Here is a 113,110-nt window from a genome sequence, read left to right on the forward strand (position 1 = left end):
CGGCGTGTGACGTGGCCGACCGCCGGGCGCTGGCCGCCCTGCTGGACGAGATTCCGTCGCTGGGCGGGGTCGTCCACACGGCTGGTGTGCTGGACGACTCGGTGGTGGAGGGTCTGACGCCGGAGCGCATGGACACGGTCCTGGCTCCGAAGGCGGACGCGGCCTGGCATCTGCACGAGCTGAGCGGAGATGTCTCCCTGTTCGTGCTGTTCTCCTCCCTCGCGGGAGTGCTGGGGAACGCTGGTCAGGGCAACTACGCCTCCGCCAACGCCTTCCTGGACGCCCTGGCCGAACACCGTAAGGGACTCGGGCTGCCGGCGGTGTCGATCGCCTGGGGACTCTGGGACACCGACTCCGGGATGACCGGCGGCCTCACCGCGGCCGACCACGCCCGCCTGGCCAGGGCCGGGATCGCCCCGCTGACCGCCGAGCAGGGCCTGGACCTGTTCGACGGCGCTCTGACGGGCGCCGAGCCCCGGGTGGTGGCCGCCCGCTGGGACGCCGCCGGGCTCCGGGCGCGCGCCGAGGCCGGAGACCTGCCGTCCGTGCTGCGCGGCCTCGTCCGGGCGCCCCGCCGTACCGCCGGGAACGCCGCCGCGACCGGAGGACCCGCCGCGCTCGCCCAGCGCCTCGCGGCCCTGCCCCGCACCGACGCGCAGCGGCTGCTCACCGACACCGTGCGCGCCCATGTCGCGGCCGTCCTCGCCCACGGCAGCGCCGACCAGATCGAGGTGGACCGGGCCTTCAACCAGCTCGGCTTCGACTCGCTGACGGCCGTAGAGCTGCGCAACCGGCTCAACGCCGACACCGGCCTGCGGCTGCCGCCGACCCTCGTCTTCGACCACCCGACCGTCACCACGCTGAGCGACTACCTCTTCCGCACCCTCGCACCCCCGTCGCCGTCGCCCGAGGACACGCTGCGCACGGCCCTGGACCGGGTCGAGGACATGATCGCCGCCGCCAACGGCGAGGGCGAGGCCCTGCGCGACCGGTTCGTGTCGCTCCTGCAGACCACGCTCGACCGGCTCGGCGCCGGGCCCAACGGCGCCGGCGACGTCGCCGACAAGATCGACTCGGCTTCGGACGAGGAGATCTTCGCCCTCATCGACAACGAACTGTGACCCCGTGACGCCCACGACCGGAAAGGCACGCCCGATGGGGACCGAGGACAAGCTCCGCGCCTACCTCAAGCGCGCCACCGTCGAACTCGCCCAGGCCCGAGCCCGCCTCACCGAGGCCGAGGAACGCCGCCACGAACCCATCGCGGTCATCGGCATGGCCTGCCGCTACCCCGGTGGCGACACGGTCGAGGACTTCTGGCGCCTGCTGCGCGACAGCGCGAACGTCGTCCGCGAGGTGCCCGCCTCCCGCTGGGACGTCGACGCCTACTACGACCCCGACCCGCGGGCGACCGGCGCCATGTACACCAGGTACGGGACGTTCCTGGACGACGTCACCGGCTGGGACGCCGAGTTCTTCGGCCTGTCGCCGCGCGAGGCGCTGCGCATGGACCCCCACCAGCGGCTGCTGCTGGAGCTGGCCTGGGAGGGCCTGGAGAACTCCGGCATCGCGCCCGCCCGGCTGGCCGGCAGCCGCACCGGCGTGATGGTCGGCTACATGGACACCCTCCAGTACGGCCGGCTGCAGATGGAGCGGCAGGGCGCGGACGCCGTCTCGGACCCGTACCTGGGCCAGGGCGCGGTGTCGAGCGTGGCGGCCGGGCGGATCGCCTACCAGCTCGACCTCATCGGCCCCACGATGACGATCGACACCGCCTGCTCCTCGTCGCTCATCGCCGTCCACCTGGCCATGGAGAGCCTGCGCCGGGGCGAGTGCGACCTCGCGATCGCGGCGGGCGCGTCGCTGACCCTGCACCCCACCACGTACGTCCAGGCGTGCGCCGGGCTGATGATGAGCGCCGACGGCCGGTGCAAGACGTTCGACGAGCGGGCCGACGGCTACGTCATGGGCGAGGGCGGCGGCCTGGTCGTGCTGGAGCCGCTGTCGAAGGCCGTCGCGAACGGCCGCCGCATCCGCGCCGTCCTGCGCGGCTCGGCGGTCAACCAGGACGGCCGCAGCAACGGGCTCACCGCGCCCAGCCGCAAGGCGCAGGCCGACGTCATCACCCGGGCGCTCGCCGCGGCCCGGATCGCCCCCGACGACATCGACTACGTCGAGGCGCACGGCTCGGGCACCCACCTGGGCGACGCCATCGAGCTGTCCGCGCTGCACGACGTCTTCGGCGGCCGCGGGCCCGGCCGGCCGCTGCGGGTCGGCGCCGTCAAGACCAACATCGGCCACACCCAGGCCGCGGCCGGCATCGCCGGGCTGATCAAGACGACGCTCATCCTGGAGAACGGGCTCATCCCGCCCAACCTGCACATGAGCACCCCGGCGGCGGCCATCCCCGAGGACGGCAGCGTCCAGCCGGTCACCGGGCCCGTGCCGCTGCCGCGCGCGGACCGGCCCCGGCTCATGGGGGTCAGCTCCTTCGGCCTGTCGGGCACGAACGCCCACGTCGTCGTCGAGGCCGCCCCGGACACCCAGGCGTCCGCCGCCGCCGGCCGGCCGGCCGCGTACGTGCTGCCCGTGTCGGCGGCCACCCGGGAGGCGCTGGGCGAGCAGGCCGGCCGGCTCGCGGAGTGGCTGGGCGAGCGGCCCGAGACGCCGCTCGCCGACCTCGCCCGCACCCTCCAGGCCGGACGCGCCGAGCTGGACCACCGCCGCGCCCTCGTCTGCACCGGCACCGGCGACGCGCTGGAGCGGCTGCGCGCCACGGCCCGGCAGGGCGACGGGCACCGCGTCAAGGGCCGCCCCCGCGTCGCGTTCCTGCTCCAGGGGGTCGGCGACCAGTACGCCGGCCTGGGCAGGGAGCTGTACGCCAGGGAGCCCGTGTACGCGCAGGCCGTGGACACCTGCGTCGAGCTGGTGGCCCGCCGCTCCGGCGTGGACCTGCGCCCCCTGTTCTTCCCGGCCGGCGACACCGCCTCCGAGCCCGCCCAGGCCGACCTGGCCGCGCTGCTCGGCCGCCGCCCCACCGGCGCGGACGACGCGTCGCCCCCGGAGCACGACCCGCTGGACCAGGCCGCCATCGCGCACCCGTTCCTGTTCACCGTCGAGTACGCGCTGGCCAGGCTGCTCCAGCACTGGGGCGTCACCCCGGACCTGCTCATCGGCTACAGCCTCGGCGAGTACGTGGCCGCCTGCCTGGCCGGCGTGTTCACCCTGGAGGACGCGCTGCACGTGGTCGTCGAGCGCGCCCACCTGATCAGTGCCGTCCCCGCGGGCCGCATGGTCGCGGTCGCCGCCCCGGAGGACCGGATCACGGCCACGCTGTCCGGCGCCGGGATCGAGGTGGACGTGGCGGCCCGCAACGGCCCGGCGATGACCGTGCTGAGCGGCCTGCCCGGCGACATCGAGGCGGCCACCGCCGCGCTGACCGCGGCGGGCCTCGCCTGCCGTCCGCTGCGCTCGGCGCACGCCTTCCACTCCACGCTGCTCCAGCCGGCCCGCGAGAAGCTCGCCGCGGTGCTGGAGGCGGTGCCGCGCCGCGCTCCGGCCATCACGATCGTCTCCAACCTCACCGGGCAGCCGCTCACCGCCGAGCAGGCGACCAGCACCTCGTACTGGGCCGACCAGCTCGTCAGCACCGTCCGCTTCGCCGACGGCGTGCGCCACTGCGTGGGGCAGGACGTGGCGGCGTTCGTGGAGCTCGGGCCGGGACAGACCCTCGGCGGCCTGGTCCGGCAGAACCTCGCGGGCGGGACCGCCACGGCGGTCCTCGGCACGCTGCCGCCCCGCTGGAGCGCGGGCGAGCGCCGCGACCCGCACCACGAGCTGCTGGCCGCCTGCGCCGCCCTGTGGGAGCTCGGGGCACCGGTGAAGTGGGACCTCACCCGCCCCGGCGACGGCCAGGTGCTCAGCCTGCCCACATACCCGTTCCAGCGCACCCGATTCTGGCCCGACCTCGGCCCCGACCACGGGACCCAGGCCCCCGCCGGACCGCGCGCCCACACCGCGAGCGGCGCCGAGACGGACGGGGACCACGTGTTCGTCCCGGCCTGGCGTCAGGACCCGGCGCGCGCCGCCGTCCCGGAGTCCGTGCGGCTGCCCGGCCCGCTCGTCGTCTTCGCCGACCCCGGCGGCGTCGGCACGGCCCTGGCCGGCCTCGCCGCGGCGGCGGGAACGCGGGTCGTCGAGGTGCACCCCCGGCCTTCCACCGCCGATCCCGCGGCCGGGCCGGTTCGCGACGGCAGGCGTCTCACCATCGACCCGGCCGCGCCCGGGCACTACGCCGAGGTGTTCGCCGGGCTCGGCGACGGGCCCGTCCACGTGGCGTACCTGTGGGGCCTGACCCCCGGCGCGCCGGACGCGTTCCCGGGGGCCTTCGCGGGGGACGCGGAGCTGCGCGCCGCCGTGGAGCACGGCTTCACCGGGCTCCTCCTGGCCGTCCAGGCGCTCGGCGACCTGCCCGGCCGCCAGGGCGTACGGCTGCTGACCGTCACCGCGGGCGCCACCGAGATCCTGGGCGGCGACACGCCCGCGCCCCACCAGGCGCTCGCCCACGGCCTCGGCCGCGCGGTGCGGCACGAGTACCCCGGCCTGACCTGGAGCGGCGTCGACCTCGACCCCGAGCCCGACGGGCGGGCGGCGGCGCGGCTGGCCCACGAGCTGACGACCGAGCCGTCCGACGGCGAGGAGCCCGATGCCCGCGACCCGCTGACGGGCTGGCGGCGCGGCCGCCGCTGGATCCGCGCATGGGCCCAGGCCCCCGACCCGGCTCCCGAGGACGCCGTGTGGCGGGCCGACGGGGCGTACCTCATCACCGGTGGCACCCGCGGCCTGGGCATGGCGCTCGCCAAGCACCTCGTGCGCTCCGGCGTCCGCCGCCTCGCCCTCGTCGGCCGCACCCCCATCCCCCGGGAGACCGGCCGCACCCCCGTCCCCCGGGAGACCGGCCGCACCCCCGTCCCCCGGGAGACCGGCCGCATCGCCCTCCCCGGTGAGGTCGGCCAGACCCCCACGGCGGGGGAGCCCGGCGACCGGGTGGCGGCGACCCTGCGGGACGTGGCCGAGCTGGAGGCCGCCGGCGCCGAGGTGCTGCTGCTCACCGCCGACACCGGCGTCCCCGCCGAGCTGCGCGCGGCACTGGCCCGCGCCCGCGAGCGCTTCGGCCGGCTCCACGGCGTCGTCCACGCCGCCGGCCTGCCCGCCGGCGGCCTGACGCAGCGCCGCACGGTCGCCGACGCCACCGCGGTGCTCGCCCCCAAGGTCCTCGCCATGGGCCCCCTGGCCGAGCTGGTCGGCCCGGACACGCCCGCCGACGAGCGGCCCGAGCTGCTCGTCCTCTACTCCTCCGCCGTCACCGCGTTCGGCGGCATCGGCGAGGCCGACTACTGCGCCGCCAACACCGTCCTCGACGCGTACGGGCAGGCGCTGGACGCGTCCTCCTCGACCCGGGTCGTCTCGGTGGCCTGGGGCCCGTGGCGGCACGACGTGTGGCAGGCCGAGAACCTCAAGACCACCGGCGGCCTCGCCGAGCGGGTGGCCGCCTACCGCGCCGCCCACGGCTTCACGGACGAGGCGGGCTGCGCGCTGCTCGACCGCGTCGTGGCCGGTGGTCACGGCGGGGTCATGGCCGTGCGGCAGCCGCTGCGCGCGGTGCTGGACGCCTGGTCGAGCATGCTCGACCTGGACGACCTCGTCGGCGCCGCCGTGGCGGCCGGCCCGAAGGGCGAGCGGTTCCCGCGCCCGCGGCTGCGCGCCGACTACGTGCCGCCCCGCTCGGACGCCGAGGCGCGCATGGCCGACCTGTGGGGCGCCTTCCTCGGCATCGACGCGGTCGGCGTCCACGACCCGTTCTTCGACCTCGGCGGCAACTCGCTGGTCGGCATGGCCATGGTGCTCGCCATCGAGAAGGAGCTCGGCCGGCCGGTGCCGCCCGCGCTGCTGTTCGAGCACGCGACCGTCGCGGAGTTCACGGCGGCGCTCGGCGCGGCCGGGGCCGGCGGCGACGGCAGTGGCGGGAGCGGCCAGGAGGCGCTGGCCGGCAGTTCGGCACGGGGGGAACGGCGGCGCAGGGCCCGTTCCGGCAACCGGAGATGAGGACGATTGACGTGATCGACGACATCGACGAGATCGACGGCGAGAGCTCCGGCACCGACATCGCGATCGTCGGCATGTCGGGGCGCTTCCCGGGGGCGGCCGACGTGGCCGGGCTGTGGTCCGTGATCCGGTCCGGCGCGTCCGGCGTCACCCGGTTCACCGACGACGAGCTGCGCGCCGCCGGCGTCCCCGAGGAGCTCATCGCCGACCCGTCGTACGTGAAGGCGAGCCCGGTGATCGACGGCGTCGAGCTGTTCGACGCGGGCTTCTTCGGGATCGGCCCGAAGGAGGCGCAGATCCTCGACCCGCAGCACCGGCTGTTCCTTGAGCACGGCTGGACGGCGCTGGAGGACGCCGGGTGCGACCCGACGCGCTTCGACGGGGCCGTCGGCGTGTTCGCCGGCTGCGCGCACAGCTCGTACATGCAGAACAACCTGCTGCCCAGCGGCATCGGCGCCGTCATGGGCGAGCTCGCGGTCGGGCTGGCCAACGACAAGGACTCCCTCACCACCCGCGTCGCGCACACCCTCGGCCTGTCCGGCCCCAGCTACGGCGTGCAGAGCTACTGCTCGACGTCGCTGGTCGCCGTGTGCGCCGCCGCGACCAGCCTGGCGAGCTTCGAGTGCGACCTGGCGCTGGCCGGCGGCGTCGCCGTGAACGTGCCGCACCGCGTCGGCTACCTCTACCAGCAGGGCGGCATCGCGCCGCCCGACGGTGAGTGCCGCGCGTTCGACGCGGGCGGCCTGGGCGCGCCGCTCGGCAGCGGCGTCGGCGTGGTCGCGCTGCGGCGGCTGGAGGACGCGCTGGCCGACGGCGACCAGATCTACGCCGTGCTGCGCGGCTGGGCGGTCAACAACGACGCCGGACGCAAGGTCGGCTTCACCGCCCCCGGCGTGCAGGGGCAGGCGGCGGTCATGGCGGAGGCGCTGGCGAGCGCCGGGCTGACCCCCGCCGACATCGACTACGTCGAGGCGCACGGCACCGGCACCGCGCTCGGCGACGCGGCCGAGCTGGCCGCGTTGCAGCAGGTGTTCCGGGACGAGTCCGTCCTCATCGGGTCCGTCAAGACGAACCTCGGCCACCTCGACCGCGCCGCCGGCGTCACCAACCTCATCAAGGTCGCGCTCTCCCTGCGCCACGACGAGATCCCGCCGACCGTCAACCTGACCGACCCCAACCCGCAGCTCGCCTCCGGCCAGGCCCGGCTGGAGATCGTCACCGGGCTGCGCCGCTGGCCGCGCGAGGCGGGCCGGACCCGCCGCGCCGGGGTGAGCGCGTTCGGCATCGGCGGCACGAACGCGCACGTGGTGGTCGAGGAGGCGCCGCTGGTGCCGCGCACCGAGGAGCAGCCGCGCCCCGAGCTGCTCGTCTGGTCCGCCCGTACGGCCTCCGCCGCCGACGCGATGACGGAACGCCTGGCCGCGCACCTGGCCGCCGACGGCTCCGCGCACCGGCTGGCCGACGTCGCCCACACGCTGCAGACCGGGCGGCAGGTGTTCGCCCACCGGCGGATGGCGGTGGCCTCCTCCACGGACGAGGCGGCCGGGCGGATCCGGTCCGGGGCGGTGCTCGGCGGCGCCGGGAGCCGCGCCGACCGGCCCGTCGCCTTCCTCATCGCCGGCACCGGCGAGCAGTACCCGGGGATGGCCGCCGAGCTGTACGAGAGCGAGCCGGTGTTCCGGGCGGCGCTCGACAAGTGCCGCGCCGAGCTGCGGCGCCGGACGGGCGGCGAGGACCCGCTCGCCGAGATGATCGGGCCGCGGCGGGGCGGCGAGGGGGACGCGCTCGGCCGGTTGCTCGGCCGCGCCTCCGCGCCCGCCGCGGCGCCCCCCACCCGGGTGCTCCAGCCCGCGCTGTTCGCCGTCGAGTACGCGCTGGCGCGGCTCGTCCAGTCGTGGGGCGTCGAGCCGGCCGCGCTGGCCGGCTACAGCCTCGGCGAGTACGTCGCGGCATGCCTGGCCGGGGTGATGTCCCTGGAGTCGGCCGTCGCGCTGGTCGCCCACCGGGCCGCCCTCATCGACGAGCTGCCGCCCGGCCGGATGTGCGCGGTGCCGCTCGCCGCCGCCGACCTGCGGGAGCGCCTGGCCGGCGTGACCGGTGTGGACGTCGCCGCGGTCAGCGGGCCCGAGCTGACCGTGCTGGCCGGCGACCCGGCGGCGATGGCCGAGGCCAGGGCGCTGCTGGAGGCGGACGGGGTGCCCTGCCGCCCGCTGGCGACCAGCCACGCCTTCCACTCGCGGATGATGGAGCCGCTGCGGGAGCGGCTGACCGCCTGGATCGCCGAGAACGTCCCGCTCCACGCGCCCCGCGTCCCCGTCGTCTCCAACGTCACCGGCGAGCTCGCCACCGCCGCGCAGCTCACCGACCCGGCGTACTGGGCCGAGCACATGTGCGCGACCGTGCGCTTCGACGGCGTCCTGAGCACGCTGCTGCGGCTGGACGGCGACGCGGCGCTGCTGGAGATCGGGCCCGGCCAGTCGCTGGGCGCGATGGCGCGCGGCCACCGCGACTGCCCGCCGGACCGCTGGCCGCTCGTCGTCGCCACGCTGCCGGGTGCGGACGACCCGCGCCCGGCGGGGGAGGCGCTGGCGGAGGCGGCCGGGCGGCTGTGGCTGGCCGGGGTGCCGATCGACTGGTCGGGCTACCGGCAGGACCGGCCGGTGGCCAAGGTGGGGCTGCCGACGTATCCGTTCGAGCGGGAGCGCTACTGGATCGACCCGCCGTCCCAGGCGTCCGCCCCGGTCGCCGCCCCGGTCGCCGTCCCGGCCGCGGCCGGTCAGCGGGCTTCCGATGGCGGCGCCACTTCGCAGGCCCTGAACGGCGTCACCCCGCAGGCCGTGAACGGCGCCGCCCCGTCCTTCGGTGTCGCTTCGTCCTTCGGTGTCGGTTCGTCCTTCGGTGTCGCGGGCGAGGTCTCGGCCGGGCGCCCGCACGTCGAGCTGCTGGTCCCGGAGTGGATCCCGGCGGGGGTTCCCGAGCGCGGGACGCCGGCCCGGGTGGGGCGCTGCGTGCTCGTCTCGGGTGGCGTGCTCGTCTCGGGTGGCGTGCCTGTCTCGGGTGGCGCGGGCGGCGAGGCGGTCGTAAGTGGCGCGGACGGCCGTGGCACCGAGGTGGCCGCGGCCGGTGCGGACGCTCAGGCGGCCGAAGCGCTGGCGCGGTCGTTGCGGGCGCACGGCGTGGACGTCGTGACGGTCACCGGGCCGGACGACCCCGCGGCGCTCACCCGCGCACTGGACGCCTCCACCACCCCCGGCCTGGACCTCTCCGCCACCCGCGGTCTGGACGTCTCCGCCCCGGTCACGGTCGTGGACCTCCGCCTTCTCGCGCCGACCCTGGACTCCTCGGGTCCTGACGGCTCCGCGGCCGGGGGCGGGCTGGTGCCCGTGGCGCGGCTGCTGGCGGCGTTCGGCGAGCAGGGCGGGGACGGGACCCGGGTCCTGCTGGTCACGCGCGGCGGTCAGGCGGCGGCGGACGGGGAGGTCCCGGACGCCGCGCACGCGGCCGCGGCGACCCTGCCGATGGTCGCCAACCAGGAGTACCTCAGCCTCGACTGCGCCGCCGTGGACCTCGACCCGGACGCCGACGCCCAGGCCGTGGCCGACGCGCTGACCGGCGAGATCCTGAACCCGTCCGGCGAGGTCTTCGTCGCCTACCGTGACGGCACCCGCCTCCTCCGCGCCTTCACCCCGGGCGAGCCGCCCGCCTCAGAAAGGGCCGCCTCCGAGCTGCCTGCCTCCGAGCTGCCTGCCTCCGAGCCGTCCGCCTCCGAGCCGTCCGCCTCCGAGCCGTCCGCCTCCGAGCCGTCCGCCTCCGAGGCCGGGGGGACGTACCTGGTCACCGGCGGTCTGGGCGACGTCGGGCTGCTCGTCGCCGAGCACCTGGCCCGCGCCGGCGCCGCCCGGCTGGTCCTCACCAGCCGCGCCGGCCTCCCCGCCGACCCGGGCGACCCGCGCCGTGAGGCGGTCGAGCGCATACGCGCCCTGGTCGCCGAGGTGCTCACCCCCGCCGTGGACGTCACCGACGCCGCCGCCATGCGCGCCACGCTCGCCGGCCTCGCCGATCGCGGCGCGTACCGGCTGGACGGGGTCGTGCACGCCGCGGCCGACACGCGGCCCGGCGGCTTCCGCCCGCTGCGCGACCTCGACGACGAGGCCGTCGCCCGCCACTTCGCCGCCAAGGTGACCGGCGCCCAGGTGCTGGAGCAGGTGCTGGGCGAGCTCCCGGCCGACCGGGCGCCGCGCTTCTGCCTCGTGTTCTCGTCCACCTCGGCCGTTCTCGGCGGCATCACGTTCGGCAGCTACGCCGCCGCCAACGCCGCCCTGACCGCGCTCGCCCACCGCGGCCACTCCGCCTGGGAGCGGGGCCGTACCCCCACCCGGTGGGTGGCGGCGAGCTGGGACACCTGGGCCGTCACCCTTGACCGGCTGGAGGGCGGCATGGGCGCGGCGATGGCCGCGCACTCGATGAGCGCGGCGGAGTCGCTGGCGGCCTTCGACCGGCTGACGGCCGCGACGCGGCCCGGGCTGGTGGTCGCGGCGGGCGGGCTGGACGACCGGCTGCCCCGCTCCGTGCCCGCCGCCACGGCCCTCCTCGCCGGGTCCGTCCCCGAGGCCGGTGCGGAGGGGCTGCCCGCCGGCGCCGGCGACCGGTTTCCGCGCCCCGAGCTTCCGCAGCCCTACACCCCGCCGCAGTCGCCGGTGGAGCACGCGCTCGCGGCGCTCTGGTCCGAGGTGCTGGGCGTCGAGCCGGTCGGCACCCGGGACAACTTCTTCGACCTCGGCGGCAACTCGCTGGTGGCGCTGCAGATGCTCGCCCTGGTGAAGCAGCGGTTCGGGGTGGCGGTGCCCACCGTGGCGCTGTTCGAGGCGCCGACGGTCGGCACCCTGGCCGTCATCCTGGACGAACGCGGCGCAACAGCGACAGCCCCGTCCACAGCCACGGCAGTCACGGAGCCCGCGTCCCTGCCCGCCGTCCGCGTCGTCGGCGAGCGCACCAGGACCGCCACCGAGGACGACCGCCGCATCGCGATCATCGGCATGGCCGGCCGCTTCCCCGGCGCCCCGGACGTGGCCACGTTCTGGCGCAACCTCAACGACGGCGTCGAGTCCATCAGCTTCTTCTCCGAGGAGGAGCTGCTGGCCGCCGGGGCCGACCCCGAGCAGATCAAGGACCCCGCGTACGTGCCGGCCCGGCCCGTCCTGGACGACGTCAGCGGCTTCGACGCGGCCTTCTTCGGCATGAGCCCCCGCATGGCCGCCATCACCGACCCGCAGCAGCGCGCCTTCCTGGAGGTGTGCTGGGAGGCGCTCGAACAGGGCGGCTACGCGGCGCCGGAGCACCGGGGCCGGGTGGGCGTGTTCGGCGGCGCCAACATCAGCACGTACCTGCTCCGGATGACCGACCACCTGCTCGGCGGCGGCCAGAACGAGTTCAGCGGGTTCGAGGTCATCATGGGCAACGACAAGGACGCCCTCACCACGACCGTGTCGTACCTGTTCGACCTGTACGGGCCGAGTGTCGCGGTGCAGACGTTCTGCTCCACCTCGCTGGTGGCCGCGCACCTGGCCGTGCAGAGCCTGCGGGCCGGGGACTGCGAGCTGGCGCTCGCGGGCGGCGTGTCGATCCGCGTGCCGGACCGGGTCGGCCACCTGTACGGGCCGGGCGGCCAGGAGTCGCCCGACGGCCACGTGCGCGCCTTCGACGCCGCCGCCAAGGGCAGCATGTTCGGCGACGGCGCCGCCGCCGTGCTGCTGAAGCGGCTGCCCGACGCGATCCGCGACGGCGACCACGTCTGGGCCGTCATCCGCGGCTCGGCCATGAACAACGACGGCGCGCTCAAGGTCGGCTACACCGCGCCCAGCGTCGTCGGCCAGTCCCGGGTCATCGCCGACGCGATGGCCGACGCCGGCGTCACCGGCGAGGACATCAGTTACGTCGAGGCGCACGGCACCGCGACCGAGCTGGGCGACCCCATCGAGGTGGCCGCCCTGACCCGGGCCTTCGGCACGACGCGGGAGCGGCGGTACTGCCCGATCGGTTCGGTCAAGACCAACGTCGGCCACCTCGACCGGGCGGCCGGGGCGAGCGGCCTCATCAAGACCTCGCTCGCCGCGCACCACGGGATCATCCCGGCCAGCCTGCACTACACCAGCCCCAACCCCGAGATCGACTTCGACGGCAGCCCCTTCTACGTCAACGCCGAGCTGTCCCCGTGGCGCACCCGCGACGGCAGGCCGCGCATCGCGGGGCTCAACTCGCTCGGGATGGGCGGGACGAACGTGCACATGGTGATCGAGGAGGCCCCCGCCCGTGACCAGGGCGTTCCGGGGACCGGGCGCCGGTACCAGGTGGTGCCGGTCTCGGCTCGTACGGCCGCGGCGGCGGACGAGGCGTGCCGGCGGCTCGGCCGGCACCTCGGCGCCGAGCCCGGCCCGCGGCTCGCCGACGTCGCCTACACGCTCCAGGTGGGGCGCAAGACGTTCGAGCACCGCAGGGCCGTCGTGGCCGGCGACGTCGCGACGGCCGCCGCGGCGCTCGACGGGCGGCGGGCGGACGATCTGCTGGGCCGGGTCGAGACGGTGCAGGGCCGGCAGGTGGCGTTCCTGTTGGCGGGCGTCGGCGAGCAGTACCCGGGCCTGGCGGGCGACCTCTACCGGCACGAGCCGGCCTTCCGCGCCGCGCTGGACGAGTGCCTGGCCCACCTGGCCGGGGCGCTGGACGGAGTCGTGGACGCGGCCGAGCTGGCCGACCTGCTGACCGGCGAGCGCGGCGAGAGCGGCGGGCTGGCCGCGCTCCTCGGCCGAGCCGCCCCCGCCGGGAACGGCCGGGAGGCCGCGCTGCGGCGGACCGAGGTGGTGCAGCCCGCGCTGTTCGCCGTCGAGTACGCGCTCGCCCGCACGCTCATGGCCTGGGGCCTCCAGCCGCGGCTCATGCTCGGCTACAGCCTCGGCGAGTACGTCGCCGCCTGCCTGTCCGGTGTGCTGTCCCTGCCCGACGCCGTCGCCCTGGTCGCGCACCGGGCCCGGCTCATCGCCCGGATGCCCGCCGGCTCCATGCTGGCCGTCTCGCTGCCGCCCGACCGGCTGCGCGCCCGCTTCCGGCTGGACGGGCGCGGCCTCGACGTCGCCGCCGTCAACGGCCCGCAGGTCACCGTGGTCGCCGGCCCGGCCGAGGACGTCGAACGGCTGGCCGAGGACCTGCGCGCCGCCGAGGTGCCGTGCCGGCCGCTGGAGACCACCCACGCCTTCCACTCCCGCATGCTGGAGCCGCTGGCCGAGGAGCTGACCCGGTGGGTCGCCGCCAACGTCCGGCTCAACCCGCCGGCCCTGCCGTACGTGTCGAACCTGACCGGCGCCGTCGCGGACGCCGCGCTCGTGCAGGACCCCGGCTACTGGGCGCGGCACATGTGCGGCACGGTCCGCTTCGCCGACGGCATCGGCACGCTGCTGGCCGACCCCGGCCTCGCCGTGGTGGAGATCGGGCCGGGGCAGTCGCTCGGCGCGATGGTGCGCGGCGCGGGCTGCCCGCCGGAGCGGTGGCCGCTGGTCACGCACACGCTGCCCGCCGCGAGCGACACGCGGCCCGGCGACGAGGCCCTGGCCGGCGCCCTGGCCCGGCTGTGGCTGTGCGGCGTCACCCTCGACTGGAACGTCTACCACGGCCGCACCCCGGAAGGCCCTCAGGAGGGACTGCCCGGCCGGGTGCCGCTGCCGACGTACCCGTTCCAGCGGCAGCGCTACTGGATCGACCCGCCCGCGGGGGCGCGCAGGGAGGCCGGCGAGCCCGCGGCGGAGGCGCCCGCCGACCTGTTCGAGGCGATCACCAGCCTGCCCAAGCTGCCCGAGGAGCAGTGGCTGTACCTGCCGGTGTGGCGGCAGACCGCGCCCCCCGCCGCCGCGGAGCGGCAGCCCGGGTCGTGGCTGGTGTTCACCCGCGACGGGCTCGCCGACGAGGCCGCCGACCGGCTGCGCGCCGCCGTCGCCCCCACGGGCGCGGCCGTGACCGCGGTACGGCCGGGCGACGCCTACGCCGCCACCGCCGACGGCTACACGATCCGGCCGGGTGACGTGGCCGACACCCTGGCCCTGCTGCGCGACCTGCGCCTCGCCGGCCGCCCCCTGGACCGCGTCGTCCACCTGTGGACCCTGGACGCCCCGGACCCGGTGGCTTCGGGCGCGGACACCCCGGGCCCGACCGGGCCGGGCCTGGTGGTCCCGGGCGCGGGCACCCCGGACCCGACCGAGCCGGGAGTGGAGACCGCTGCGGAGGACCCGGCCGCCGCCGGACACGCCGTGGACCTCGGTCTGCGCACGCTCGTGGCGCTCGCCCGCGCCGCCGGCGAGTCCGGCATCGGAGCCTGGTCGCTGGACGTGGCCGTCGCCGGGACGCAGCCGGTGCTCGGCGACGAGGTGGCCGACCCGTACGGCGCGACGCTGCTCGGCCCGTGCGCGGTGATCCCGCTGGAGTACCCCGGCGTGACCACCCGCCTCGTCGACCTGCCCGCCGGACCCGGGACGCGCGACCTGGACGGCCTGGCCGCCGAGCTGGCCCGCCCGCAGAGCGAGCGCACCGTGGCGCTGCGCCGGGGCCGCCGTTGGGTCCCCGGCTACGACCCCCTCCCGGCCCCGCCCCCTGGGACGGAGCCGCTGCGGGAGGGCGGCGTGTACCTGGTCACCGGCGGCCTCGGCGGCATCGCCCTGGGCCTGGCCGAGCACCTGGTCCGCGCGTGCCGGGCGCGGCTGGTGCTGCTGGCCCGCCACGGCCTGCCGCCCCGCGCCGACTGGGCCGGGATCCTGTCCGGCGACACCCACGCCGGGGAGACCACCCGGCGGCGCGTCCGGGCCGTCGCGGAGCTGGAGGCGCTGGGCGCCGAGGTCGAGATCGTCACCGGCGACGTCTCCCGGCCCGAGGACGTGCGCCGCGCCGTGGACACGGCCGTCGCCCGCTTCGGGGCCCTGCACGGCGTCCTGCACGCGGCCGGCGTCCCCGCCATGGGCCTCATGCAGTTCAAACGTCCCGAGGAGCTGGACGAGGTGCTGGCGCCCAAGCTCGCCGGCACCCTCGCCCTGGCCGAGGCGCTGCGCCTGGGCCGGCCGGACGAGGTCGAGCTGGACTTCCTCGTGCTGTTCTCCTCGATCACCTCGGCCACCGGCGGCGGCCCCGGCCAGGTCGACTACTGCGCCGCCAACGCCTTCCTCGACGCCTACGCCCACCGGCTGGCCGCGACGGGACGGCGCGTGGTGTCGGTCGGCTGGGGCGAGTGGACGTGGAACGCCTGGGAGGCCGGGCTCGCCGGGTACGAGGAGGCGCTGGCCGACTTCTTCCGGCAGAACCGGGCCCGCGTCGGCATCGCGTTCGACGACGGCTGGCGCTCGATGCTGCGCGCCCTGGCCACCGGCGAGCCAAGGGTCGTCGTCTCCACCCAGGACTTCCCGACGCTGGTGCGCGGCAGCAGCGAGTTCACCGTGGACGTGGTGACCTCGCCGGCGATGGGCGGCGCGAGCGGCGAGCGGCACCCGAGGCCCGAGCTGCTCACCGCCTACCAGGAGCCGGACGGCCACGCCGAGGAGACCATCGCCGCCATCTGGGGCGAGTCGCTGCGCCTCGACCGGGTCGGGGTGCTGGACAACTTCTTCGAGCTCGGCGGCAACTCGCTGCTCGGCGTCGCCATCGTGGCCGCCGTGCGGCGCGCGTTCGAGCTGGACGAGCTGCCGCCGCACGTCCTGTACGAGGCGCCGACCGTGGCCGCGCTCGGCCGGACCGTCGAGGCGCTGGCCTCGGGCGCGGCCCCGGCCCTGGCCGGCTCGGGCGGCGGCAGCCAGGTGCGCGCGCAGCTACGCCGCTCCGGCCTGGAGGCGTCGGCGGCGCGCAGGCGAGGACGGTGACGGCCGCCCATGACCCACGACCCCTACGCGGTGCCGGACGACTTCAGGACGGCACCCCTACCGGCGGCCGGACGACCTCCGGTCGGCGGATCCTACGAGAAGACCCACAGAGCATGCGAGAGACCAACGATGAGCGGAACGGAGCGGACATGACCCTTATCGGCGTGATCGGCGCTGGCGTCATGGGAGTCGGGGTCGCCCAGAACCTCGCCCAGACGGGACACGACGTGGTGCTGGTCGACAGGGACGAGCGGATCCTGGCGGACGCGCTGGCCACCATCGCCCGCAACACCCGCATGAGCCGGCTCATGGGCGGCCCCGCCCTCGACCCGGACGAGGTGCTGGCCAGGATCTCCACGGCCGTCGGCGCCGCGGGCGCGGCCAAGGCCGACCTGGTCATCGAGAACGTCACCGAGAACTGGGACGTCAAGCGCGAGGTGTACGAGACCCTGGACCGCGAGTGCGGCCCGAACACCGTCTTCGTCGTCAACACCTCCGCCATCCCCATCACCAAGGTCGGCGCCGTCACCGGGCGCCCCGACAAGGTGATCGGCGTCCACTTCATGAACCCCGTCCCGGCCAAGCCCGCCGTGGAGCTCATCCCCGGCTTCCACACCTCGCCGGAGACGATCCAGCGCACCCGCGACCTGCTCACCGCCATGGGCAAGAAGGCCGTGGACGTCAAGGACTCCTGCGGCTTCATCTCCAACCGGGTGCTCATGCTCACCGTCAACGAGGCCGCCTACCTCGTCCACGAGGGCGTGGCCGACGCCGAGTCGGTGGACGAGGTGTTCCGGAGCTGCTTCGGCCACCCGATGGGCCCGCTGGAGACGGCCGACCTGATCGGCGTCGACACGATCCTCTACAGCGTCGAGGTGCTCTACGAGCACTACGCCGACAGCAAGTACCGCCCCTGCCCGCTGCTGAAGCAGATGACCGACGCCGGGCTGCACGGCCGCAAGTCCGGCCGCGGCTTCTACACCTACGCCCAGTAACGACACGAAGGAGCTGTTTCGATGACCGACACCAAGGGCCAGATCCTCGGCTTCGTCCGCGACCGGTACCCGCAGGCCGAGATCACCGAGTCGCAGGACATCTTCGCGCTCGGCTTCGTCAACTCGCTGTTCGCGATGGAGCTGGTGATGTTCGTGGAGAAGACCTTCGGCGTCACCATCCCCAACGACGAGCTGCGGATCGACAACTTCCGCACCGCGACCTCCATGTCCGACCTGGTGACCCGGCTCCTGGCCGAGCCGGCCGTCGCGTGACCGTCACCGGCGTGGCGCCGCCCGCCGCCGCTCCGCCGGTCCCGGCCGCCGTCACGGCGCGGGTGACCGACCGGCGCTCCGCGCGGGCGTTCGTCGACACGCACGTGGCGCCGTACGCCGACGCCTACGACCGGGCGGGACGCGTGCCGGAGGAGCTGCTGCGGCGGGTGGCGGAGGCGGGCCTGTGGGCGCCGTTCCTGCCGCCCGAGGCGGGCGGGGCCGGCATGGACTGGGTGACGCTCGGCGAGGTCCACGAGGAGGTGGGTCGCGGCTGCTCCTCGCTGCGCAGCCTGCTCACGGTCCACACCATGGCGGCGTGGACCGTGCAGCGCTGGGGCAGCTCGGAGCAGCGCGAGCGGTGGGCGCCCGCCTTCGCCGCCGGCGAGCGGCTGGGCGCGTTCTGCCTGTCCGAGCCGGGCGCCGGCAGCGACACCTCGGGCATCACCACGACCGCCGCCGAGTCCGGCGGCGGCTGGGTGCTGAACGGCGTCAAGAAGTGGACGACCGGCGGCCAGCGGGCGGACGTGTTCCTCGTCTTCGCCCGCACCGCGGCCAGCATCGGCGCGTTCCTCGTGCCGAGGGACACGCCGGGCGTGGAGGTGCGGCCGATCGACGACATGCTCGGCACCCGCGCGTCCATGCTCGCGGAGATCAGCTTCACCGACGTGGTCCTCGACAAGGACGCGCTGCTCGGCCCGAGCGGCTTCACCGCCGGCATGGTGCTCACCGGCACCCTCGACCTCGGCCGCTACAGCGTGGCGGCCGGGTCGGTCGGCATCGTCCAGGCGTGCCTGGAGGCGTCGGCCGCCTACGCGGCGAGCCGCGAGGTGGGCGGCACGCCGCTGGCGAAGCTGCCGCTCATCCAGGCCAAGCTCTCCGACATGGTGACCGACGCGCGGGCGGCCCGGCTGCTGCTGGCCGAGGCCGGCCGCCTCAAGGACGCCGGCGAGGCGTCCACGATCATGGCGACGTGGGTGGCGAAGTACTTCGCCTCCACCGCCGCCGCCCGGCACGCCTCCGAGGCCGTGCAGATCCACGGCGCCAACGGGTGCGGCACCGACTACCCCGTGGCGCGCTACTACAGGGACGCCAAGGTGATGGAGATCATCGAAGGCAGCAACGAGATCCAGCGGATGACCATCGCTGGCCAGGCCGATCGGGAGAAGACCGGATGAGCGTTACCGCCGAGAGCCCGGACGCCGGCGTCGCCCTGCTTCCTCGGAAGCCGGCGCGGGGCCGCATCAAGTGCATCGTGTGGGACCTCGACAACACCCTCTGGAACGGCGTGCTGCTGGAGGACGGCGAGGTCCACGTCCGGCCGGCCGTCGTCGAGCGCATCCACGAGCTGGACCGCAAGGGCATCCTGCACTCCGTGGCCAGCAAGAACGACCGCGACACCGCGCTCGCCCAGCTGCGCGCCCTCGGCCTGGAGGAGATGTTCCTCCACCCGCAGATCGGCTGGAACCCCAAGTCGGAGTCGATCCGCAGCATCGCCAAGGCGCTCAACCTGGGCCTGGACGCGTTCGCGTTCGTCGACGACCAGGAGTTCGAGCGGGCCGAGGTGGCGCACGGCGTGCCGGAGGTCACCTGCGTCGACATCCTCGACCTGGAGGAGGCGCTGGCCCGGCCGGAGTTCCAGCCCCGGTTCGTCACCGACGAGTCGGCGCAGCGGCGCCACATGTACCAGGGGCAGATCGCCCGCGACGAGCTGGAGCAGGACTTCGTCGGCACCAACGAGGAGTTCCTGGCGAGCCTGGAGATGGACTTCACCATCGCCCCGGCCGCCCGTGAGGACCTCCAGCGGGCCGAGGAGCTCACGGTCCGCACCAACCAGCTCAACTCGACCGGCCGCACGTACTCCTACGACGAGCTGGACGAGCTGCGCGAGTCGGACGACCACCTGCTGCTGGTGGCCTCGCTCACCGACAGGTTCGGCAGCTACGGCAAGATCGGGCTCGCGCTGGTGGAGAAGGGGGCCGACGCCTGGCGGCTCAACATGATGCTCATGTCGTGCCGGGTGATGTCGCGCGGCGTCGGCATGGTGCTGCTCAACCACATCATGCGGCTGGCCGCCCAGGAGGGCGCGGCGCTGCGCGCCGACTTCGTCGAGACCGGACGCAACCGCATGATGCAGGTGACGTACGCGTTCGCCGGCTTCAGGGAGGTGGAACGGGACGGGGCGCACGTGGTGCTGGAGGCCGACCTGAGCGCGGTGCAGCCGCCCCCGCCGTACGTGCGGCTCGAAGTGAGGACGACATGACCGTCGGCGAGCTGGTGAGCGACGAGGCGTTGGCGCGCTGGCTGCCGTTCCGGGGACTGACCGGCACCGAGCCGGGCGCGCTGCCGATGTACTGCCTGCCGCACGCGGGCGGCGCCGCCTCGGCGTTCCGGGTGTGGCAGCGCAAGCTGCCCGGCGTCGCCGTGCAGCCGGTGCAGCCGCCGGGCCGGGAGAGCCGGCACAAGGAGCCGCCATACCTGCGGATGGCCCCGCTCGTGTCGGACCTCGCCGACGTCGTGCTCGCCGACGTGGAGCTGTCGGCGGCCGGCCGCAGGTACACCCTGTACGGCCACAGCCTGGGCGCCATCGTGGCGTTCGAGCTGGTCCGGGAGATCCGGCGGCGCGGCGGCCCGGAGCCGGTGCACCTGTTCGTGTCCGGCTCCGACGCCCCGCACGTCACGGAGGAGTCGGGGCCGCCGGTCGGCGGGATGAGCAGGCCGGAGCTGGTGGCGCTGCTGCGCGGGCTCGGCGGCACCCCCGAGTGGCTGCTGTCCGACCCCGAGGCGCTGGACATGGTGCTGCCGTCGGTGCAGGCCGACTTCACCGTCAAGGAGACGTACGTCTACCAGGAGGAGGCGCCGCTGGACGTGCCGATCTCGGCGTTGTGCGGGGAGACCGACCCGCGGGTCTCGCCGGTGAAGCTGGCCAGGTGGCTGGACCAGACGGCCCGCGAGTTCCTGCTGCACGGGTTCGACGGCGGGCACTTCGCGGTGTTCGAGCAGGCGCAGCGGACCCATCGCATCCTGGCGGAGGCGCTGCGGCCGTGGGTGTGACGGCTCGTCCGGTGACGGTGCGGGAGTGGCTGCCACTCCCGCACCGTCCGCGTGTGGAGCCCCTGGGGGCGGCGGTCGAGGTGTGGAAGGTGCGGCTCGACCGTCCCGCCCGCCCCGAGTGGCGGGGCTGGCTGTCCGCCGCCGAGCGCGACCGGGCGGCCGGCTTCGCCGACGCGGGGGAGCGGCACCGGTACGTGGTGGCGCACGCGGCGCTGCGGTCCGTGCTCGGGCGGCTGTGCGGCGTGGCCCCGGAGGACGTCGGGTTCACGACGGAGGAGTCCGGCCGGCCGTGCCTGCGGGCCGGACCCGACTTCAACCTGTCGCACTCCGGCGACCGGGCCCTGATCGCCGTCGCCGCCTCCGGCACGCGCGTGGGCGTGGACGTCGAGCGGATCCGCGCCGACCTCGACCACCTGGAGCTGGCCCGGCGCATGTACCAGCCGGAGGAGGCCGCGCGGGTGCGTGAGCGCGGCCTGGCGGAGTACTTCCGGCTGTGGACCGCCAAGGAGGCGTACGTCAAGGCCACCGGCGCCGGGCTGGCCGGCCTGCGCGGCTGCCTGGTCACGGACTCGGTGACGGGCTGCTGGGTCACCGAGACGGCAGAGGGGAGCGCGACGGTGTCGTCGCGCTCCCCGAGCCAAGGGCCGTGGCCGGTGCGCTGGCTGGACGTGGCCCCCGGCTACGCCGCCGCCCTGGTCACGACCGCTTGGACACCGGCACCACGTACCGGGTGAACACCAGGTCCCGCAGCACGTCGTCGCCGCCCTCGACGATCGAGACGTACCTCATGTCGCGGGCCAGCTTGCCGATGACCGACTCGTGCGTGTACCCCAGCCCGCCGAACATCTCCGACGCCGTCGAGGCGATCTGCCAGCCGGTCTGCCCGCAGAACATCTTCGTCGTCAGCGCCTGCTTCAGCGTGCCCGTGCGCAGGAACTCCTCGCCCGCGTCCGGCCGGGCCGCGATCGCGTCGTACGCCCGCGCCGCGGTCAGGCACTGGTTGGTCATGACCTCGATCTGCATCTCGAACTGCCCCAGCCGGGAGGCGAACACCGCGTTGGCCGTCAGCGGCGCCCCCTTCACCGACTTCGCCTTGCCGTAGTCCATGCACACGTCGCGGATGCGGCGGGCGACGCCGAGCGCCGTGGTGGCGATCAGGATGCGGCTCGCGTTCAGCCCCACCTCCAGCAGGCGCAGCCCGTTGCCGCGCAGCACGTTGGCCGCCGGCACGCGCACCCCCGACAGCGACACCTGGTAGGTGGCCGACGAGCGCAGCCCGATGACGTCCCACCGCTTGTCCACGGTGACGCCCGGGGTGTCGCGCGGGACGAGCACCGCCAGGTAGCCCGACGGGTCCTTCTGGCTGCGCGCGATCACCACGAGGAACTGCGCGAAGCCGGTGTTCGTGGAGAACGCCTTCTGCCCGTCGAGGACGACCGTGTCGCCCTCGACCCGGGCCGTCGTCGTCATGCGGGCCAGCTCGCTGCCCGCCGCGTGCTCGCTGCCCAGCGTGGCGGCGAAGCCGTTCTCCGCCACCAGCCGGCCGAGATGCCGCTCCTTCAGCTCCTCCGAGCCGTACCAGGTCACCATGCTCGTCGTCAGGATCGGGATGAACAGGGTGAACGCCACCCCGGCGTCGTGGTAGGCCAGCTCGCTGGTGATGCGGACGCTCTCCTCCAGGCCGAGGCCCAGCCCGCCATGCTCCTTGGGCAGCCACCAGTTGGCCAGGCCCGTCCCGGCGAAGCGCTCGTACAGGGGCAGCGGCGCCTCGGCCAGCGAGTCGAGGTAGGCGTCGTTGCCGGTCAGCTCGCGCCGGGCGAAGCCCTGGACCGCGCGCAGGTACTCGGGCTGCTTCATCGGCTCACTCCTGCTCGTCGCGCGCGTCGAGCAGCTCGGCGAGCCGGCGCACCGTCGGGCACTCCAGCAGGCCGGTGACCGGCACGGACGCGTTCAGCTGCCTGCGGACCCGGGTGGTGAGCTCGATCGCGAGCAGCGAGTGGCCGCCGAGCTCGAAGAAGTTGTCCAGCGCGCCGATCGGCTCGATGCCGAGCACCCGCGACCAGATCGCGGCCAGCGTCGCCTCGGTGCCCTCGCGCGGCTCGACGTAGGCGTTGTTCAGCTCCGGCCGCGGGTGCCGCTCCTGGTCGTCGTCATCGTCGCCGGCCTCGTGGATGTCGCCGGTGACCCACTGCGCCAGCCGCGCCTCCAGCGGGCCGGTCGAGATGACGAAGTGCCCGGCCCGGTCGGCCGCCGACAGCGCCCGCTCGAACACGCCCACGCCCTCGGCCGGGGTCATCGCGTAGTCGACGACCGCGCCGCTGTGCCCGGCCACCCGGTCGGGGTCGATGTTCCAGGTGTCCCAGTCGACGGTCACCCACCGGCCCTCGCCCGCCGTGCGGGCCGCGCGGACGTAGGCGTCCAGCGCCGCGTTCGCCGCCGCGTACGGGGCGAGCGTCATGCCGCCCAGCACCGACGCGATCGACGACAGCGTGATGCGCCGGTCGGGGCACTGCTCGCCGAGCACCTTCTGCAGCACGTGGAAGCCGGTCACCTTGGCCGCCAGGTGCGCGTCGCACTGCTGACGGTCCATCAGGTGCGCGAAGTTGAAGTACGCGCCGTCCTGCACGCCCGCGCCGTGCACCACCACGTCGATCGCGCCGAAGCGGGCCACCGCCTCCGACACGACCGCGCGCATCGCCTCCTCGTCGGCCACGTCGGCCGACAGGGCGAGCACCGTCGCGCCGCGGGCCTCCAGGTCGCGGATGTTGACGATGTGCCGGGCCGTGCGCTCCGTCCCGGGCGGCACGTCGGCGAGGAAGGCGTCCCACTCCTCGCGCGGCGGCAGCGCCGAGCGGGCCGTGAGCACCAGCCGGCAGCCGTACGTGCTCGCCAGGTGCCGGGCGAGCACCAGGCCGACGTCGCCGAGACCGCCGGTGATGAGCACGGTGTCGCCGTCGCGGAACCCGCGCTCCTCGGGGGCGGGCTCCTCCACCGGGTACTGCCGGTAGTCCCGCAGCCACGTCTCGCCCGCGCGCAGCGCCACCGGCCCCTCGTGCGGGCAGACCGCCGCGGCCAGCACCTGCTCGGCCAGCGCCGTCAGGTCCCGGCCCGGCTCGGCGCCGTCCACGTCCACGCTGCGGCAGCGCAGCCGCGGGTTCTCCTGCTGCAGGCTCGGCGCGAGGGCGGCGAGCGTGGAATGCTCCGGGTGACGCAGGTCGGCGCCGGAGACGCCCACCGCGTACGAGGTGAGCAGCACCAGCTCGGCCCGCGGCGCCGACCCCGTGTTGTCCACCAGCTCCCGCGCCAGGGACAGCGCCGAGTAGAAGCCGCGGGCCTGCTCGGCCGTGAAGTGCTCCACCGGGTCCGCGCCCGGGGCGGCCTCGGGGCTCGCCAGGCTGAAGCCGTGGACGATCGCGCGCGGCGCGGCCACCAGCGAGTAGAACAGCTCGGCCACGTCGTCGGCCTTGCCGGGCCGGATCGTGAAGTCGCCGCCGTCGTCCTGGCCGAACCGGTCGCCGGAGCGCACCGTCGTCACCTCGGCGCCGGCCCGCGTGAGCCGCTCCACCAGCGCCTCGCCCCGCTCGTCGCCGGAGAACACCAGCCACGGGCCCGCCAGGCGCAGCCGCTCGTCCAGACCGGCGAGGGGCAGCGGGTGCGGCCGCCAGGTCGGCAGGTACGTCCAGTGCCGCAGGTCGAAGTCCTTGCCGGGGCCCTGCTGCCGGGCCTGGGCCTGCGCCGCCGGGTTGGGCTTGATCCAGTACCGGCGGCGCTGGAACGGGTAGGTCGGCAGCTCCACCCGGCGGCCCTCGCCGCCGTGCAGCGCCGGCCAGTCGATCGCCGCGCCGGCCAGCCACAGCCGCGCCACCGTGGCCAGCAGCCACTCGGCGGCCGGGACGTCGCCGTCCGGCGCGACCGCGATCTCCTCGACGGCCTGGCCCGCGCCGTCGCCCTTCAGCACGTGGACGCCCACGGCGCCGAGCCCGTCGGCCAGCGCGCCCAGGGCCCGCTCCCGGTCCCCGCCCGACGTCTCACCGGCCGACGGCGAGGCGATGCTCGCTGCGCCCGACGGGGAGACCCCGGCACGGCGCAGGACCGTGTCCACGGCCGCCCGCAGCTCGCCCCACCAGGCGTCCGGCACACCGGAGTCCGGCGCGCTCAGCCGTACCTTCGGGTTGCGCCGCTGCGTCTTGCCGCCGATCCACCGCGACGGGTCGCCCAGCGCGGCCACCGCGTCGTCCCGGTCGCGGCACACCACCGCGCGCCGCAGCGCGAAACCGCCCCGCGACACCTGCAGCGTGAACGCCACGTCCGCGAGATCGTCGTCGCCCGCCTCCTCCGCGAGGTGCGCCCGCAGCCGCTCGGTCACGTCCGTCAGCGCCTGCTCGTCGGCCGCCGAGAACACCAGCAGGTGCGGTCCCGGCCGCGCCGGGCGGGCCGGCCGCGGCGGCGCCTGCTCCAGCACGACGTGCGCGTTCGTGCCGCCCAGCCCGAACGAGCTGACCCCGGCCCGGCGCGGATGCGGCCCCGCCGTCCACGGCCGGTGCTCCTTCAGCACCGTGAACCGGTCCTGGGCGCCGGCCAGGGCCGGGTTCGGCGTCTCGTAGTCGGGGGTGCCCGGCAGGAGCTCGTGCTTGAGCGTCATGGCGGCCCGCATCAGCCCGGTCACGCCGGAGGCGCGGTCGAGGTGACCCAGGCTCGGCTTCAGCGAGCCCAGCACGCACGGCGTCTCCCGCGTCTGCGCGAACACCCGGTTCATCGCCGCCAGCTCGATCGAGTCGCCCAGCATCGTGCCCGTGGCGTGGCACTCCACGTAGCCGACCGTGTCCGGCTTGACCCCGGCCACGCCCAGCGCCGACTCGATCACCTCGGCCTGGCCGTCCACGCCCGGCGCGGTGTAGCCGGCCCGCAGCCGGCCGTCGTTGTTGGCCGCCGACCCCAGGATGACCGCGTGGATCACGTCGCCGTCGGCCAGCGCGTCGGACATGCGCTTGAGCGCCACCACGCCGGCGCCGCTGCCCATCACGGTGCCGCTCGCCTCGGCGTCGAAGCTGCGCACCCGGCCGTCGGGCGACATGATGCCGCCCTGCTCGTACAGGTAGCCGGACGGCTGCGGCAGCGGCGTGAACGCGCCGCCCGCCACGGCGATGTCGCACTCGTACGTCAGCAGGCTCTGGCACGCCAGGTGCACCGACACGAGCGAGGTCGAGCAGAACGTCTGCACCGACACCGCCGGCCCGCGCAGCCCCAGCTTGTACGACACCAGCGAGGCCAGCGAGTCGCGCTCGTTGCCCACGGCCATGAGCAGCGCCCCGCCCGGCTGGCCGGTGAGGTGCTGGATGTTCTGCACGATGTAGTCGGGGAACCCGCAGCCGCCGAAGACGGCCACCTGGCCGGGCACGTCGGTCGGGCAGTAGCCGGCCGCCTCCAGCGCCTCCCACGAGCACTCCAGGAACAACCGGTGCTGCGGGTCCATCGTCTCGGCCTCGCGCGGGTTGATGCCGAAGACGGTCGCGTCGAAGCGGTCGAGGCCGTCGAGCGGGCCGCCGACGCGCACGTACCGCGGGTCGGCGAGCCGGCCGGGCTCGACCCCGGCCTCCCGCAGCTCCTCGTCGGTGATCGCGCGCAGGCCCTTCACGCCGGCGAGCAGGTTCCTCCACAGCTCGCCGACGCTCGTGGCGCCCGGGAAGCGCCCGGACATGCCGATCAGCGCGACCGCGGAGTCGTAGTCGGTCTGGGTCTCGGTCATGAGGTCCTTCCGCTTCTGAGCATGGTCCGGCGCTGGGCGATGCGGGAGCGCTGCTGGTCACGGGCGTCGGCCGGCTGCTCCTCGGGCTCCTGGCCGGCGCGGGCCGCCTCCGCCAGGGAGGCGATGGTGGGCGCCTGGTAGAGGATGTGTGGCGGCAGGTAGGACAGCTCCAGCGCCCGCCTGACCTCGGCGATGATCTCCATGCCGAGCAGCGAGTTGCCGCCGAGCTCGAAGAAGTTGTCGTGCACGCCGACCTGCTCCAGGCCGAGCGCCTCGGCCCACACGCCGGCGATGGTCTCCTCGGCGGGCGTCTGCGGCTCGACGTACGCGGTGGACAGGTCGGGCCGTGGGTGCCGGCCGAAGGCGTCGCGGATCTTCTTGACCGTCGCTTGGTGGCTCTCGATGGACGACTTCCGGCTCATCGCGACGAGCGGCGCGAAGTCCTGCGTGGAGGCCACCACGTGCCGCTCGCCGCTGGCCAGCACGCGCAGCAGCGTCTGCCAGCCCTGGTCGAAGGTGAGGCCGAAGTTCTCCCGGTACCAGGTGAAGTACTGCTTGGAGCCCTCGTCGTAGTTCTCCAGGCCGTCGGTCCAGCCGTTCCACGTCCACTCGCACCAGTCGACCGAGGTGACGTGGACGCCGGGCAGCTCGTCGCTCAGCGCGAACGCGTCGAGGAAGGCGTTGGCCGCGCAGTAGTCGACCTGGCCGGCGCCGCCGCCCGTGGCCGAGGTGGTGGAGGAGTAGAGGGCCAGGAAGTCGACCGGCACGTCCCGCAGCACCTCGGCCAGCGCCAGGGTGCCGCCGACCTTCGGGGCGAGGACGCGCTCGACGTCGGCGGCGGTCTTGAACTGCATGAGGCCGACCGCGGGCACGCCCGCGCAGTGGACGACGCCGTTCAGCTCGCCGTACCGGTCGAGCGCGGCGTCCACCGCCCGGCGCACGTCCTCGACGCGCGACACGTCGCCCGCGACGGTGACGACCTCGGCGCCGGCCGCCTCCAGCCGGAGCAGCCCTTCCAGGCGGCGGCGCACCTCGGCGGCCGTGCCGTCGGAGGCGAGGACCGCGTTCCACTGGTCGCGGGGCGGCACGGGAGTGCGGCCGAGCAGCACGAGCCGGGCCTGGAACTGCTCGGCCAGCCGCTCGGCCATGGCCAGGCCGATGCCGCCGAGCCCGCCGGTGACGATGTACGCGCCGCCGGGCCTGACCTGGGCGACGGGCGGATTCTGCTCGATGACGGAGGCGTCGAGGGCCTCGTAGTCGGGGATCCAGCGCCCGCCGCCGCGCAGGGCGACGACCTGGTCGGCCGGCTCGGCCCGCAGCTCGGCGAGCAGCGCCCCGCCGGACAGGCCCTCCGGCTCCACGTCGATGAGGCGGGTGGTGACGCGCGGGTACTCGACGGGGATCAGCCGGGTCGGGCCGAGCAGCGTGCCCCGCGCGGACGCCACCCGGTCGCCGGGATGGACCTTCTGGCCGCCGGTGGTGACGATGTCCAGCGACCAGCCGGGCAGGCCGAGGTCGCCCGCGGCCTTGGCCAGGCCGATCAGCGTGTGCAGGCCGCGCTGGAGGCAGTCCGGGGTGGACTGGGCGGGGTCGGCGCACCACAGGTGGACGACCCGGTCGGGGACCCGGTCGGTGGCGGCCAGCTCGCGCAGCGCGGCCAGCGCGTCCTCGGGGGAGCCGGGCCGTACGGTCAGCCCGTCCGGACCGGAGGAGAACGCCTCGCCGGGACGGACCGTCACCACCTCGCGGCCGGTGTCGCGCAGGTGCGCGAGCAGCGGCGCGGCCACGGCGTCGGCGGCGCCGGCGTCCGTGTAGAGGAGCCAGCGGGCCGCCTCGTCCTCGCGGGGCGGCCTGAGCGTGGTCTGCCGCCACACCGTCGTGTGGATCCAGCGGGTGTCGGGCAGCCGCGGGTACGCCCTGGCGATGCTCGTCGGGTCGCTCTCGTCGAACACCGGCGTGCCGCCGGAGGAGCCGAAGGCGGACTCGTCGATCTCCAGCCAGTACTCCTGGTGCTCGAACGGGTAGGACGGCAGCGGCACGCGGCCGGGGGCCCAGCCGGTGTCCTCGTGCAGGGCGGCCCAGTCGACGCTGACGCCGGTCAGCCAGAGCCGGCCGACGGCGGTGGCGAGCGCCGCGCCCGCGTCCTGCGGGTCGTTGGCGCCGGGCAGCGTGGTGACGATGAGCGGCCACTGCGCGCGGTCGCACGCCGGGTGGCCGCGGGTCAGCGCGCCCAGCGACTGGCCGGGGCCGATCTCGGCGAGCGCGAGGTCGGCGATGCCGAGCACCTTCTCCAGCGCCGCCCCGAACTCGACGGTCTCGCACATGTGCCGCGCCCAGTAGCCCGGGTCGGTGACGACCTCGGCGGTGGCGATCTCGCCGGTGACGTTGCTCAGGTACGGCAGGGCGGGCGGGTTGAGGGTGATGTTGTCGCTGATCCACGCGGTCAGCTCGGCGGCCACCGGCTGGAGCATCCGGGAGTGGAAGGCGTGCGTGGTCTCCAGCCGCCGGTGGCCGATCTTCAGCTCGCGCAGCGTGGCCATGGCCGCCTCGACGTCCTCGGCCGGGCCGGCGAGGACCGTCTGGGAGCCGGTGCGCACGGCCACGTCGAGCCGCCCGCCGTACAGGTCGCCGAGGACCGTGCGCAGCCGCCGCTCGTCGGCCGAGACCGCGAGCATGGCGCCCTCGGGCTGCGAGGTGATGAGCTTGGCCCGGTAGGCGACGAGCCGCAGCGCGTCGGGCAGCGACAGCACGCCCGCCAGGCAGGCCGCCACGTACTCGCCCAGGCTGTAGCCCACCATGATCTCCGGGGTGACGCCCCAGCGGATGAGCTGCCGGGCCAGCGCGTACTCGGCGACGAACACGGCCGGCTGCACCAGGTGGGCCTCGGTGGTGGAGAGCGGCGCGGCGGGCTCGGCCCGGCCGAGCAGCCGGGCCAGGTCGCCGGCGCCGGCGCCCCGCTCGGCGGGGGTGAACACGTCCGAGAGCTGCGCCGCCTCGGTCAGCCCGAGCACGGCCAGGCACTCGTTGACGTCGGCCCGGAAACCGGGCTCCTCCGCGTACAGCTCCGCCACCATGCCCGGGTGCTGCTCGCCGACCCCGGCGATGAGGAACCCGGTCCGGCGGCCCACGGTCGCGTCGTTGCGGCCGAGCGCCGCGGCCGGGTCGGCGAGGCGGGCCGCGGCCTCCTCCGTGGTGCCCGCGACGACGAATCTGCGGTGGTTGAACACCTTCCGCCCCACCTGCAGCGTGTACGCGACGTCGCCCAGGTCGTCGGCCGTGCCGGTGAGCCGCTCGGCGAGCCGGGCGGCCGAGCGGTCGGCGGCCTCGGCGGAGCGGGCCGAGAACGGCAGGATCTGCCACCGGCGCGAGCGGGGCCGGCGCGGCTCCGGCTCGGGCGCCTCGGTGACGATGACGTGCGCGTTCGTGCCGCCCATGCCGAGGGAGCTGACGCCCGCGATGCGGCGCCGTTCGGCGGTGCGCGGCCACGGGGTGACCTCGGCGGTGACGCGGAACGGGCTGTTGTCGAAGTCGATCTCCGGGTTGGGCGAGCGGTAGTGCAGGGTGCCGGGGATCAGCTCCTTGCGCAGCGACTGCACCACCTTGATCAGGCCGGTGACGCCGGAGGCGCGGTCGAGGTGGCCGACGTTCGGCTTGATCGAGCCGAGCACGCAGTACTGCTTGTCCGGGGTGGGGCCGAACGCGCGGGTCAGCGCGGCCACCTCCATCGGGTCGCCGACCTCGGTGGCGGTGCCGTGTGCCTCGACGTACGAGATCTCGGTCGGGTCGACGCCGGCCCGCCTGATCGCGGCGGAGACGCAGCGGCGCTGCCCGTCCACGCTCGGCGCGAGGTAGCTGAACTTCATCGCGCCGTCGTTGTTGATGGCCGAGCCGCGGATGACGGCGAGCACGGTGTCGCGGGCGGCCAGCGCGTCGGGCAGCCGCCGGAGCATGACCACGGCGGCGCCGTCGCCGAACATGCTGCCGCGGCCCTCGGCGTCGAACGTGCGCACGTGCCCGTCGGGCGACTCCTGGCCGCCCTCCTCCCACAGGTAGCCGATCCGGTCGGGGATGCGCACCGACACGCCGCCCGCGATCGCCATGTCGCACTCGCCGCGCCGCAGGCTCTCGCTGGCCAGGTGGACGGCCACCAGCGAGGTGGAGCAGAACGTCTGGACGGCCACGCTCGGGCCGTCCAGGTCGAAGCGGAAGGAGACGTTCGTGGCCAGCGCGTCCTTGTCGTTGCCGATCATCAGGGCGGAGGTGTCGATGCCCATCTCGAACGCCCTGAGCCGGGTCAGCAGGTAGCCGCTGATGTTCATGCCGGCGAACACGCCCACGCTGCCCCGGCCCTCGGGAGTCGCGTACCCGGCGGACTCCAGGGCCTCCCAGACGCACTCCAGGAAGATGCGCTGCTGCGGGTCGGCGAGCGTGGCCTCGCGCGGGTTGTAGCCGAAGAAGCCGGCGTCGAAGCCCCGGATGTCGTCCAGGATGGGCCGCGAGCGGACGTAGTTCGGCTGCTGGAAGGTGGCGGGGCTCACGCCGGCGCTGATCAGCTCGTCGTCGGTGAACCTCGTGAACGACTCGACGCCGGTGCTGATGTTGCGCCAGAACGTCTCGACGTCGGCCGCGCCGGGGAACCGGCCGGACATGCCGATGACGGCTACGTCGGCCTCGCCCGCTGGATGGTGCTGGTCCATCAACATGCCCCTCTTGTCTGGAGTTGCCTTGCCGTTCGCTTCATGGGGGCCGCCCCGCGTCACATGGGCCCGCCGCGGCCCCAGCCGCGGGCGAGCCGGCGGGCGGCGAACGCGCCGGCCACCAGGCCGATCGCCAGCAGGACCACGGCGGGCGGCACCGCGCCCGCCGCGTCGCCGCGTACCGCGGCCTGCATCATGCTCAGGGCCCAGTAGCCGGGCGAGACGTGGGCGGCGAGCTGCGCCCACTCCGGCATGATGCTGAGCGGCACCAGCGCGCCGCCCAGGGAGCTGAGCGTGAGCGCGCCCACGTCCGAGATGACGCTGAGCTCGCCGTGGCTGCGCACCACCGTGGCCAGCAGCGCGCCGATCGCCAGCAGCGCGAACGCCCAGATCATGATGGCGAGCAGGACGTACACCGGGTTCGGCGGCACGGGCAGGCCGATGGCCAGGCAGCCGTAGACCAGCAGGACCGTCTGCTGGACGACCATCACCACGAACAGCGGCAGCGTCTTGCCGATGAGCAGCTCCGGGGCCGGGGCCCTGCTCACGCGCAGCCGGTCCCAGGTGCGCCAGGTGCGCTCCGACAGGATCGAGTTGCCGACCAGGGAGATGGCGAACACCGAGAACATCACCATCAGGCCCGTCGCGACCTGGGCGGCGCCGCCGTCCACCGCCCGTACGTACAGGGGCTTGAGCACCAGCATCAGCACCATCGGCATGACGATGTAGCTGATCATCTGCCCGGGGTCGCGCAGGCGCAGGGTGGCGTTGTGCCGGGCCAGCGCGCCGATCCGGTACGCGGCGTCGAGCAGGCGGGACGCGCGGGCCGGGGCGCCGGCCGGGCGGGTGGAGTCGCGGGGCGCGGAGCCGTCGCGGGGCGCGGAACCGTCAGGGGGCGCGGAGTCAAGGAGCATCGTGGACCGCCAGGGAGCGATAGAGGTCGTCCAGGGACGGGTTGCGCACGTCCACCGCGCTGATCGGGCGGTCGATGCGGCGCAGCAGGTCGATCAGGGTGACGGTGGGCTCGGAGGTGGAGACGCTGACCTCCTCCCGGTCGGCGAGGGTCACGCGGACCTCGCCCGGCAGGTCCTTCAGCAGCTCCTCGCAGGTGCCGCGGGCGATGACCCGGCCGCCCTGCGCCACGGCGATCGTGGCCTGCAGCTCGGTCAGCTCGGGCAGGTAGTGGGTGGTGTAGACGACGGCCGCGCCCTCGCCGGCGCGCTGCTTGACCACGTCGAGCATGGCCTGCCGGGTCTCCAGGTCGGCGCCCGCGGTCGGCTCGTCGAGCAGCAGCAGGGCCGGGCGGTGGACGAGCGCGCTCGCCGCCTGGGTGCGGCGCTGCTGGCCGCCGGAGAGCTTGCCGGCCCGCCGGTCCATGATGCCGCCGAGGCGCAGCACGGTGCTCAGGTCCTCGACGGCCTCGCTCAGCGCGGCGCGCCGCAGGCCGGCGAGCCTTCCGTACAGCTCCAGGTGCTCGCGGACGGTGGCCGACGGGTACAGGGCGATGTGCTGGGGCGCGACCCCCACCTCGCCGCGGGTGGCCGAGGGCGGCCGGCCGTCGATGGTCACGTGACCGCCGTCCGGGCGGATCAGGTACGACACGATCTCGACGAAGGTCGACTTGCCCGCGCCGTTGTGCCCGACGAGCCCGACGATCTCGCCGGCGGCCACGTTCAGACTGAACCCGTCCAGGGCCTGGATGGTGCCGTACCGTTTGACGAGATCGGTTGCGACCAGCAACGTGTCACCTCCTCAGCCACCCCACAATTGATGGAGTTAGGCGGATAAGTGCGGCAAACCTATGTTCCCTTGCACGATAGCGACGGATATCCCGGCGCCTGATGGCCAGTAATGACCGGCAAAACCGGCCAATTACCAGACGCTTCGCGTATTCCATTTGACGGTCTAATCTGACTGATATGCACGCAGGCTCGTTGATCGCGGCCGGACTCGACTGCGACATCTTCCAGGCGGGGCCCGGTAAGATCATCCGGCGCGCCCGCGAGGGCCGCAGCCTCGAACGCGAGGCGTCGGTCATGCGGCACGCCTGGCGCAACGGCTTCCCCGTTCCCCAGGTCTTCGACGCCGACGGCCCCGACATCCTCATGGAGCACGTCGAGGGGACGAGCATGCGGCAGGAGGCGGCCGAGCGGCCGGAGCGGATGCCCGAGCACGGGCGGCTCCTCGGCGAGCTGCTGCGGCGGCTCGCGGCCGTCCGCGCGCCCGGCTGGCTCCAGGCCGCCGACGGCTGCCCCGGCAACCGGCTGCTCCACCTCGACCTGCACCCGGCCAACGTCCTGCTCACCGCCGACGGGCCCCGGGTCATCGACTGGGCCAACGCCGCGCGTGGCGCGTCCGGCGCGGACACCGCCTGCACCTGGCTCATCCTGGCCGCCGCGCCCGTGGACGACCCGACCGTGGCGGCGGGGCGCGAGGGGCTGCTGGAGGGGTTCCGCGACGCCGCCGACATCGAGGCCGCGCGGCCGTACCTGAGGGTGGCGGGCGAGCGACGGCGCGCGGACGGCAACGTCACGGCCGACGAACGGGCGGCGATCGACCGCTTCCTGACCCGCGAGGCCCCCGCGCCCGCGGGGGAGTAGACGGGCAGCACGACAGGCGACACCCGGGAAGGCGGGGACGATGGACGAGCGGCGCGAGGCACTGGCCTCCGGCTGGGATCGCGAGGTGAGAGCCTCCGACGGCGACCGTGAGCGCGCGGTGCGGGCCTCCGACGGCGACCGGGAGGCGGCCGCCGAGCGGCTGCGCGTGGCGGTGGAGGAGGGCTGCCTCGACCTGGGGGAGTTCGACGAGCGGATCGGGCTCGCGTACCAGTCGGTGACCCGCGGTGACCTGGCCGAACTGCTCGCCGACCTCCCGCCGGACGCGTCCGTCTCCGCGTCCGCTTCTGCTTCCGTCCCCGCGCCCGTGCCCGGCTCGGCGGGGCCGCCCGGACGGGCTCCCTTACCGGGCGTGCTCAAGGTCCTGTGGGGGATCTGGGGGGTGGCGCTGGTGGTGAGCGTCGCGAGCTGGGTCGTGGAGGCCGTGTCGGACCCGTGCCCGGTGGACTTCTCGCCCGGCGGGCTGGTGGGGCCGGGGATCGTCCTGCTCATCGTGACGCTGGTCGTCCGCCGCCGCGCCACACCTCCTACGGCGGGCTGACCCTTGACCGAACGTCCCCCCTCTGCGGCTTCCGGCCCGCGTCCGGCTCACTCTGCTGCTTCGGGTCCGCGTCCGGCTCACTCCTCGGCTTCCGGTCCGCGAACGGCTTCCTCGGCGGCTTCCGGCTCGGGAACGGCTCCTTCTGCGGCTTCCGCCCCACGCCCGGCTGGCGCGGCGCGACCGGCTCCCGCGCCGCGTCCCGACCCGGCGCCCCGGCCCGCGCCGGCCCCGCGCCCCGCCCCGGCGCCGCGCCTCGCACCGCTGTCGGGCCCCACGCCCGCCTCCCCGCCCGCACCCGCCTCGACTTCGGGGACCCCGTCCGTGCCCGCCCCGGCCTCAGGGGCCCCTTCCGTGCCCGCCCCCGTGTCGGGGAGCCCTGCCGCGTCCGGCCCGCGCGGCGGTCTCGGGGCGCGGGCCGTTCCCCTTCCCCGCACCGCTCCGGAAGCCCCGCACGTCCTCGGCGCGATACGTGGCCCCGAGGAGGAGCCGCCATCCGCCGAGCGACGCACACCTGACGGGCGAAACACGCCCGGTCAGGGAGCTACGCCTGACGCGACGCTCGCCCCAGACGTGCGGCTCGCTCCTGACGTGCCGCTCACTCCTGATGTGCCGCCCGCGCCTGACGTGCCGCCCGCGCCTGACGTGCGGCCCGCGGTGAGTTCCGCGTCTGACGTGAGGTCCGCGCCTGACGAAGAGCCCGCCCCTGAGATCGCATCGGATCGCGCGGCCAGCGATCACGTCCAGGCTCTCGATCACGGGCAGGTCCTCACTCATGGGCAGGCCCTCGGCGGCGGGGCGGCGGCAGGAGAGTGGCCTTCCTCGGACCCCGCGCGTGACGGGCGCGCCGGTGAAACCGGAGGCGAGGGAACACGAGGCGTGGGGGGCGACGGGACCGGGCGGCGGGCGGAGTTGGACTTCGTGCGGGTGCTCGTGGTGGTCGGCCTCGTGCTGTTCCATTCGTCGCTCGTCTTCGACGCCAGCGACGACTTTTACGTGAAAAACGCGGAAACCACCGGCATAACCACAATTTTCGCAGGATTCGGCGTTTTATGGGCGATGCCGCTGCTGTTCCTCATCGCCGGTTTCGGCGCCTGGCACTCGCTCCGCCGCCGGGGCCCCGGAGGGTTCGTCCTGGAGCGGCTGCGCCGCATCGGCGTCCCCCTCGTCTTCGGCACGACCGTGCTCGTGCCCGTTCCGCAGTGGCTGCGGCTGCGCGCCGACCCGGCGTACCACGAGTCGTACCTGGAGTTCCTGCCGCGCTTCTTCCACATCCGCGTGGAGCCGTGGGAGTTCCCGTTCGTCCTCCAGGGCGACAGCTTCGAGACGGGTCACCTGTGGTTCCTCCTCCTGCTGCTCACGTTCGCGCTCATGCTCGCGCCCGTGGTGCGCTGGTTCCCGGCCTCCCGAGCGCGCGCGCTCGGCGAGAGGCTGGCGGCGGTCGGGCGGCGGCGCGGCGCGGCGCTGCTGCCCGCCCTCCCGCTGGCGCTGGTCAGCGCTGTCCTGGGGCTGGAGGAGGAGTACGCCGGCTGGAGCCGCTGGGCGTACCTCGTGTTCTTCTGCTACGGCGTGGTGCTCGCCTCCGACGGGCGGCTGCGGGACGCGCTGCGCCGCGACACGCGCGCGGCCGTGGTGTGCGGCCTGCTGCTGCCGGCGGTGGGCCTGCCGTTGTTCCTGGTCGCGGAGGGTGACGCGTTCACGGACTTGACCCCGATGGCGATGACGGCGCGCGCCCTGTACGGGGCGGCGGGCTGGTGCTGGCTCGTGGTGATCATGTCGCTCCTCCAGCGCCGCCGCCCGGCGTCCGGCAACGGGACGTCCGGTGACGGGACGTCCGGCGGCGGCTCCGGGCGGCGGCTGTACGCCTACCTGTCGGAGGGGGTGCTGCCCCTGTACGTGCTGCACCAGCCGATCGTGGTCGTGGTGGCGTTCTGGGTGGTGCGCTGGCCGGTGCCGGGGCCGGTCAAGTTCGTGGCGATCGTGCTGGTGTCGCTGGTGCTGATCCTGGCGGCGTACGACCTGCTGGTGCGGCGGGCGGAGGTGACGCGCTTCCTGTTCGGCATGCGCCCGGCCCGCCGCGCGAGGCGGTCGTCATAGCCCCGGCGACCGCACCCGCGCGTCGTCTGCCCCCAGCGGTTGCGCCAGCGCCGGGTGCACGCGTCCCGGATCGACCGTGGTGATCGTGTACGCGGCGACCCCGGCCCGCACGAACGGGTCGCCGGCCGCGATGCGCTCCACGTCCGCTCGCTCGCCCCGCGCCAGGATGACCCCGCCGTCGTCCGACGGCACGGTCTGTCCCGACAGCAGGAAGACGCCCTCGCGGTGATGCTGTTCGAGGTAGGCGACGTGCCCGGCGACGTGCGGACCGGCGTCCTCCTCGGCGCCGAGGTAGCGCAGGACGAGCAGGTGCAGCATGGAGCTCCTCTGCGACTCAGGTGGCTCGTGGGCGGCTCAGCGTGGACATGCCCCACAGCTCGGCGATGCGCCCGTCCCGTACGTGGAAGATCTCCAGCATCGCGGCCGGCGGCTGCCCGTCGCCGTCCGGCAGGCCGCGCAGCGTCGTACGCACGGCCGCCCGGTTCCCGTCCACGAGCATGTCCTCGACCTCGACCATGATGCCGGGGAACATGGCGTGCATCCCCGACCAGGCCCGCTTGACGCTCTCGGGGCCGACCGTGCCCAGGGGGTGGCTGACGAAGTCGGCCGCGAAGATCTCGTCGGCGGCGCGCACGTCCCGCGTGTTGAACGCCTCGTACATCCGCCGCGCGACGGCGCGCACGTGATCGGCCATCTCAGTCCCTCTCGTCGTGGTGCGTCCGCACGTTGGCACGGAGGCGGGCCAGCACCCGCAGGACGGTCTCCCGATCCCGTGGCGGGACGCCGTTGAGGACCCGCGCCTGGTAGCGCCGGTGCGAGTCGGCGAGCCCGGCGGCCTTGCCCTCACCCGCCGGGGTGAGACGGGCGAGCGTGTAGCGGTTGTCTCCAGGGTCGAGGCGGCGGGCCACCAGCCCGTCGGCCTCGAACTCCTTGACCAGCCGCGTGACGCTCGCCCCGTCGAGCCCCAGGGCGTGCCGCAGGTCGCTGTGGGTGGTCTCGCCGTTGCGCCACAGCCGCATCAGGATCTGGAGCCGGGGTCGGCTCATACCCACGTGGTCGGCGAACGCCTGGCGCACCTCCGCGTAGGCGCCGGTCAGCTCGCGGAAGAACACGTCCTCCGGTGTGTCGTCGCCGCTCTCCGCCATCGGCCGCCTCCCCTTGATCGCGCCAACCATTGTCGACGTCAAGAGTTGCGATGTCAAAGATAATTACCGGCGAGTGAGCCGGGCGCGCAGGCCCAGCAGGACGTCCAGCAGCAGGAACACGGCCAGCGAGATCCCCAGCAGCGGCACGAACAGGCCGACGGCCACGGTCAGCGCCGCCAGCGGGACCAGCATCCCGAGGTGGACCCCCTTCCAGGCCCCGCGCCGGTACGGCCGGCCGAAGCCGCGCGTGGGACGGCGCTGCCACCACATGAGGTAGCCGTACCCGATCAGGAGGATCAGCCCGGCGGCCAGGGCGGCCAGCACGATCTGGTTGGCCAGGCCGAACAGCCGGCCCATGTGCGCGTCGATGCCCCAGCGGGTCAGCTTGGCCGCCAGCGGGTGGTCGGCGAAGTGGAGCCGGCCGGTGACCCGCTCGGCGGCGGGGGCGACGGTCACCTGGTCGAGCCGCTGCGGCCAGGTGTTGTCGACCTCCTTGACCAGGTACGCGTCACCGGGCTTGGCCGGCCAGACCACCTCGAGGGGACCGGACAGGTGCGCGCCCCGCGCGACTCGGGCGACACCGTCCACCGCCGGGTCGGCCGCCGTCGCCGCGCCGTGCCCGGCATGACCGCTGTGACCGCTCTGGGACGCGTGGGCGGCGTGGTCGCCCGCGGAGGCCGACAGGCTCGGTGTGGACCAGCCGAGGGCCGCGCGCAGCTCGTCCACGTTCTCGCCCGCGTACTTGGACCAGGTCAGGCCGGTGGCCGACAGGAACAGCAGCCCCGCGAGCGCCCACACGCCGACCAGGCCGTGCCGCCCCAGGCTCCGCCTGCGTCCCGTGACGGCGCCGGTCTCCTGCCGCATCGCGGCGGCGCGGGCCCCGCGGCGGCGGCGCGAGAGCCAGAGCACCAGCCCGCCGAGCGCCACCACCCACAGCCAGCTCGCCGCCAGCTCGCTGTAGATCCGGCCCGGCTCGCCGAGGTGGAGGTGGCGGTGGAGCTGCGAGATCCAGGCGCGCAGGGGCAGGGCGCCCGAGCTGCCGTAGCTCTCCAGCGCGCCGCGCACCTGCGTGGTGTACGGGTCGACGAACACCGCGAGCTTGGTGCTCTCCGCCAGCCCCGGGACGTCCATCAGCACCCGGGTCGTACGGCCCGGCTCCTCCGGCGTCCGCACCGAGCTCACCTTGCCGTCGGGACGCGCCGCGCGGGCCGCCGCGACCTGCTCCGACAGGGGCGCCTCGGCGCGCCCCACGGGCACGCTCAGCTCGTGGGCGTAGACCACCTCCTCCACCTGCCAGGACGCGGCGTACAGGAGTCCGGTGGCGGCGGCGACCAGCAGGAACGGCGCGACGAGGACGCCGGCGTAGAAGTGCAGGCGCAGGACGAGGGGGCGCAGCGCGGCCCAGCCCATGCCGCGGTCGGCGGGCGGGCGTGCGGGTCCGGTGGAGGGTACGGCTTCGACGGTCGTGGACATGCGTTCTCCGTTTCCGGTGAGGGAGCGCGCCGGGGCACAGGTCCGGCGCGTCACCGCGGGGAGGGGAGCGAGGGGCCGGCCGGCGATGGCGCGGGCACGGCGGGCCGGACCGCGGGCTCAGGGAGCGGGGGAGCCGCGGTCGCGGATGTCGACCTTTCGACGGGTCGTGTCAGAGGGGCCCGCCTCTTCCGCGGGCCCTTTCGGGGTGGCCCGCCTACCTCTTCCGCGGGCTGTTTTCGGGGTGGCCCGCCTGCCTCTTCCACGGGCCGCTCTCAGGGTGGCCCGCCCGGGAGCGCCGGGCCGCCTCCGGAGCACCGCCGGGGACCCCGGAGCGCCTGGCCTCCTCCCACGCCCCGCGGCTCGCGTCATACCTCGCGTGTCGCGGCGCGGTCGACTGCCGCACGGGCTGCGCTCGTGGCACGGCCGGTACGGCTGCGTGGAAGGGATGATGGCGCCCCATGGGCCGACGGCGTCCGGGAGACCGAGCGCTGCGTTCGAAAGGCCGAGCGCTGCGTTCGGGAGGCCGAGCGCTGCGTTCGGGAGACCGGGTGCACAGCATCCAGAAGGCCGGGTGCGGCATCAGGTAGACCCGGCGCCGCGTCCAGGAGACCGAATGCTGCGCTCGGAAGACCGGGTGCGGCATCCGAAGCCCGGGTGCTGTGTCCGGGAGGCCGGGTGCTACGTCCTGAGAACCGAGCGCGGCGTCCGAAAACCGGGGCCGGAGCTGGGGAAGGTCAGCGGGCGGGCAGGGAGACGGGCGGCCCGCGCCGGGTGATCGTCGCGGCGAGAAGCGGCGACGACGGGAGCGCCGGGGCGGTGCGCGCCGCGGTGAGGCCCGGCCGGGCGACGGCGACGGGCGCGGCCGGCGGCGCGAGCAGCCACGCCACGAGGCCGTGCGCCGAGGCCACGGCCAGCCGCGTCAGCTCGGCGAGCGCGGCGTCGCCCCGTTCCAGCCACCAGCCGGAGATCAGCGCGACGGCCACGTGCACGAGCGCCATGCCGAGCCCGGAGCCGTGCTCCTGGTGCCCGGCCGCCATGGCGACCGGCGTGAGGTGGGCGTGCTGGCCGAGGAGGACCGGCGTGAGGTGGGCGTGCTGGCCGAGGAGGTGGTGCGCCTGGAGCCCGGCGCCGGGATCGGGGGCGGCCAGGTGGGACACCGCGAAGGAGGCGGTGAACAGGTGGTGCATGCCGTACTGGGCGGCGAAGCAGGCGATCAGCAGCGTGCCGCGTCCGCGGCGCCGGCCGGTGAGCGCCAGCGCGCCGGACCAGGTCGCCGCCATCGCGGCAGACAGCGTCAGGAGGTCGACGGCGTCTCCGGCGGTCAGCGTGTGCAGTCCCGCGGACAGCAGCACGCACACCGTGGCGAAGACCCCGGCCCGCAGGACGCGCAGCGCCGGCCGCGACGTCTGGCAGCCAGGACGGGCGCCGTCACCGCGCGGCGGGCTCTGGTGGCCGGGACGGACGCCGTCATCGCGCGGCGGCCTTTGGCGGCCAGGACGGGTGCCGTCATCACGCGGCGGGCGCGAGCGGCCGGGACGGGCGCCGCTTCCGCACCGTGGAAGCCGCACCCATCCCGCCACCGGTCCGCTCCTTTCTCGGTCGTACGCCCGAACCGAACGCCCGAAGACTCGACCCCGGGGGACCGCCGCCTCGCCCGAGAGGTTGTCGGCCCCCGTGGAGGGGATCGTCGTCTTCGCGTGGAGATACGGACAGGTCCGCGTTCCGGCTCAATCCCGGCGAAATTTCCCGAGAAACCTCACTGTGGCGGCGGGGTGAGGCGCTCCAGGCGGTTGCGCACGCCCTCGAAGTGGGCCTGGACCGCGGCCGTGGCCGCCGCCCGGTCGCCGGCCGTGACCGCCGTCAGGATGTCGCGGTGGCGCCTGGCCACGTCCTCGGGCGTCTCGTCCGGTGTGCCGAGCTGGTCGCGGAGCTGGTGGTAGACGTCCCAGAACGCGCCGAGGAGCTGGCTGACCAGCGGGTTGCCGAGCGGCCGGTAGAGCAGGTCGTGGAAGAGCCGGTCGGTCTCCGGCGGCACCTCGCCGACCTCGGCCTCGGCCTCCATGCGCGCCATCACCTCGGTCACCGGCCCGAGGTCGGCCGCCGTGCCGAGGTCGATGAGGCGCAGCACCAGGCCGCTCTCCAGCACCTCCCGGATGTCGGTCAGGTGGCCGAGATGGTTGCGTCCGTCCTGGAGCGTGATGCGGCTGTGGAACGCCAGCTCGTCCACCAGTCCGGCCAGTGACATGCGCCCGACGAACATGCCGAAGCCGTGGCGGATCTCCACGATGCCCACCGCCTGGAGCGCCTTCAGCGCCTCCCGCACGGAGTTGCGGCTGATGGCCAGCTCCTCCATCAGCTCCGACTCGGTCGGCAGCGGGTCGCCCGCGACCAGCCCGCGCCTGAGAATCAGGTCCTTGACGCCCTCCTGGGCCTCCACGGCCCGGCTGAGCCGGGAGCGCGGGACAGTCGTCATGAAAAATCCCTCTCTGGTAGGCGCTTAGGTAACATTCCGGAAATCCCCTGTTGACCTCAAGCGGCTCCCGCCTCTAGCGTCCACGTTACCCACAACATAGGACATGGGATGTCCCACGTTCTACCCATCGAGCCGCATCCAGCAAAGTGTGCGCACTCACCTGTACCTCCAGGAGGCATCCGTGAGCCCTGACCTCAGCCGCCGCGACTTCCTGCGTTACAGCGGGGCAACGGGGGCCGCGGCCTTCATCGCGGCCACCCTCTCCGCCTGTTCGGGGGGCCCGGCCTCCACCGGCTCGGTCGGGGCGGGCTCGAACAAGGATCTCATCACCGCCGTCATCGGGTACGGCAACGACCAGAGCTGGGACCCCACCCAGACCGCCTCGGCCTTCGCCATGGCCGGCATCACCCACGTCTACGAGGGCCTGCTCGACACCGACCCGATCACCCGCGAGCCGTACCCGGCGCTGGCGACCGCGCTGCCGTCCGACCTGAACGCGACGAGCTGGAAGTTCACCCTGCGCGAGGGTGCCAAGTGGCACGACGGGCAGCCCGTCACCGCCGACGACGTCGTCTTCACCTACCAGCGCGTCCTCGACCCCACGGCCAACGTCCTCGTCGGCAACTTCTTCCGCTCCTGGCTCCAGGAGGTCAAGAAGATCGACGACAGGACCGTCGAGCTGGTCTTCAAGTTCGCCTTCCCCGACGCCGCCCCCCGGCTCACCATCGCCAAGATCATGCCCAAGCACGTCTTCGGCCAGCCGGGCGCCTGGGACGCCGCCAAGGCCGGCAAGGCCGTCGGCTCCGGCCCGTACAAGCAGACCGCGCACAACCCCAAGTCCAACACCACCTTCGAGGCGTTCGACGGCTACAACGGCCCCCGCCCGGCCGCCGCCAAGAAGATGAACTGGCTGAGCATCGTCGACGCCTCCGCCCGCGTCGCCAAGATCTCCGGCGCCTCCGCCGAGGCGCAGATCGCCGACAACATCCCGTACGCCAACGTGGACCAGCTCAAGCAGCAGGGCCTCACGGTCGAGGGCGGCGCCGGCATGAACCACCTGTTCCTCATGTTCAACACCGGGGCCAAGCCGTTCGACGACGTCCGCGTCCGCCAGGCGCTGCATTACGCCATCGACAAGAAGAAGCTCATCGACGTGGCGCTCAAGGGCCACGGCACCGCCTCCAGCTCGTTCCTCAACGAGGGCCACCCCGACCACAAGCGGGCCGCGGTCGTCTACGACTACGACCCCGACAAGGCCAAGGCGCTGCTCAAGGAGGCCGGCGTCAGCAACCTGACGATCAACCTCATGTCGGTCAACGTGAGCTGGCTGGTGGACTGCCTGCCCACCATCGCCGCCTCCTGGGAGGCCGTCGGCGTCAAGACCACGCTGGAGCCGCAGGACACGGCCGCCCTGTTCGCCAAGATGGACCAGTTCCAGGACTACCAGGTGGTCGCCGCCGCCTCGAACCCCAACCAGTTCGGCATGGACGCCGACCTGATCATGCGTTACAACTACGTCTCCGGCGGCCTGTGGATGAAGTACAGCCACTTCGAGGGCAGCAAGGAGGCCAAGGCGCTGTTCACCCAGATGGACGAGGCCACCAAGGAGCCGGACAAGGCGAAGAAGACCGAGCTGCTGCACAAGTACCTCGACCTGATCGCCGAGCAGGCCGTCGTCTACCCGGTCGTCCACACCGAGCTGATGACCGCCTGGGACCCCAAGAAGCTCACCGGCGTGCGCGCCCAGCCGTACCCGGGGATCAACCTGCTCCAGACCAAGCGCGTCTGAGCCGCCATGGTCCTCATCGCCCGCCTGCTCGCCCGGCGCGTCCTCATCCTGGTGCCCCTGGTGCTGGGGGTCGTCGCGTTCGTGTTCATCGTGATGCGCTTCTCCAACAGCAAGCCGGAGTACGCGTACTTCCAGGGCGCGAACCCGACCCCCGAGCAGATCCACCAGTTCCAGCTCGAGAACGGCCTGCTCGACCCGCTGCCGCTGCGCTACCTGCGCTTCGTCGCCGACCTGGCGCGCGGCGACATGGGCACCAGCGTGCTCACCCGCAAGCCGGTCATCGAGTCGGTGACGACGGCGCTGCCGCTGACGCTCCAGCTCACGTTCCTCGGCCTGGCCGTGGCCGTCGTGCTGGCGCTGATCTTCGGCGTGACCGCCGCGCTGTTCCGCGACCGCTGGCCGGACCAGGTCATCCGCGTCGTGTCGCTGGTCGGCGTCGCGGCGCCGGCGTTCTGGCTGGCGCTGCTGATGATCCAGTGGCTGGCGGTCGGCGAGGGCCTGTTCCCGACCGGCGGCTACATCAACCCCGCCGACTCCTTCGCCGGCTGGCTGCGCTCGATGGCGCTGCCCGCCCTGTCGCTGTCGCTGCCGGTCGCCGCCCAGCTCACCCGCGTCATCCGCACCTCCATGGTCGAGGAGCTGGACCGCGACTACGTGCGCACGGCCATCGGCAGCGGCCTGCCGCCCGTCGTCGTGGTCGGCCGCAACGTGCTGCGCAACGCGCTCATCAACCCGCTGACCGTGCTCGGCCTGCGCATCGGCTACCTCATCGGCGGGACCGTCGTCATCGAGCAGATCTACGGCCTGCCCGGCATGGGCCAGCTCATGATCAACGCGGTGCGCGACGGCGACCCGGCCGTGGTGCAGGGCGTCGTGCTGACGATCGCCGTGGGCTTCATGGTCGTCAACCTCGCCGTCGACATCCTCTACCTGCTCGTCAACCCCCGCCTGAGGAGCGCCGCATGAGACGTGCCCTGGGGGAGCGCCTGTCCAGGCCCGGCATCGGCTTCCGCCGGCTGCGCCCGCTGTCGTGGGCCGCCGTGGCCGTCATCGCGCTCGTCGTGCTCGCCGCCCTGCTCGCGCCCTGGATCGCGCCCCACTCCCCGTACGTCCAGGAGGCCGCCGGCGGCGGCCCGTCCGCCGCGCACTGGATGGGACTCGACAGCGCCAACCGCGACATCCTGTCCCGGCTGCTGTACGGGGCGCGCTGGTCGCTGATCATCGGCCTCGGCGCGACCGCCCTCGCCCTGGTCGCCGGGGCGCTCGTCGGCGCCGTCGCGGCCACCTCCCGGCGGGGCGTGGACGAGACGCTCATGCGGGTGCTCGACGTCATCATGGCCTTCCCGGGCATCGCGCTGGCCGCCGTGCTGGTCGCCGTGTTCGGCGGCAGCATCCCCGTGCTGGTCATGGCCATCGCGTTCCTCTACATGCCGTCCGTGGCCCGCGTCGTGCGGGCCAACGTCCTCGCCCAGTACGGCGAGGACTACGTCGCGGCCGAACGCGTCATCGGCGCCCGCACCCCGCACATCCTGCTGCGGCACGTGGCGGTCAACTGCGCGGCGCCCGTGCTCGTGTTCTGCACCGTCATGGTGGCCGACGCGATCGTGCTGGAGGCGTCGCTGTCGTTCATCGGCGCCGGCGTCCGCCCGCCGAACCCGTCGTGGGGCAGCGTCATCGCCGACGGCAAGAACCTCGTCCTGCTCGGCGGCTGGTGGGCCACCGTCTTCCCCGGCCTGTTCATCCTCGTCACCGTGCTCTCCCTGAACATCCTGTCCGAAGGCGTCTCCGACGCCTGGGCGGCGCCCGCCGCCACCCGGGCCGCGCCGGTCGCGGACGACCCCGTCGAGCGCGCCGAGCCCGGCTCCGGCGAGCTCGTCGAACTGCCCGGCCTGGCCGAGGCCGCCCGCCGCCTGGCCGAGCGCGCCCGCCCCCTGCCCTCCGGGCCGCCGATCCTGTCGGTGGAACGGCTGCGCATCGGCTTCACCGAGGGCGTGGACATCGTGGACGGCATCTCCTTCGACGTACGGCCCGGCGAGGTGCTCGGCCTGGTCGGCGAGTCGGGATGCGGCAAGTCGCTGACCGCCCTGACGATCATGGGCCTGCAGCCCCGCGAGGCCCGTGTCAGCGGCCACGTCCGCTTCGACCAGAAGGAACTGCTCGCCCTGCCGCGCAAGGCCCGCCGCCGGCTGCTCGGCCACGACATGGCGATGATCTACCAGGACGCCCTGTCGTCCCTGAACCCCGCCATGACCATCAAGGCCCAGCTCAAGCAGGTCACCCGCCGCGGCGGCCGGCGCACCCCCGCCGAGCTGCTGGAGCTGGTCGGTCTCGACGCCGGACGTACCCTGTCGTCCTACCCCCACGAGCTGTCCGGCGGGCAGCGGCAGCGGGTCCTCATCGCGATGGCGCTCTCGCGCGAGCCGAAGCTCATCGTCGCCGACGAGCCCACCACCGCGCTCGACGTGACCGTGCAGGCCCAGGTCATCGAGCTGCTGCTGCGCCTGCGCGAGGAGCTGGGGTTCGCGCTGATCCTCGTCTCCCACGACCTCGCGCTCGTCGCCGACGTCACCGACCGGGTCGTCGTCATGTACGGCGGGCAGATCGTCGAGACCGGCGCGACGCCCGCCCTCGTCGGGGCGCCGGCCCACCACTACGCCCGCGGGCTGCTCGGCTCCGTGCTGTCGCTGGAGTCGGGCGCCGAGCGGCTCACCCAGATCCGCGGCGTCGTCCCGCCGCCCTCGGGCTTCCCCGCCGGATGCCGGTTCGCCGACCGGTGCCCGATGGCCAGCGCCAGGTGCTGGGACGACGCGCCGCCGCTGGAGGGCGACGCGCACCGGCACGCGTTCGCCTGCCACCACCCGGCGACCGGACTGCCGGCCGACCTGGAGACCGCGGGGAGTGACCAGCGTGCTTGAGCTCAGGGACGTCCACGTCGTCCACAAGGCGCGCACCGGCGGGCTGTTCTCCCACGACCGCGTCCACGCCCTGACCGGCGCGAGCCTGACCGTCGCCCCCGGCGAGACCGTGGGCGTGGTGGGGGAGTCCGGCTGCGGCAAGTCCACCCTGGCCCGGGTCCTCGTCGGGCTGCAACGGCCCACGTCCGGCACCGTGTCCCTGAACGGCCGCGACCTGTGGGCCATGAGCGACGCCGAGCGCCGCGCCGCCGTCGGGACCGGCGTCGGCATGGTGTTCCAGGACCCGTCCACGGCGCTCAACCGGCGGCTGCCCGTCCGGCAGGTCCTGCGCGACCCGCTCGACGTCCACCGGCGCGGCACCCCCGCCGAGCGCGACGCCCGCGTCCGCGAACTGCTCGGCCTCGTCGGGCTGCCCGCCTCCGTCGCCGAGGCCCTGCCCGGCCGGCTGTCCGGCGGCCAGCGCCAGCGCGTCGCCGTCGCCCGGGCCCTCGCGCTGGAGCCCGCCCTGCTCGTCGCCGACGAGCCGACCAGCGCCCTCGACGTCTCCGTCCGGGCCCAGATCCTCAACCTGCTGCTCGACCTCAAGGACCGGCTCGGCCTGGCCATGGTGTTCGTCTCCCACGACATCCAGACCGTGCGGCGCATGAGTGACCGGGTGGTCAGCATGTACCTGGGGCGGATCGTGGAGCAGGCGCCGGCCCGGACCGTGCCCCTCGGGGCCCGGCACCCGTACACCCGGGCCCTGTTCTCCGCGACGCCCGGCCTGATCTCGCCCATCACCCCGATCCCGCTGACCGGAGCGGTGCCCTCGGCCACCCGGCCGCCGAGCGGGTGCCCGTTCCGTACCCGCTGCTGGCGCGCGGACGACACGTGCGCGGCGGCCTGGCCCGACGCCACGCCCGACGGCGACGACCACCTCTTCCACTGCCACCACCCGGTGGCGGCGGGAGCCACCGACCTCGACCTGATCCAGGAGCGCTCGTGACGATGCCCGACCCCGCCGGACCCGCCTCGACCCCCGCCACCGGCGGGCCGAGCGCCCTGACGGGGGTGATCCCGCCGGTGTGCACCCCGATGACCCCCGACCACGAGGTGGACACCCGTTCGCTCACCCGGCTCGTCGACCACCTGCTGGCCGGGGGCGTGGACGCGCTGTTCGTGCTCGGCTCGTCGTCCGAGGTGGCCTACCTGCCCGACGCCCACCGGCGCGCGGTGCTGGACACCGTCGTGGGACACGTGGCCAGGCAGGTGCCGGTGCTCGCCGGGGTCATCGACATGACCACGCCCCGGGTCCTCGACCACGCCCGGGTCGCCCTGGACGCGGGCGTGTCGGGGCTGGTCGCCACGGCGCCCTTCTACACGCGTACGCACCCGGAGGAGATCCGCACCCACTTCCGGCTCATCGCCGCGCGCACCGGGCTGCCGCTGTACGCCTACGACCTGCCGGTGTCGGTCCACACCAAGCTCCCGGCCGCGCTGCTGCTGGAGCTGGCGGCCGAGGGCGTGCTGGCCGGGGTCAAGGACTCCAGCGGCGACGACGGCGGCCTGCGCGAGGTCATCCTGGGCCGGGTGCCCGGCTTCAGCGTGCTGACCGGGTCGGAGGTCACGGTCGACTCGGCCCTGTGGATGGGCGCGGACGGGGTCGTGCCGGGCCTCGGCAACGTGGACCCCCACGGCTACGTCCGGCTGGCCGCCTGCGCGGGCCGCGGCGAGTGGGAGGCGGCGCGGCAGGAGCAGGAGAGACTGGTGCGGCTCTTCGAGATCGTCCGGGTGGGGGGCGCGCGGATGGGCGGCAGCTCGTCGGGGCTGGGCGCCTTCAAGGCGGCGCTGTACCTTCGCGGGATCATCGACTGCCCGGTGACGGCGCCTCCGCAGGTGCCGTTGAACGACGACGAGATCGCCCGTGTCGGCAAGTACCTGGCGGCCGCGGGGCTGCTCTGAAGGGAAGGCCGCCGGGTGGCGGGACGCGGTCAGCCGCGTCACCGCCCGCGATAAACCAGGCGACGTCGGCGATCGTCCCCGGGATACTGGTCGCCCATGGATGAGGTCGAAGTCGTCGTCGCCCACTCCGAGCGCGCGACTCTGCGCGTCGGTGACGTGTTCTTGAAGGTGGACGCCGATCAGGCGCGCATCGACGCCGAGGTCGAGGTGATGGCCCTCGCGCCGGTCCCGACCCCGGAGGTCCTGTGGCGCAAGCCGCCCGTGCTCGCGATCGCCGCAGTCCCGGGGACGACGCTCGGGCGCCTCGGCGGGCCGTCGACCGGGTCACCGGCGGCGTGGGCCGCGGCGGGCGCCGCCATCCGGAAGCTGCACGAAGCGCCCCTGCCGCCCCTGCCGGGCCGGGCCGGCCGGAGCGTCGTCGCGCTGGCGGCGGAACTCGACGACGAGTGCGAGCTGCTCGTGACGAAGGGTGTCCTGCCCGCTGACCTGGTCACCCGCAACCGCCAGGTCGCCGAGGCCGCGCTCCGGCCGTGGACTCCGGCGTTCACCCACGGCGACCTGCAGATCGCGCACGTCTTCGTCGACGGCGACGAGGTCACCGGCATCATCGACTGGTCCGAGGCGGGCCAGGGCGATGCCCTGTACGACCTCGCCACCTTCACGCTCGGACACGAGGAGCACCTCGACGACGTCATCGCCGGCTATGGCGCCGACATCGACCTCGACGTGATCCACGCGTGGTGGTCGTTGCGAAGCCTGCTGGCCGTTCGCTGGCTGATCGAGCACGGCTTCGACCCCTACGCGCCGGGCTGCGAGGTCGACGTGCTGAGATCCCGGATGTGAGGCAGCCGCCCGTCAGCCGGCTTCCAGGACGAAGAACAGGAAGCACAGGAACCGCGTGCCGGTGATCTCGCGGAACTCCTCGGGGAACACTTCGCGGGCCTCCGGCACGAACGGCGGTTCGCTGATGACGCTGATGCGGAAGCCGGCCGCGGTGAAGGCCTCGGTCATCGCGTGCAGCGGCCGGTTCCAGAAACTCAGCTGGGCGGTCTGCCCGCCCATGGTCCATTCTTCGATCCGGTTACGGGTCTCGAAGTACTGGGGCTTTTTCCCGGCCATGTGCTGAAAGAGAACGACACTGAAAGGATGGTCGATCGAGATGAGGAGTCTGCCGCCGGGCCTCAGCACGCGTCGCAGCTCGGCCAGCGTCGGTCCCCAGTCCTCCAGGTAGTGCAGCACCAGCGACGCGATGACGTCGTCGAAGGTGTCGTCGGGAAAGGGCAGGGGGCCGGCCAGGTCGGCGACCCGCAGGTCCGCGTCCGCGCCCAGCCGCTGCCGGGCCTTCTCCAGAATCCCGGCGCTCGCGTCGATGCCGGTGACGACGGCGCCGCGATCGCGCAGCTCGGCGAACAGGGGGCCCGAGCCGCAGCCGGCGTCGAGGATGCGCCGGCCGGTCACGTCCCCGGCGAGTTCCAGCATCGCGGGACGCTCGTAATACGCGTTCAGGAGGCTGGTCTCGTTCTCGGCCGTGTATCCCTCGGCGATCACGTCGTAGGCGTTGTGTTCGGTCGAATGTCCGGTCTCAATGTGGTTCTCGGGCATAGTCGTCATGCGGGCCATCTTGGCGGCCCCGTCACGGGTTGCGCAGGCATTCGGGCGTAGGACGCGAGGCGGCCGGCGAGCGCGCTGACGAGGTCGCGTAGTTCGTCGGGGCGGTCGATGACGAACGGCCGGTCGAGTGCGGCGAGTGCCGGAGCCACCCAGTCGAGCCGTTCGGCCCGCAACTCGACGCGCAGCCAACGCTCGGCCGTCCGATCCTCGCCCGCCGCGGGCTCGCACTCCTCCAGGCTCGCCACGCCGGCGGGAAGGTGGGCGCGGATCTGCTCGGCTGTCCCATGGATCCGCAAGGTCACCTCATGCCGGTACTCGGCCGCGGCGAACCCCGACAACACGCGCTGTGCCGGATCCGGACCCTCGGGCGCCTCGAACGAGCCGGGCAGGGTCCGCGCGTCCGCGATGCGATCGAGCCGGAAGGTCCGGTCCTCGTCGATCCCGGCGTCCCTGCCCGTGACGTACCACCGGCCCCTATGGGCGACGATCCCGTACGCGTGCAGCGTGCGTTCGCTGCGCCGCCCGTCGCGGTCGGTGTAGCGGATCGAGACCGGTCGCCGGTGGCGTACCGCGTCGGCGAGGGTGAGCAGGACCCCGGCGTCCGGGGCGTCGAACGCGCCGGGCCGATCGGTGAAGGCGAGAGCCTCCAGGAGCGTGTCCAGCCGCCGGGCGACGTGCCGGGGCAGCACCCGCCGGATCTTCGCCGACGCCGTCTCGGTCGCCGCGTGCTGCGTCGTCATCAACCCCGCCCGGCGGCCGGCGACCAGGCCGAGCAGCACGGCCAGCGCCTCGTCGTCGCTGAGCATGAGCGGAGGCAGGCGGTACCCGGGGGCGAGCCGGTACCCGCCGTATCGGCCGCGCACCGATTCCACGGGCACGTCCAGGTCGATCAGCTGATCCACATAGCGCCGCACGGTGCGCCCTTCGACGCCGAGCCGGTCGGCGAGTTCGGCCACGGTCCGGGTGCCGCCCGACTGCAGCAGCTCAAGGAGGGTCAGCACGCGCCCGGTGGGTCGAGACATGTGCACAGCCTACGTAGATAGTGGACCGATTCTGTCCACTATTTCCCCTAGTCTGCGAAGTGTCCGATTCCGGCACAGTGCAAGGAGATTGCCATGAACTTCGTCTCGATCCGGATCATCACCGGCGACGTCGCGCGCCTCGTCGAGTTCTACGAGCGAGCCACAGGGGTGCCGGCGAGGTGGGCCACCGAGGACTTCGCCGAACTCACCACCCCCACGGCCACCCTCGCGATCGCCAGCACCCGCACCGTCCCGCTGTTCGCCCCGGGCTCCGCCCGCCCGGCCGACAACCACAGCGTGATCACCGAGTTCCTCGTCGACGACGTGGACGCCGTTCATCAGAACCTGACCGGCTTCGTGACCGACTTCGTCAACGAGCCCACCACGATGCCCTGGGGCAATCGGTCGCTGCTGTTCCGCGACCCCGACGGCAACCTCGTCAACTTCTTCACCCCCGTCACCCCGGCGGCCATCGAGAAGTTCGCGCGCTGACGCCGGCAGGAGGGATCACGCGGTGCCGCGGGTCGCCGCGATCACCCGTGTCAGCGCCTGGTGCAGGTCCTGCAGCTCCTCCAGGCTCATGCCGAGACGGGCCACGATCGCCGGGGGGATCTTCTCCGCCTCCGCCCTCAGCTCCCGGCCGGCCGGGGTGAGGGTCACGCACAGTGCCCGCTCGTCCTTGCTGTCCCGTTCGCGGTTGATGTAGCCGAGCGCCTGCAGTCGTTTGAGCAGGGGCGACAGCGTGCCCGGGTCGAGCTGGAGCAGCTCGCCGAGCTCCTTGACCGACAGGGGTTCGTGCTGCCAGAGCGCGAGCATCGCCAAGTACTGCGGATGGGTCAGCCCGAAGGGTTGCAGCAGCGGCCGGTACAGGCCGATCACGCTCCGCGAGGCGATGCTGAGGGCAAAGCACACTTGCCGGTCCAGTGCCAGCAGGTCTGTGGGCTCTGTCACGGGCTCCATCCGTGGGCACCTCCGGGCACGCATGCTAAATTAATTGGCGTACAAACTATTATCGCCCCAAGAGAAGTCGCGCAAACGGGTGAAGGGACGCCGTCGTGTTCTATCGCAAGCCGCTGGAGGAGCGCATCGCCGAGCGTCAGGCCCAGATGCGGCCCCTGAAGGAGGGCAAGCACTTCGAGCACGGTCCGGCCAAGTTCATCTTCATCACGCTGATCGTCGTGGTGGTGCTGATGCACACCGTCGGGCTGGCCATCGCCATGCATTTCGCCTGAGGGGCGCACACTTCCGCGCCGAACACACCAGGCCCCGCATTTTCACTCTATAGCGCAACAGGGGGCTTGCGGCAAGACCCTGGTCGTGCCGCAGAATCGCCTGCCGGAGCCAGAGGCTACGGAACGGGGGATTCATGATCGACGTGATCATCGCCGGTGGCGGACCGACCGGACTGATGCTGGCCGCCGAGTTGCGGCTGCACGGCGTGCACGTGCTCGTGCTGGAGAAGGAGACGGCGCCCACCCCGTACGTCCGCGCGCTCGGCCTGCACGTGCGCAGCATCGAGGTGATGGACCAGCGCGGTCTGCTGGAGCGGTTCCTCGCGCACGGCAAGCAGCACCCGGTCGGCGCCTTCTTCGCCGGCATCCCCAAACCGGCGCCCGACCGGCTGGACACCGCGCACTCCTACGTCCTCGCCATCCCGCAGACCATCACCGATCGCCTGCTGGCCGAGCGCGCCGCCGAGCTCGGCGCCGAGATCCGGCGCGGCTGCGAACTGGTCGGTCTGAGTCAGGACGATCACGGGGTGACCGCCGAGCTGGCCGACGGCACGCGGCTGCGCTCGCGCTACCTCGTCGGCTGCGACGGCGGCCGGAGCACGGTGCGCAGACTGCTCGGCGTCGGCTTCCCCGGTGAGCCGACCCGGGTCGAGACGCTGCTGGGCGAGATGGAGGTGGCCGCGCCTCCGGAGACGGTGGCCGCCGTGGTGGCCGAGGTGCGCACGACCGAGAAGCGGTTCGGCCTCGCGCCCCTCGGGGAGGGGGTGTACCGCGTCCTCGTGCCCGCCGCGCAGGTGGCCGAGGACCGCTCGGCGCCGCCGGCCTTCGAGGAGTTCAAGCAGCAGTTGCGGGTGTACGCCGGCACCGACTTCGGCGTGCACTCGCCGCGCTGGCTCTCCCGCTTCGGCGACGCCACCCGGCTGGCCGAGCGCTACCGTACCGGCCGGGTGCTGCTGGCCGGCGACGCGGCGCACATCCATCCACCGGTCGGCGGCCAGGGCCTCAACCTCGGCATCCAGGACGCCTTCAACCTCGGCTGGAAGCTGGCGGCCGAGGTCGCCGGCTGGGCGCCGGAGGGACTGCTGGACAGCTACCACACCGAACGCCACCCGGTGGCCGCCGACGTGCTGGACAACACCCGCGCGCAGATGGAGCTGCTGTCGTCCGAGCCGGGCCCCCAGGCGGTGCGCCGGCTGCTGTCGGAGCTGATGAGGTTCGAGGCCGTGAGCCGGTACCTGACCGAGAAGATCATCGCGATCGGGATCCGCTACGACTTCGGCGCCGGCCACGAACTGCTCGGCCGGCGGATGCGCGACATCGGCCTGAAGGGCGGCCGTCTCTACGAGCTGACGCACGGTGGCCGCGGGCTGCTGCTCGACCGGACCGGCCGGCTCTCGGTCGCCGGGTGGGCGGACCGGGTCGACCACGTCGTCGACGGCGGCGAGGAACTGGACGTGCCCGCCGTACTGCTGCGACCCGACGGCCACGTGGCCTGGGCCGGCGAGGACCAGCAGGACCTGCTCGACCACCTGCCCCGGTGGTTCGGCGCACCCGTCGCCTCCTGACCCCACGAGGCTCGTGGAGGTCCCGGTCCCCGCCGTGACTCCCCTGGTCGACGGCGCCGGAGCGGGCGTGGTCAGGGCAGCTTGATCCCGCCGACGATCCTGCCGAGGTCGCCGACGAGCGGCTGCCCGGCCATCACGGTGACGACGACCCCCTCGCGCTCCACCCAGCCGGCGAACCGCCCGGCGCCGAGCGCGCCGTCGCCCAGCTTGGTCAGCACCTGGTGGCCGCCGATCTTCTTCGTCTTCGCACCACCCGTGAAAGTCCCCAGGGTGACGGGGAGCTTCTTCAGGTCCGCGAGGTCCCGGGCGCCCGGCCAGCACACCACGCGCACCCACAGGAACCGGCGCTTGAGGTCGGTGTCGCCTCGGTCGTCCGTCCACTGGTAGCCGTACTCGGTGACGCCGTCGTGCTTCTGCGCGACGAGCTGGCCGTGGGTGAAGCCCTTGGGGATGTACCCGACGTGGACTCCCCTGAGGGCGTCGGCGCCCTTCGCGGGCTTGTCGGACTTGGAGTCGTAGGAGCGCTTGATCTCGGCCTTGCTCGGGGTGGGGCACCCGGTTCCGGTCGCGGCGGGCGCCGCGTGGGCCGAGGGGGCGTAGAGCGTCGCGGCCGACAGGAGGGACACGGCGGCCAGCGTCAGAGTCTTGTTGATCGCTTTCATGTAGGGGTTGGATGCGCCTCGGCGAGCCGAAGTTCGCGGTGAGAGCGAAGCGCGGGTCACCGGGCGAGGTCGCGGCCGAGGAAGGCCAGGAGCCGCCGGTGGGCGGGGGCGTCGTCGCACACCGGGACGGCGGGGCCGAACATGCCGGGCCGGCGGAAGGCGGCGAAGTCCATGCCGCGCATGACCGCGAGCAGCTCGCCGCACAGCTCGTCGTCGACGAGATGTGCCTGGCCGGTGGCGAGCGCCAGGTCCGCGCCGTGCACGAGGACCTCGGTGAGATGGATGAGCGCGGCCATCGGCCCCGGCACCTCGCCGAACCCCAGCCGCACGGTGGTGGCCAGGGCGTCCGGGCGGTGCCAGGCGTCGCGGTCGAGATCGGCTGCGACGGCGTAGGCGGCCTGCGGGTCGGCGCCGAGCCAGTCGTCCTCGTGCGCGCCGCCGGCGTCGGTTCCGGTGAGCTCGGCGGCGAAGACGCGCATGCCGCCGACCAGGTGGTTGAGCTCGGTGCGCAGGTCCCACCCGGGGCACGGGGAGGGGGCGGTGAGCCGGTCGTGGGCGATGCCCTTGACGACGGCGGCGGTCATGTCGAGGGCACGGTCGATCTGGTCGATCACGGCGGTCATGGCGTGGTCCTCCGATGGGGCGGTGGTCGGGCGGTCCGGGGCTGGGCGTCGGGCGGTCCGGGGCGGGGCGTGGTGGTCAGCGGGCCGGGGTGTGGTGGGCCAGGGCGTCGTCGAGCCAGTCGTAGACGCGGGCGAAGGCCAGGCGCTGGGCGCCGGACTGGCAGTGGGCGTCGGCGCCCTGGCCGGCGGTGAACTCCAGCAGCGTCCTGGGGCAGGTCAGGTGCTCGTACAGCTGCTCGGGCTGGCCCCGGAAGAAGCCGTCGTCGGCGCCCGCGCACACCAGGGTCGGACAGGTGATCTTCTCGGCGATGCCGTCGCGCAGGTGGTAGTCGAGGTAGGCGGCGCCGAACGCGCGCGGGGTGTCGACGCCCATGGCGAACATGCCGTGCTCCATGGCCCAGCGCAGCATCGGGCTGGAGGCCATGGCGTCCTCCAGCATCGCGTCCAGCTCCGGGTCCTGGTCGGCGCGCAGCCGGCGCTCGGCCTCCGCGCGCGGCAGCGGGATGCCGGAGGTGGCGATGTCGCCCAGGTCGTAGACGCCGTCCAGGCAGACGAGCGCGGCGACGCGGTGGTCGAAGGCGGCGGCGCGCGGCGCGAGCAGCCCGCCCATGCTCGCGCCGAGCAGGGCGACGCGGGCCGGGTCCACCTCGGGACGGGTGAGGGCGTAGTCGATGGCGGGGCCGACGACGTTCTCCCAGTCGGGACGGAACAGCAGGCCCTGGTGGTGACGGGTGCCGGGCTGGCCGGGGCCGTCGAAGGTCAGCACGGTGTAGCCGCGCTCGGCCGCCGCGGCGGCGCCGAAGAAGTGCATTTCCTCCACGGTGCCGTCGAAGCCGTTGAACATGAGCACGGTCGGCCGCGGGGTTCCGGAGTCGTCGGCCCGGTACAGGTAGCCGGGCAGGACGGTGTCCTCGTACGGGATCTCCACGGGCTCGACGGCCGGGGTGAACAGCGCGGCGGCCTGGCGGAAGCAGGCGACCGAGGCGTCGTAGGCGTGCAGGATGCGCGGGTCGGCGGGGTCGCCGTGCAGGAAGAACTCGGCGGCGCGGTAGTAGTTCGACGCCCGCAGGAAGGCGTCGCGGGCGCTGACGCGGTGGCCGGCCGCCAGGGCCGCCCGGGCCTCGCCGGCCACGCGGTCGGCGGTGCCCAGCCACGCGTCGTGCCAGCTGTCGTAGTCGCCCGCGGTGATCCGCTCGCACGTGGTCACGACCTCGCCGAAGTCGCCGCCGCCGTACGCGATGTGCCCGAAGGTGCGCAGGGTCTCGTACCAGAAGCTCGGGTTGCCAGGGAAGAAAAGAGGCTTCACGTCCACTCCTAAAGCAGTTGGATGCTGCGTTTAGGACTGTAGGGCAGCTCTTCGCGTAAACGCAAGTGGGAGCTGCGTTAAGATGGGCGCATGGTGGAACAGCAGCGAGCCCGGCGACCCGGCGGGCGCAGCGCCCGCGTCCGCGCGGCGGTGCACCAGGCGGTCACCGACCTGGTCGCCGAGCGCGGCTACGGCAGCTTCACCGTCGGCGACGTCGCCGCCCGCGCGGGCGTGGCCGACACCAGCGTCTACCGTCGCTGGGGCACCCTGGAGGCCCTGCTCATGGACGTGGCGATCACGCGGCTCACCACGGCCTCCCCCGTCCCCGACACGGGCAGCCTGGAGCAGGACCTGCGCGTCTACGCCGCCGGCGTGGTCCGCGACGTCACCGGCCCCGACGGGCTGGCCGCGCTGCGGCTGGTCATCTCGCTGTCCGCGGCGGGGGAGGACGGCGTGCGGGCGCGGAACGCGTTCCTGGCCGAGCGTGGACGCCAGCTCCAGGGCATGCTGGACCGCGCCCGGGAGCGAGGTGAGCACCCGCCCGAGGGCCTGGACATCCTCGACCACCTCCTGGCCCCGATGTACATCCGCAGCCTGTTCGGGATGGAACCGCTCACCCCCGCCTACGCCGACACGCTGGTCGACCGGCTGCTGGCCCTCCGTCGACAGTCCTAGACGTGCCAGAGGGCGGCCATCTGCCGGATGGCCGACCGCGACGGAACGGCGCGCAGCGGCGCAAGATTTCCGTTGGTGAACACCTTGCGCCGGTATTGGGCGTGAAGACCACATGTGCGTGCAGGCTGGAGACCACACCGCGGACTCGCCGGATATCGGGTTCGGTTTCCACCACGGTGGCATAGGCCAAACGCTAATGTGTTCGATTGTGAGGCTGGTGGTGCAGGTGAAGCTTCTGTCGACGCCCGAGCAGGCGGCGGCCTTGGAGGCCACGCTGCGCGCCGCGAACAAAGCCGCCGATCTTGTTTCGCGCATCGCCTTTCAGCGGCGGTGTTTCCGTAACTTCGATCTGCGTAAGCACACCTACGAGCAGGTCAAGGCCGTCTTCGGGCTGGGCGCGCAGGCCGCCCAGCACGTGATCAAGAAGGTCTGCGACGCCTACCGCACTCTGCATGCCAACCTGGCCGCCGGAAACCTCGGCGCGCCAGTATCTGTGCGGCGCGTCAAAGCCGAGAACAAACCGATCTCTTTTCGTCCCGGTGCGGCCCAGCCGTATGACGACCGGTGTCTGTCCTGGCAGCACACCGACCGGACGGTGTCGATCTGGACGACCGCCGGACGGCTGCGCGGCATCGCCTTCACCGGCTCGGCCCGGCAACTGGCTCTGCTGGTCAAGCACCGCAAGGGTGAGTCCGACCTGGTGTGGCGGGAGGGCATGTGGTTTCTGCACGCCACCGTCGGGGTGCCGGACGTGCCGGTCACTGTGCCGGACGGGTTTGTCGGGGTGGATCTGGGCATCGCCAACCTCGCCACCACCAGTGAGGGCGTCCGGCACAGCGGCAAGGGCCTGAACGCGGTCCGGCACCGGCACCGTGAGCTGCGCCGCCGCCTGCAGGCCAAGCGCACCAAGTCGGCCAAGCGGCTGCTGAAACGGCGCCGCCGTAAGGAGGCCCGCTTCGCCGCGAACATCAATCACAGCATCGCCAAGCAGATCGTGACCGAGGCAGAACGCGCCGGGCGCGGCATCGCTCTGGAAGACCTCCGGGGCATCCGCGATCGGGTACGGCTTCGCAAGCCCCAGCGGGTCACGCTGCACGCGTGGAGCTTCCACCAGTTGGGAGCCTTCGTCGCCTACAAGGCGGCCCGTGCCGGGGTCGCCGTCATCCATGTGGATGCGGCCTACACCTCCCAGCAATGCTCGCGCTGTGGTCACGTGGACAGGAGCAACCGGCCCGATCAGGAAACCTTCACCTGCACGTCGTGCGGCTTCGCTGAGCACGCCGACGTCAACGCGGCCCGCAACATCGCCTCACGCGGTGCGGCGGGCTGGGCAGTGAGTCACGCTGCCTGACGCGGACCAGACCGTCGAGGCCATCGACGGCGAGGAGCTGCGAGCTCGGTCGTTCACGGCGGAGAAGCTGACGTCATCGTGCACGGCTGCTCGGGACACGCCGAGCAGCGGCCGTGACCCGCCGGACCGGTCGCGCCGCGGCGGGAGAGCTCCAGGAGCTCCCGGTGTGACCTCTGCATGCCCTCGGGCAGCTCGTCCGGCGAGAACCATCCCGCCTCCAGCACCTCGAAGGGGTCGACCTTGAGGTCCCCGCCGACGAGGACGGCCTCGTAGGCCACCTCCGCCCGCAGCCGGTATCCGCTGACCAGGCGCACGAGCCGGCCGACCCGGACGGTCAGGCCGGTCTCCTCACGGACCTCCCGCACGACGGTGTCCTCGAACGTCTCCGACCTGTTCGCGTAACCGGTGGGGAACCCCCATGAGCGGCCCTCCGGCCACAGCCGGTGATTGAGGAGGAGCAGGCGCCCTTCGTCGTCCCGGACGATGCCCGTGACGCCGACCATGAACGTGGCGTGCTTCAGCCACAGGAGACGCCACTGCAGGCGTCCTCCCAGGGACCTCCACAGACGCGCGACCAACTTCATGGCTCTCCCCCTCGGACGGCCCGCGTTCCGCGAGCCCCCACCATCATGGCGATCAGGCGCGGGTCCGCGCGACGGACGGCGCGGACCCGCCACCGGGCGCGCTCATCCCGGTCGGGCATAGTGGTGACCGGCCGGCCTCCCGGCGCCGTCCCCCCTTCCACGGAAGGCTTCCAGAGAACGGAGACACCCGGTGCCCCGTGACGTCAAGATCCCCGGTCCCGACCACCCGATCACGGTCGAGGCGACCTCCTCCCATGTCGTCGTCCGCGTCGGAGACCGGGTCGTCGCCGACACCACCCGCCCCCTGGTCCTGACCGAGGCCGCCTACCCTCCGGTGCACTACATCCCGATCAAGGACGTCGATCCCGGGATGATCCGCCGGAGCGACACCCGTACGTACTGCCCGTACAAGGGCGAGGCGTCGTACTACAGCGTCGTCACCCCGGAGGGCGAGGTGGGCGACGCCATCTGGGCGTACGAGGAGCCCTACGACGCGGTCGGCGAGATCAAGGGCCACGTCGCCTTCTACCCCGACCGCGTCCGCCTCACGGTCGAGCCGTCCTGAGGCGGTCATTGAGGAACCGCCCCTTCCTCAATGCCTCGTAGCGTTCCCGTCACAGGGCAAGGCCGCAGGCACGACGAAGGGACCATCCATGCCGCGAGGATCCGCCACCCCGCCCCGGCTCGGCGCGGACGTCATGACGTTCGAGGACACCGCCCAGTGGGAGTCGTGGCTGGCCGAGCACCACGAGACGCCCGGCGGCGTCTGGCTGCGGATCGCCAAGAAGGGGTCGGGCGAGGTGACGGTGACGCGGGGCGAGGCCCTCGACGTCGCGCTCTGCTACGGCTGGATCGACAGCCACACCCGGTCGTGCGACGAGGCGTCCTTCCTGCAGAGGTTCTCGCCGCGCCGCTCCCGGAGCGTGTGGTCGAAGGTGAACGTGGCCAAGGTCGAGGAGCTCATGGCCGCGGGGCGCATGCGCCCGCCGGGCCTGGCCGTGGTGCTGGCGGCCCAGGCCGACGGGCGCTGGGACGCCGCGTACGAGTCGCCGAAGAACGTCACCGTCCCCGAGGACCTGGTCGAGGCGCTGGAGCGGGACGAGCGGGCGAAGGCGTTCTTCGACACCCTCGGCAAGAGTGACCGGTACCTGGTCATCCTGCGGCTCATGACGGCGCGGACGCCGCGGACGCGGGCGGCCCGCCTGGACAGGATGGTCGCCAGACTGGCGGCGGGGGAGAAGGTGCGCTGAGACGGGGAAAGTTTTCTCGGGGTCGTGTCCATCCGGCGGGGGGCCGTTCGTGGTGATGGTGTACGGCGGCCCCGCCGTACGACGAATCCACCCGAGAGGGATCACCGTGAAGTACATGCTGCTGATCAACGCCGGCACCTCCGCCCAGGACGACGACGCGTGCACCGTCGAGGACTGGATGGCCTACGACCAGGCCGTGCGGGAGGCGGGCGTCTGGGTGTCCGGCGAGTCGCTGGCCGACCTCGTGACCGCCACGACCGTGCGCGTGAGCAAGGACGGCAAGCGGAGCGTGACCGACGGGCCGTACGCCGAGACGCGCGAGGTCCTCGGCGGCTTCTACGTCATCGACGTGCCGGACCTCGACGTCGCGCTCGACTGGGCCGCCCGCTGCCCGGGCGCGCGCGGCGGCGGGTCGATCGTGGTGCGCCCGGTCGCCGACTTCGGCATGTGAGATCGCGGATGCGTGAGAGGCGGTCGGTCGCGGATGCGTGAGGGGCGCGGGGTCATGGATGCGTGAAGGGCACGGGGTCACGGATGCGTGAGATCGAGGCGGTCTTCCGGGAGGAGCGCGGCCGGCTGCTGGCCGCGCTCGTGCGCCGCTTCGGCGATCTCGACCTCGCCGAGGAGGTCACCTCGGACGCCGTCGAGGCGGCGCTGAAGCACTGGCCGGTCGAGGGCGTGCCGCCCAAGCCGGGCGCGTGGCTGATGACGACGGCGCGGCGCAAGGCGGTCGACCGGCTCAGGCGTGACCGGGCCCTGGCCGCCCGGCTGGCCATCCTGCAGGTGGAGGCGGAGCGGAACGCCTACGCTCCGCCCGCCGACGCGCACGACGACCTGCACGACGTGCCGGACGAGCGGCTGCGGCTGTTCTTCACCTGCGCCCACCCCGCGCTGCCCGCCGAGGACCGCGGGGCGCTGATGCTGCGCTGCCTGGCGGGCCTGAGCACGCCGGAGGTGGCGCGGGCCTACCTGGTGCCGGTCCAGACGATGGCCAAGCGGATCGTCCGGGCGAAGAGGAAGATCAGCGAGGCGCGCATCCCGTTCCGCGTGCCCGGCGACGACGAGCTGCCGGAGCGGCTGCCCGGCGTGCTCCAGGCGATCTACTCGATCTTCACCGAGGGGTACGCGGCCAGTTCCGGTCCCGACCTGCAACGGCTGGACCTGGCCGAGGAGGCGATCCGGCTGGCGCGCATCCTGCGCCGGCTGCTGCCCGCCGAGCGGGAGGTCGCCGGGTTGCTGGCACTGCTGCTGCTGGTCCACGCGCGCCGCGACGCCCGTACCGGTCCTGGCGGCGAACCGGTGCTGCTCGACGAGCAGGACCGGAGCCGCTGGGACCGGGCCATGATCGAGGAAGGGGCGGCGCTGGTGGTCACCGCGCTGAGCGGCGGCCCGCCCGGCGTGTACGGCGTGCAGGCCGCGATCGCGGCGCTGCACGACGAGGCGGCGGACCTGGCCACGACCGACTGGCCGCAGGTCGTGGCCCTGTACGACGTGCTGCTGGCGCTGGACCCGTCCCCGGTGGTCGCGCTGAACCGCGCGGTGGCCGTGGCCATGCGCGACGGGCCGGAGGCGGGCCTGGCGCTGCTGGAGGAGCTGGCCGGCGAGGCGCGGCTGCGCGGGTACCACCCGTACCTGGCGGCGCGCGCCGAGCTGCTGCACCGGCTCGGCCGCCGTCCCGAGGCCGCCGTCGCCTACCGTGCGGCTCTGGAGGCGGCCGGGAGCGAGCCCGAACGCGCCCACCTGCGGCGCCGCCTGGCGGCCGTCGAGGACGAGTGACCGGAATCCCGCCCCGGCGGGCGGGAACGGAGCGGGAGGTTCGGTGGTTGGTTCTGGACGACACATCACGTTCGTCCATGAACAGGAGCCTCGTATGACCACCCCCGACGGCACTCAGCCGCCCGTCCGCCAGCTCCGTCTCGTCGTCGAGGCCGAGGACTACGAGGCCGCGCTCGCGTTCTACCGGGACGTGCTGGGGCTGCCCGAGCAGGCGGCGTTCTCCAGCGACGGGGGCGCCCGGGTCGCGATCCTGGACGCCGGCCGGGCCACCCTGGAGATCGCGAACCCGGCCCAGAAGCGGTACATCGACGAGGTCGAGGTGGGGCGGCAGGTGGCGCCGACGATCCGGGTCGCGTTCGAGGTGGACGACGCCCAGGCCACCACGGACCGGCTGGTGGCCGCCGGCGCCGAGCAGGTCGCGCCGCCCACCCTCACCCCGTGGCAGTCCCTCAACGCGCGGCTCGACGCGCCGGCGGACCTGCACATCACGGTGTTCCAGGAGACGCTGAGCCTGGAGGAGCGCGAATCGCTCGACGGCTTCGGCACCGAGGGCGCCGGGGACGCCGAGTAGGGCGGGATCGCGAACTCCCCGAACGGCCTTGTGTTCCGCGCCCGCTCGGGGATCATCGCCTGTATGCGGGCATTGGTGGTTCTCGTCTGGGAGGGCACGCTCGGATTACTCGTCGCCGTCATGGTGGCGGTGGCGGTGGTGACGGCGCCGAGCGGTCATCTGCTGAACGTGCTGGGCCAGGCCGGGCCGTCCGGGCTGGTGGCGGCGGGGCTGGCGCTGTCGCTGCGCGCCGGCACGCCGAACCTGGCGGTCGGGGCGCTCGCCGGTTTCACAGCGGCCGTCACCGCGTCGCCGCTGATCGGGCAGGGGTGGGCGGCGGCGATCCTGGCGCTGCTGCTCGTGGCGATCGGCGGGCTCGTCCTGGGGCTCCTCGTCGCCGCGCTCGCCGCTCCGGCGTGGGCGGTCACCCTGGGCGCGGCGGTCGCCTGCGAGGCGCTGGTCGTCGCCATGACCGACAGCCGGGGCGTGCCCAGCCAGTTCGGGAGCGGGATCCCGGCCTCCGTGTGGTTCGTGCTGTTCGTCGTCGTGTCGCTCGGGGGCGCGCTGGTCTGGCGGGTGGCGCGGCTCCGGTCGCCGTGGGTGGCGGCCCTGGTGGGGGTGGGCGGGTCGAGCCTGCTCGCCGCCGTGGGCGGGCTGGCCGCGCTCGCCCGGGTGCAGGCGGTCTTCCCGGGCACCGGATGGAGCACCACGACGCTCGCCCTGGCCGCGGTGCTGCTGGGCGGGGTCAGCGTGCACGGCGGGCGGGGCGGGGTGGCGGGCACGGTGCTCGCGATGCTCTTCCTGGCGCTGGTCCAGGGCCAGCTCGCGGTCTGGGGCGCGCCGTTCTGGGCCTTCATGGCGGTCACGGGAGTCGTGGTGGTGGTCGCGCTGCTGGCCGGGCGGTTGGTGGACCTCGCCGTCCCCGAGCCGATCCCGGCGCCGGGCGATGCCCCGGTCGAGGCGCGTACGAACGGGCCGCGACAGTCGCCTTGGTAAGGCGGCTTGCTTATTTTGGTAAGGCGACTTACGATTTCCGGATGTCTCCCCATGACCTCGCTCCCTCCGTGAGCGCCGACCTCGTCGCCCGTTTCGGCGCGCCCCTGGGCGTCGAGGAAGCCCGCGCCCACTGGGGCCGGTTGACGCGTGCCGCCCAGGACGGCGCCACCACGCTGATCACCCGGGAGCGCTGGGAGTGGGCCGCGCTGATCCCGGTCACCGAGGTGCCCGGGCCGCTGACCGGCCTGGCGGTCCTGCCGCTGTCCACGGCCCGCCGCAAGCTCGGCGACCTCGTACGGCAGGCCACCCTCCCGTACGAGGACGGCCCGCTGCTGCTCACCCGCCACCGCACCCCGGTGGCGGCCCTGATCGCCGCCCGGTCCCTGGCCGGCCAGGAGGCCCGCGAGCACCGCCTGGTCGTGGAGGATCTGCTGCGCGACGGCCACACCGTCGTCCTGAGCCGCCTCCCGGTGGCGGCCGGGTCCGCGTACTCCGCGGTCGTCCGTGACGCCGGCGGCGCCGACGTGGCCGCCGGCACCGGCGACAGCGTGGACGAGGCGCTGCGGCGCCTGCAACAGGCGGAAGGGTGACGCCCCGCGCGGAGGGGTGTGACGCCTAGCCCGGGGTGCCGGCGGCGTACAGCACGTCACGCAAGCCCGGGAGCGTCGCCTCGCGGTCGGCGTGCCAGACGAGGCGGAGGCTGAGGCCGGGCGCCGGGAAGGCGAGCCGCGCGAGCGTGCCCGCCCCGAGCGCGGCGGCCACCGCGAACCCCGGCAGCAGCGCGATCCCGAGCCCCTGCTCGGCCCAGGCGCGCATCACCTGCACCCCGCCAACCTGGACCCGTTCCGGGCCGGGGCCGATGAGCCGGTCGGCGGCCATGAGGAACGAGCAGTTCGCCGCGTTCACCAGCAGCCGCTCGCCCGCCAGGTCGTCCGGGGACACCTGGGGCCGGCCGAGCAGCGGATGGCCGGGCGCGGCGACCAGCACGAGAGGCACGGAGTCCACGTCGAGGAACGTCAGCGGCGCGGGCGGCGGCGCGAAGCCGAGGTCGCCGAGGGCCTCGCCGGTGTCGAGGAGCAGCGCCGCCTCCAGCCGTCCGGCGATCACGTCGGCGAGCAGGTCGTCGCGGCTCACGCTGGGCAGCACCTCCACGCGCAGGCCGGGGCGCCGCTCCGCCAGCCTGGCCAGCACGCGCGGCACGCAGGCGGCCACGATCGTCTCCAGCGCCCCCAGCCGGACGTCCTCCGGCTGCCCGGCCACCTCGCGGCGCGCCTGCTCCGCCTGGTCGAGCAGGCGCCGCGCCCAGCCCTGCAGCCGCCGCCCGGCCCCGGTCAGGACCATCCCCCTCGGCGTCCGGTCGAACAGCGTCACGCCGAGCGACTTCTCCAGGACGCGGATCTGCTCGGACACGCTGGACGGGGCGAGGTCCAGGGCGTTGGCGGCCTCCGTCACCGTCCGGTGCCGCACGACGGCCTCGAAGGTCCGCAACTGACGCAACTCCACGCCCATGCCAAACAGCACGGCCACGAACGGCATTCCGCGGCGCGTGCATGCAACGTGCATGCTAACGTGCGAGTATGGCGATCATCCAGATCAGAGACGTCCCGGAGGCCACCGAACGGACGCTGAAAGCGCGGGCCGAGCGCGCGGGCAAGTCTCTGGCGGCGTATCTCCGCGACCTCCTGAACGAAGAGGCCGCCCACCCCACGCCCGACGAGGTGATGGCCAGGATCGCCGCCGACGAGCCGGTGCCCTACGACCCCGACTTCGTGGCCGAGACCTTGCGCGAGGGGCGCCGGTGAGCCTGGTCGTCGACGCATCGATCGTGTTCCGCCTGCTGGCGAACGTGAAAGGCGACGATCTGCTTCGCAGGCGGCTGGCCGGCACGCTGCACGCTCCCGCGCTGATCGACGTCGAGATCGCTTCGGTGGTGCGCGGACATGTGATCACCGGCAAGCCCGAGGTGCGCGTCTCCGCCGAGCGGGGCCGCCTCATGCTGGACCGGTTCGCGGAACTCAGGATCGTGCGGCATCCGATGCTGCCGCTGCAGCCGCGGGTGCTGGAGCTGCGTCACAGCCTCACCGCCTACGACGGGATGTACGTGGCGCTCGCGGAGCTGCTGGGAGTGCCGCTGCTCACGGCCGATGCGAAGTTCGCCGGTGCGACGGGACACCGGGCCGAGATCCGCCACCACCCGCCGCCGGACCCCGCGTAGCCACCGGCGTTCGGAATCTCCGAACGTGGGCTGCGGTCCGGCCGGTGGAGTCGCGGCGGGCCGGAGCCGACAGTGGGCGGCATGACTCTTTCCATCGTCGGCGCGCCCCCGCGCGCTCGCGGGCGGGCCGCGGCGCTGCTCGGCGTGTCGCTCGGGTACTTCATGGTGCTCCTCGACATGACGGTGCTCTCCGTCGCCGAGCCCGACCTGGCCGCGTCGCTGCGCACCTCGATCGCCGGCCTCCAGTGGGCCACCACCGGCTACACCGTCGTCTTCGGCGCGTTGCTGCTGTCCGGTGGCGCGGTCGCCGACCGTTACGGGGCCGACCGGGTGTTCCGTGCCGGGGTGGCGGTGTTCGCGCTGGGCTCGCTGCTGTCGGCCCTCGCTCCCGGGCTGGGCGTGCTGGTCGGGTTGCGGGCGGTCCTGGGCGCCGCGGGGGCGGCCTGCGTGCCCGCCTCGATGGCCGTCATCGCGCGGCTCTACCCCGACCCCGGCGAGCGGACCCGGGCGGTGGCGGCCTGGGCGGCCATCAGCGGCGCGGCCGTGGCCGCGGGCCCCGTCGCGGGCGGCGCGCTCGTCGACCTGGCCGGATGGCGGGCCATCTTCCTGGTGAACGTGCCGATCGGCCTGCTGGTGCTCGCGCTGACCGCCGGACGGGGGCTGCGGGCGCCTCATGGCGCGCGCGGCGCGGCGGCCTCCCGCGCGGCGGCTTCCGGCGCGGCGGCCGGGTCCCCGGGCGGGGAGCGGCGGATCGACTGGGCGGCCCAGCTCGCCGCCTGCGCGGTGCTCGCGCTGCTGACCGACGCGCTCATCGCGGCGGGCTCCCGCTCCTGGGCGCACGCCGCCGGGGCCGCGGTGGCGACGGCGCTGGCGGTCCGCGGGTTCGCCGCCCTCGAACGGCGCAGCGACGCCCCCGTGCTGAACCGCACGCTGCTCGGCAGCGGCGGCGTGCGGGCCGGCCTGGCCGCCGGCGCGGCGGTGAGCTTCACCCTGAACGGCGGCCTGTTCGTGCTGCCGCTGCTGCTCCAGCAGGGCCGGCACCTGAGCGCGGCGGTCAGCGGCCTGGCGTTCCTGCCGCTGACCCTGCCGTTCGTGGTCAACCCGCCGCTGACCGGCCGGATCGTCGCCCGGGTCGGCCCGCGCCCGCCGATCCTGGCCGGGCTGGCGCTGCTCGCCGCGGGCGGCGGCGGGCTGGCGTGGGCCGTCGGCGCCGGCGCAGGGTACGGCTGGCTGGCCGTGGGGCTGCTGCTCACCGGGACCGGGGTCGCGCTCGTGCTGCCCGCCCTGGCGGCCGCCGTCATCGCCGCCGCGCCCGCCGGCACGGCCGGCGCCGCCGGAGGGCTGCTCAACGCCGTGCGTCAGACCGGGGCCACACTCGGGGTCGCCGTCATGGGCGCCTGCGCCGGCCTCGGGACGGTCACCGGCACCGCGCTGTCCCTGGTCGTGGCGGCCGCCCTGTGCGGGCTCGCCGCGGCCTGGTTCGCCCTGCGAAGCTGAAGCCGGCGGCTACGGGGCGGCGACCAGGCTCATCAGCCGTTCCCAGGCGGGGGAGGAAGCGGTGAGGTGGGAGTCGAGCAGGGCACGCGTGCCCGGCCCGACGTCCTCGTGCTCCTGCCGCCGGGCCGCCCACGCCTTCATGTCGGCGGCCAGCCGGGCGAGCCGCGGGTCGCGGGGGTCCCAGTCGAACGCCTCGTCGCAGGCCACGTAGAGGCGCATCAGCTCGGCGTCGTCGAAGGAGGCGTTCTTCACGGCGACCAGCTCGGGAAGCAGCTCCGGCGACTGCGCCGCCATCATGATCCACATGTCGCGCTCGACGCGGACCGTCCGCTCGCTGACGCCGAGCGAGCGCAGCCGTTCGAGGACGGCGACGACCTCGGCGGGCAGGAACAGCCGCTCGCCCCCGACCAGCTCGGCCATGCGCCGCCGCTGCCGGATCAGGTCGCGGATGCGCGCGCGCAGGTCGTCGTCGATGGCGGCGACGGCCTCGGCGAACTCCTCCTGCCCGGCGTGGAGGAGCTCGTCGATGCGGGCCAGCGGCACGCCGGCGTCGGCCATCGTCCTGATCCGGATCAGGTCGACCACCGCGGCGGCGTCGTAGCGGCGGTAGCCGGAGGAGTCACGCTCGGGCTCGGCCAGCAGGCCGCAGTGGTGGTAGTGACGGACGGCGCGGACCGTCACCCCGGCATGGGCGGCGAGCTGGCCAATGGTGAGCAATGAGAGCTCCTTCAGCACACGCGTTGCCAAAGATCGCGGACGCCCTGGGAGACGGCGTCCGGTTCGTCCGTGCAGATCGTACTGTGGCGGGCGTTCTCCAGCACGCGGTGCTCGCCGCCGGGCGCCGCCGCGGCCAGGGCCTCGCCGAGGCGGATCTTGCCGTCGCTCATCGCGGTCAGGGTCTTCTTCGGCATCATGAGCTTCATCGCGGGATCGACGCCGAGCGCGGTGAACGCGAGCAGCGGCCTGCCCGGCACGGGCCCCGCGGCCCTGATCTCGGCGGCCAGCCCGGGCATGTCGCCGCGCTCCTGGGCGCCGGCCCGCTGCGACGCGACGGTGAGATGGCGGGCGAGCAGCGCGTCGCGGACCTCGCGCGGCCAGGTGGCCAGCATCTTCCTGTACTGGCCGCCCGCGAGGAGGGTGACCAGGCGCAGCATCACGTCGCCCGGCACGGGCTGCGGCTTCAGGCGCAGGCGCTCGTCGGCCATGTGGACGTCCCAGTCCTCGTTGAACGCGTCGAGGTAGACGACCCCGGCCACCTCGTCCGGGAAGAGCTGGAGGAAGCGCCGCGCGTAGGCGCCGCCGAGGGAGTGCGCCACCAGCACGTACGGGCCCGGCACGTCCGCGGCCCGCAGCAGGTCCCGCAGCTCGGTCGCGACCTCGGCCGCGGTGCGCGGCAGCTCGGCCGGGTCGCTCCAGCCCGTGCCGGCGCGGTCGTGGAGGACGGAGGTGGTGAACGCGGAGACGCGCTCGTGAACGTTGAGGTAGTCCAGCCCGAACGCGCTGGCGCCCGGCAGGAACACCACGGCCGGCCCGCCCGCGCCCGAGCGGTGGAGGAACAGGCGGCGGCCGTCGACCTGGTGGAGGCGGCCCAGCGGGGGCTGCTGAGAAGTGCTCATGAGGCGATGGTGCAACCCTGACGCAGCGTCAAGGTCAAGCCCGGGATCCGGCCAGGCCGCGGGCTCACTAGGATCGCGCGCATGGAAGATCGACTCATGGCCGGGCGGGGACCGCTGTGCCTCCTCGCGGGGGCGCCGGGCGCGGGCAAGACGTACCTGCTGCCGTACCTGCTGGGCGGGGCCGGCGGGCTGGTCGTCATGGACATGGACGAGATCCTGGAGGAGGGCGCGCTGCTCGGCGTGCCCGTCGCCGAACCCGGGGCCGCCCCGGTGTGGCCCGCCTACGACCGCCTGTGGGGGCGGATCGTCGCCATGGTGCGCCGGGTGGGGCACCCCGTGCTGCTGCTCTGTCCCGTTCCCGACGCGGAGGAGCTCGAGCCGGGCGGGCGGTGGGACGGGCCGCTCCGGTGGGCGCTGCTGGACTGCCCCGACGACGTCCGGCGACGGCGGCTGGAGGCGCGCGGCTGCCCGAAGGAGGAGATCGAGGACGCGATGGCCGACGCCCGGCAGGGGCGCGCGCTCATCCCGACGGCGTTCGCGTCCGGAGGCTCGTACGACGGGGGAGCGGACGGGGACCCCGCCGTGCTGGCGGCCCGTGTGCTGGCCTGGGCGCGAGGTGACGGCGCATGAAGCGAGGGTGACGCCGCGTCAAGGGCGTCATGTCCGTTTGCTGGGGTTCCGTGGCGTTGGGCGGGCTCTTGGAGGGCATAAGTGAGGTTGATGAGGAAGCTGGGGATTGTCGGGATCGTGGGCTTGGGCCTGCTGGTGGCAGGCACCGCCTTCGCCCAGACGCGTCCTGTCTCCCCGGTCGTGTCGCGGAAGCCTGTCCCGGCGCGTCAGGTCGCTTCGGACACCTGCCCCTCCGGCGACCTGGAGATGCGGTTCGGCCGGATCGACCCCGGCGCGGGCAACCGGTACGTCCCCCTGACCTTCACCAACGTCTCCGGCGTCTCCTGCGTGCTGTCCGGCCATCCCGGAGTCGCGCTGCTCGACGCGGACGGCGCGACGTTGCCGGTGACCGTGCGGCACGTGGACGGGCCCGGCGCGGTGGAGACGCTGAAGCCGGGTGCGAGCGTGCGGTCCGTCCTGCACTGGACGGTCGTGGAGCCCGGCTGCGTCAGCCCGGCCGGACTGCGCGCCACGCCCCCGGACGGGGGGACGGGCCTGACCGTCCCGCTCCCCGAGGGCAGGGTGTGCGGCGGCGTGGACGTCACCCCGGTCGGCTGAGGCGGCCGGGCCCTCCCATGGAGGTCCTCCGGGACCTAGGCTCGACATGGAAGGGATGCCGTCATGGACATCAACATCATTCTCACCGTTATCGCCTTCTTCGTCATCCTGGTGGTCCTCAGCAGCCTGCGGGTGGTCAACCAGGTCGAACGGGGCATCATCTTCCGCTTCGGCCGGGCCCAGAAGGAGATCCGGCAACCCGGGCTGACGGTGCTCATCCCGTTCGCGGACCGGATGAAGAAGGTCAACATCCAGATCATCACGATGCCCGTGCCCACGCAGGAGGGCATCACCCGTGACAACGTCTCCGTCCGCGTGGACGCGGTCGCCTACTTCCGGGTCAAGGACCCGATGCGGGCGGCCATCGAGGTGCAGGACTACATGCACGCGGTGGAGCAGGTGGCGCAGACGTCGCTGCGGTCGATCATCGGCAAGAGCGAGCTGGACGACCTGCTCACCAACCGCGAGGAGCTGAACCGCGGCCTCGCCCTGATGATCGACAGCCCGGCGCTCGGCTGGGGCATCCACATCGACCGGGTCGAGATCAAGGACGTCCAGCTCCCGGAGACCATGAAGCGCTCCATGTCGCGCCAGGCCGAGGCCGAGCGCGAGCGGCGGGCGCGGGTGATCGTCGCGGACGGCGAGCTGCGGGCCGCCCAGAAGCTCGCCGACGCCTCCGGCATCATGTCGCAGACGCCGGGCGCGCTGCAGCTACGCCTGCTGCAGACCGTGGTGGAGGTCGCCGCCGAGAAGAACTCCACCCTGATCATGCCGCTGCCGGTCGAGCTGCTGCGCTTCTTCGACCGGGCCGCACAGGCCGCTCCCCAGGCCGCCGGGCAGACGGCCGGGCAGAGCGGGGAAGCGCCGGCGGCGGAAGGACCGGCCGGACCCGGCGCGATCGAAGGAGGCGATCAGCCGAGCCTGGAGCAGGCGCCCGCCGACGAGACGCCCGCGCTGACGGAGGCCGCCGCACAGGACGCCGCCGCACAGGAGGCCGTCACACGGGAGGCCGCGCCGGAGCCCGCGCTGCGGGAGGCCGTCGTGCCGGAGCCCGCGACCCCGGAGTCGCGCAACGCGCACCCGAGCGGCCACTCGCTCACGTGAGGCCCTCCTGCGGGGCGAACGCCGCCGGGTTGTTGCGGGCCGCCGCGGCGCGGCTGCGGCGCCCGTAGGCGATGGTCCAGGTGACGAGCGCGGCGGTGACGGCGATCGGCAGCACCGTGGAGACCGTGACCATGGCCGAGGTGGGCAGCACGTACGACAGGGCGAAGCGGGCGACCGCCTCGGCCAGGTAGACGACGCCCCAGACGAGGGTGAGGATCCGCTGCACCCGGCGGAACCCCGCGTACTGCCACAGGGAGTTCCACCGGGCCAGCCCCTCGTCGGTGCCGTCGGTGCCGAACTTGCGCCCGAAGTAGAACATCAGGGGCCGGGGCGTCAGCAGGGAGCCGAGCAGCACCAGCCCGAACAGCCCGGTCACCGCGGACTCCTTGACCAGCGCCAGCCGCTCGTCCTGGAACACCAGCGAGCCGATCACGCCGAGCCCGACCACGATCAGCGCGAGCACGCCGAAGTCGTCGAGGCGGCGCCGGATCAGCAGGACGCCGAGCACCTCGACGGCCGGCCAGACCGCCGAGACGGCGAGCGCCGCGACGTCGGACATGCCGCGGTCGGTCAGCAGCGTGTACGTCAGCCAGGGCAGGACCACGTTGAACGCGATCGTCGGACCCCAGTTCAGGGCTACGGCCCGTAATTTCGCCAACGGACCCTCCTCATTCCGTCGAAACAAGATCACGTTCATGATGTGTCAGATAAACTCACGAACGTGAAAGAAAACGTATCATCGCCACGGCTGACCGCAAGACCCTCACGGGGTCGGTCGGTCGCGCTGGTGCCGTTCCTGTTCGGGGCCGCGGGCCGGGAGGAGCTGTCCGGCACGGCGCTGACCAGGCTGTTGGGCGACCTGGGCCTGACCGAGGCAGCCGCCCGCGCGCTGATCGCCCGCATGCGCAAGGAGGGACATCTGACCGGCGAGCGGCGCGGTGGCGGCACGCGCTACCGGATGGCCGGTGACCTGGCCGCCGGCTTCGCCCGGATCCGGCAGGGTTCCGCGGCCGCCGTCCCGGAGTGGGACGGGCGGTTCCACGCGCTGCTCTACCAGGTGCCGGAGGGGCAGCGCGCCTACCGCGACGCGCTGCGCCGGGCCGCGCTGCTCACCGGGTACGGCCTGCTCCAGCAGGGGGTGCTGATCGCGGTCACCGACCGCTCCGCCGGGCTCGGCCCGCTGCTCACCCCGCCGGAGGGCGTACGGCTGTGCCACGCCACGCTCGCCATGGAGGAGGCCGAGGCCGCCCGCGCCGCCTACGACGCCTGGGGCCTCGGGGCGCTGAGCGACCTGTACGACCGGCAGGCCGAGTCCATGGAGGCGGCGGTGCGCTCGGCGCCCGAGCGGCCGCCCGTGGACGCGGAGGCGCTGCGGACGCTGAGCCGCCTGCTGGGCAGGGCCATGGTCGACACCCTGCGCGCCCCCCAGTTGCCCGAGCCGCTGCGACCGGCCGGGTGGTCACTGCCCCGGCTGCAGGCCGCGATCGGCCAGGTGATCCAGGTCTACAGCCCCCCGGCGGTCGCGCACGTGCAGCGGGTCATCGGCGACGAGTGACGCGCCGGGAAGGCCGGCCGGCACGCCCGGAAGACCCGGCCGGTGTGCGGGTGAAGACCCGACCGGCGCGGCTACCTGCTGACGCCGTCCGCCGCGCGCCGCTGGACCAGATGCAGGTCGGCGGAGCGGGGCAGGCTCTCCCAGTCGCCCTGCGAGGTGACCGCGAACGCGCCCGCCGCGCAGGCCGTGCGCAGCCGTTGGTCCGGATCGTGGCCCGACAGCCACCCGGCCAGCCAGCCCGCCGCGAACGCGTCGCCCGCGCCGACGGGGTCCACCTCCGTCACCCGGTACGGCTCCGCGTGCCGCACGACGTCCCCCGACAGCTCCAGGGCGCCCTCCGAGCCCGCCTTCACCAGGACGTGCCGCGGGCCCAGGGCGGCGAGGGCGCGGGCCAGTTCGGCGGGCTCCTCGACGTCGGCGATCAGCCGGCCCTCGGGGCCGGTCACGAACAGCACGTCCACGTCCGCGACCGCCTCCCGCAGCCACGCCCCCGCCTCGGCGGGCGACCAGAGCGCGGCCCGGTAGTTGACGTCGAGTGACACCAGCACGCCCGCCGAGCGGGCCAGGGTCATCGCGTGCCGGACGGCCTCGCGGGCGGAGGCCGACAGGGCGGGCGTGATGGCGGAGACGTGCAGGACGCGGGCCCCGGTGACGAGCTCCGGGTCCAGGTCGCCGGGCGTCAGACGCGAGCCGGCGCTGGCGGCGCGGTAGTAGCGCACGTCGACCAGCTCGGCCGTGCGCCTGCCCTTGATCATCAGCCCGGTCGGGGCGGCGGGATCGGTGATGGCGCGGGCGTCCACGCCCTCGCCCAGCAGCGTGGAGCGGATCAGGTCGCCGAACTCGTCCGCGCCCACCCTGCCGACCCAGGTCGCGCGGTGCCCGAGCCGGGAGACGCCGATCGCGACGTTGGACTCCGCCCCGCCCATCCCGAGGTCGAAGTCCCGGGCGAAGCGGAGCGGGCCGGTGCGGCGGGCGGTGAACAGCGCCATGCTCTCGCCGAACGTCACCAGATCGGGGGCCGCCGCCGAAGGAGTGGTCGATGTGGTCATCAGGTCGTCGCACCCAGCTTTCCGGAGATCCGCGCCGCCGCGGCGGCCACCCGCGGGCCCAGCTCGCGTACCCGCGCGGCGGTGATGCGCGAGGTGAGCCCGGAGACCGAGACGGCGGCCACCACGGCCCCGGTGTGGTTGAAGACGGGCGCGCCCACGCAGCGCACCTCGGGCTCGTTCTCGCGGTCGTCCACCGCGTAGCCGCGCCGCCGGACGCCGGCCAGCTCGCGCCGCAGCCGGTCGGGGTCGGTGATGGTGTGCCGGGTACGGGACTCCAGCTCCAGCCCCTCGACCGGGTCGCCGGGCAGGAACGCCAGGATCGCCTTGCCCACGGCGGTGCAGTGCGCGGGCCCGCGGCTGCCGATGCGCGAGGCCATGCGGACGTTCGTCTCGTTCTCCACCTTGTCGATGTAGACGACGTGCGGCGGGTCGTGGACGACCAGGTGGACGGTCTCCCGCACCTCGGTCATCAGCCGGTGCGACTCCTCGGCGGCCACGGCGCGCAGGTCGAGCGTGGCGAGGTACGCCTGGCCCAGGCGGAGCGTGCCGTGGCCGAGCCGGTAGACGCCGCTCCTGTGGTCGCGTTCGAGCAGCCGGGCCTCGATGAGCGGCGCGGTCAGCCGCAGCACGGTGCTCTTGGACAGGCCAACGCCCTCGGCGAGCCGGGTCAGCGTGAGGCCGCTGTTGTCGCGTACGTGGTCGAGCACGGCCAGCGCCCGGCGCAGCGAGGTCGACTGGTTCCGCTCCGGCACGCCCGCCACCCTACGGCCCGCGCCGTCCGGAGTTCACCGTATGCAGCACATCGTTGTGCTATGCAGCACTGATGGAGGGGCCGTCGAGGACCGCCACCCGGTGCGCGTCACCCGGCGCCAGGAACTCCAGCAGCCGCCGCGCCTCCGCCTCCACCTCGTCCATCCGGGCGATCGGCTCCCACCGGTGCAGGGTGAGCGTGGAGACGCCCCTGGCCCGGGCGACGGTCCAGTCGCCGGCCGCGAAGCCGTCCACCAGGATGAGGCGCGGCACCACGTTCGTCCCCATGAACGCGCCGAGCGCGGCCCGGGCCCGCTCGGTGATCACGCGCGTGCGGTCGGCGTGCGACAGGAACAGGTTGTCGAAGTCGTACATGAGGCGGATCGGAGCCGGCACGTCCTCGCCGGGCCGGGGCGCGTCGGGCAGGTCGTGGTAGGTGCGGCCGTCCTCGTCGCGGAAGCGCACCAGGTCCAGCCCCTCCACGACCTCGGCCAGCCGGGTCAGTCCGCACCAGGTCTGCGCGTCCTTCACCGTCGCCGGGCCGAACGCCGCGAGGTAGCGCGTCACCAGCTCGGCCGCCGTCATCGCGGGCACCTCCGGGCCGCCCAGCCACGAGTCGGCGGGGGCGTGCGCGATCGGCCCGCTCCTGCCCCACAGCCCGCGCGGCGGCACCTGCGCCAGCGGCACGAGCCAGCGCACCCCCTGCCCGAGGGCGTGCGGGTCGTTGCCCGGCCACCGCTCGGCGAGCGCGCGGCCCAGCTCGGCGAACGTCATCGGCCGCCCGCTCAGCAGCGCCCGGCCGGTCGCGGCCAGCTCGTCCAGGTCCACGCCCGCGAGGCGCCGGCCGAACGTCGTGCGGGTCATCCGTTCCGTGACCACCTGGAGGAGGGGCCGCATCGCCAGGCAGTCACGCGCGCTCACCAGGTGGATCGTCGAGCGCTGCAACGCGAGGCGCACCAGGGCCCGCGACTCCAGCAGCGCGGAGGCCGAGGCCGGGTCGAAGCCCTCGATCCGGTTCCACAGGCCGGTGTACCAGGTGTGCGGGGTCTGCGCCTGGAGGCCGCCGAGGCGTTCGACGACGTCCACCACCGGCAGGGCGGCGCGGCGCAGCAGGAGCTGCCGGTCGAGGGTGGCCCGGTTGAGGGCGCGGCGGCTGATCAGGGGGTCCATGCCGGAAAAGCTAGAGGCCATCGCGGAAGATCACCTTCCGCGATGGCCTCTGACTCAGACCCGGCTAAGGTCAGCGGACGGCGGCTCGCGACGCCGTCGTCCCGCCGCCCGGCGCGAGCCACCCGGCCACGACCGCCGGGTCGGCCCCGAGCGCCCGCGTCACCGGCACGCTCACCGTCGTGACGCCCTTGCCGCCGACCTTGACGACGCGGCTGCCCGCCGTGCCCTGGCCGTCGCGGACGAACAGGTGCGCCTCACCGGGACCGGCCGCCCGGAGCGTCACCTTGACCGCTCCCTGGCCGCCCGTGGCGGAGGTGACCTGGCCGCTCTCCGACGTCCTGGCCGCCGGGCCGCCGGCGAGCGGGAGCCCGAGCCGGACCGCCTGCTCCAGCGACTGCGGCGAGTCCAGGCTCGACAGGCCGGTGGCCGGGATCACCGGGTCCGGCGGCGTGGTGGGCCGGCCCGCCGGCGGCTGGTAGCCGGGCAGCGTCGCGACGCCCCACCGGTACGGGTCGCCCTGCACGCCGCCCCACGTCGACCAGCCGATCCGGGTCTGGCCGGTCTTGTCCTGGGTGTCGGAGTCGTACACGAGGATGTTCAGCCCGAGGTGGGCGGGGTCGACCGCGCCCGGGAGCTGCTCCATCGGGATGGCGAGCTCCACCGCGTACGCCCCGGACGACACCTTGGAGGCGATCCGCACGCCCGTGGCGGCCCCCTGGTGGTTGTCCGCGTCGCGCAGCGCGCACGGCGGCCCCTCGGCGGTGACCGGCAGCACGGCCGTCTTGAACGTCGTGGAGGTGTTCTCCGACGTGCCGCGCGGGTCGATCGTCACCTCCACCGCGTCGGTGCGCCAGTGCCGCTTGCAGTCGGAGGCGGCCAGCCGGGTGCCGAGCACGTCGTCCTTGACCTGGACGAGCAGGTAGAGGGTGTCGTCGTGCCAGGTGACCTTGGCCGTGCCGGAGCAGTCGGCCGCCGACGCGCAGGCGGTGCCCTCCCACAGGCGCGAGATGTCCAGGGCCGGTCCGGCGTACTCGCCGTCGCCCTCCGCGCCGTCCACGGCGGGTGCCGCGGCGGCCTTCGGGATGACCGCGGTGGGCACGAGCTCCAGGGCCGGCTTGCTCACGCTGGAGCCGTCGGCGCTGGTCGTGGTGATGGTGTAGGCGTAGTCGCCGCCCTCGTTGGACGTCTTGAGCGAGGTGTCGGTGTTGGTGACGGTGAACGTGACCGTCGCCGACGCCCCGGCGGCGAGCCCGCTGTAGGGAGCCTCCGCCCGGTCGGCGGTGAAGCCCTTGGGCAGGTCCAGGCGCACGGTGCCCGACTGCGTCGTGCCGCTCACGTTGGTGACGACCACGCCGACCTGGCGCGACCCGCCGGTCGGGAGCGTGAGCACGGGCGTGACCAGGCCGCGAAGCTGCGGCACGCCGACCTCGGCGGACCACTTCTCGTACTGGCCGACCTGCGGCAGGAGCTGCTGCACCCCGCGTACGGCCGGGCTCACCTCGACCTGCCGGTCGGTGTAGCCGGAGCCGCGCTCGGTCGTGAGCGTCGCGGCGAGCCGCGCCCGCTGACCGGGAGCCGCGCCCTGCGGCGGGGTCACGGTGAACGTGGCCGTCCCGGTGCGTCCGGGCGCGAGCCGGCCCAGGTCGCCGGAGCCGGTGACCTTCCAGCCGTCGGGCACGCGCAGCGCCGCCGACGAGCGGCCCAGCGGCTCGCGGGACGGTGCGGTCGCGGTCACCTTGACGCTGAACGCGGTGCCCGGGCGCACGTCGAACGTGCCGGGCCGCAGCGTGAGCTGCGTGCCCAGCGGCGCCGCGCCGTCCGCCCGCACCAGGGCGCCGTCGAGGACGGCCGTGGGCGCCGCGGCCGCCGCGCTGCCCGGCTCGGGGAAGGGCACCCGCGCGTCCACCTGGGTGAAGAAGTCGCAGCCGAGCTGGGCCGGGTCGGTCGGCACGTCGCCGAAGACGGCCCAGCCCTGCGAGGCGTACGCGCGCTGGGCGTCGCGCTCGACCGCCGCCCAGGTCCGGCCGCCCTGCCGGGCCGAGGGGCGCCCGCTCCAGACGCCGTAGATGTTCTGCGCCGGGTTGGCGGGCCGGAAGGTGGCGGCGCAGTCGGGGCCGGTGCGCGACGTGCCGCGCGCGCCGCCCTGCAGCAGCCGGGACGGCGCGAACGGCCGCAGCCCCTCACGGGTGATCTGCTCGGGGTAGGCCGCCGGGTCGGCGGCGGCGTAGAACGCCTGCACCGCCAGGCGGGCGGCCTGCTGGTGGTTGCCGTGGTTGCCGGGGGAGGGCGCCGGGTCCATGGTCAGCAGCACCTCGGGACGGGTCTGCCGGACGATCCTGACGACCTTCTCCAGCGTGTCGTCGCCCCAGATCTGGTTGGTCAGCGGCGCGCTGACCGTGTAGTAGAAGTCGACGTCGTCGAGGTTGAAGACGTCGCGGACCCCGGCCTTGCCGACGGCCGTGCGCTCCTCGGCCTCGCGGATCAGGCCGAGCGCGGGGCCCTCCTCGGGGCCGACGGCGTTGCCGCCGCCCTCGCCGCGGGTGACGGTGACGACGCCGGTGCGGACGTGGTGGTCCTCGTTCCACTGGCCGAGCGTCGAGAGCGTGAACGCCTCGTCGTCGGGGTGGGCGCCGACGAACAGCACGTCGAGGTCGGCGGACCGGCCGCCGGACCCGGACGCGTCCGCGGGTCCCGACGTGGCCGGGTCCGGCGCGGGCGACGAGACGGCCGGCTCGGGTTCGGCCCGTACCGAGGCCCGGGTCGTGGCCGAGGCCGGGACGGAGACCGCGGGCAGGGCCGCGAGGGCGAGCGAGGCCGCCGCGGCGGCCACCGCCCATCGACGCGGCGTGGGGGGTGAGGGTCTGCGCATGAAACCTCCGGTGATTACTCGCGGACCGACCCCTGGAGCAGCCCGCGGACGAAGTGACGCTGGAGGAACAGGTAGAAGAGCACGACCGGGGTGGCCACGATGACCGACCCGGCCGCGAGCAGCGTGAAACCCGAGGTGTACTGGCCCTGGAAGAACGCCAGGCCGAGCGGCGCGGTCCGCAGCGACTCACTGGTCACCATGATCAGCGGGATGAGGAACTCGTTCCACGTCCACATGAAGACCAGCACGGTGAGCGTGACGATGGCCGGCCGGGCCGGCGGCACCAGCACCTGCCACAGCGTGCGCCACGTCGAGGCGCCGTCGATGCGGGCGGCCTCGGCGATGGCCCGGCTGCTGGCCCGGAAGTAGGCCCGCATCCAGAACGTGCCGAACGCCACCGACAGCGCCACCTGCGGCAGCGCGACCGACCAGAACGTGTCGATGAGGCCGAGCGTGCGCAGGTCGAAGTAGAGCGGCACCGCGATGGCCTCGCTCGGCATCATGATCCCGAGCATGAACAGGTAGAACAGCACGGTGTGGCCGCGGAAGCGCATGGTGCCGAACGCGTACCCGCTCATGATCGACAGCACCACGCTGACCACGACGACGAACGATGACACGGCCAGGCTGCTGCGCAGGTACGTGCCGAAGTGCCCCGCCTCCCAGGCCGCCGCGAAGTTGCCGAGGTGCGGCCCCCACGCCTGCCCGGCCGGGCCGGCGTCGTCGGGGCCGAGCGCGGCCCCGAGGATGGTGACGACGGGGAAGAGCGCGAACGCGGCGAACGCCGACAGGATGACGTAGTTCGCCACCCGCTCCGCACGGGAGATCACGACACCCTCCTACAGGACCGGCCGGGGACACCCGCGCTCACGTCGTCCCCTTGTCGGCCAGCCGGTTGATCGCGAACGAGATCGCGAAGATGACCACGGTCAGCGTCACTCCGATCGCCGCCGCCGAGCCGACCTGGCCCAGCCCGAAGGCCCGGTGGTAGACCTCGAACGACGGCACCGACGTCGACTCGCCGGGCCCGCCGCGCGTGGTGACGTACACCAGGTCGAACGTCCGCAACGCGGCGATCACCGTCAGCGTCAGCGCCACCGCGATCTCCCCGCGCACCGACGGCAGCGTGACCGCGAAGAACTCCCTGACCGCGCCGGCCCCGTCGAGCCGGGCCGCCTCGTACAGCTCCGCCGGCACGCGGCTCATCCCGGCCAGCAGCAGCACGGTCACCAGGCCGCTCTCGAACCACGTGCCCACGACGCCGACGGCCGGCAGCGCGAACGTGTGGTCGCCCAGCCAGCCCCGGGTGAGCCCGTCCAGGCCGAGCGCGCCGAGCAGCGCGTTCAGGGTGCCGTCGGGCGCGTACACCCGCCGCCAGGCGACGGCCACGACGACCATGGCCACCACCTGCGGCAGGAACACCACGGTCCGGAAGAACCCGAGCCCGCGCACCTGGGCGTGGTTGAGGATCGCCGCCAGCGTCAGCCCGATGGCCAGCGGGATCACCGCGTAGAAGACGATGAGCACCAGCGCGTGGCCGAACCCCGCCCGCAGCCGCTCGTCCGACAGGATCGCGGCGTAGTTGTCCAGGCCCACCCACCGGCCGAGGGTGAGACCGTCCCAGTCGTACAGGGAGATCTGCACCGCGCGGCCGATGGGGTAGAGCAGGAACACCGCGTAGACGACGAACGCCGGCAGCAGGTACAGGTAGGCGACGCGGCCGGGCTCCCCCGGAGGTCGGCCCATGCTCACCCGTTGCTCTCGGCGAAGGTCTTGTAGTCCTTCTCCAGCGTGTCGAGGAACTCCTTCGGCGTGGCCTTCTTGGCCAGCAGGTCCTGCAGCGCCGCGCCGAGCGTATCGGCGAAGGTGGGGGTGGCGTAGTCGAGGTAGGGCACCAGCCCGTTCTCCTTGGTGGCGGCGCCGAACGCGGTGAAGACGTCCTGCTGGGGCCCGGCCTGGACGGTCTGCTGCGCGGTGTCGGCGACCGGCAGGTTGCCGGTGGAGGTGAGCACCTTCATGGCGTCCGCGTTGGTGATGAAGTCGATGTAGGCCGCCGCCGCGTCCGGGTGCGGGCTCTTGGCCGTGATCGCGAACGGCAGGCCGGTGCCGCCGGTCGTGACGGGAGGGGCGCCGGCCGCGGCGCCGGGCGGCAGCATGAACCCGAGGTCCTTGCCGAGCGCCTTGTCCAGGTCGGCCAGCAGCCAGGTGCCCGCGATGAGGAAGACGCCCTTCCCCTTGCCGAACGCCTGCCAGGCCGGGTCGTAGCCCTGCCCGTTGAAGCCCTGCTCGAAGTAGCCCTTGTCCACCCAGCCGACCAGCTCCTCGACGGCCTTGACGTTCTCGGGCGTGGTCCAGGAGGCGCCCTTGCGGCCGAAGGCGAGCGTGGAGATCTGGTCGGCGGGCACGTGGCGGCCCTGCACCGTGCCGAACACGTGGATGGCGGGCCACTTGTCGAGGTTGCCGAGCTGCATCGGCACCTCGCCCCCGGCCTTGGCCTTCTCCAGCGCCGCCTGGAAGTCGGCCCACGTCTTCGGCGGCTCCAGGCCGAGCTTGGTGAGCTTGGCCCGGTTGTAGAAGACGCCGACGACCTCGCCGACCTGGGGCAGGCCGTACAGGTTGCCGTCGCCGAACACCTTGCCGTCGGCGCTGTAGCGCGAGTAGCGCAGCACCGAGTCGGGGTAGCGGGTCTTCCAGCCGTACCTGTCGGCGTAGGCGTCCAGCGGCAGGAGCTGGCCGGCCTTGACGAACTGGCCCATCGACGAGCGCCCGTTGTTGGCCTCCACCACGTCCGGCGGCTCGTTGCCGCTCAGCGCCAGGCGCAGCGTGGTGTTGAGGTCGTCGAACGAGCGCGAGACCCGCTTGAGCCTGATGTTGGGGTACTTGGCCTCGAACGCGGCGTTGAGCTGCTTCATCTGGGCGGCCTGACCGCCGCGTACCTCCTGGTCCCACACGGTGAGCGTCACGTCGCCCAGGGCGCCGGCGTCGGTGCGCACCGCAGAGGCGGCGGTCTTCGCCGGGGAGGGCGCGGGCGGGGCCGAGGAGCCGGGCGCGCACGCGGTGGCGGCGAGGGTCAGGACGCCGGCGGCCAGCACGGCGGACGTCCGCGGACCGCGGGGGCTACGGCCCATGATCATGGTGTTACTCCTTCTGGGCGGGCACGCGCTGCGCGGCCGGTACCTCGGGCTCGGTGGGGACCGCCGGGGCGGGCGGCTCAAGGTCGGCGTGCCGGGCGATCGTGGCGGCGGCCCGGCGCACCGCGCCCACCGGCACGGTCGGCACGAGCCGGTCGAGGAAGGCGTAGCGGCGGGCCAGCGAGTCGCCGTAGGCGCCGCCCCGCCCGGCCGCGCCGCGCACCTCGTGCCACCAGTCCGCGATGTCGCCCCAGCCCGGCGCGGCCAGCGACCCGCCGAACTGCTGGACGGCCAGCCCGGCGCACACCCCGGCGAAGGCCAGCCGGTCGGCCAGCGGCCATCCGGACAGCGTGCCGAGCACGATGCCCGCGCCGAAGACGTCGCCCGCGCCGGTCGGGTCAAGCGCGCGCACCCGGGGGGCGGGCACGTACGCCTCCTCGCCGGTCGTCGAGTCGATGGCCATGGCGCCGTTCGCGCCGTCGGTGACGACGGCCAGCGGCACCTTGTCGGCGAGGACGTACAGGGCGTCGCGCGGATTGTCGGTGCCGGTGTAGGCCATCGCCTCGACCGCGTTCGGCATGAACGCGTGGCAGACGGCGAGCTGGTCGAGCAGCGACGGCGACCACGCGCCCGACGGGTCCCAGCCCACGTCGGCGAAGATCATGGCGCCGTCGCGCTGGGCCAGCTCGGCCCAGTTGCACGCGGCGCCGGGCGGCGCGCCGAGCGGCTCCTCCGCGGAGAGCGTCACGATCACGGCCCGGGACCGGGGCGGTTTGCCGATCATCTCCGAGGCCGACATGGGCGCGGGATGGCCGTGGGTCACCATGCTCCGGTCGCGGTCGACGGCCATGGAGACCGTCACCGGCGTGTGCCACTGGTCGAAGCGCCGCGACTTGGACAGGTCCACCGACTCCTGCTCGGCCAGCGTGCGCCAGCAGAAGTCGCCGTAGTCGTCGTCGCCGAACGCGGCGGCCAGCGACGTGCGCAGGCCCAGCCGGCTGGTCGCGATGGCCAGGTTGGCGATGCCTCCGGGGCAGGAGCCCATGCCCTCGGCCCATGTCTCGGTGCCGGCGGCGGGCATGGCGGGCAGACCGGTGAACACGATGTCGAGGAACACGGTGCCCGCGAGGAAGACGTCGAACTGCGGAGCCTCGGGGCTCCGTAGATCGGCGAGAGGGTCGTAGGCCTGGGCAGACACGGGTAAGAGACCTCCTCGACAGTACGAGATGTGCGCAATCTTGCACGTTTACTCGCGCACATCAAGTGTTTCGTGTGAGTAATTGGTAGAAGATGCTCGTTCATGCGCGCGTTTGACTGTTAGAATCCGATCGTGCTCCAGCACCTCAGGCATGCGGAGATCATGCGCCGAGTCCGGCTCTCGGGGGCGACCAGCGTCCGTGACCTGGCGGCCCAGTTGGGCGTGAGCCCGTCCACCATCCGCCGCGACCTGGAGGTGCTCGACCGCGACGGCACGCTCAGGCGTGTGCGCGGGGGCGCCCTGGCCGGCGCCGACGCCGACACCGACCGGCCCTTCGCCGAGGTGGCGGGCGTGGACGAGCAGGACAAGGAGGCCGTGGCGGCGCGCGCCGCGCGGCTCGTCGGCGACGGCGACGTCGTCCTGCTCGACATCGGCACGACCACGATGCGGCTGGCCTGCTGCCTGCGCGGGCGCCGCGTCACCGTGGTCACCTCCAGCCTCGCCGTCCTCGACGTGCTGCGCGACGACCCGGTGGTCGAGCTGCTGCTGCTCGGCGGCATGCTGCGCCGGCCGTACCACTCGCTGGTGGGCGTGCTCACCGAGGAGGCGCTCGGACAGGTCTGCGCCGACCGGGTGTTCCTCGGGGCGAGCGGGGTCCGCGCCGACGGCCAGCTCGTGGACACCACACTCGCCGAGGTGCCGCTGAAGCGCGCCATGATCGCCGCGGCGGGTCAGGTGGTGCTGCTCGTGGACCGGCACAAGTTCCCCGGGACGGGCGCCCTGCGGGTGTGCGGGCCCGAGGACATCGATGTGCTCGTCACCAATGAGGGCGCCGATGCGTCCACGCTGCGCGCCTGCGCGGACGCCGGTGTCGAGGTCCTGCTCGCGTGAGCGCCGGAGCGAGGTCCGGCGGTGAGGAGATCGGATGAGACTGGCCGTTCTGGGAGGCGGGGGCTTCCGGGTCCCGCTCGTGTACGGCGCGCTGCTGCGCGACGTCGCCAAGCCCCGGGTGGAGGAGGTGGTGCTGTACGACGTGTCGACCGAGCGGCTGGAAGCCATCGGCCACGTCCTGGAGCAGCTCGCCGCGGGGCACGACGACCCGCCCGTGGTGCGCGTCACCACCGACCTCGACACCGCGCTGCGCGGGGCAGACTTCGTCTTCTCCGCGATCCGGGTCGGCGGCCTGGCGGGCCGCACGGCCGACGAGCGGGTCGCGCTGGACCTCGGCGTGCTCGGCCAGGAGACCACCGGGCCCGGCGGGGTCGCCTACGGCCTGCGCACGATCCCGGTCGCGGTGCGCGTGGCCGAGCGGATCGCCGCCCTCGCCCCGGACGCGTGGGTCATCAACTTCACCAACCCGGCCGGCATGGTCACCGAGGCCATGCGCCGCGTCCTGGGCGAGCGGGTGATCGGCATCTGCGACTCGCCGATCGGCCTGGTGCGGCGGACGGCCTCCGCCCTCGGGCTCGACCCGGCCCGCGTGTCGCCCGACTACGTGGGGCTCAACCACCTCGGCTGGCTGCGCGGGCTGTCGCACCAGGGCCGCGACGTGCTGCCCGGGCTGCTCGCCGACGACGGCGCGCTGCGGCAGGTGGAGGAGGCGCGGATCTTCGGCGCCGACTGGGTGCGCACCCTCGGCGCGCTGCCCAACGAGTACCTGTACTACTACTACTTCACCCGCGAGGCCATCGCCGCGACCTCGGGCCGCACCCGTGGCGAGTCGCTGCTCGGCCAGCAGGACCGCTTCTACGCGGCGGTCCGCGAGCGGCCCGGCCAGGCGCTGGCCGAGTGGACCAGGGCGCGCAGGGAGCGCGACGAGTCGTACATGGCCGAGGCCCGCGACGTCACCGAGGCCGGCGAGCGCGACGCCGCCGACCTGGAGGCCGGCGGGTACGAGGGCATCGCGCTCGCGCTCATGGCGGCCATCGCCCGCGGCGAGCCCACCACCATGATCCTCAACGTGCGCAACGGCGCCGCCGTGCAGGGGCTGCCCGAGGACGCGGTGGTCGAGATCCCGTGCGCGGTGGACGGCTCGGGGGTCAGGCCGCTGGCCACCCGGCCGCTGCCCGGGCGCTTCCTCGGGCTGGTCCAGCAGGTGAAGGCGGTGGAGCAGACGGCCATCGAGGCGGCCCTGTCGGGCTCGTCGCGGCTCGCGGTCGAGGCGTTCGCGCTGCACCCGCTGGTCGACTCGGTGAGCACGGCCCATCGGCTCCTCGACGGCTACCGGGCCCGCGTCCCGCAGCTCGCCGAGGTACTGGACGACGGCCTGCTCTAGCGGACGAGCCGGTTCCGGGACGCGCCTGCTCTAGCGGACGAGCCCGCTGGGGTGGGCGAGCGCCGGGGGCAGCGACGACTCCGGCGCCTCCGGCCACTGCGACGGGCGGCCCAGGCACTCCAGTTGCTCCATCTGCAACCGGAACCAGGGCGAGCTCTCGCTGTGCCCGGTCAGCTCCCGGCACTCCTCCCAGGAGAGCCAGGCGGCCATGGAGACCTCGTCGAGGTTGAGCGAGAGCCGCTCGTCCGAGGCGGTCGCCCGGACCACCGGGCACAGCTCGTGCTCGACCGTCCCGTCGCCGGCGACCGCCCGGTAGGAGAACCGGGGCAGGATCACGCTCACCTCGCGCAGCGTGATGCCCAGCTCGGTCCTGACCCGCCGGGCCACCGCGTCCTTCAGCCCTTCGCCGGGCGCGGGGTGGCCGCAGCAACTGTTGGTGAGCACGCCGGGAAAGGTCTTCTTGCTCGCGGCCCTGCGGGTGATGAGGACCTGCCCGGCGGCGTTCACGATGTAGGAGGAGAACGCCAGGTGGTAGGGCGTGTCCGCGTGGTGGGCGGACAGCTTGGCGGCGGAGCCGATCGCGTGGCCCTCGGGATCCAGCAGGACGACTCTTTCCTCGGGCACTGTTCCCTCATGCACGGTTCGATCCTCGTTCTGGCTCGTAGCGGATCGGGAGCCGGGCGGGGCCCTGCAGCGATCGCAGCGGCCTCCAGGTCGGCGGGCCCGCGGGTTCGAGGCGGGCGACCCGGCCCAGGAGCGTGCCCAGCGCCTCCTGCATCTCGACGCGGCCGAGCTGGCCGCCCAGGCAGTAGTGGGCGCCGCCGCCGAAGCTGAGGGTCGCGGCGGCCGCCGGGCGCCCCAGGTCGTAGGCGTGGGGGTCGGCGTAGACGTCGGGGTCCCGGTTCATGGCCGGGATGGCGAGGATGATCCTGGTGCCGGCGGGGATGTCCAGGCCGTTGACGGTGGCGTCGGCGGTCGCGACCCGGCGCAGGAAGCTCGCGACGGGGGTGAGCCTGGCCATCTCCTCCACCGCCGCCGGGATCAGACCTGGGTCCTTCTTGAGCTCGGCCCAGAGGTCGGGGCGGCCGGCCAGGAACTCCAGGCAGCTCGCGAGCTGCAGCCGCGTCGTGTCCGTCCCGGCCATGATGAGCGCGGAGACGAGCGCGGTCAGGTCCTCGGTGGTGAGGTCCTCCTGCTGCTGGATCAGATCGGTGATGAGGTCGTCCGCCGGTTCGGCCCGGCGCGCCTCGACGAGACGGCGCACGTGGGCGTCGAGCTCGTCATGGGCGGCCAGGCCCTCCGGCACCGCGCTCGCGTCGAACAACGCGAGCGTCCAGGCGTCGGCGGTGCGGGAGTAGAGGGGGAGGTCCGCCGCCGGGATGCCCAGGGCCGAGCAGATGACGGGGATCGGGTACGGGTGGGTCCACGCGGCGACGGCGTCGACGACCGGGCCCGGGATCGTCCTGTCGACCAGCTCGCCGAAGGTCCGGCGCATCAGCGGGCGCATCCGGTCGATCGCGCCCGGCTTGAAGGCGGGCGAGGCCAGGCGCCGCATCCGGGCGTGCTCGGCCCCGCTCAGGTGCAGCAGCGACCGGCGGCGCCGCGCGACGTAGCGGGGGTCCAGGCCGGACCCGAGGTCCTCCAGGATCCCCTGCCCGAACGCCCGGTTGCCGAGGGCGGCGCGCCCGTCGGCGTGCCGCAGCAGCACCAGCGCCTCACCCAGGCGCGCCGTCCGCAGGCCGTCGGGCAGCCTCCTCAGCCGGGTCCAGAGGGGGCCCGACGACGCGGTGAGCAGGGGTTCGAGGTCCACCAGCTCGCTGGTGCGCATCAGTCGCCGGAACCGAACAGATCGGGGTCGCTCTGGGCGATCTGCAGGTACATCGGCTGGAAGCTGTTCCAGGCGATGAGGTGGTTGCCGATCTGCTGCCGGGTCAGCCGGGCGATCTCCGGCGGGACGAGGGTGAGCGGCCCGGCGGCCTGGGCGAGCAACTGGGCGTGGCAGCACCGGTCCATCGCGACGAACCACCAGGCGGCCGCGTCCACCGTCTCGCCGACGGTGAGGAGCCCGTGGTTGCGCAGGATCACCGCCTTGTGCGGGCCGAGGGTCTTGGCGATCCTCCTGCCGTCCTCGCCGTCGAGGACGATGCCCGTGTAGTCCTCGAACAGGGCGTGGTCCTCGAAGAACGGGCAGGCGTCCTGCGTGATGGGGTCCAGCAGGCGGCCGAGGGCGGAGAAGGCCCGCCCGTGGATCGAGTGGGTGTGGACGACCGCCGTGGCGTCGGGCCTGGCCTGGTGGATCTGCTGGTGGATGTTGAACGCGCCCAGGTTGATCTGGTGCCGCCCCTGGACGATCGCGCCGTCCCCGTCCACGAGGACGAGGTTGTCCACGGTCATGTGGGCGAAGGGGACGCCCATGGGGTTGACCCAGTAGTGATCCGGCGTCTCCGGGTCGCGCACCGTGACGTGCCCGGCGAGCCCCTCCTCGTAGCCGAACCGCCCGAAGATCCGCATGGTGGCGGCGAGCCGTTCCTTGCGGTGGCGGCGCTCCTCGGCGACGCTCGTGAACACCGGAGGCTTCAGGAAGAGGTCTTCCGGCGGGAGTTTCTGTGGCGTCGTCATGATGAATTCACCCTCCGAATGTGCGGCGTTTCAGCCGAGGACCGGATCCTTCTGCGTGCTGCCGCTGAAATAGCAGTCCCAGTCCGTGAGAAGCGCCGACATGTCGCCGAGGTAGCCCTTCTCCGCCTTGATGTACGTGCCGCCCCGGCGGCCGAACGACCAGCCGACGGCGTTGACCGTGGTGTCGTCATAGGAGGGCGCCTCGGCGAAGAACTGCGCGATGCGTTCCGGAATCGCGGGAAATCGTCCGGGGGGCAGCTTCAACGCGTAGAAACAACACCGCTCCGGCGCCCCTGTGGCCATCGAGGCGGTCACGGCGACACAGAAATCCTCGGGCACGAATGTCCGGATGTCGGCGAGCTGCGCCTCGTCCGGCGGCGCGGCGTCCACCAGGCGCAGGATCTCGGCGCAGCGGTCCATCGTGATGGGTCCCCGGGTGCGGAAATACAGGTTGACGGTCTGGTGGCGGTGGTCGACCGCGACGAAGCGGAGGTAGTCGAGCTGCGCCGCGTGGAAGGCGTCCAGTTGCCCGCGCAGCCCCGCCGGGACGAAGGACCGGCCCAGGATCTCCTCGGCCGGTCGCATGCCGCCGAGGTAGAGCCAGGTCTTGGCCAGGCCGTTGGCGGCGTCGAAGTCGCAGGACTGCGTGGCGGCGCCGCCCTGCGCCTCGGTCCAGTCGCGGATCAGGCGCGTGGCGGCCGACTCCTCCGCGAGCAGGCCGGCCTTGAGCGCGGTCGCGACCGTGTCGTTCTGCGCCCGGGCGAAGAACCGGTAGCACAGGTGGTCGCCGGGGCGGCCGGTGGTCTTCCACACGGTCGCGCCGTCGCGGAACCCGTCGCCGAAGGTGTCGAGCACCTTGCGGGTGAGGTCTTCCTCGTAACGCGCGCCGAGCGCGGCGGCGGTTCTTTTGATTTCGTCCAGGAACAGCGATTCCGAGAAGGACACGGTCTGACCCATCGGGCTTCTCCCTAGCTCCATGACGCAAACGGCAACCATTTCGCGCCGCATTTGTTTCGCGGACGTAAAAAAGTCCGCACGGGCGCGTGGGAAATGTGCGGAGTTGCAGCGGCAAACAAGGGGAATAGCGTGAGACCGTGGTCTCTTTGCAAGATCCTAAGGATCGCCTCCGCTCAGCGTCAAGAGGTAGGTAAACGCGCCGAACGACTGCTCAGCGCGTTTATTTCCTGACCATGAGTAAGGCGGAACGGTCCATCTTGGGACGATTCAATAAGTTCGTGGAATTACCGTGAGCCGTGCTCATGAAAAACGTGACGGGCGCTAGCCGCCCACCTTGGCCATCAGCCGCTCGTACCGGGCGGGGTCGCTGGACGCGCGGACGATCAGCTCGGGCCGGAGCAGCTCGCTCTCGCCCTGCTCGCCCGCCAGGACGCGGACGAGCTGCCGCAGGCCCCGGCGGCCCATCTCCCGCATGGGGGAGCGGACCGTGGTCAGCGGCACCGGCAGCTCGGCGGCCAGCGGCGTGTCGTTGAATCCCACGACCGCGATGTCGGCCCCGACCCGCAGCCCGTGGTCGCGCAGCGCGCCGATCGTGCCGATCGCGCCGAAGTCGTTGACCACGAACACCGCCGACGGCAGGGGCCCGCTCGCGAGCAGCCGCTCGGTGCCCGCACGGCCGCCCTGGGCGTCGAAGCGGGAGTGGACGATCCGGTGCTCGGGGATCGGCAGCCCCGCCTCGCGGAAGCGGTCGGCGAAGCCGCCGGTGCGGTCCACGCCGGTGCTCGCGTACGGCTCGCCGGCCACGACCGCGACGTCCCGGTGGCCCTGCTCCAGCAGGTGCTCGGCCACCATCCGGCCGCCCAGGTAGTCGTCGCACACGACCGCCGGATGCCCGCCGGCGCGCCGGTTGACCAGCACGAACGGCACGCCCCGCGCGGCCACCTCGTCGAGGAACCCCGAGTCGGAGTGGGCGTCGCCGAAGATCATGCCGTCGACGCGGCGGCCGAGGACCATCTCGGTGCGGGCCCGCTGCACCTCGGGGACGTCACGGGTGTTGGTGACGAACGTGGACAGGCCGTGCTCGGCGGCGGCCTCCTCGATGCCCTCGTAGATGGTGGCGAGGACCACGTCGGACAGGCGGGGGACCAGGACGCCGATGAGGTTGCTGCGCTGCGTGCGCAGGCTCATGGCGTGGGGGTTGCGCTGGTAGCCGAGCTCGTCGGCGAGCCGGCGCACGCGCTCGACGGTCGGGCTGGACGCCGCCCGCAGCCCCTCGCCCGGCTTGGCGTGGAGCACCCGCGACACGGTGGAGACGTGCAGGCCGAGCTGGTCGGCGATCATCTGCAGGGTTACCGGTCGCGCCTTCTTCGCACCCAATGCCCCTCGGCCTCCGGTGAACTCGGGCTCGCCTGTTCGTGCGCCGCGGCGGGCGGCCGGCTGTTTCGTTGATTTTAACGCGGAGTTATTGACATCACGTAGGCGCAGGTCAGATGCTACCAAACGTTTGGCCCAAACGTTTGGCTAACCGCGCTTTCGAAGGAGGCCGCCGCGTGTCCAAGGTCATCGTCCTGTCCACGGGAGGGACCATCGCCACCCGCCGTGACGTGCAGGGAGTGGGCCTCGCCAAGGACGGGGCGGGCGAGCTCCTCGGGCGGCTCCCGGTCGAACCCGGGGTCGAGGTGGACGGCGTGGACGTGCTGTGCGCCGGCAGCTACCTGTTCACACCGGCCGACATGCGCGAGGTCGTCCTGGCCGTCCGCGCCGCCCTCGCCGATCCGGGCGTGCTGGGCGTCGTCGTCACCCACGGCACCGACGCGATGGAGGAGACGGCCTACCTCGCCGACCTCTTCCACGACGACCCCCGGCCGGTCGTCTTCACCGGCGCGCAGCGCCCCGCCGACGCCGTGGACGGCGACGGCCCGCGCAACCTGGCCGACGCGATCACCGTCGCGGCGTCCGGCGCGGCGCGCGGCCTGGGCGCGCTGATCTGCTTCGACGGCCGCGTCTACGCCGCCCGCGGCACGCGCAAGACCCACACCCTGGCCCCGGCCGCGTTCTCCGCGCCCGACGGCGGCCCGCTCGGGCGGGTGCGGGCCGGGGAGGTGGACATCACGCTGACGCCGTCCCGGCCCGAGCCGCTCGACCTCGGCGCGTACGACCTGGACGGCGTCCGGGCCGACATCGTGGCCCTCTACCCGGGCTGCGACGCCGGCGCGCTGCGCGCGGCGGCCGACGCGGGCGCCACCGGGATCGTGCTGGAGGCGCTCGGCGCGGGCAACGCCAACCCCGCCGTCGCCGCCGAGGTGGCCCGGCTCACCGGGGCCGGCGTCGTCGTGGCACTGTCGACCCGCGTGGACGCCGGTCCCGTCGCCGCCCTCTACGGCAACGGCGGGGGCGCGGACCTCGTCGCGGCCGGTGCGATCCCCACCGGGATCCTGCGCGCGCCGCAGGCCCGCGTGCTGCTCGGCGCCCTGCTCGGCTGCCACCGCGACCCCGCCCGGGTGCGCGAGGGACTGGCCGCGCGCACCGGCGGAGTCACCGCCACGGGCCGGACCCGGCCCGCCGATCCGACTGAAGGCTCGACCGAAAGGACGAAGTGACCATGCCCAAGGAGATTCTCGTCGCGTACGGCGTGGACGTCGACGCCGTCGCCGGCTGGCTCGGCTCGTACGGTGGAGAGGACTCCCCGTGCGACATCTCGCGCGGCCTGTTCGCCGGCGAGGTCGGCACGCCGCGCCTGCTGCGCCTGTTCGAGAAGTACGACCTGCGCACCACCTGGTTCATCCCCGGCCACTCCGTCGAGACGTTCCCCGACCAGACCCGCATGGTCGTGGACGGCGGCCACGAGATCGGCGTGCACGGCTACTCCCACGAGAACCCGATCGCGATGAGCCGGGAGCAGGAGAGCGCGGTCCTCGACCACTGCATCGACCTGGTCGAGAAGTACGCGGGCCGCCGGCCGACCGGCTACGTCGCGCCGTGGTGGGAGTTCTCGCCCGTCACCAACGAGCTGCTGCTGGAGCGGGGCATCAAGTACGACCACTCGCTCATGCACGACGACTTCAGCCCGTACTACGTCCGGGTGGGCGACAGCTGGACGAAGATCGACTACTCGCGGCCGGCGGCGGAGTGGATGAAGCCGCTCCGGCGGGGCGAGGAGACCGACCTGATCGAGATCCCCGCCAACTGGTACCTCGACGACCTGCCGCCCATGATGTTCGTCAAGGCCAGCCCGAACAGCCACGGCTTCGTCAGCCCGCGCCACCTGGAAGAGATGTGGCGCGACCAGTTCGACTGGGTGTACCGCGAGTGCGACTACGCGGTGTTCACGATGACCGTCCACCCCGACGTGTCCGGCCGGCCGCAGAACCTGCTCATGCACGAGCGGCTCATCGAGTACATCAGCGGCCACGAGGGCGTGCGCTGGGCCACCTTCGACGAGATCGCCGACGACTACAGGACCCGCTTCCCGCGCCGGCGTTAGCGGACGTCAAACCCCCACGAAAGGGCTCCGCCATGACCACGACCTCTCCTGACGTCCCGGGGAGCGGCACCGCTCCCGGCACCCGGCGTCTCCCGCACGTCGGAGTGCGGGAGACGCGCAAGGCCACCGTGATCGCGCTGTTCGCGTGGATCTTCGCCGTCTACGACTACATCATGTTCGGCACGCTGCTGCCGGAGATCTCCGCGCAGTTCGGCTGGGCCCCGGCCGAGGCGTCGCTGTACTCCACGCTCATCTCGGTGGGCACCGCGGTCGTCGTCCTCGGCGTCGGGCCGCTGGTCGACCGGCTGGGCCGCCGCAAGGGCATGATCATCACGGTGTCGGGCACGGCGCTCGCCTCCGCCGTCTCGGCCGCGACGATGAACGCCGCGTACCTGGTCGGGGTGCGCTCGCTGGGTGGCCTCGGCCTGGCGGAGCAGTCGGTCAACGCGACGTACCTCAACGAGATCTACGCCATGACCGAGGACGAGAAGATCAAGAAGCGGCGGGGCCTCGTCTACAGCCTCGTCCAGGGCGGCTGGCCGCTCGGCACACTGCTCGCGGCGGCGTTCATCGCGGTCTTCCTGCCCCTGGTCGGCTGGCGGGGCTGCTTCCTGCTGGCGACGTTCCCCGCCGTCGTCATCGCGCTGCTGCGGCGCGGCCTGCGCGAGACGCCGCAGTTCGAGCTGCAGCAGCGCATCGAGCGGCTGCGCAAGGAGGGGCAGGCCGAGCGGGCGGCCACCCTGGCCCGGGAGCACGGCGTCCAGGAGAGCCAGGCGGCCCCGTTCCTGGAGATCTTCCGCGGGCCCGCGCTGCGCAACACGCTGGTCCTCGGCTTCGCCTGGTTCGTCAACTGGTTCGGCATCCAGGTGTTCAGCGTGCTCGGCACGACCGTGCTGACCGAGGGCAAGAGCGTCGGGTTCACCAACTCGCTGCTCATGTTCATCGTGATCAACGCGGTCGGCTACCTCGGGTACGTCTTCCACGGCTGGGCCGGGGACCGGTTCGGCCGGCGCAACGTCATCGCGTTCGGCTGGATGGCCTCCGGGGTGCTGTTCGCGCTCATGCTGCTGGTCGCGCAGGGCACGCTCGCCGTGGTCGCGTTGTACTCGCTCGGCATGTTCTTCCTGGTCGGACCGTACTCGGCGATGTTGTTCTACATGGGCGAGTGCTACGACACCCGCTGCCGGGCCACCGGGACCTCCTTCATCAACGCCATCAGCCAGCCGGGCGCCATCGCCGCCGGCGCGATCATCACGGCGATGCTCGTGGCGGGCTCCGACTGGAACCAGGGCGCGCTCATCGTGGGGGCGCTGGGAACGTTCCTGTCCGGCTTCGTGATGTTCGGCGCCCGCAAGGTCCCCGCCCTGTCCCAGTGACCTCTTCTGGAGAACGCATGACATCCACCCGCTCCGAGAAGCGTGTCGCCGTCATCACCGGCGCCGCCAGCGGCATCGGCCGCGCGCTGGCCGTCGCGTACGCCGCCCACGGCGTGCGCACGGTCATCGGCACCTACCCCGGCGACCCGCACGACCCCGCCGAGACGCTCCGCCAGGTCGAGCGGGCGGGCGGCTCCGGAGTCGTCCACGAGGTGGACGTGCGCGACGCCGCGCAGGTCGAGGCGTTCGCCCAGCGCGCGCTCGACGAGTGGGGCCGCCTCGACGCCGCCGTCGCCAACGCCGGCGTCCTGCGCCGCGCCGCCCTCGCCGAGCTGACCGACGCCGCGTGGGACGACATGCTCCAGGTGGACCTGACCGGCGTGCTGCGCACGCTGCGCTCCGCCGCCGCCCGCATGAGCGGGGCGGGCGCGATGGTCGCCGTGTCGTCCATCGCGGGCGGCGTGTACGGCTGGGGCGAGCACGCCCACTACGCCGCCGCGAAGGCCGGGGTGCTGGGGCTGTGCCGCAGCCTCGCCGTGGAGCTGGCGCCCCGCGGCATACGGGTCAACTCGGTCATCCCCGGGCTCATCGTCACCCCGCAGTCGTCCGACCCCGTCAACTCCCTGGGCCCCGACGGCCTCGCCCGGGCCGGCCAGGACATCCCCTGGGGCCGGGCGGGGCGGCCGGAGGAGGTGGCCTCCGTCATCCGGTTCCTCACCTCGGACGACGCGGCGTACGTGACCGGCCAGACCATCGTCGTGGACGGCGGGCTCACGGTCCGCATGCCCGCCTGAGCTCGTCCGAGGAGGACCACCATGTCACCCACCCCCGCCCCCACCCCCGCCCCCGCCTCCGCCCCCACTCCCGGCGCCCTCGCGGGCAGGACGGCGCTGGTCACGGGTGGCGCCAGCGGCATCGGCCGGGCGATCGCCGAGGCGTACGTCCGTGAGGGGGCCGCGGTCGTCGTCGCCGACCTCGACGCCTCCCGCGCGGCCGAGGCCGCCGCCGGGACCGGCGCGGCCGGCCACGTCACGGTGGACGTCGGCGACCCGGGGTCGGTCGCCGAGGCCGTGTCCGCGGCGATGGACCGGCTCGGGCGCATCGACGTGCTGGTCAACTCGGCCGGCATCCTCACCGAGGCGCCCCTGGTGGAGATGGACCCGCGGGTGTGGGACCGGACGATCGCCGTCGACCTGACCGGCGTCTTCCTGTGCTGCCGTCACGTCGTCCCGCACATGGTGGAACGGCGGTGGGGCCGCGTGATCAACATCGCCTCGCAGCTCGGCATCAAGGGCGGCCGGTCGCTCAGCCACTACGCGGCGGCCAAGGCGGGCGTCATCGGCCTGACCAAGTCGCTCGCGCTGGAGGTCGCCGAGCACAACGTGCTGGTCAACGCCATCGCGCCCGGCCCCGTCGAGACGCCGATGGTCGCCGGGATCACGGACGCCTGGAAGACGGCCAAGCGGGCGGAGCTGCCGCTGGGCCGCTTCGGCCGCCCCGAGGAGATCGCCCCCACGGCCGTCCTCCTCGCCACGGACCCGGGCGGCAACCTCTACGTCGGCCAGACCCTCGGCCCCAACTCGGGCGACGTCATGCCGTGACGGGGGTGGAGGGTAGATCGCCAGGGGGGAGAGCGCGGAGGCCGGGGCGTGGGGTGCGGAGGTCGGAGGTCATCGGTGGGCATGCGTGGTGGGCGTGAATCGTGGGTGAGGGGAGCCGGTGATGTGCGGGGCGTGCGGGGCTGATCGCGGCGGCGCCGACTGGGCGCGGCCGTGGGTCGCCGGTCCCGCCGCCCGCGCGGCCGTTGCCGCCGCCGTCTCCCGGGTGCGCCCGGCGTCCCGTACGCGGATCTCGCCGGTCGTGGGCGGGTGGCTCGTCACGCGTCCCACCGGCGGCTCGGCCGTCTGCGGCACGCTCGGCGAGCTGGTCGCGGCCGTACGGTCCGCGTCACCCGGACCGGAGGCGCCCGTGGACCCGGCGCGTCCCTCGGGGCCGCTGGCCGTACCCCCGGCGGCGGACGGCCGTACGGGAATCGTCCTGCTCGTGGATCCCCACCGCCCACCCCGCGACCTCGCCACCGCCCTCTCCGGGTCCGCCCGCCCCAAGGAGACCTCCGCCTCCGAGGAGACCGCGCCTCCCGAGGAGACCTGCGGCCGCAAGGAGGTCACCCCCAACGAGGAGACCACCCCCACCGAGGAGACCACCCCCACCGAGGAGACCGCCCGCGTTGAGGAGGCGGCTCGTGCCGAGGAGGCCGTGCGTCCCCAGGAGACCGCCCGCTTCGACGTGGTCGCCTCGGCTCTGGTCGTCGTGCCCGCAGAGGCGGACGCGCTCGACGTCCTGGCCGCGCTCGCCGCCCCCACGTGGCTGCGGCGCGTCTACCTCGCCCGCGTCGAAGGGGCCGCCGCCCCGTGGGGTGCGCCGCCCTCGCGCGGGACCGGCGCTCCGCCGGTCCCGCGCGAGCCCGGGTTCGGCGCGGACGTCCTCGTCAGGCTGGAGTGGGCCCGCCAGGAGGGCCGGTTCGACGGCACGGCCGTCGCCGTGCGGTGGCCGCTCGGCGGTGGCGCGCTGCTGGACGTCGAGATCCGCGCCGGCCACCTCGTACGGGCCCGCACCCTGCACCCCGGCACACCAGCGTGACCAGCGTGGGAGGAGTTACAAGAGAGTCACAAGTGACCTCCAAGACGCGTCCCGCATGATGGCTCCCTTTCCGTCAGAGAAAGGGACCCCCGATGAAACGGACAGCGTTGCTGCTGGGCGCGGTGATGCTCAGCGGGCTGCTGGCCACACCCGCCTCCGCCACCGCCACCGCCGCGCCCCGCACCGTTACGGCCGCCCGGGCGTCGCAGGCCGGAGGAGCCTCCGCCGCCGCGCCGCGCGTCGCGACCGCCGTGGCCAAGGTCAAGGCCGCCCCCGCCCGGCAGTCGGCCGCCTGCCCGACCACCGTCGCCTTCTCCGCCGTCGTGGCGGCCAAGGGCCGGGGCACCGTCCGCTACCGGTGGGTACGCGGCGACGGGAGCAAGGGGGCCGTCAGGAGCTTCCGCGTCAACGGCAGGCGCAGCGTCGTCGTCAAGGACCGCCAGACCTACGACCGCACCACCTCCGGATGGCAGGCCGTCGAGGTCCTCGGCAGGCGCGGGCTGTCCGGCAAGGCGCGCTTCAGCGTCACCTGCGCCGGGCCGGTCAAGGTCTACGACGTCGCCACCCCGCTGCCGGCCGACCCGGACGCGCCGCTGGTCGCGGCGGCCGACGTGGACGTCCGCCCGGCGTCCTACACGGGCGCCTGCCCCACGAACGTCGTCTTCACCGCCACCGTCCAGGTGTCGCGCACCCCGGCCACCGTCGCGTACCAGTGGATCGACTCCGCCGGCGGCGAGGGGCGCCCCGAGACGCTGACGTTCGCCGCGGGCGGCCCGCGTGTCCGGCAGGTCGTCCTCCCGCTGAGCGTGGGATCCTCCACCGGCGGCTGGAAGGCCGTCCACCTGCTCGGCCCCAACGGCCACGACTCGGCCCGCGCCGCCTACCAGGTGACCTGCCGGCGCACCCCGCCGACCGACCCGTCGCCCGGGCCCACGTCGACGCCCTCGACCACGTCGACGCCGACCCCCACCACGACGACGACGCCCCCGCCGCCCGTGCGGCCGGCGACGGAGATCACCGCGGTCACCCCGGGCGACTACGAGGGCTCCTGCGTCGAGCCCGTGGCCTACCAGGCCGCCGGCCGCGTCACGCTGCCCGCGGGCGCGGCGCAGAAGATCACGTACTGGTGGACGCTCGACGGCACGGCGTGGCAGCGCCAGAGCGTCGACTTCCCGGCGAGCGGCCAGGCGCGTTCGCAGGACGTCAGCGCCGGATGGAACCTCGGCGCCACCGACACCGGCGCCCACACGCTCGCCCTCCTCGCCGAGGGCGCCACGGCCACCGGTGAGCGGAAGTTCACCTTCACCTGCGGCGCCGACCCGGGCGCCGCGGACCTGAAGCTGAAGTACATGCTGACGTCCCAGTACAAGGGCGTCTGCGACGGCTCCTTCCCGCTGCACGCGCGGGCGCTGCTGTCCACGGACCGCGAGGCCGAGGTCAGGTACCGCTTCGTCGTCGACGGCAAGCCCGGCGTCACCAGGACCGAGGTGCTCAAGCCCGGCATCCAGCAGGCGATCGACGACGTCTGGTACAGCAGGGCCACGGCCGGCGGCTCGGGCACCGTCCGCCTGGAGGTGCTGAACCACAACAGGATCGTCAAGGAGAACCCCTACACCTGGACCTGCGTGGCGAAGAACCCCTCGCCCGGCACGGTGGACGTCGTCTCGATCACCACCACGCCCTACTTCGGCGACTGCGTCGAGGCGCCGTACGTGACCGCTCACGGCGCGCTCCGGGCGGCCGCCGGGACGCAGATCACCTGGCGGTGGGTCGTCGACGGCAGGCCGGACTCCGAGTACACGGCCACCGTCGAGGCGAGCGGCCTGCTCCAGGTGCAGTCGGCGTACTGGCACCGCACCACGAAGACCAGCGGGACGGTCCGCCTGGAGGTGCTGAACCACAACAAGCCGTCCGCCGAGGAGACCTACCCGGTCACCTGCAAGAACTGACCGGGGACGCCGGTCAGCCGAAGGCGAGCCGTTCGCGGCGCCGGTAGCCCGGGCGGGTCAGCGCCAGGAACACCCTGGACGCGCGGCCCGACCCGGTCAGGATCCGCTCGGTCTCGTCCCCGGTGGCGTGCCGGTCCAGCCACGGCACCCGGAACGCCATCTGCCGCACCGGCACCTGACCGGCCAGCCGCCGCTCGGCGCGCGCCCAGGCGGCGTGCGGCACCCGTTCCGTGATGATCGGGAACAGCTCGGCCTCCTCACCGGCGATCTGCTCGGCGAGGAGGTCGAGCAGGGGCTTCAGCTCGCGTCCCAGGCAGGCGAGATCGCCGTCCACGGCCGCGCGGCAGCGCCTCATCAGGGGGCCGAGCGCCTCGTGGCCGCCGGCGTAGGGGGAGAGGTCGAGGGCGTCGCCCGCGGCGCGGGCGACGAGCGGCCACAGGGCCTCGTCGCCGTGGACGTGGTGGTGGATGGCCGACAGCAGCGACCTGGTGTACCAGCGGGTCGCGGACAGCCGCGCGGCGGAGACGGCGCCGGCCTCCGGCAGCAGCTCGGTCAGGCGGCGCAGGTCGGAGAGCATGGCCCGATGGGCGACATGCAACGCGGTGAGGTCAGGCGATGCGGTGAAGCCGGGCGACGCGGCGAGGCGAGGCTGTCCGCCGCGACCGCTCGCCACGGCCGCCGTGTCCCCTCCGGCGGGTCCGCCCGGCGCAAGGCTCCGTCCGGCCTCCCAGGCGCGTAAGCGGGGCCAGGCGCGGGCGAGCGCGGCGCTGGCCGGCTCGACGCATTCGCCGCTGACGGCCACGAGCGTCCCCGCCTCGGCCGGGACGGGCGGGACGGCCACGCTCGGCCGGACCAGGAGACCGGCCTCGGTGAGCCGGTCGAGGATCCCGTGCTCGTCGCGCCGCACCGCGTCCCCGTCGAGCAGACGCAGCAGCAGGCCGGGAGTCTCGTCCCGCTGGAGCGGCGTCAGCGACGCGTAGACCCGCTCGGCCACCTCGCCCAGCGAGGGCGGCCCCGCCAGCCCCTCGGGCGGTGCCAGGACGTGCCCGTCACCGCCCTCCGCCCGCTCCGTGCCGGCCAGGAGCTCCTCCGACGACGGGCGGTCCTGCGGGTTCTTGGCCAGGGCGCGGCCGACCAGGGAGCGCAGCGGCTCCGGCAGCGCGTCCAGGTCGGGGTCCACGGCCAGCAGCCGGTGCATCACGCCGCCCAGGCTCTCGCCGCGGAACGGGTCGTGGCCCGTGGCGGCGAACAGCATCACCCCGCCCCAGGCGAACACGTCCGCCCCCGACCCCGGCCGCTGCCCGGTGAAGACCTCGGGCGCCAGGTACGTACGCGTGCCGACCGTGCCCGGGACCGTCACACCGAGGTCGATCACGGCGGGCCCGTCGGGGGAGAGCAGCACGTTCTCGGGCCGCAGGTCGCGATGGGCGATCCCCACGGCGTGCAGGGAGCGCAGCGCCGTCGCCATGCCCGCCGCCAGCGCGGCGAGCTCCCCGCCGGCGTACGGCCCGTGCCGCTCCACCGCCTGCCGCAGGTCCGGCCCCTCGACGAACTCGCTCACGATGTACGGCACGGCGCCGTCCATCCCGACGCCGACGACCCTGGCCAGATGCCGCGGCGAGACCCGCCACACGGCATCGGAGAGCTGGCCGTCGACCTCGCCCCGGGGCACCTTGACCGCGAAGCGGCGTCCTTCGTCGTCGTAGGCGTCGTAGACCACGCCCCGCCCGCCGGCACCCAGCCGTCCGGCCAGCCAGTAGCCGCCGAGACTCATGGGGTCGCCCGGCACCAAGCGCATCGTCACTGATGCTTAGATGCGGCCGGGGCGGGATTGGTTGTGCCCGTTCGGGGCGTTCCGCGGCCAGATGCCGGTTCGGCGGGCGGCCGGATGCCGGTTCGGCGGGGGCACGGGGTACGGAAGGGGACGTCACAGGCCCTCCGCGCGCCTCGGAGGACCCGTGCGTCATGATCATTATGCCAGCGTCCCGGACGAGGACGGCCACACCGTGGTCAGCCGCCGTCACGCGCGGGTGATCCCAGCGCCCGCAGCGTGCCCTCGGCCACCTCCTCCGGCGTCGTCGTGCTCACGTCGAACGTGAGGTCGGCCACCTCGCGGAAGTACGGCTCGCGCCGCGCCCGCATCACCGACGGCGCGAAGTCCGGCCGGTGGTCGCCGGCGCGCATCCGCTGGGCCAGGACCGCGTCGGGCGCGTCCACCCACACCACGAACGCCTGGCGCAGCGCCTCCCGCACCCGGGAATCCTCGACGGCGCTGGCCGCCGCGGTGATCACCTTGGGGTCGCCGGCGAGCTCGGCCAGGACGTGCTCCGCCTCCCGCTCGTGCAGGACGTCCGCACCCTCGCTCGCCGCGATCTGCGCCGCCGTGGCTCCGTACCGCTCGCGCAGGAACGGATCGCTGTCGCTCAGCGGCAGGTCAAGGGCCTTGCTGATGAGGCGTCCCGCGGACGTCTTGCCCGCGCCCATAAGCCCGACCATCACTACTGGTTTGTTTTTTGCCATGTGGATAGAGGTTCCTCTTGTCAAGGAGGTACTAATGACCATCGCCGGAAGCATCATTCTCATCATGCTTGGCGCGATCCTCACCTGGGCCGTCGAGTTCGACCTCGCCGGTCTCGACATCAATGTCGTCGGCGTCATCCTCATGCTCGGCGGACTGATCGGGCTCCTGTTCGGCATCTACCGGATCCAGGTCACCCGCAGGGCGGTCGGCCCCATCGACGAGCCGGTGACCCGCCACGAGATCTACGAGGAGCCCGAGGCGCGCCGCACCACCGTGTACGAGGAGCGCCGCCGCTACGACGAGCCCCCGCTGTAACCACCCCCACGAAGCCACGAGTGGGACGAAGCCATCGCAGGAGGTGAACCGACATGCCCGCCCAGGAGGAACTGCCGTCGACGATCCGGCGCTCACCCAAGAAGGCGCAGGAGACGTGGATGAAGGCGCACGACTCGGCCGTGCAGACGTACGGCGAGGGACGCCGTGCCCACATGACGGCCTTCGCGGCACTGAAGCACTCGTTCGAGAAGGTCGGCGACCACTGGGAGCCCAAGTCCGGGAAGGGACCCTCGGACCAGGGCGCCGAGGACCGCTCCGGCCGCACCGCCGAGGGCGTCGACGCCAACGCCAGCAAGGAGCACCTGCAGAAGGTGGCCTCCCGGCTCGGCGTCACCGGCCGGTCGAAGATGACCAAGCCGGAGCTCGTCGACGCCATCAAGAAGGCCAACCGCCGGGCCACGGCCAAGGCCCGCGGTTAGTCCGTCCAAGCTTCAGGCCCGCCAGGCTCGCCCGGCGGGCCTTCGTCTGCGCCCACGACGTCTCCACGTCAGAGCAAGCAGCGTCAGAGCAAGCAGCGTCAGAGTGAGCAGCGTCAGAGTGAGCAGCGTCAGAGTGAGCAGCGTCAGAGCAAGCAGCGTCAGAGCAAGCAGCGTCAGAGTGAGCAGCCTCAGAGGAGGCGCTTGACCGCCCCGACGATGGCGCGCCGGTCGATGTGCGCGTCGGCGAGCTGCTCCACCGGCGTGGCCGATCCCGGCAGCCCCCGTACGGCCAGCTTCACCACCCGCGGCCCCAGCTCGCTCACCGCGTCCGTCACCGCGTCGCCGAGCCCGCCCTCGGGCCGGTGGTCCTCGACGGTGATGAGGTTGCCGGTCGTGGTGGCGGCGGCGGTCAGCGCGGCCTTGTCGACGGGCTTGACGGAGTAGAGGTCGATGACGCCCACGGGGATCCCGTCGGCGGCCAGCTCGTCGGCCGCGGCCAGCGCCTCGTGCACGGTCACGCCGGCGGCGACGATCGTGGCCCGGTCGGCCGGCGTGTGACGCAGCACCCGCGAGCCGCCCACGGGGAAGCGCTCGCCGGGCTCGTAGATGACGGGCGTGTCGCCGCGGGTCGTCCGCAGGTAGGACACGCCGGAGATGCCGGCCATCTCGGCGGTCAGGGCCGCGGCCTGGTTGGCGTCGCAGGGGTAGAGCACCGTGCTGCCGTGGACGGAGCGCAGCATCGCCAGGTCCTCCAGCCCCATCTGGGAGGGGCCGTCCTCGCCGATCGCCACGCCCGCGTGCGAGCCGACGAGCCTGATCGACGCCTGGCTCACGGCGGCCATCCGGATGAAGTCGTGCGCCCGGGTCAGGAACGCCGCGAACGTCGCCGCGTACGGCACGAAACCGCGCGCCTGCATGCCGACGGCGGCGGCGACGAGCTGCTGCTCGGCGATGTACATCTCGAAGAAGCGGTCGGGGAACGCCTTGGCGAACTCCTGGGTCTTGGTGGAGTCGGCCACCTCGCCGTCCAGCGCGACCACGTCGCCGCGGGCCGCGCCGAGGGCGGCCAGCGCCTCGCCGTACCCGGTGCGGGTGGCGACGCGCGTGCCCGGCTCGTACTCGGGCAGCGTCAGCTTCCCGTCGTCGAACCGGTACGGCTGCGGCATGATCTCCGGCCGGTGCACGTCCACGGTGAGGGTGCGCACGCCGCCCAGCTCGGCGACGGCCGTGTCCGGATCCTTCAGCGCCTTGCCGTGGGCGCCCTCGCGGTTCTCCACCTCGACGACGCCCTCGCCCTTGCGGGTCTTGGCCAGGATGACGGTGGGCCGCCTGCGGGTGTTGCACGCGTCGCCCAGCGCGAAGTCGATCTGCCCGGGGTCGTGGCCGTCGATCTCGACGGTGTGCCAGCCGAACGCGCCGAACCTGCGCGCGTACGCCCCGGTGTCCCAGCCGTGCCGGGTGGGGCCGCGCTGGCCGAGCCGGTTCACGTCCACGATGAGCGTCAGGTTGGCCAGCCCCTCGTCGCCCGCGTGCTCGGCCGCCTCCCACACGGAGCCCTCGGCCAGCTCGCTGTCGCCGCACAGCACCCACACCCGGTACGGCAGGCGCTCCAGCCGCCCGGCCATCGCCATGCCCACGCCGACCGGCAGTCCCTGTCCCAGGGACCCGGTCGCCACGTCCACCCAGGGCAGGCGCGGGGTCGGGTGCCCCTCCAGCCGGCTGCCCCGCTTCCTGAAGGACAACAGCTCCTCGTCGGTGATGGCGCCCGCCGCCTTGAACAGGGCGTACAACAGCGGCGAGGCGTGCCCCTTGGAGAAGATCAGATGGTCGTTGGCCGGGTTGTCGGGCTGCTCGAAGTCGTAGCGCAGGTGACAGGCGAACAGCACCGCCATCAGGTCCGCCGCCGACATCGACGAGGTGGGGTGACCCGACCCCGCGGCGGCCGAGCTGCGCACGGAGTCCACGCGCAGCTGGCCGGCCAGCTCGGTCAGGTAGTGCAGGTCGCGTTCAGGCATGGTCAGGGCCTCCTCTGGTCGTCCGCCGCCTACCCCTTCTCGGCCGCTTAACGCGGGAGGCCGCTCAACGCGGGAGCTCGCGCTCGCGGAGGCCGTGACCGGTCAGCGCGAGCGCCGCAGGAACGCCGCGGCCGCGGCGGCGCCCGCCGCGAGGCCGAGGAGGACCGGCCGGCGGTGCTGGGACAGCCAGAGCTGCGGGCTGCGCGCGTGCGAGCGCCCGTCGAAGCTGCCGTGGGCGCCGTAGTCCTGGTCCTCGTCGGCCGGCTCCCACAGATTCGCCACGCCGGTCGGCGTCTTGTCGTCCGTCACCTGGGACTTCGTTCCGGTACGAGCCAGGTAGCGGTCCACCAGGGCCGGGGCGATCCGCTGCGCGACGAGCGTCGCGGCGGTGGTGACGCCGACCCAGTACTCCTTGCGCTCCGGGTGCTCGGCCGCGTAGACGATGCCGTTCGCGGCGACCTCGGGCTGGTAGATGGGCGGCACCGGCTGCGGGTGGCGGCGCAGCTTGGACAGCACCCAGTCGAACTGCGGCGTGTTGACCGCCGGGAGCTGCACCATGGTGATCCTGATGTCGCTGCCCTCGCTCATCAGCTCGGTGCGCACCGACTCGGTGAAGCCCTTGACGGCGTGCTTGGCGCCGCAGTACGCCGACTGCAACGGGATGCCGCGGTACGACAGGGCCGAGCCGGTCTGCACGATCGTGCCCCGGCCGCGGGACCGCATCAGGTCGAGGGCCACGCGGGTGCCCCACACGTAGCCGAGGTAGGTCACGGCGGTGGTGCGCTCGAACTCCTCGGGGGTGATGTCGGTGAACTTGGCGAAGACCGAGGAGAACGCCACGTTGATCCACACGTCGATCGGCCCCATGTCGGCCTCGACCTGCTCGGCCGCCCGCCGGAGCTGCTCGTAGTCGGCCACGTCGGCCTCGAACACCTTCCCGCTGCCGCCGGCCACGCCCACGTCCACGGCGGCGGCGCCCAGCCCGGTCGTGCCGCGGGCGATGAGCGCGACCTTCGCGCCCTTGGCGCCCAGCTCACGGACCACGGCCCGGCCCACGCCGCCACTCGCGCCCGTCACCACGACCACCTTGCCGCGCAGGTCGTGGGGGCGCAGCCCCTCGGCCGTCTCGGCGACGGCTCCGGCGAGGGACCCCGCCGGGGTCCCGGAGCTCACGTCGGTTCGCTGCGGAGTCATGCTCACCCTGCCTCTCCCACGTTCCTGCTCTTCTGCCGCCGTACGGCGAGCACCATGTCGACGACCGTGACCACGGCGACGACGACCGCGATGCCCGTCAGCACCGGGAAGTGCGCGATCAGGCCCAGCACCGCCATCGCGAAGCAGAAGACGAGGATGAAGGACCCCGCCCTGATGTGCACCACGTCTCTCGGCGTCGCCGGCACCATGGGTTTGCCCGTCGCCGAGCGTTCCTCCCACTGGTTGTTCTCAGACATGGGTCCTCACCTGCCCGTGCCGTTTGGGGCCTAACGTTCGGGGTAGCCGCGCAGCCGTGTCCGAGCTGCATCCCAGTGACCGCAACGAGCCGGGGATCACGCGTCGGCGCCACGGGCGGGGCTTCGGCTACCGCCACGCCGACGGCACGGCCGTGGACGCCGAGACGCTGGCGCGGATCAAGGCGCTCGCCATCCCGCCCGCCTGGACCGACGTGTGGATCTGCGCCTCGCCGCACGGCCACCTGCAGGCCGTGGGCACCGACTCGGCGGGACGCCTGCAGTACCGCTACCACGACCTGTGGCGCGAGCGGCAGGACCGGGTCAAGTTCGACCGGGTGCTGGAGCTGGCCGACCGGCTGCCCGACTTCCGCAAGGCGGTGGACGAGGGACTGCGCGGCAGGGGCCTGACCCGCGAGCGGGTGCTGGCCGCCGCCGCGCGGATGCTGGACGTGGGCTTCTTCCGCGTGGGCGGCGAGAGCTACGACTCCTACGGCCTGGCCACCCTCCGGATGGAGCACGTGGCGTGCACCCGCGGCACCATCACGTGCTCGTACCCGGCCAAGGGCGACATCCAGCGGGAGGTGGCGATCGCCGACTCCGACGTGTGCTCGGTGATCAGGGCGCTCAAGCGCCGCCATCCCGAGGGGGAGCTGCTGCGGTACCGGCAGGGGGGCCGCTGGGTCGACGTGCGCAGCGACGACATCAACGACTACCTGCGCGAGACGATCGGCGACGACTTCACCGCCAAGGACTTCCGCACCTGGCACGCGACCGTGCTGGCCGCCGTCGGCCTCGCGGTGTCCACGCACGCCGGGGAGAGCGGGGAGGCGGCCGGGAAGCGGGGGAAGGGGCCCGGGAAGACGGCGCGCAGGCGCGCGGTCGCCCGGGTGATGCGCGAGGTGTCGGAGTACCTGGGCAACACGCCGACGGTCGCGCGCGAGTCGTACGTGGACCCGCGTGTGGTCCAGGCGTACGAGCGGGGCCGCACGGTCGCGCCGGCGCTGACGGAGCTGGCCGCCGAGGCGGACTTCGGCCAGCTCGCCACCCACGGCGCCGTGGAACGCGCCGTTATCGACCTGATACGCGCCGTTTGAGGGATTCGTCCCCGGGCATGCGGCGTCAAGGGAAGGAGGAACCCATGGAAGCTCCGCAGTACGTCGCGGCCCGCATCCAGCAGGCGATGGCCGAGGACGCGCGGACCCACGAGCTCGGCATCCACGTCGACGTCAGAGGGGATCAACTGTTCCTGCGCGGCCAGGTGAGCGGCAACGACCAGCGCGTGCGGCTCGGTGAGGTGGCGCACGAGGTCGCCCCGGACCTGAAGATGCACAACGAGATCAAGGTCGTCGTCGTCAACGAGCCGGGAGAGGATGAGCACCTTGACTGAAGTGCGCATAGCGGCCGTAGGCGACATCCACCTGGGCGAGGACGTCCGGGGTGAGTACCGCAAACGCCTGGAGGGCATCGAGGAGCGCGCCGACGTGCTCATGCTGGCCGGCGACCTGACCCGGCACGGCACCCTGGAGGAGGGCCGGGTGGTCGCCGACGAGCTGCGCGACCTGCCCGTCCCGGTCGTCGCGGTGCTCGGCAACCACGACTACCACTCCGACCTCCAGCACGAGATCGCCGGCGAGCTGCGCGACGCCGGGGTGATGGTGCTGGACGACGACGGCGTGGTCATCGAGTGCGGCGGCACCAAGCTGGGCGTCGTCGGCGGCAAGGGCTTCGGCGGCGGCTTCGCCGGCAAGTGCGCGAGCGAGTTCGGCGAGCGCGAGATCAAGGACTTCGTGGCGCACACGCGGTACATCGCCGAGAGCTGGAAGCTCGCGCTGAAGGAGACGCAGGCCGATCGGCGGGTCGTCCTGTCGCACTATTCCCCGATCAAGGAGACCCTCGAGGGCGAGCCGCTGGAGATCTACCCCTTCCTCGGCAGCTACCTGCTGGCCGAGGCCGTGGACACGGCCGGGGCCGACCTCATCCTGCACGGCCACGCCCACAAGGGCACGGAGAAGGGCCTCACCCCGGGCGGAATCCGGGTCCGCAACGTGGCGCTGCCCGTGCTGGGCAAGGCGTACGCCGTGTACTGCCTGGAATGCGGAGAATAGCGCCGTACGAGGAAGGAATACCGAGAGGGCGGTCGCTCCGGATGGAGCGGCCGCCCTCTCGGTGGTGCTGCCTAAACGTTAGATGATCTTTTTCTGCTGGTTTTCCGTCGGTTCGATGACATTTCAGCTCACGCCGCATAAAGCGGCGAAGCGGGTAACACGTGATGACACAGCCTGACGGATTGCTCCGCCGGGCCGGCGTCCACCGGCCCGGCGGAAGTCGGATGGGGCGTTCGCGGCGCCCCTAGACATTGAAGATGCTGACACCGCCGGGGCCCACGAGGAAGCCGAGGACGATAAGGACGATCCCCCAGAGGAGATCGCGACGGGCCAGAATCACATAGATCCCGGCGATGACGAGAACGACCGCGATGATCCACAGCAAAGTAGCCATGGCCCGCTACTGCCCGTACCGAAAGACATTTAACATCCTTTCCCGATGCGTGGCATGTTTTCCTGGGTCGCGGCGGGAAGTGGAGGTTCATGACCGCTTTCGGATACTTCCTTTCCTGCGAAGAGCACGGCCCCCAGGAACTCGTCCGGCAGGCCAAGGCGGCCGAGCGGGCCGGGTTCGAGGCGTTGTGGATTTCCGACCACTTCCATCCCTGGCTGGACGAGCAGGGACAGAGCCCGTTCGTCTGGTCCGTGATCGGCGCGATCGCCGAGGCCACGTCCCTGCCCATCACCACGGCCGTCACCTGTCCCCTGATGCGCGTCCACCCCGTGATCGTCGCCCAGGCGGCGGCCACCTCGGCGGCCCTGTCCGGCGGGCGGTTCCGGCTCGGCGTCGGCACCGGCGAGGCGCTCAACGAGCACGTCATCGAGTCCCGCTGGCCGCCCGCCGACGAGCGGCTGGAGATGCTGGAGGAGGCCGTCGGGCTGATGCGGGAGCTGTTCACCGGCGAGCAGGTGACGCACCGCGGCGCCCACTACCGGGTGGACACCGCCCGCCTCTACACGCTGCCGGACGAGCCGCCGCCCATCTACATGTCCGGCTTCGGGCCCAAGGCGATCGAGCTGGCCGGCCGCATCGCCGACGGCTACATCTCCACCGGGCCGAGCGCGGAGATGGTGGAGCAGTTCCACAAGGCCGGCGGGGCGGGCAAGCCGGTGCTCGGCGGCCTCAAGGCCTGCTACGCCCGGGACGAGGCGGAGGCGCGCAGGACCGTCCACCGGCTGTGGCCCAACCAGGGCATCCAGGGCGAGGCGTCGCAGCTCCTGCCCCTGCCCCGGCACTTCGAGCAGCTCGCCCGGTCGGTCAGCGAGGAGCAGGCCGTCGGCTCCAGCCCGTGCGGCCCCGACGTCGACCGGCACGTCCAGGCGATCCAGGAGTACGTGGACGCGGGCTTCGACGAGGTGTACGTCAACCAGATCGGGCCCGAGCAGGACGCGTTCTTCGACTTCTACGCCCGTGAGGTCCTGCCGCGCCTGCGCTGAAGCCCGCGCCGAACCGCCCCGCGCCGGAGCAAGGGCCTCACCGGAGCCCGGGAGGCCCTTCAGCCGCGGGACGGGGTCAGGACGCCGAGCGCATCAGCTTGGCGTAGGCGAGCTGCAGCCAGTCGGAGACCGCCACCGCGGTCATCGTCGCCCCGGCCAGCCGCGTGAACCGGGGCGCGATCACCAGCCCGGCGGCGTAGGCCGTGGCCGTCCACTGCGCCAGGCAGAACGGGCACGACAGCATCTCGCCGACCGGGTTGCGCGGTTCCTCCTTCAGCTCCGCCGGCCCGCTCGTCCCCTCGTAGCGGGTGAAGGGGGCGCGCAGCGGGCTCGTCACCGGGTCCTTGGCGATCAGCCTCGACACCTTGTGGGTGCAGCCCGCCATCAGCGCGAGGTCCAGCACGCCGACCTGCTCCGGCATCTTGCGCCCGGTCAGGGCCGCCAGCGCCGCCGCCGCGGCGACCGCCCCGCCGTACACGGTGAGGATGCGCAGGTAGCCGCGCAGCGGCCGGTCGTGCTCGCCCTGGTACTCGCGTTCGGTCTTCTCCAGGAAGTCGGTCATAGGGCCTGGCGCTACCCCCGCTCCCCGGCTCTAGTCGCCCCTCGGGCGCCGCTCCCGCGCGCGATTCGACGTCTAGCCGGGGACCGCGGGGGTAGCCCGATCACATGAGCAGCCACAGTCATGAAGTCACCGACGCGATCCTCGACACGCTCAAACGCGCCAGCTCGGGGTTGAAGGACGCGGGCGTGAAGTTCGCGCTCGCCGGTGGATGCGCCGCCTACGCCCGGGGGGCCGCGCCGTCACTGCACGACGTGGACTTCGTGCTCACCGAGCACGACGTGCCGGCCGCCCTGGAGGCACTGCGCGGCATCGGCTTCGAGACGGCCAAGCCGCCGGAGGACTGGCTGGTCAAGGCGTACGACGACGGACGCCTGGTGGACCTGATCTTCCGCATCTCCGACCGGCCGATCACCGCCGAGCTGATCGAGCGCGCCGAGCCGATGAAGGCCTCCGCGGTGATCGTGCCGGTGCTGGAGGCGACGGACCTGGTGATCTCCTGGCTGATGCCGCTGTCGGAGCACGCCTGCGACTACGGCGCCCTGCTGCCGCAGGTGCGGGCGCTGCGGGAGCAGGTGGACTGGCAGCGGGTGGCGACGGTGACCGCCGACTCCCCGTACGCGGCGACCTTCCTGACCCTGCTGGAACGCCTCGGCGTGCTGGAGGCGCCGGCCGAGCCCAAGGGCGACCCGTCCTGGCCCTGACCCCCGGCCCGGCTCCGACCTCTGGAGCCGGCCCCTTGCCCGCGGAACGACGAAGGGCCGCACCCCGAGGGGTGCGGCCCTTCGCCTGGTGCCAGGTCAGTGCGTCCAGCGACCGTAGTAGTCGCCCATCACCGTCCGGTACTCGGGCTCCTTGAAACGAGCCTCGTCGAACTCCGGAGCGTTCTTGATCTCTTCCTTGGTGCGCGAGACGTGCACCTCGCGCTCCTGGGGGTCGATCCGGGTGATGACACTCGCCGGCAGCATGACCTTCTTACCGAAGATCCACGGACCGGTGTCGACGACGACGTAGCTCTCGCCGACCTCGTACGTGGCCTCATCGACGGAACCGATCTTTCCGTCGGTGGCGTGGACGTGGTACCCGGTGATGTCCAGCGCCTGGCCTCGGTCGTAGACGTCAGGTCGATAGTCCCAGAGCTGCATTGAAGCTCACGTCCTTTCTTCTTCCGTCTCGTACGTTGGCCCCCTCCGACTACCCGGAGCTCGACGGGTAAACCCCGCGCCAAGAATTCGTCACGTCGAGGCCGCGAAGATCGGCGAAGACATGGCGCTTCTCCTGCCGCTACGATCCGCCACAGTGATCGAAGGAGAGCCCGGATGAGCGAGTGGCCGCAGGAGGAGTGGGCGCCGCCCGGCGTCGACCCGTCCACGCCCAGCGTCGCCCGCGTCCACGACGCCCTCCTCGGCGGCATGGAGAACTTCGCCGCCGACCGGTCCGTCGCCCGGCGGCTGAAGGAGGCCGTGCCCGAGGTGGTGGACCTGGTCTGGTGCGACCGGGCGTTCGTCGGCCGGGTCGTCGACTTCCTCGTCCGCGAGGCCGGGATCCGGCAGATCGTCGACCTCGGGGCCGGCCTGCCCACCATCGAGAACACCCATGAGGTCGCCCAGTTCGCCGACCCCTCCACCCGCGTCGTCTACGTGGACGTCGACCCGATGGTGGAGCCGCACGCCCGCGCCATCCTCCGGGGCAACCCGCACGCGACCGCCATCACCGCCGACGCCCGTGACGTCACGGCCGTGCTGGGCCACCCCGGGCTGCGGCGGCTCATCGACCTGTCCCGGCCCGTCGGGGTGCTCGCGATCGGGCTGCTGCACCTGTTCCCCGACCAGGACGACCCCCACGGGATCGTCCGGCGCTACATGGACGCGCTGCCGCCCGGCAGCCACCTGGCCGCCTCCAACATGCTGGCCTCCGCCAACCCGAAGGCGAAGGCGCTGGAGGTGATGCTCCAGGCCACGATGGGCACCGGCCACTTCCGCTCCCGCGAGGAGATCGGCCGCTACTTCGACGGGCTCGACCTGGTGGAGCCCGGCCTGGTCCACTTCCCCGAGTGGCGGCCCGACGACCGGCTGCCCCACCCGCTGGCGAGCTGGGAGCAGCTTCTCGTCGGTGGTGTCGCCCGCAAACCGTGACAAGCCCGCAAACCGTGACAGGACTGTGGCCGCGTCGCTAGGGTGGGGGACGTGCCGCGCAACCTGATCTGCTCCCCGCCGCCCGCCCTGTAGCGGGCGGCCTCCTCTGCTGACATCTCGCCGGGTCTGAGCCGATCCGGGGGTGGTCGCCGCCCGCGTACGGGCCCCTTCCGACCACTCCACCCGGAGAGATCTGTCATGACTGCTGTCCCCGCTTCCCTTTCCGCGCGCCGGGGAGCCCTCTACATGTCCGCGGCGGCGGCCGCCTGGGGAACCGGCGGCGCCGCGGGATCCCTGCTGTTCCAGACCGCCGGGCTCGGCCCGGCCGGCGTCTCCCTGTGGCGCTACGCCCTCGGCGCGGCGTTCCTCCTCGGCATCCTCCGGCTCACCGGCGGCTCCCTCCCGCGGCTCAGCGCCCGGGTGGTCGTCGTCGGCGCCGGGATGGCCGTCTACCAGGCCGCCTACTTCGCCGCCATCGAGCGCTCCGGCGTCGCCGTCGCGACCGTCGTGACGATGGGCGCCACCCCGGTCATCACCGAGCTGGGCGGGCGGCTGCTGCTCGGCGAGCGGTCCGGCCGCACCGGCCTGCTGGCGCTGGCCGCCGCGCTGGCCGGGCTGTTCCTGCTCACGGGCGAGAGCGTGCTCGCGGGCGGCGGCCGGCTCGGCGGCGTCGGGTACTCCCTGCTGTCGGCCGCCGGGTACGCCGCGGTGACGCTGTACTCACGGCGGCACCGGGACGACTCCGGCGCCATGGCCGCGGGCGGCTTCGTCGTCGGCGCGCTGTGCCTGGCGCCGTTCGCGCTGGTCGGCGGTGCCGTGCCCGAGCCGAGCCTGACCAGCGCGGCGCTGCTGCTCTATCTCGGCGCGGTGCCGACGGCGCTGGCCTACGCGCTGTTCTTCCGGGCGCTGACCGCGCTGCGGGCCGCCACGGTGTCGGTCATCTCCCTCGGCGAGGCCGTCTTCGCGGCCGTGCTCGGCGTGCTGCTGTTCGGCGAGCGGCTGAGCGTGCTCGGCTGGGCGGGCTGCGCGCTCCTCACGGCCGCCGTCGTGCTGCCGGCCGTACGTCCCGAGCAGCGCTGACACGCCGAACCGGGGGAGCGGGGCGGCGGCGCGGGACGCCGGGCATGTCCCCGCATGGGTTAGGGTCCGGTACGGCGACGCATGCCGTACCGTCGCTCCGCTCCCCACTTCGGACACACTTGTGGAGGTGGGCACGAGGGGAACGCGGCCGGGCAGAGCGCGCGTTGGAGGGACTGTGGCGTCGATTTCCGGAATCTTGAAGAACCTCCTGGACCGTCCGGGAGGGGTGAGTCTGGGCCCGTACCAGAAGGTCGTCAAGGCGGCCGGCGCGCTGGCCGGTTCGATCGGCGCCCTGGACGAGCTGCCCCGCCCCGCGATGGACGACCTGGCGAGGTTCTGCGCCGTCGCCCGGGAGGCCGCCGACCGCTCGCTCGGGCTCCGGCCGTACGACGCGCAGCTCCTCGGCACGCTCGCGCTGCTCGACGGCAAGGTCGCCGAGATGGCGACCGGCGAGGGCAAGACGCTGTCCGGCGCGATGGCCGCCGCCGGCTACGCCCTTCAGGGCAAGCGCGTGCACGTCATGTCCGTCAACGACTACCTGGCCCGGCGCGACGCCGAGTGGATGGCGCCGTTCTACGCGGCCATGGGCGTGACGGTCGGCTGGGTCGGGCAGTCCTCCACCCACGAGGAGCGCCGCGAGGCGTACGCGAAGGACGTCACCTACGGCGCCGTCAGCGAGATGGGCTTCGACGTGCTGCGCGACCGCCTGCGCACCGACCCGGCCGAGCTGATCGTGCCCGCCCCCGAGGTCGTGCTGGTGGACGAGGCCGACTCCGTGCTGGTGGACGAGGCCCGCGTGCCGCTCGTCATGGCCGGCGCCTCCGACGCCGGCAGCGCCGTGCCCGAGATGGCCGCCCTGGTCAGGCAGCTCGTCCGCGGCTACCACTACGAGGTGGACGACCAGGCGCGCAACGTCTACCTGACCCCCAAGGGCGCCGACACGGTCGAGAACCTGCTGTCCGTCGACCTCTACGACGAGAACGAGCCCGGCACGCTCATCGAGCTCAACCTCGCCCTGCACGCCCACGTCCTGCTCACCCGCGACGTCGACTACATCGTCCGCGACGGCAAGGTGCAGCTCATCAACGCCTCCCGCGGCCGGGTCGCGCTGCTCCAGCGCTGGCCCGACGGCCTCCAGGCCGCCGTGGAGGCCAAGGAGGCGCTGGCGCCCAGCGAGAAGGGCGAGATCCTCGACTCCATCACCGTGCAGGGCCTCATCCGCCGGTACCCGCACATCTGCGGCATGACCGGCACGGCCGTCGCGGTCAGCGAGCAGCTCGGCGAGTTCTACGGGCTCAAGGTCGCCGTCATCCCGTCCAACCGACCCTGCGTCCGCGAGGACGAGCCCGACCGCGTCTACCCGGACGTGCCCGAGAAGGAGGCCGCGCTCGTCGAGGAGATCCAGGCCGTCCACGCCACCGGCCGGCC

At 73.5% G+C, this 113,110-nt stretch carries 99 protein-coding genes (1 of these 99 cut by a window edge); 56 read left to right on the forward strand and 43 right to left on the reverse strand.

What is annotated here, in order from left to right; all coding sequences use genetic code 11:
• The 9 genes from HTZ77_RS33580 to HTZ77_RS33620 all read left to right on the forward strand — a co-directional run.
• Window positions 1-1,121: type I polyketide synthase (locus HTZ77_RS33580; protein WP_175593766.1), on the forward strand; the 1,121-nt coding region annotated here is incomplete at its 5' end.
• A gap of 34 nt (window positions 1,122-1,155) precedes the next feature.
• Window positions 1,156-6,105: a type I polyketide synthase gene (locus HTZ77_RS33585; RefSeq protein ID WP_175593767.1), complete on the forward strand. Its 4,950-nt coding sequence runs from the start codon at window positions 1,156-1,158 to the stop codon at window positions 6,103-6,105.
• An 11-nt stretch (window positions 6,106-6,116) separates the two neighbouring features.
• Entirely contained in the window at window positions 6,117-15,989 is a 9,873-nt protein-coding gene (locus HTZ77_RS47795) for a type I polyketide synthase (protein WP_175593768.1), read from the forward strand.
• A 149-nt stretch (window positions 15,990-16,138) separates the two neighbouring features.
• On the forward strand, window positions 16,139-16,984 hold the full coding sequence (locus tag HTZ77_RS33595) for a 3-hydroxyacyl-CoA dehydrogenase family protein (RefSeq protein ID WP_175593769.1): 846 nt from the start codon (window positions 16,139-16,141) through the stop codon (window positions 16,982-16,984).
• Window positions 16,985-17,005: 21 nt separating this feature from the next.
• The gene (locus tag HTZ77_RS33600) at window positions 17,006-17,257 is read left to right on the forward strand and encodes an acyl carrier protein (protein ID WP_175593770.1); all 252 of its coding nucleotides are present in this window, start codon (window positions 17,006-17,008) and stop codon (window positions 17,255-17,257) included.
• Window positions 17,254-18,432 (forward strand): acyl-CoA dehydrogenase family protein, encoded by a 1,179-nt coding sequence (locus HTZ77_RS48465; RefSeq protein WP_328808918.1) that lies wholly within the window; start codon window positions 17,254-17,256, stop codon window positions 18,430-18,432. Before HTZ77_RS33600 ends, HTZ77_RS48465 begins: the two co-directional genes overlap by 4 nt.
• Window positions 18,429-19,517 (forward strand): HAD-IIIC family phosphatase, encoded by a 1,089-nt coding sequence (locus HTZ77_RS33610; RefSeq protein WP_175593771.1) that lies wholly within the window; start codon window positions 18,429-18,431, stop codon window positions 19,515-19,517. Before HTZ77_RS48465 ends, HTZ77_RS33610 begins: the two co-directional genes overlap by 4 nt.
• A complete protein-coding gene (locus HTZ77_RS33615; protein ID WP_175593772.1) occupies window positions 19,514-20,308 on the forward strand; it encodes a thioesterase II family protein in 795 nt (264 codons plus the stop codon). Before HTZ77_RS33610 ends, HTZ77_RS33615 begins: the two co-directional genes overlap by 4 nt.
• A gap of 53 nt (window positions 20,309-20,361) precedes the next feature.
• Entirely contained in the window at window positions 20,362-21,042 is a 681-nt protein-coding gene (locus HTZ77_RS33620) for a 4'-phosphopantetheinyl transferase family protein (protein ID WP_175593773.1), read from the forward strand.
• On the opposite strand, the gene HTZ77_RS33625 is transcribed toward HTZ77_RS33620, so the two are convergent.
• The 5 genes from HTZ77_RS33625 to HTZ77_RS33645 are packed head-to-tail and all read right to left on the reverse strand — an operon-like array spanning window position 21,005 to window position 32,491.
• Window positions 21,005-22,165: an acyl-CoA dehydrogenase family protein gene (locus HTZ77_RS33625; protein ID WP_175593774.1), complete on the reverse strand. Its 1,161-nt coding sequence runs from the start codon at window positions 22,163-22,165 to the stop codon at window positions 21,005-21,007. The two genes, HTZ77_RS33620 and HTZ77_RS33625, sit on opposite strands and share 38 nt — an antisense overlap.
• A gap of 4 nt (window positions 22,166-22,169) precedes the next feature.
• On the reverse strand, window positions 22,170-26,054 hold the full coding sequence (locus HTZ77_RS33630; protein ID WP_175593775.1) for a type I polyketide synthase: 3,885 nt from the start codon (window positions 26,052-26,054) through the stop codon (window positions 22,170-22,172).
• Window positions 26,051-30,751 (reverse strand): type I polyketide synthase, encoded by a 4,701-nt coding sequence (locus HTZ77_RS33635; RefSeq protein ID WP_175593776.1) that lies wholly within the window; start codon window positions 30,749-30,751, stop codon window positions 26,051-26,053. Before HTZ77_RS33635 ends, HTZ77_RS33630 begins: the two co-directional genes overlap by 4 nt.
• Window positions 30,752-30,810: 59 nt before the next feature.
• Window positions 30,811-31,665 carry an ABC transporter permease gene (locus HTZ77_RS33640; protein ID WP_175593777.1) on the reverse strand — a complete coding sequence of 285 codons (855 nt, stop codon included), beginning with the start codon at window positions 31,663-31,665 and terminating at the stop codon, window positions 30,811-30,813.
• Window positions 31,655-32,491, reverse strand: coding sequence for an ABC transporter ATP-binding protein (locus HTZ77_RS33645; RefSeq protein ID WP_175593778.1), 837 nt, complete (start codon window positions 32,489-32,491; stop codon window positions 31,655-31,657). Before HTZ77_RS33645 ends, HTZ77_RS33640 begins: the two co-directional genes overlap by 11 nt.
• Before the next feature lie 179 nt (window positions 32,492-32,670).
• Here HTZ77_RS33645 and HTZ77_RS33650 point away from each other — a divergent pair, with 179 nt between their 5' ends.
• The 3 genes from HTZ77_RS33650 to HTZ77_RS33660 all read left to right on the forward strand — a co-directional run bounded on the left by HTZ77_RS33650 (window position 32,671) and on the right by HTZ77_RS33660 (window position 36,004).
• The gene (locus HTZ77_RS33650; RefSeq protein ID WP_175593779.1) at window positions 32,671-33,351 is read left to right on the forward strand and encodes a phosphotransferase; all 681 of its coding nucleotides are present in this window, start codon (window positions 32,671-32,673) and stop codon (window positions 33,349-33,351) included.
• 40 nt (window positions 33,352-33,391) lie between these two features.
• Complete coding sequence (locus tag HTZ77_RS33655; protein ID WP_175593780.1) at window positions 33,392-33,910, forward strand: DUF1707 SHOCT-like domain-containing protein; 519 nt, start codon at window positions 33,392-33,394, stop codon at window positions 33,908-33,910.
• An 876-nt stretch (window positions 33,911-34,786) separates the two neighbouring features.
• Complete coding sequence (locus HTZ77_RS33660) at window positions 34,787-36,004, forward strand: acyltransferase family protein (RefSeq protein ID WP_175593781.1); 1,218 nt, start codon at window positions 34,787-34,789, stop codon at window positions 36,002-36,004.
• Here the strand turns inward: HTZ77_RS33660 and HTZ77_RS33665 are convergent.
• The 6 genes from HTZ77_RS33665 to HTZ77_RS33690 all read right to left on the reverse strand — a co-directional run bounded on the left by HTZ77_RS33665 (window position 35,999) and on the right by HTZ77_RS33690 (window position 41,095).
• Complete coding sequence (locus tag HTZ77_RS33665; RefSeq protein ID WP_175593782.1) at window positions 35,999-36,322, reverse strand: YciI family protein; 324 nt, start codon at window positions 36,320-36,322, stop codon at window positions 35,999-36,001. The two genes, HTZ77_RS33660 and HTZ77_RS33665, sit on opposite strands and share 6 nt — an antisense overlap.
• A 16-nt stretch (window positions 36,323-36,338) precedes the next feature.
• The gene (locus HTZ77_RS33670; protein WP_175593783.1) at window positions 36,339-36,698 is read right to left on the reverse strand and encodes an ester cyclase; all 360 of its coding nucleotides are present in this window, start codon (window positions 36,696-36,698) and stop codon (window positions 36,339-36,341) included.
• A 1-nt stretch (window position 36,699) separates the two neighbouring features.
• Entirely contained in the window at window positions 36,700-37,149 is a 450-nt protein-coding gene (locus HTZ77_RS33675; protein WP_175593784.1) for a MarR family winged helix-turn-helix transcriptional regulator, read from the reverse strand.
• 63 nt (window positions 37,150-37,212) lie between these two features.
• The gene (locus HTZ77_RS33680) at window positions 37,213-38,622 is read right to left on the reverse strand and encodes a PepSY-associated TM helix domain-containing protein (RefSeq protein ID WP_175593785.1); all 1,410 of its coding nucleotides are present in this window, start codon (window positions 38,620-38,622) and stop codon (window positions 37,213-37,215) included.
• Between the two features lie 734 nt (window positions 38,623-39,356).
• Entirely contained in the window at window positions 39,357-40,202 is an 846-nt protein-coding gene (locus HTZ77_RS33685; RefSeq protein ID WP_175593786.1) for a hypothetical protein, read from the reverse strand.
• Between the two features lie 176 nt (window positions 40,203-40,378).
• On the reverse strand, window positions 40,379-41,095 hold the full coding sequence (locus HTZ77_RS33690; RefSeq protein WP_175593787.1) for a FadR/GntR family transcriptional regulator: 717 nt from the start codon (window positions 41,093-41,095) through the stop codon (window positions 40,379-40,381).
• A 181-nt stretch (window positions 41,096-41,276) separates the two neighbouring features.
• Between HTZ77_RS33690 and HTZ77_RS33695 the strand changes: the two genes are divergently transcribed.
• From HTZ77_RS33695 to HTZ77_RS33720, 6 genes are all read left to right on the forward strand, one after another.
• On the forward strand, window positions 41,277-42,884 hold the full coding sequence (locus tag HTZ77_RS33695) for an ABC transporter substrate-binding protein (protein WP_328808919.1): 1,608 nt from the start codon (window positions 41,277-41,279) through the stop codon (window positions 42,882-42,884).
• 6 nt (window positions 42,885-42,890) lie between these two features.
• Window positions 42,891-43,850, forward strand: a complete 960-nt coding sequence (locus tag HTZ77_RS33700; protein WP_175593789.1) for an ABC transporter permease — start codon at window positions 42,891-42,893, stop codon at window positions 43,848-43,850.
• Entirely contained in the window at window positions 43,847-45,799 is a 1,953-nt protein-coding gene (locus HTZ77_RS33705) for a dipeptide/oligopeptide/nickel ABC transporter permease/ATP-binding protein (protein ID WP_175593790.1), read from the forward strand. Before HTZ77_RS33700 ends, HTZ77_RS33705 begins: the two co-directional genes overlap by 4 nt.
• Window positions 45,792-46,784 (forward strand): ABC transporter ATP-binding protein, encoded by a 993-nt coding sequence (locus HTZ77_RS33710; protein WP_328808920.1) that lies wholly within the window; start codon window positions 45,792-45,794, stop codon window positions 46,782-46,784. Before HTZ77_RS33705 ends, HTZ77_RS33710 begins: the two co-directional genes overlap by 8 nt.
• A 2-nt stretch (window positions 46,785-46,786) precedes the next feature.
• Window positions 46,787-47,740 carry a dihydrodipicolinate synthase family protein gene (locus HTZ77_RS33715; RefSeq protein ID WP_175593962.1) on the forward strand — a complete coding sequence of 318 codons (954 nt, stop codon included), beginning with the start codon at window positions 46,787-46,789 and terminating at the stop codon, window positions 47,738-47,740.
• A 96-nt stretch (window positions 47,741-47,836) separates the two neighbouring features.
• Entirely contained in the window at window positions 47,837-48,583 is a 747-nt protein-coding gene (locus tag HTZ77_RS33720; protein ID WP_175593792.1) for a phosphotransferase family protein, read from the forward strand.
• Between the two features lie 12 nt (window positions 48,584-48,595).
• On the opposite strand, the gene HTZ77_RS33725 is transcribed toward HTZ77_RS33720, so the two are convergent.
• Window positions 48,596-49,360 (reverse strand): class I SAM-dependent methyltransferase, encoded by a 765-nt coding sequence (locus HTZ77_RS33725; protein ID WP_175593793.1) that lies wholly within the window; start codon window positions 49,358-49,360, stop codon window positions 48,596-48,598.
• Window positions 49,348-50,373 carry a helix-turn-helix transcriptional regulator gene (locus HTZ77_RS33730; RefSeq protein WP_175593794.1) on the reverse strand — a complete coding sequence of 342 codons (1,026 nt, stop codon included), beginning with the start codon at window positions 50,371-50,373 and terminating at the stop codon, window positions 49,348-49,350. Before HTZ77_RS33730 ends, HTZ77_RS33725 begins: the two co-directional genes overlap by 13 nt.
• A gap of 93 nt (window positions 50,374-50,466) precedes the next feature.
• On the opposite strand from HTZ77_RS33730, the gene HTZ77_RS33735 reads away from it, so the two are divergent.
• Entirely contained in the window at window positions 50,467-50,865 is a 399-nt protein-coding gene (locus HTZ77_RS33735; protein WP_175593795.1) for a VOC family protein, read from the forward strand.
• Window positions 50,866-50,880: 15 nt separating this feature from the next.
• Here HTZ77_RS33735 and HTZ77_RS33740 read toward each other — a convergent pair whose 3' ends face one another.
• Window positions 50,881-51,333: a MarR family winged helix-turn-helix transcriptional regulator gene (locus HTZ77_RS33740; RefSeq protein WP_175593796.1), complete on the reverse strand. Its 453-nt coding sequence runs from the start codon at window positions 51,331-51,333 to the stop codon at window positions 50,881-50,883.
• A 95-nt stretch (window positions 51,334-51,428) separates the two neighbouring features.
• Between HTZ77_RS33740 and HTZ77_RS33745 the strand changes: the two genes are divergently transcribed.
• A complete protein-coding gene (locus tag HTZ77_RS33745; RefSeq protein WP_175593797.1) occupies window positions 51,429-51,605 on the forward strand; it encodes a hypothetical protein in 177 nt (58 codons plus the stop codon).
• A 134-nt stretch (window positions 51,606-51,739) separates the two neighbouring features.
• Complete coding sequence (rox, locus tag HTZ77_RS33750; RefSeq protein WP_175593798.1) at window positions 51,740-53,170, forward strand: rifampin monooxygenase; 1,431 nt, start codon at window positions 51,740-51,742, stop codon at window positions 53,168-53,170.
• 71 nt (window positions 53,171-53,241) lie between these two features.
• Here rox and HTZ77_RS33755 read toward each other — a convergent pair whose 3' ends face one another.
• The 3 genes from HTZ77_RS33755 to HTZ77_RS33765 all read right to left on the reverse strand — a co-directional run bounded on the left by HTZ77_RS33755 (window position 53,242) and on the right by HTZ77_RS33765 (window position 55,761).
• Window positions 53,242-53,832 (reverse strand): hypothetical protein, encoded by a 591-nt coding sequence (locus HTZ77_RS33755; protein WP_205304309.1) that lies wholly within the window; start codon window positions 53,830-53,832, stop codon window positions 53,242-53,244.
• 56 nt (window positions 53,833-53,888) lie between these two features.
• The gene (locus HTZ77_RS33760) at window positions 53,889-54,455 is read right to left on the reverse strand and encodes a TIGR03086 family metal-binding protein (protein WP_175593799.1); all 567 of its coding nucleotides are present in this window, start codon (window positions 54,453-54,455) and stop codon (window positions 53,889-53,891) included.
• 76 nt (window positions 54,456-54,531) lie between these two features.
• The gene (locus tag HTZ77_RS33765) at window positions 54,532-55,761 is read right to left on the reverse strand and encodes an alpha/beta hydrolase family protein (RefSeq protein ID WP_175593800.1); all 1,230 of its coding nucleotides are present in this window, start codon (window positions 55,759-55,761) and stop codon (window positions 54,532-54,534) included.
• A gap of 90 nt (window positions 55,762-55,851) precedes the next feature.
• On the opposite strand from HTZ77_RS33765, the gene HTZ77_RS33770 reads away from it, so the two are divergent.
• Window positions 55,852-56,436: a TetR/AcrR family transcriptional regulator gene (locus HTZ77_RS33770; protein WP_175593801.1), complete on the forward strand. Its 585-nt coding sequence runs from the start codon at window positions 55,852-55,854 to the stop codon at window positions 56,434-56,436.
• A 208-nt stretch (window positions 56,437-56,644) separates the two neighbouring features.
• On the forward strand, window positions 56,645-57,787 hold the full coding sequence (locus tag HTZ77_RS33775) for an RNA-guided endonuclease InsQ/TnpB family protein (protein WP_328808922.1): 1,143 nt from the start codon (window positions 56,645-56,647) through the stop codon (window positions 57,785-57,787).
• A 53-nt stretch (window positions 57,788-57,840) separates the two neighbouring features.
• Here HTZ77_RS33775 and HTZ77_RS33780 read toward each other — a convergent pair whose 3' ends face one another.
• The gene (locus tag HTZ77_RS33780; RefSeq protein ID WP_175593802.1) at window positions 57,841-58,371 is read right to left on the reverse strand and encodes an NUDIX domain-containing protein; all 531 of its coding nucleotides are present in this window, start codon (window positions 58,369-58,371) and stop codon (window positions 57,841-57,843) included.
• A gap of 190 nt (window positions 58,372-58,561) precedes the next feature.
• Between HTZ77_RS33780 and HTZ77_RS33785 the strand changes: the two genes are divergently transcribed.
• The 7 genes from HTZ77_RS33785 (at window position 58,562) to HTZ77_RS33815 (ending at window position 63,533) form a co-directional block, all read left to right on the forward strand.
• Window positions 58,562-58,936 carry a DUF427 domain-containing protein gene (locus HTZ77_RS33785; RefSeq protein WP_175593803.1) on the forward strand — a complete coding sequence of 125 codons (375 nt, stop codon included), beginning with the start codon at window positions 58,562-58,564 and terminating at the stop codon, window positions 58,934-58,936.
• 88 nt (window positions 58,937-59,024) lie between these two features.
• Entirely contained in the window at window positions 59,025-59,621 is a 597-nt protein-coding gene (locus HTZ77_RS33790; protein ID WP_205304310.1) for a YdeI/OmpD-associated family protein, read from the forward strand.
• A 115-nt stretch (window positions 59,622-59,736) separates the two neighbouring features.
• Window positions 59,737-60,072: a YciI family protein gene (locus HTZ77_RS33795; RefSeq protein WP_235995600.1), complete on the forward strand. Its 336-nt coding sequence runs from the start codon at window positions 59,737-59,739 to the stop codon at window positions 60,070-60,072.
• Between the two features lie 83 nt (window positions 60,073-60,155).
• Window positions 60,156-61,397: an RNA polymerase sigma factor gene (locus HTZ77_RS33800; RefSeq protein WP_175593805.1), complete on the forward strand. Its 1,242-nt coding sequence runs from the start codon at window positions 60,156-60,158 to the stop codon at window positions 61,395-61,397.
• 94 nt (window positions 61,398-61,491) lie between these two features.
• Entirely contained in the window at window positions 61,492-61,968 is a 477-nt protein-coding gene (locus HTZ77_RS33805) for a VOC family protein (RefSeq protein WP_175593806.1), read from the forward strand.
• Between the two features lie 63 nt (window positions 61,969-62,031).
• The gene (locus HTZ77_RS33810) at window positions 62,032-62,943 is read left to right on the forward strand and encodes a hypothetical protein (protein WP_175593807.1); all 912 of its coding nucleotides are present in this window, start codon (window positions 62,032-62,034) and stop codon (window positions 62,941-62,943) included.
• A gap of 41 nt (window positions 62,944-62,984) precedes the next feature.
• A complete protein-coding gene (locus HTZ77_RS33815) occupies window positions 62,985-63,533 on the forward strand; it encodes a type II toxin-antitoxin system prevent-host-death family antitoxin (RefSeq protein ID WP_175593808.1) in 549 nt (182 codons plus the stop codon).
• A gap of 25 nt (window positions 63,534-63,558) precedes the next feature.
• On the opposite strand, the gene HTZ77_RS33820 is transcribed toward HTZ77_RS33815, so the two are convergent.
• Window positions 63,559-64,470 (reverse strand): LysR family transcriptional regulator, encoded by a 912-nt coding sequence (locus HTZ77_RS33820; protein ID WP_328808923.1) that lies wholly within the window; start codon window positions 64,468-64,470, stop codon window positions 63,559-63,561.
• Window positions 64,471-64,520: 50 nt separating this feature from the next.
• Between HTZ77_RS33820 and HTZ77_RS33825 the strand changes: the two genes are divergently transcribed.
• From HTZ77_RS33825 to HTZ77_RS33835, 3 genes are all read left to right on the forward strand, one after another.
• The gene (locus HTZ77_RS33825) at window positions 64,521-64,745 is read left to right on the forward strand and encodes a FitA-like ribbon-helix-helix domain-containing protein (protein WP_175593809.1); all 225 of its coding nucleotides are present in this window, start codon (window positions 64,521-64,523) and stop codon (window positions 64,743-64,745) included.
• Window positions 64,742-65,158 (forward strand): type II toxin-antitoxin system VapC family toxin, encoded by a 417-nt coding sequence (locus HTZ77_RS33830; protein ID WP_175593810.1) that lies wholly within the window; start codon window positions 64,742-64,744, stop codon window positions 65,156-65,158. The genes HTZ77_RS33825 and HTZ77_RS33830 overlap by 4 nt, the downstream gene beginning before the upstream one ends.
• 81 nt (window positions 65,159-65,239) lie before the next feature.
• A complete protein-coding gene (locus HTZ77_RS33835; protein ID WP_205304311.1) occupies window positions 65,240-66,655 on the forward strand; it encodes an MFS transporter in 1,416 nt (471 codons plus the stop codon).
• Between the two features lie 9 nt (window positions 66,656-66,664).
• Here the strand turns inward: HTZ77_RS33835 and HTZ77_RS33840 are convergent, their stop codons facing one another.
• Window positions 66,665-67,372: a MerR family transcriptional regulator gene (locus tag HTZ77_RS33840; protein ID WP_175593811.1), complete on the reverse strand. Its 708-nt coding sequence runs from the start codon at window positions 67,370-67,372 to the stop codon at window positions 66,665-66,667.
• 11 nt (window positions 67,373-67,383) lie between these two features.
• Window positions 67,384-68,271: an alpha/beta fold hydrolase gene (locus tag HTZ77_RS33845; RefSeq protein ID WP_175593812.1), complete on the reverse strand. Its 888-nt coding sequence runs from the start codon at window positions 68,269-68,271 to the stop codon at window positions 67,384-67,386.
• 81 nt (window positions 68,272-68,352) lie between these two features.
• Here HTZ77_RS33845 and HTZ77_RS33850 point away from each other — a divergent pair, with 81 nt between their 5' ends.
• The 3 genes from HTZ77_RS33850 to HTZ77_RS33860 all read left to right on the forward strand — a co-directional run bounded on the left by HTZ77_RS33850 (window position 68,353) and on the right by HTZ77_RS33860 (window position 70,602).
• Window positions 68,353-68,901, forward strand: coding sequence for a P-loop NTPase family protein (locus HTZ77_RS33850; protein ID WP_175593813.1), 549 nt, complete (start codon window positions 68,353-68,355; stop codon window positions 68,899-68,901).
• A 117-nt stretch (window positions 68,902-69,018) separates the two neighbouring features.
• Entirely contained in the window at window positions 69,019-69,498 is a 480-nt protein-coding gene (locus HTZ77_RS33855) for a DUF4232 domain-containing protein (RefSeq protein ID WP_175593814.1), read from the forward strand.
• A 63-nt stretch (window positions 69,499-69,561) separates the two neighbouring features.
• On the forward strand, window positions 69,562-70,602 hold the full coding sequence (locus HTZ77_RS33860; protein ID WP_175593815.1) for a slipin family protein: 1,041 nt from the start codon (window positions 69,562-69,564) through the stop codon (window positions 70,600-70,602).
• Here HTZ77_RS33860 and HTZ77_RS33865 read toward each other — a convergent pair.
• Complete coding sequence (locus HTZ77_RS33865; RefSeq protein WP_175593816.1) at window positions 70,595-71,260, reverse strand: VC0807 family protein; 666 nt, start codon at window positions 71,258-71,260, stop codon at window positions 70,595-70,597. The genes HTZ77_RS33860 and HTZ77_RS33865 overlap by 8 nt on opposite strands.
• A gap of 129 nt (window positions 71,261-71,389) precedes the next feature.
• Between HTZ77_RS33865 and HTZ77_RS33870 the strand changes: the two genes are divergently transcribed.
• On the forward strand, window positions 71,390-72,157 hold the full coding sequence (locus HTZ77_RS33870; protein WP_175593817.1) for a hypothetical protein: 768 nt from the start codon (window positions 71,390-71,392) through the stop codon (window positions 72,155-72,157).
• A 71-nt stretch (window positions 72,158-72,228) separates the two neighbouring features.
• On the opposite strand, the gene HTZ77_RS33875 is transcribed toward HTZ77_RS33870, so the two are convergent.
• The 8 genes from HTZ77_RS33875 to HTZ77_RS33910 form a co-directional block, all read right to left on the reverse strand.
• Window positions 72,229-73,206, reverse strand: a complete 978-nt coding sequence (locus HTZ77_RS33875; RefSeq protein WP_175593818.1) for a sugar kinase — start codon at window positions 73,204-73,206, stop codon at window positions 72,229-72,231.
• Window positions 73,206-73,958 carry an IclR family transcriptional regulator gene (locus HTZ77_RS33880; RefSeq protein WP_328808924.1) on the reverse strand — a complete coding sequence of 251 codons (753 nt, stop codon included), beginning with the start codon at window positions 73,956-73,958 and terminating at the stop codon, window positions 73,206-73,208. Before HTZ77_RS33880 ends, HTZ77_RS33875 begins: the two co-directional genes overlap by 1 nt.
• Before the next feature lie 58 nt (window positions 73,959-74,016).
• Window positions 74,017-75,126, reverse strand: coding sequence for a winged helix DNA-binding domain-containing protein (locus HTZ77_RS33885; RefSeq protein ID WP_175593820.1), 1,110 nt, complete (start codon window positions 75,124-75,126; stop codon window positions 74,017-74,019).
• 70 nt (window positions 75,127-75,196) lie between these two features.
• On the reverse strand, window positions 75,197-77,995 hold the full coding sequence (locus tag HTZ77_RS33890) for a sugar-binding protein (RefSeq protein ID WP_175593821.1): 2,799 nt from the start codon (window positions 77,993-77,995) through the stop codon (window positions 75,197-75,199).
• A gap of 14 nt (window positions 77,996-78,009) precedes the next feature.
• Window positions 78,010-78,825, reverse strand: coding sequence for a carbohydrate ABC transporter permease (locus HTZ77_RS33895; RefSeq protein WP_175593822.1), 816 nt, complete (start codon window positions 78,823-78,825; stop codon window positions 78,010-78,012).
• A 37-nt stretch (window positions 78,826-78,862) separates the two neighbouring features.
• Window positions 78,863-79,741 (reverse strand): carbohydrate ABC transporter permease, encoded by an 879-nt coding sequence (locus HTZ77_RS33900; protein WP_175593823.1) that lies wholly within the window; start codon window positions 79,739-79,741, stop codon window positions 78,863-78,865.
• A 2-nt stretch (window positions 79,742-79,743) separates the two neighbouring features.
• Window positions 79,744-81,129 (reverse strand): extracellular solute-binding protein, encoded by a 1,386-nt coding sequence (locus tag HTZ77_RS33905; protein WP_235995587.1) that lies wholly within the window; start codon window positions 81,127-81,129, stop codon window positions 79,744-79,746.
• Window positions 81,130-81,133: 4 nt separating this feature from the next.
• Window positions 81,134-82,324, reverse strand: coding sequence for a carbohydrate kinase family protein (locus HTZ77_RS33910; protein WP_175593824.1), 1,191 nt, complete (start codon window positions 82,322-82,324; stop codon window positions 81,134-81,136).
• 132 nt (window positions 82,325-82,456) lie between these two features.
• Here HTZ77_RS33910 and HTZ77_RS33915 point away from each other — a divergent pair, with 132 nt between their 5' ends.
• Entirely contained in the window at window positions 82,457-83,215 is a 759-nt protein-coding gene (locus tag HTZ77_RS33915) for a DeoR/GlpR family DNA-binding transcription regulator (protein WP_175593825.1), read from the forward strand.
• 34 nt (window positions 83,216-83,249) lie between these two features.
• Window positions 83,250-84,599 (forward strand): 6-phospho-beta-glucosidase, encoded by a 1,350-nt coding sequence (locus HTZ77_RS33920; RefSeq protein ID WP_175593826.1) that lies wholly within the window; start codon window positions 83,250-83,252, stop codon window positions 84,597-84,599.
• A 30-nt stretch (window positions 84,600-84,629) separates the two neighbouring features.
• Here the strand turns inward: HTZ77_RS33920 and idi are convergent, their stop codons facing one another.
• The 5 genes from idi to HTZ77_RS33945 all read right to left on the reverse strand — a co-directional run bounded on the left by idi (window position 84,630) and on the right by HTZ77_RS33945 (window position 89,552).
• The gene (gene idi, locus HTZ77_RS33925; RefSeq protein WP_328808925.1) at window positions 84,630-85,238 is read right to left on the reverse strand and encodes an isopentenyl-diphosphate Delta-isomerase; all 609 of its coding nucleotides are present in this window, start codon (window positions 85,236-85,238) and stop codon (window positions 84,630-84,632) included.
• Entirely contained in the window at window positions 85,231-86,427 is a 1,197-nt protein-coding gene (locus HTZ77_RS33930) for a cytochrome P450 (protein WP_175593827.1), read from the reverse strand. Before HTZ77_RS33930 ends, idi begins: the two co-directional genes overlap by 8 nt.
• Complete coding sequence (locus HTZ77_RS33935) at window positions 86,427-87,218, reverse strand: class II aldolase/adducin family protein (protein ID WP_175593828.1); 792 nt, start codon at window positions 87,216-87,218, stop codon at window positions 86,427-86,429. The genes HTZ77_RS33930 and HTZ77_RS33935 overlap by 1 nt, the downstream gene beginning before the upstream one ends.
• Before the next feature lie 30 nt (window positions 87,219-87,248).
• Window positions 87,249-88,175: an aromatic prenyltransferase gene (locus tag HTZ77_RS33940; protein ID WP_175593829.1), complete on the reverse strand. Its 927-nt coding sequence runs from the start codon at window positions 88,173-88,175 to the stop codon at window positions 87,249-87,251.
• Between the two features lie 321 nt (window positions 88,176-88,496).
• Entirely contained in the window at window positions 88,497-89,552 is a 1,056-nt protein-coding gene (locus HTZ77_RS33945; RefSeq protein WP_205304312.1) for a LacI family DNA-binding transcriptional regulator, read from the reverse strand.
• 173 nt (window positions 89,553-89,725) lie between these two features.
• On the opposite strand from HTZ77_RS33945, the gene HTZ77_RS33950 reads away from it, so the two are divergent.
• The 7 genes from HTZ77_RS33950 (at window position 89,726) to HTZ77_RS33980 (ending at window position 97,624) form a co-directional block, all read left to right on the forward strand.
• Window positions 89,726-90,775, forward strand: coding sequence for an asparaginase (locus HTZ77_RS33950; protein ID WP_205304313.1), 1,050 nt, complete (start codon window positions 89,726-89,728; stop codon window positions 90,773-90,775).
• 2 nt (window positions 90,776-90,777) lie between these two features.
• Window positions 90,778-91,659 carry a polysaccharide deacetylase family protein gene (locus HTZ77_RS33955; protein ID WP_175593831.1) on the forward strand — a complete coding sequence of 294 codons (882 nt, stop codon included), beginning with the start codon at window positions 90,778-90,780 and terminating at the stop codon, window positions 91,657-91,659.
• 32 nt (window positions 91,660-91,691) lie between these two features.
• Window positions 91,692-93,035: an MFS transporter gene (locus HTZ77_RS33960; RefSeq protein ID WP_175593832.1), complete on the forward strand. Its 1,344-nt coding sequence runs from the start codon at window positions 91,692-91,694 to the stop codon at window positions 93,033-93,035.
• Between the two features lie 17 nt (window positions 93,036-93,052).
• Window positions 93,053-93,829: an SDR family NAD(P)-dependent oxidoreductase gene (locus HTZ77_RS33965; RefSeq protein ID WP_175593833.1), complete on the forward strand. Its 777-nt coding sequence runs from the start codon at window positions 93,053-93,055 to the stop codon at window positions 93,827-93,829.
• 21 nt (window positions 93,830-93,850) lie between these two features.
• Window positions 93,851-94,636, forward strand: a complete 786-nt coding sequence (locus tag HTZ77_RS33970; protein ID WP_175593834.1) for an SDR family NAD(P)-dependent oxidoreductase — start codon at window positions 93,851-93,853, stop codon at window positions 94,634-94,636.
• A gap of 121 nt (window positions 94,637-94,757) precedes the next feature.
• The gene (locus tag HTZ77_RS33975; RefSeq protein WP_175593835.1) at window positions 94,758-95,675 is read left to right on the forward strand and encodes a hypothetical protein; all 918 of its coding nucleotides are present in this window, start codon (window positions 94,758-94,760) and stop codon (window positions 95,673-95,675) included.
• 92 nt (window positions 95,676-95,767) lie between these two features.
• Entirely contained in the window at window positions 95,768-97,624 is a 1,857-nt protein-coding gene (locus tag HTZ77_RS33980; RefSeq protein WP_175593836.1) for a hypothetical protein, read from the forward strand.
• A gap of 13 nt (window positions 97,625-97,637) precedes the next feature.
• Here HTZ77_RS33980 and HTZ77_RS33985 read toward each other — a convergent pair whose 3' ends face one another.
• Together HTZ77_RS33985 and HTZ77_RS33990 are read right to left on the reverse strand one after the other, a co-directional pair.
• Window positions 97,638-99,422: a protein kinase domain-containing protein gene (locus HTZ77_RS33985; RefSeq protein WP_175593837.1), complete on the reverse strand. Its 1,785-nt coding sequence runs from the start codon at window positions 99,420-99,422 to the stop codon at window positions 97,638-97,640.
• Window positions 99,423-99,634: 212 nt separating this feature from the next.
• The gene (locus HTZ77_RS33990; RefSeq protein ID WP_235995605.1) at window positions 99,635-100,120 is read right to left on the reverse strand and encodes a shikimate kinase; all 486 of its coding nucleotides are present in this window, start codon (window positions 100,118-100,120) and stop codon (window positions 99,635-99,637) included.
• Between the two features lie 58 nt (window positions 100,121-100,178).
• On the opposite strand from HTZ77_RS33990, the gene HTZ77_RS33995 reads away from it, so the two are divergent.
• The gene (locus HTZ77_RS33995; protein WP_175593838.1) at window positions 100,179-100,460 is read left to right on the forward strand and encodes a hypothetical protein; all 282 of its coding nucleotides are present in this window, start codon (window positions 100,179-100,181) and stop codon (window positions 100,458-100,460) included.
• 53 nt (window positions 100,461-100,513) lie between these two features.
• Window positions 100,514-100,900, forward strand: coding sequence for a ChaB family protein (locus HTZ77_RS34000; RefSeq protein ID WP_175593839.1), 387 nt, complete (start codon window positions 100,514-100,516; stop codon window positions 100,898-100,900).
• Between the two features lie 188 nt (window positions 100,901-101,088).
• Here the strand turns inward: HTZ77_RS34000 and HTZ77_RS34005 are convergent, their stop codons facing one another.
• The 3 genes from HTZ77_RS34005 to HTZ77_RS34015 form a co-directional block, all read right to left on the reverse strand.
• Window positions 101,089-102,915, reverse strand: a complete 1,827-nt coding sequence (locus tag HTZ77_RS34005) for a transketolase (RefSeq protein ID WP_175593840.1) — start codon at window positions 102,913-102,915, stop codon at window positions 101,089-101,091.
• Window positions 102,916-103,017: 102 nt separating this feature from the next.
• On the reverse strand, window positions 103,018-104,109 hold the full coding sequence (locus HTZ77_RS34010) for an SDR family oxidoreductase (RefSeq protein ID WP_175593841.1): 1,092 nt from the start codon (window positions 104,107-104,109) through the stop codon (window positions 103,018-103,020).
• Between the two features lie 2 nt (window positions 104,110-104,111).
• A complete protein-coding gene (locus HTZ77_RS34015; protein WP_175593842.1) occupies window positions 104,112-104,366 on the reverse strand; it encodes a hypothetical protein in 255 nt (84 codons plus the stop codon).
• 56 nt (window positions 104,367-104,422) lie between these two features.
• Here HTZ77_RS34015 and HTZ77_RS34020 point away from each other — a divergent pair, with 56 nt between their 5' ends.
• Genes HTZ77_RS34020 through HTZ77_RS34030 form a run of 3 tightly spaced genes read left to right on the forward strand, consistent with a single transcriptional unit; the run spans window position 104,423 to window position 106,471 of the window.
• On the forward strand, window positions 104,423-105,460 hold the full coding sequence (locus HTZ77_RS34020) for a DNA topoisomerase IB (RefSeq protein ID WP_328808926.1): 1,038 nt from the start codon (window positions 104,423-104,425) through the stop codon (window positions 105,458-105,460).
• 44 nt (window positions 105,461-105,504) lie between these two features.
• The gene (locus HTZ77_RS34025) at window positions 105,505-105,753 is read left to right on the forward strand and encodes a BON domain-containing protein (RefSeq protein WP_175593843.1); all 249 of its coding nucleotides are present in this window, start codon (window positions 105,505-105,507) and stop codon (window positions 105,751-105,753) included.
• A gap of 1 nt (window position 105,754) precedes the next feature.
• Window positions 105,755-106,471 (forward strand): metallophosphoesterase family protein, encoded by a 717-nt coding sequence (locus tag HTZ77_RS34030; protein ID WP_328808944.1) that lies wholly within the window; start codon window positions 105,755-105,757, stop codon window positions 106,469-106,471.
• Window positions 106,472-106,715: 244 nt separating this feature from the next.
• Here HTZ77_RS34030 and HTZ77_RS34035 read toward each other — a convergent pair whose 3' ends face one another.
• On the reverse strand, window positions 106,716-106,865 hold the full coding sequence (locus tag HTZ77_RS34035; RefSeq protein WP_175593845.1) for a GPGG-motif small membrane protein: 150 nt from the start codon (window positions 106,863-106,865) through the stop codon (window positions 106,716-106,718).
• An 89-nt stretch (window positions 106,866-106,954) separates the two neighbouring features.
• On the opposite strand from HTZ77_RS34035, the gene HTZ77_RS34040 reads away from it, so the two are divergent.
• The gene (locus tag HTZ77_RS34040; protein WP_175593846.1) at window positions 106,955-107,908 is read left to right on the forward strand and encodes an LLM class F420-dependent oxidoreductase; all 954 of its coding nucleotides are present in this window, start codon (window positions 106,955-106,957) and stop codon (window positions 107,906-107,908) included.
• 76 nt (window positions 107,909-107,984) lie between these two features.
• Here the strand turns inward: HTZ77_RS34040 and HTZ77_RS34045 are convergent, their stop codons facing one another.
• On the reverse strand, window positions 107,985-108,470 hold the full coding sequence (locus HTZ77_RS34045) for a DUF1360 domain-containing protein (RefSeq protein ID WP_175593847.1): 486 nt from the start codon (window positions 108,468-108,470) through the stop codon (window positions 107,985-107,987).
• A 104-nt stretch (window positions 108,471-108,574) separates the two neighbouring features.
• Here HTZ77_RS34045 and HTZ77_RS34050 point away from each other — a divergent pair, with 104 nt between their 5' ends.
• Window positions 108,575-109,171 (forward strand): nucleotidyltransferase, encoded by a 597-nt coding sequence (locus HTZ77_RS34050; RefSeq protein ID WP_175593848.1) that lies wholly within the window; start codon window positions 108,575-108,577, stop codon window positions 109,169-109,171.
• A gap of 96 nt (window positions 109,172-109,267) precedes the next feature.
• Here the strand turns inward: HTZ77_RS34050 and HTZ77_RS34055 are convergent, their stop codons facing one another.
• Window positions 109,268-109,612, reverse strand: a complete 345-nt coding sequence (locus tag HTZ77_RS34055; protein WP_175593849.1) for a PRC-barrel domain containing protein — start codon at window positions 109,610-109,612, stop codon at window positions 109,268-109,270.
• Window positions 109,613-109,786: 174 nt separating this feature from the next.
• Between HTZ77_RS34055 and HTZ77_RS34060 the strand changes: the two genes are divergently transcribed.
• The 3 genes from HTZ77_RS34060 to secA2 form a co-directional block, all read left to right on the forward strand.
• Window positions 109,787-110,602 (forward strand): SAM-dependent methyltransferase, encoded by an 816-nt coding sequence (locus HTZ77_RS34060; protein WP_175593850.1) that lies wholly within the window; start codon window positions 109,787-109,789, stop codon window positions 110,600-110,602.
• A 198-nt stretch (window positions 110,603-110,800) separates the two neighbouring features.
• Complete coding sequence (locus tag HTZ77_RS34065) at window positions 110,801-111,682, forward strand: DMT family transporter (RefSeq protein ID WP_175593851.1); 882 nt, start codon at window positions 110,801-110,803, stop codon at window positions 111,680-111,682.
• 226 nt (window positions 111,683-111,908) lie between these two features.
• Window positions 111,909-113,110, forward strand: the 5' portion of a protein-coding gene (gene secA2, locus HTZ77_RS34070) for an accessory Sec system translocase SecA2 (RefSeq protein WP_328808927.1). It continues 952 nt past the right edge of the window; only the first 1,202 of its 2,154 coding nucleotides appear in the window; the start codon lies at window positions 111,909-111,911; the stop codon falls past the right edge of the window.

The sequence above is a fragment of the Nonomuraea montanisoli genome, assembly GCF_013363975.1.
GTDB classification, from domain to species: Bacteria; Actinomycetota; Actinomycetes; order Streptosporangiales; family Streptosporangiaceae; genus Nonomuraea; species Nonomuraea montanisoli.

What these genes read in the sequence shown, in the direction of transcription:
- HTZ77_RS33585 (WP_175593767.1), top strand. Translation starts at nt 1,156, where the DNA reads ATGGGGACCGAGGACAAGCTCCGCGCCTACCTCAAGCGCGCCACCGTC.
- HTZ77_RS33595 (WP_175593769.1), top strand. Translation starts at nt 16,139, where the DNA reads ATGACCCTTATCGGCGTGATCGGCGCTGGCGTCATGGGAGTCGGGGTC.
- HTZ77_RS33600 (WP_175593770.1), top strand. Translation starts at nt 17,006, where the DNA reads ATGACCGACACCAAGGGCCAGATCCTCGGCTTCGTCCGCGACCGGTAC.
- HTZ77_RS33610 (WP_175593771.1), top strand. Translation starts at nt 18,429, where the DNA reads ATGAGCGTTACCGCCGAGAGCCCGGACGCCGGCGTCGCCCTGCTTCCT.
- HTZ77_RS33615 (WP_175593772.1), top strand. Translation starts at nt 19,514, where the DNA reads ATGACCGTCGGCGAGCTGGTGAGCGACGAGGCGTTGGCGCGCTGGCTG.
- HTZ77_RS33625 (WP_175593774.1), bottom strand. Translation starts at nt 22,165, where the DNA reads ATGAAGCAGCCCGAGTACCTGCGCGCGGTCCAGGGCTTCGCCCGGCGC.
- HTZ77_RS33630 (WP_175593775.1), bottom strand. Translation starts at nt 26,054, where the DNA reads ATGACCGAGACCCAGACCGACTACGACTCCGCGGTCGCGCTGATCGGC.
- HTZ77_RS33635 (WP_175593776.1), bottom strand. Translation starts at nt 30,751, where the DNA reads ATGGACCAGCACCATCCAGCGGGCGAGGCCGACGTAGCCGTCATCGGC.
- HTZ77_RS33640 (WP_175593777.1), bottom strand. Translation starts at nt 31,665, where the DNA reads ATGCTCCTTGACTCCGCGCCCCCTGACGGTTCCGCGCCCCGCGACGGC.
- HTZ77_RS33650 (WP_175593779.1), top strand. Translation starts at nt 32,671, where the DNA reads ATGCACGCAGGCTCGTTGATCGCGGCCGGACTCGACTGCGACATCTTC.
- HTZ77_RS33655 (WP_175593780.1), top strand. Translation starts at nt 33,392, where the DNA reads ATGGACGAGCGGCGCGAGGCACTGGCCTCCGGCTGGGATCGCGAGGTG.
- HTZ77_RS33665 (WP_175593782.1), bottom strand. Translation starts at nt 36,322, where the DNA reads ATGCTGCACCTGCTCGTCCTGCGCTACCTCGGCGCCGAGGAGGACGCC.
- HTZ77_RS33670 (WP_175593783.1), bottom strand. Translation starts at nt 36,698, where the DNA reads ATGGCCGATCACGTGCGCGCCGTCGCGCGGCGGATGTACGAGGCGTTC.
- HTZ77_RS33675 (WP_175593784.1), bottom strand. Translation starts at nt 37,149, where the DNA reads ATGGCGGAGAGCGGCGACGACACACCGGAGGACGTGTTCTTCCGCGAG.
- HTZ77_RS33680 (WP_175593785.1), bottom strand. Translation starts at nt 38,622, where the DNA reads ATGTCCACGACCGTCGAAGCCGTACCCTCCACCGGACCCGCACGCCCG.
- HTZ77_RS33690 (WP_175593787.1), bottom strand. Translation starts at nt 41,095, where the DNA reads ATGACGACTGTCCCGCGCTCCCGGCTCAGCCGGGCCGTGGAGGCCCAG.
- HTZ77_RS33700 (WP_175593789.1), top strand. Translation starts at nt 42,891, where the DNA reads ATGGTCCTCATCGCCCGCCTGCTCGCCCGGCGCGTCCTCATCCTGGTG.
- HTZ77_RS33705 (WP_175593790.1), top strand. Translation starts at nt 43,847, where the DNA reads ATGAGACGTGCCCTGGGGGAGCGCCTGTCCAGGCCCGGCATCGGCTTC.
- HTZ77_RS33715 (WP_175593962.1), top strand. Translation starts at nt 46,787, where the DNA reads ATGCCCGACCCCGCCGGACCCGCCTCGACCCCCGCCACCGGCGGGCCG.
- HTZ77_RS33720 (WP_175593792.1), top strand. Translation starts at nt 47,837, where the DNA reads ATGGATGAGGTCGAAGTCGTCGTCGCCCACTCCGAGCGCGCGACTCTG.
- HTZ77_RS33725 (WP_175593793.1), bottom strand. Translation starts at nt 49,360, where the DNA reads ATGGCCCGCATGACGACTATGCCCGAGAACCACATTGAGACCGGACAT.
- HTZ77_RS33730 (WP_175593794.1), bottom strand. Translation starts at nt 50,373, where the DNA reads ATGTCTCGACCCACCGGGCGCGTGCTGACCCTCCTTGAGCTGCTGCAG.
- HTZ77_RS33735 (WP_175593795.1), top strand. Translation starts at nt 50,467, where the DNA reads ATGAACTTCGTCTCGATCCGGATCATCACCGGCGACGTCGCGCGCCTC.
- HTZ77_RS33740 (WP_175593796.1), bottom strand. Translation starts at nt 51,333, where the DNA reads ATGGAGCCCGTGACAGAGCCCACAGACCTGCTGGCACTGGACCGGCAA.
- rox (WP_175593798.1), top strand. Translation starts at nt 51,740, where the DNA reads ATGATCGACGTGATCATCGCCGGTGGCGGACCGACCGGACTGATGCTG.
- HTZ77_RS33755 (WP_205304309.1), bottom strand. Translation starts at nt 53,832, where the DNA reads ATGAAAGCGATCAACAAGACTCTGACGCTGGCCGCCGTGTCCCTCCTG.
- HTZ77_RS33760 (WP_175593799.1), bottom strand. Translation starts at nt 54,455, where the DNA reads ATGACCGCCGTGATCGACCAGATCGACCGTGCCCTCGACATGACCGCC.
- HTZ77_RS33770 (WP_175593801.1), top strand. Translation starts at nt 55,852, where the DNA reads ATGGTGGAACAGCAGCGAGCCCGGCGACCCGGCGGGCGCAGCGCCCGC.
- HTZ77_RS33780 (WP_175593802.1), bottom strand. Translation starts at nt 58,371, where the DNA reads ATGAAGTTGGTCGCGCGTCTGTGGAGGTCCCTGGGAGGACGCCTGCAG.
- HTZ77_RS33790 (WP_205304310.1), top strand. Translation starts at nt 59,025, where the DNA reads ATGCCGCGAGGATCCGCCACCCCGCCCCGGCTCGGCGCGGACGTCATG.
- HTZ77_RS33795 (WP_235995600.1), top strand. Translation starts at nt 59,737, where the DNA reads ATGCTGCTGATCAACGCCGGCACCTCCGCCCAGGACGACGACGCGTGC.
- HTZ77_RS33800 (WP_175593805.1), top strand. Translation starts at nt 60,156, where the DNA reads ATGCGTGAGATCGAGGCGGTCTTCCGGGAGGAGCGCGGCCGGCTGCTG.
- HTZ77_RS33805 (WP_175593806.1), top strand. Translation starts at nt 61,492, where the DNA reads ATGACCACCCCCGACGGCACTCAGCCGCCCGTCCGCCAGCTCCGTCTC.
- HTZ77_RS33810 (WP_175593807.1), top strand. Translation starts at nt 62,032, where the DNA reads ATGCGGGCATTGGTGGTTCTCGTCTGGGAGGGCACGCTCGGATTACTC.
- HTZ77_RS33815 (WP_175593808.1), top strand. Translation starts at nt 62,985, where the DNA reads ATGTCTCCCCATGACCTCGCTCCCTCCGTGAGCGCCGACCTCGTCGCC.
- HTZ77_RS33825 (WP_175593809.1), top strand. Translation starts at nt 64,521, where the DNA reads ATGGCGATCATCCAGATCAGAGACGTCCCGGAGGCCACCGAACGGACG.
- HTZ77_RS33835 (WP_205304311.1), top strand. Translation starts at nt 65,240, where the DNA reads ATGACTCTTTCCATCGTCGGCGCGCCCCCGCGCGCTCGCGGGCGGGCC.
- HTZ77_RS33845 (WP_175593812.1), bottom strand. Translation starts at nt 68,271, where the DNA reads ATGAGCACTTCTCAGCAGCCCCCGCTGGGCCGCCTCCACCAGGTCGAC.
- HTZ77_RS33850 (WP_175593813.1), top strand. Translation starts at nt 68,353, where the DNA reads ATGGAAGATCGACTCATGGCCGGGCGGGGACCGCTGTGCCTCCTCGCG.
- HTZ77_RS33860 (WP_175593815.1), top strand. Translation starts at nt 69,562, where the DNA reads ATGGACATCAACATCATTCTCACCGTTATCGCCTTCTTCGTCATCCTG.
- HTZ77_RS33875 (WP_175593818.1), bottom strand. Translation starts at nt 73,206, where the DNA reads ATGACCACATCGACCACTCCTTCGGCGGCGGCCCCCGATCTGGTGACG.
- HTZ77_RS33885 (WP_175593820.1), bottom strand. Translation starts at nt 75,126, where the DNA reads ATGGACCCCCTGATCAGCCGCCGCGCCCTCAACCGGGCCACCCTCGAC.
- HTZ77_RS33890 (WP_175593821.1), bottom strand. Translation starts at nt 77,995, where the DNA reads ATGCGCAGACCCTCACCCCCCACGCCGCGTCGATGGGCGGTGGCCGCC.
- HTZ77_RS33900 (WP_175593823.1), bottom strand. Translation starts at nt 79,741, where the DNA reads ATGGGCCGACCTCCGGGGGAGCCCGGCCGCGTCGCCTACCTGTACCTG.
- HTZ77_RS33905 (WP_235995587.1), bottom strand. Translation starts at nt 81,129, where the DNA reads ATGATCATGGGCCGTAGCCCCCGCGGTCCGCGGACGTCCGCCGTGCTG.
- HTZ77_RS33920 (WP_175593826.1), top strand. Translation starts at nt 83,250, where the DNA reads ATGAGACTGGCCGTTCTGGGAGGCGGGGGCTTCCGGGTCCCGCTCGTG.
- HTZ77_RS33930 (WP_175593827.1), bottom strand. Translation starts at nt 86,427, where the DNA reads ATGCGCACCAGCGAGCTGGTGGACCTCGAACCCCTGCTCACCGCGTCG.
- HTZ77_RS33935 (WP_175593828.1), bottom strand. Translation starts at nt 87,218, where the DNA reads ATGACGACGCCACAGAAACTCCCGCCGGAAGACCTCTTCCTGAAGCCT.
- HTZ77_RS33940 (WP_175593829.1), bottom strand. Translation starts at nt 88,175, where the DNA reads ATGGGTCAGACCGTGTCCTTCTCGGAATCGCTGTTCCTGGACGAAATC.
- HTZ77_RS33955 (WP_175593831.1), top strand. Translation starts at nt 90,778, where the DNA reads ATGCCCAAGGAGATTCTCGTCGCGTACGGCGTGGACGTCGACGCCGTC.
- HTZ77_RS33960 (WP_175593832.1), top strand. Translation starts at nt 91,692, where the DNA reads ATGACCACGACCTCTCCTGACGTCCCGGGGAGCGGCACCGCTCCCGGC.
- HTZ77_RS33965 (WP_175593833.1), top strand. Translation starts at nt 93,053, where the DNA reads ATGACATCCACCCGCTCCGAGAAGCGTGTCGCCGTCATCACCGGCGCC.
- HTZ77_RS33970 (WP_175593834.1), top strand. Translation starts at nt 93,851, where the DNA reads ATGTCACCCACCCCCGCCCCCACCCCCGCCCCCGCCTCCGCCCCCACT.
- HTZ77_RS33975 (WP_175593835.1), top strand. Translation starts at nt 94,758, where the DNA reads ATGTGCGGGGCGTGCGGGGCTGATCGCGGCGGCGCCGACTGGGCGCGG.
- HTZ77_RS33980 (WP_175593836.1), top strand. Translation starts at nt 95,768, where the DNA reads ATGAAACGGACAGCGTTGCTGCTGGGCGCGGTGATGCTCAGCGGGCTG.
- HTZ77_RS33985 (WP_175593837.1), bottom strand. Translation starts at nt 99,422, where the DNA reads ATGCGCTTGGTGCCGGGCGACCCCATGAGTCTCGGCGGCTACTGGCTG.
- HTZ77_RS33990 (WP_235995605.1), bottom strand. Translation starts at nt 100,120, where the DNA reads ATGGTCGGGCTTATGGGCGCGGGCAAGACGTCCGCGGGACGCCTCATC.
- HTZ77_RS33995 (WP_175593838.1), top strand. Translation starts at nt 100,179, where the DNA reads ATGACCATCGCCGGAAGCATCATTCTCATCATGCTTGGCGCGATCCTC.
- HTZ77_RS34000 (WP_175593839.1), top strand. Translation starts at nt 100,514, where the DNA reads ATGCCCGCCCAGGAGGAACTGCCGTCGACGATCCGGCGCTCACCCAAG.
- HTZ77_RS34005 (WP_175593840.1), bottom strand. Translation starts at nt 102,915, where the DNA reads ATGCCTGAACGCGACCTGCACTACCTGACCGAGCTGGCCGGCCAGCTG.
- HTZ77_RS34010 (WP_175593841.1), bottom strand. Translation starts at nt 104,109, where the DNA reads ATGACTCCGCAGCGAACCGACGTGAGCTCCGGGACCCCGGCGGGGTCC.
- HTZ77_RS34015 (WP_175593842.1), bottom strand. Translation starts at nt 104,366, where the DNA reads ATGTCTGAGAACAACCAGTGGGAGGAACGCTCGGCGACGGGCAAACCC.
- HTZ77_RS34025 (WP_175593843.1), top strand. Translation starts at nt 105,505, where the DNA reads ATGGAAGCTCCGCAGTACGTCGCGGCCCGCATCCAGCAGGCGATGGCC.
- HTZ77_RS34035 (WP_175593845.1), bottom strand. Translation starts at nt 106,865, where the DNA reads ATGGCTACTTTGCTGTGGATCATCGCGGTCGTTCTCGTCATCGCCGGG.
- HTZ77_RS34040 (WP_175593846.1), top strand. Translation starts at nt 106,955, where the DNA reads ATGACCGCTTTCGGATACTTCCTTTCCTGCGAAGAGCACGGCCCCCAG.
- HTZ77_RS34045 (WP_175593847.1), bottom strand. Translation starts at nt 108,470, where the DNA reads ATGACCGACTTCCTGGAGAAGACCGAACGCGAGTACCAGGGCGAGCAC.
- HTZ77_RS34050 (WP_175593848.1), top strand. Translation starts at nt 108,575, where the DNA reads ATGAGCAGCCACAGTCATGAAGTCACCGACGCGATCCTCGACACGCTC.
- HTZ77_RS34055 (WP_175593849.1), bottom strand. Translation starts at nt 109,612, where the DNA reads ATGCAGCTCTGGGACTATCGACCTGACGTCTACGACCGAGGCCAGGCG.
- HTZ77_RS34060 (WP_175593850.1), top strand. Translation starts at nt 109,787, where the DNA reads ATGAGCGAGTGGCCGCAGGAGGAGTGGGCGCCGCCCGGCGTCGACCCG.
- HTZ77_RS34065 (WP_175593851.1), top strand. Translation starts at nt 110,801, where the DNA reads ATGACTGCTGTCCCCGCTTCCCTTTCCGCGCGCCGGGGAGCCCTCTAC.